General features: G+C 60.9%; 100 protein-coding genes, 1 tRNA gene and 5 pseudogenes (1 of these 106 running past the window's edge). 48 read left to right on the plus strand and 58 right to left on the minus strand.

What is annotated here, in order from left to right; all coding sequences use genetic code 11:
* Nucleotides 1-16 precede the first annotated feature (16 nt).
* From KY465_RS01645 to KY465_RS01675, 7 genes are all read right to left on the minus strand, one after another.
* Nucleotides 17-1576 (minus strand): class I adenylate-forming enzyme family protein, encoded by a 1560-nt coding sequence (locus tag KY465_RS01645; protein WP_219157764.1) that lies wholly within the window; start codon nucleotides 1574-1576, stop codon nucleotides 17-19.
* Nucleotides 1577-1762: 186 nt separating this feature from the next.
* Nucleotides 1763-2146 (minus strand): MaoC family dehydratase, encoded by a 384-nt coding sequence (locus KY465_RS01650; RefSeq protein ID WP_219157766.1) that lies wholly within the window; start codon nucleotides 2144-2146, stop codon nucleotides 1763-1765.
* Entirely contained in the window at nucleotides 2143-2556 is a 414-nt protein-coding gene (locus KY465_RS01655; RefSeq protein WP_219157768.1) for a MaoC family dehydratase, read from the minus strand. The genes KY465_RS01650 and KY465_RS01655 overlap by 4 nt, the downstream gene beginning before the upstream one ends.
* Nucleotides 2553-3779, minus strand: a complete 1227-nt coding sequence (locus KY465_RS01660) for a dihydrolipoamide acetyltransferase family protein (protein WP_219157770.1) — start codon at nucleotides 3777-3779, stop codon at nucleotides 2553-2555. Before KY465_RS01660 ends, KY465_RS01655 begins: the two co-directional genes overlap by 4 nt.
* Before the next feature lie 10 nt (nucleotides 3780-3789).
* Complete coding sequence (locus KY465_RS01665; protein WP_219157772.1) at nucleotides 3790-4767, minus strand: alpha-ketoacid dehydrogenase subunit beta; 978 nt, start codon at nucleotides 4765-4767, stop codon at nucleotides 3790-3792.
* A gap of 9 nt (nucleotides 4768-4776) precedes the next feature.
* Nucleotides 4777-5751: a thiamine pyrophosphate-dependent dehydrogenase E1 component subunit alpha gene (locus KY465_RS01670; protein ID WP_219157774.1), complete on the minus strand. Its 975-nt coding sequence runs from the start codon at nucleotides 5749-5751 to the stop codon at nucleotides 4777-4779.
* Between the two features lie 7 nt (nucleotides 5752-5758).
* Nucleotides 5759-6922 (minus strand): acyl-CoA dehydrogenase family protein, encoded by a 1164-nt coding sequence (locus KY465_RS01675; protein WP_219157776.1) that lies wholly within the window; start codon nucleotides 6920-6922, stop codon nucleotides 5759-5761.
* Between the two features lie 553 nt (nucleotides 6923-7475).
* On the opposite strand from KY465_RS01675, the gene KY465_RS01680 reads away from it, so the two are divergent.
* On the plus strand, nucleotides 7476-9056 hold the full coding sequence (locus tag KY465_RS01680; protein WP_219157778.1) for an AMP-binding protein: 1581 nt from the start codon (nucleotides 7476-7478) through the stop codon (nucleotides 9054-9056).
* A gap of 36 nt (nucleotides 9057-9092) precedes the next feature.
* Here KY465_RS01680 and KY465_RS01685 read toward each other — a convergent pair whose 3' ends face one another.
* The 9 genes from KY465_RS01685 to KY465_RS01725 form a co-directional block, all read right to left on the minus strand.
* Nucleotides 9093-9602 carry a nuclear transport factor 2 family protein gene (locus KY465_RS01685; RefSeq protein ID WP_219157780.1) on the minus strand — a complete coding sequence of 170 codons (510 nt, stop codon included), beginning with the start codon at nucleotides 9600-9602 and terminating at the stop codon, nucleotides 9093-9095.
* Nucleotides 9603-9671: 69 nt separating this feature from the next.
* Nucleotides 9672-10967, minus strand: a complete 1296-nt coding sequence (locus tag KY465_RS01690) for a TRAP transporter large permease (RefSeq protein WP_219157782.1) — start codon at nucleotides 10965-10967, stop codon at nucleotides 9672-9674.
* Nucleotides 10960-11469 (minus strand): TRAP transporter small permease, encoded by a 510-nt coding sequence (locus tag KY465_RS01695; RefSeq protein WP_219157784.1) that lies wholly within the window; start codon nucleotides 11467-11469, stop codon nucleotides 10960-10962. The genes KY465_RS01690 and KY465_RS01695 overlap by 8 nt, the downstream gene beginning before the upstream one ends.
* 78 nt (nucleotides 11470-11547) lie before the next feature.
* Complete coding sequence (locus KY465_RS01700; protein ID WP_219157786.1) at nucleotides 11548-12672, minus strand: C4-dicarboxylate TRAP transporter substrate-binding protein; 1125 nt, start codon at nucleotides 12670-12672, stop codon at nucleotides 11548-11550.
* 587 nt (nucleotides 12673-13259) lie between these two features.
* Nucleotides 13260-14336 carry an ABC transporter ATP-binding protein gene (locus tag KY465_RS01705; RefSeq protein ID WP_219157788.1) on the minus strand — a complete coding sequence of 359 codons (1077 nt, stop codon included), beginning with the start codon at nucleotides 14334-14336 and terminating at the stop codon, nucleotides 13260-13262.
* 1 nt (nucleotide 14337) lies between these two features.
* Complete coding sequence (locus tag KY465_RS01710) at nucleotides 14338-15423, minus strand: ABC transporter ATP-binding protein (protein WP_219157790.1); 1086 nt, start codon at nucleotides 15421-15423, stop codon at nucleotides 14338-14340.
* On the minus strand, nucleotides 15420-16388 hold the full coding sequence (locus KY465_RS01715) for a carbohydrate ABC transporter permease (protein ID WP_428982910.1): 969 nt from the start codon (nucleotides 16386-16388) through the stop codon (nucleotides 15420-15422). Before KY465_RS01715 ends, KY465_RS01710 begins: the two co-directional genes overlap by 4 nt.
* The gene (locus KY465_RS01720) at nucleotides 16385-17245 is read right to left on the minus strand and encodes a carbohydrate ABC transporter permease (RefSeq protein ID WP_219157792.1); all 861 of its coding nucleotides are present in this window, start codon (nucleotides 17243-17245) and stop codon (nucleotides 16385-16387) included. Before KY465_RS01720 ends, KY465_RS01715 begins: the two co-directional genes overlap by 4 nt.
* A gap of 70 nt (nucleotides 17246-17315) precedes the next feature.
* On the minus strand, nucleotides 17316-18929 hold the full coding sequence (locus tag KY465_RS01725; protein ID WP_219157794.1) for an extracellular solute-binding protein: 1614 nt from the start codon (nucleotides 18927-18929) through the stop codon (nucleotides 17316-17318).
* Nucleotides 18930-19184: 255 nt separating this feature from the next.
* On the opposite strand from KY465_RS01725, the gene KY465_RS01730 reads away from it, so the two are divergent.
* The 9 genes from KY465_RS01730 (at nucleotide 19185) to KY465_RS01770 (ending at nucleotide 28214) form a co-directional block, all read left to right on the plus strand.
* On the plus strand, nucleotides 19185-20159 hold the full coding sequence (locus KY465_RS01730; protein WP_219157796.1) for a sugar-binding transcriptional regulator: 975 nt from the start codon (nucleotides 19185-19187) through the stop codon (nucleotides 20157-20159).
* 220 nt (nucleotides 20160-20379) lie between these two features.
* Nucleotides 20380-21285 carry a 1-deoxy-D-xylulose-5-phosphate synthase N-terminal domain-containing protein gene (locus KY465_RS01735; protein WP_219157798.1) on the plus strand — a complete coding sequence of 302 codons (906 nt, stop codon included), beginning with the start codon at nucleotides 20380-20382 and terminating at the stop codon, nucleotides 21283-21285.
* 11 nt (nucleotides 21286-21296) lie between these two features.
* Nucleotides 21297-22304 carry a transketolase family protein gene (locus KY465_RS01740; protein WP_219157800.1) on the plus strand — a complete coding sequence of 336 codons (1008 nt, stop codon included), beginning with the start codon at nucleotides 21297-21299 and terminating at the stop codon, nucleotides 22302-22304.
* A 121-nt stretch (nucleotides 22305-22425) separates the two neighbouring features.
* Entirely contained in the window at nucleotides 22426-23097 is a 672-nt protein-coding gene (locus KY465_RS01745; RefSeq protein WP_219157802.1) for an L-ribulose-5-phosphate 4-epimerase, read from the plus strand.
* A gap of 198 nt (nucleotides 23098-23295) precedes the next feature.
* A complete protein-coding gene (locus tag KY465_RS01750; RefSeq protein ID WP_219157804.1) occupies nucleotides 23296-24825 on the plus strand; it encodes an FGGY-family carbohydrate kinase in 1530 nt (509 codons plus the stop codon).
* Nucleotides 24826-24868: 43 nt separating this feature from the next.
* Nucleotides 24869-25768, plus strand: coding sequence for a sugar phosphate isomerase/epimerase family protein (locus tag KY465_RS01755; RefSeq protein ID WP_219157806.1), 900 nt, complete (start codon nucleotides 24869-24871; stop codon nucleotides 25766-25768).
* 3 nt (nucleotides 25769-25771) lie between these two features.
* The gene (locus KY465_RS01760; RefSeq protein WP_219157808.1) at nucleotides 25772-26575 is read left to right on the plus strand and encodes an alpha/beta fold hydrolase; all 804 of its coding nucleotides are present in this window, start codon (nucleotides 25772-25774) and stop codon (nucleotides 26573-26575) included.
* Complete coding sequence (locus KY465_RS01765; protein ID WP_219157810.1) at nucleotides 26572-27399, plus strand: sugar phosphate isomerase/epimerase family protein; 828 nt, start codon at nucleotides 26572-26574, stop codon at nucleotides 27397-27399. The genes KY465_RS01760 and KY465_RS01765 overlap by 4 nt, the downstream gene beginning before the upstream one ends.
* Nucleotides 27396-28214, plus strand: a complete 819-nt coding sequence (locus KY465_RS01770) for a sugar phosphate isomerase/epimerase family protein (protein ID WP_219157812.1) — start codon at nucleotides 27396-27398, stop codon at nucleotides 28212-28214. Before KY465_RS01765 ends, KY465_RS01770 begins: the two co-directional genes overlap by 4 nt.
* Before the next feature lie 238 nt (nucleotides 28215-28452).
* Here the strand turns inward: KY465_RS01770 and KY465_RS01775 are convergent, their stop codons facing one another.
* On the minus strand, nucleotides 28453-29400 hold the full coding sequence (locus KY465_RS01775; RefSeq protein ID WP_219157814.1) for a glycosyltransferase family 4 protein: 948 nt from the start codon (nucleotides 29398-29400) through the stop codon (nucleotides 28453-28455).
* Nucleotides 29401-29600: 200 nt separating this feature from the next.
* Here KY465_RS01775 and KY465_RS01780 point away from each other — a divergent pair, with 200 nt between their 5' ends.
* Both KY465_RS01780 and KY465_RS01785 read left to right on the plus strand, forming a co-directional pair.
* Nucleotides 29601-31214, plus strand: coding sequence for a glycosyltransferase (locus KY465_RS01780; RefSeq protein WP_219157816.1), 1614 nt, complete (start codon nucleotides 29601-29603; stop codon nucleotides 31212-31214).
* Nucleotides 31201-32025, plus strand: coding sequence for a glycosyltransferase family 25 protein (locus KY465_RS01785; protein WP_219157818.1), 825 nt, complete (start codon nucleotides 31201-31203; stop codon nucleotides 32023-32025). The genes KY465_RS01780 and KY465_RS01785 overlap by 14 nt, the downstream gene beginning before the upstream one ends.
* Before the next feature lie 494 nt (nucleotides 32026-32519).
* On the opposite strand, the gene KY465_RS01790 is transcribed toward KY465_RS01785, so the two are convergent.
* The 10 genes from KY465_RS01790 to KY465_RS01835 form a co-directional block, all read right to left on the minus strand.
* Nucleotides 32520-34043 carry a mechanosensitive ion channel family protein gene (locus KY465_RS01790; RefSeq protein ID WP_219157820.1) on the minus strand — a complete coding sequence of 508 codons (1524 nt, stop codon included), beginning with the start codon at nucleotides 34041-34043 and terminating at the stop codon, nucleotides 32520-32522.
* 359 nt (nucleotides 34044-34402) lie between these two features.
* Nucleotides 34403-35269 (minus strand): alpha/beta hydrolase, encoded by an 867-nt coding sequence (locus KY465_RS01795; protein ID WP_219157822.1) that lies wholly within the window; start codon nucleotides 35267-35269, stop codon nucleotides 34403-34405.
* A 7-nt stretch (nucleotides 35270-35276) separates the two neighbouring features.
* Nucleotides 35277-36146, minus strand: a complete 870-nt coding sequence (locus tag KY465_RS01800) for an SMP-30/gluconolactonase/LRE family protein (RefSeq protein WP_219157824.1) — start codon at nucleotides 36144-36146, stop codon at nucleotides 35277-35279.
* Nucleotides 36147-36161: 15 nt separating this feature from the next.
* Complete coding sequence (locus tag KY465_RS01805) at nucleotides 36162-36974, minus strand: ABC transporter permease (protein ID WP_219157826.1); 813 nt, start codon at nucleotides 36972-36974, stop codon at nucleotides 36162-36164.
* Nucleotides 36971-37912 carry an ABC transporter permease gene (locus tag KY465_RS01810; protein WP_219157828.1) on the minus strand — a complete coding sequence of 314 codons (942 nt, stop codon included), beginning with the start codon at nucleotides 37910-37912 and terminating at the stop codon, nucleotides 36971-36973. Before KY465_RS01810 ends, KY465_RS01805 begins: the two co-directional genes overlap by 4 nt.
* Before the next feature lie 5 nt (nucleotides 37913-37917).
* Nucleotides 37918-39531 (minus strand): ABC transporter substrate-binding protein, encoded by a 1614-nt coding sequence (locus KY465_RS01815; protein WP_219157830.1) that lies wholly within the window; start codon nucleotides 39529-39531, stop codon nucleotides 37918-37920.
* Nucleotides 39532-39556: 25 nt separating this feature from the next.
* The gene (locus KY465_RS01820; protein WP_219157832.1) at nucleotides 39557-40483 is read right to left on the minus strand and encodes an NAD-dependent epimerase/dehydratase family protein; all 927 of its coding nucleotides are present in this window, start codon (nucleotides 40481-40483) and stop codon (nucleotides 39557-39559) included.
* Nucleotides 40480-41481: an ABC transporter ATP-binding protein gene (locus tag KY465_RS01825; RefSeq protein WP_219157834.1), complete on the minus strand. Its 1002-nt coding sequence runs from the start codon at nucleotides 41479-41481 to the stop codon at nucleotides 40480-40482. The genes KY465_RS01820 and KY465_RS01825 overlap by 4 nt, the downstream gene beginning before the upstream one ends.
* Nucleotides 41478-42527: an ABC transporter ATP-binding protein gene (locus tag KY465_RS01830; protein WP_346432582.1), complete on the minus strand. Its 1050-nt coding sequence runs from the start codon at nucleotides 42525-42527 to the stop codon at nucleotides 41478-41480. Before KY465_RS01830 ends, KY465_RS01825 begins: the two co-directional genes overlap by 4 nt.
* Nucleotides 42524-43309, minus strand: coding sequence for an HpcH/HpaI aldolase family protein (locus tag KY465_RS01835; RefSeq protein WP_255561381.1), 786 nt, complete (start codon nucleotides 43307-43309; stop codon nucleotides 42524-42526). Before KY465_RS01835 ends, KY465_RS01830 begins: the two co-directional genes overlap by 4 nt.
* A 406-nt stretch (nucleotides 43310-43715) precedes the next feature.
* On the opposite strand from KY465_RS01835, the gene KY465_RS01840 reads away from it, so the two are divergent.
* Nucleotides 43716-44396: a GntR family transcriptional regulator gene (locus tag KY465_RS01840; protein WP_219157840.1), complete on the plus strand. Its 681-nt coding sequence runs from the start codon at nucleotides 43716-43718 to the stop codon at nucleotides 44394-44396.
* 481 nt (nucleotides 44397-44877) lie between these two features.
* A pseudogene (locus KY465_RS01845) lies at nucleotides 44878-45093 on the plus strand (integrase core domain-containing protein); the annotation flags it as partial.
* Nucleotides 45094-45271: 178 nt separating this feature from the next.
* On the opposite strand, the gene KY465_RS01850 reads toward KY465_RS01845, so the two are convergent.
* The 5 genes from KY465_RS01850 to KY465_RS01870 form a co-directional block, all read right to left on the minus strand.
* The gene (locus KY465_RS01850) at nucleotides 45272-45982 is read right to left on the minus strand and encodes an ATP-binding cassette domain-containing protein (RefSeq protein WP_219157844.1); all 711 of its coding nucleotides are present in this window, start codon (nucleotides 45980-45982) and stop codon (nucleotides 45272-45274) included.
* Nucleotides 45979-47751: a branched-chain amino acid ABC transporter ATP-binding protein/permease gene (locus tag KY465_RS01855; protein WP_219157847.1), complete on the minus strand. Its 1773-nt coding sequence runs from the start codon at nucleotides 47749-47751 to the stop codon at nucleotides 45979-45981. The genes KY465_RS01850 and KY465_RS01855 overlap by 4 nt, the downstream gene beginning before the upstream one ends.
* A 68-nt stretch (nucleotides 47752-47819) precedes the next feature.
* Complete coding sequence (locus tag KY465_RS01860; protein WP_219157849.1) at nucleotides 47820-48671, minus strand: branched-chain amino acid ABC transporter permease; 852 nt, start codon at nucleotides 48669-48671, stop codon at nucleotides 47820-47822.
* Nucleotides 48672-48740: 69 nt separating this feature from the next.
* Nucleotides 48741-49943, minus strand: a complete 1203-nt coding sequence (locus KY465_RS01865; protein WP_219157851.1) for a substrate-binding protein — start codon at nucleotides 49941-49943, stop codon at nucleotides 48741-48743.
* 38 nt (nucleotides 49944-49981) lie between these two features.
* Entirely contained in the window at nucleotides 49982-50698 is a 717-nt protein-coding gene (locus tag KY465_RS01870; protein WP_219157853.1) for a cysteine hydrolase family protein, read from the minus strand.
* Between the two features lie 141 nt (nucleotides 50699-50839).
* On the opposite strand from KY465_RS01870, the pseudogene KY465_RS01875 reads away from it, so the two are divergent.
* A pseudogene (locus KY465_RS01875) lies at nucleotides 50840-51889 on the plus strand (Mur ligase family protein); the annotation flags it as partial.
* A complete protein-coding gene (locus KY465_RS01880) occupies nucleotides 51810-52028 on the plus strand; it encodes an SDR family oxidoreductase (protein WP_219157856.1) in 219 nt (72 codons plus the stop codon). The pseudogene KY465_RS01875 and the gene KY465_RS01880, both read left to right, overlap by 80 nt.
* 282 nt (nucleotides 52029-52310) lie before the next feature.
* Here the strand turns inward: KY465_RS01880 and bcsS are convergent, their stop codons facing one another.
* From bcsS to KY465_RS01895, 3 genes are all read right to left on the minus strand, one after another.
* On the minus strand, nucleotides 52311-52973 hold the full coding sequence (gene bcsS / locus KY465_RS01885) for a cellulose biosynthesis protein BcsS (protein WP_219157858.1): 663 nt from the start codon (nucleotides 52971-52973) through the stop codon (nucleotides 52311-52313).
* A 231-nt stretch (nucleotides 52974-53204) separates the two neighbouring features.
* Nucleotides 53205-54161 carry a hypothetical protein gene (locus KY465_RS01890; protein WP_219157860.1) on the minus strand — a complete coding sequence of 319 codons (957 nt, stop codon included), beginning with the start codon at nucleotides 54159-54161 and terminating at the stop codon, nucleotides 53205-53207.
* Between the two features lie 125 nt (nucleotides 54162-54286).
* Complete coding sequence (locus tag KY465_RS01895) at nucleotides 54287-55429, minus strand: glycosyltransferase family 4 protein (RefSeq protein WP_255561382.1); 1143 nt, start codon at nucleotides 55427-55429, stop codon at nucleotides 54287-54289.
* Nucleotides 55430-55546: 117 nt separating this feature from the next.
* Between KY465_RS01895 and KY465_RS01900 the strand changes: the two genes are divergently transcribed.
* Complete coding sequence (locus tag KY465_RS01900; protein ID WP_219157863.1) at nucleotides 55547-57349, plus strand: DUF2194 domain-containing protein; 1803 nt, start codon at nucleotides 55547-55549, stop codon at nucleotides 57347-57349.
* A 76-nt stretch (nucleotides 57350-57425) separates the two neighbouring features.
* Nucleotides 57426-57623, plus strand: a pseudogene (locus KY465_RS18580) (aldehyde dehydrogenase (NADP(+))); the annotation flags it as partial.
* 39 nt (nucleotides 57624-57662) lie between these two features.
* Here the strand turns inward: KY465_RS18580 and KY465_RS01905 are convergent.
* Together KY465_RS01905 and KY465_RS01910 are read right to left on the minus strand one after the other, a co-directional pair.
* On the minus strand, nucleotides 57663-57884 hold the full coding sequence (locus KY465_RS01905; RefSeq protein ID WP_219157865.1) for a hypothetical protein: 222 nt from the start codon (nucleotides 57882-57884) through the stop codon (nucleotides 57663-57665).
* Between the two features lie 101 nt (nucleotides 57885-57985).
* Nucleotides 57986-58933: a DMT family transporter gene (locus tag KY465_RS01910; RefSeq protein ID WP_219157867.1), complete on the minus strand. Its 948-nt coding sequence runs from the start codon at nucleotides 58931-58933 to the stop codon at nucleotides 57986-57988.
* 146 nt (nucleotides 58934-59079) lie between these two features.
* On the opposite strand from KY465_RS01910, the gene KY465_RS01915 reads away from it, so the two are divergent.
* Nucleotides 59080-60513, plus strand: a complete 1434-nt coding sequence (locus KY465_RS01915; protein ID WP_219157869.1) for a sulfatase family protein — start codon at nucleotides 59080-59082, stop codon at nucleotides 60511-60513.
* Nucleotides 60514-60524: 11 nt separating this feature from the next.
* Here the strand turns inward: KY465_RS01915 and KY465_RS01920 are convergent, their stop codons facing one another.
* The 6 genes from KY465_RS01920 to KY465_RS01945 all read right to left on the minus strand — a co-directional run bounded on the left by KY465_RS01920 (nucleotide 60525) and on the right by KY465_RS01945 (nucleotide 66198).
* On the minus strand, nucleotides 60525-61364 hold the full coding sequence (locus tag KY465_RS01920; RefSeq protein WP_219157871.1) for an IclR family transcriptional regulator: 840 nt from the start codon (nucleotides 61362-61364) through the stop codon (nucleotides 60525-60527).
* 25 nt (nucleotides 61365-61389) lie between these two features.
* On the minus strand, nucleotides 61390-62688 hold the full coding sequence (locus KY465_RS01925; protein ID WP_219157873.1) for a TRAP transporter large permease: 1299 nt from the start codon (nucleotides 62686-62688) through the stop codon (nucleotides 61390-61392).
* Nucleotides 62685-63164 carry a TRAP transporter small permease gene (locus KY465_RS01930; RefSeq protein ID WP_219157875.1) on the minus strand — a complete coding sequence of 160 codons (480 nt, stop codon included), beginning with the start codon at nucleotides 63162-63164 and terminating at the stop codon, nucleotides 62685-62687. The genes KY465_RS01925 and KY465_RS01930 overlap by 4 nt, the downstream gene beginning before the upstream one ends.
* Before the next feature lie 39 nt (nucleotides 63165-63203).
* A complete protein-coding gene (gene dctP / locus KY465_RS01935) occupies nucleotides 63204-64223 on the minus strand; it encodes a TRAP transporter substrate-binding protein DctP (RefSeq protein WP_219157877.1) in 1020 nt (339 codons plus the stop codon).
* An 89-nt stretch (nucleotides 64224-64312) separates the two neighbouring features.
* Complete coding sequence (locus KY465_RS01940) at nucleotides 64313-65245, minus strand: ribokinase (RefSeq protein WP_219157879.1); 933 nt, start codon at nucleotides 65243-65245, stop codon at nucleotides 64313-64315.
* A complete protein-coding gene (locus KY465_RS01945) occupies nucleotides 65242-66198 on the minus strand; it encodes a dihydrodipicolinate synthase family protein (protein WP_219157881.1) in 957 nt (318 codons plus the stop codon). The genes KY465_RS01940 and KY465_RS01945 overlap by 4 nt, the downstream gene beginning before the upstream one ends.
* A 77-nt stretch (nucleotides 66199-66275) precedes the next feature.
* On the opposite strand from KY465_RS01945, the gene KY465_RS01950 reads away from it, so the two are divergent.
* Complete coding sequence (locus KY465_RS01950; protein WP_219157883.1) at nucleotides 66276-68246, plus strand: FG-GAP repeat domain-containing protein; 1971 nt, start codon at nucleotides 66276-66278, stop codon at nucleotides 68244-68246.
* Nucleotides 68247-68306: 60 nt separating this feature from the next.
* Nucleotides 68307-69077 (plus strand): shikimate dehydrogenase family protein, encoded by a 771-nt coding sequence (locus tag KY465_RS01955; protein WP_255561384.1) that lies wholly within the window; start codon nucleotides 68307-68309, stop codon nucleotides 69075-69077.
* Here KY465_RS01955 and KY465_RS01960 read toward each other — a convergent pair.
* Both KY465_RS01960 and KY465_RS01965 read right to left on the minus strand, forming a co-directional pair.
* Nucleotides 69074-69937: a sugar phosphate isomerase/epimerase family protein gene (locus tag KY465_RS01960; protein ID WP_219157887.1), complete on the minus strand. Its 864-nt coding sequence runs from the start codon at nucleotides 69935-69937 to the stop codon at nucleotides 69074-69076. The two genes, KY465_RS01955 and KY465_RS01960, sit on opposite strands and share 4 nt — an antisense overlap.
* Nucleotides 69938-69968: 31 nt before the next feature.
* Nucleotides 69969-70832 carry an IclR family transcriptional regulator gene (locus KY465_RS01965; RefSeq protein WP_219157889.1) on the minus strand — a complete coding sequence of 288 codons (864 nt, stop codon included), beginning with the start codon at nucleotides 70830-70832 and terminating at the stop codon, nucleotides 69969-69971.
* An 823-nt stretch (nucleotides 70833-71655) separates the two neighbouring features.
* Between KY465_RS01965 and KY465_RS01970 the strand changes: the two genes are divergently transcribed.
* From KY465_RS01970 to KY465_RS18585, 6 genes are all read left to right on the plus strand, one after another.
* Complete coding sequence (locus KY465_RS01970) at nucleotides 71656-73029, plus strand: site-specific DNA-methyltransferase (protein ID WP_219157891.1); 1374 nt, start codon at nucleotides 71656-71658, stop codon at nucleotides 73027-73029.
* Nucleotides 73026-73505, plus strand: coding sequence for a DUF5681 domain-containing protein (locus tag KY465_RS01975; RefSeq protein ID WP_219157893.1), 480 nt, complete (start codon nucleotides 73026-73028; stop codon nucleotides 73503-73505). The genes KY465_RS01970 and KY465_RS01975 overlap by 4 nt, the downstream gene beginning before the upstream one ends.
* A complete protein-coding gene (terL, locus tag KY465_RS01980) occupies nucleotides 73502-74947 on the plus strand; it encodes a phage terminase large subunit (RefSeq protein WP_219157895.1) in 1446 nt (481 codons plus the stop codon). The genes KY465_RS01975 and terL overlap by 4 nt, the downstream gene beginning before the upstream one ends.
* Before the next feature lie 210 nt (nucleotides 74948-75157).
* Nucleotides 75158-75439: a DUF2924 domain-containing protein gene (locus KY465_RS18830; RefSeq protein ID WP_428982936.1), complete on the plus strand. Its 282-nt coding sequence runs from the start codon at nucleotides 75158-75160 to the stop codon at nucleotides 75437-75439.
* On the plus strand, nucleotides 75376-75723 hold the full coding sequence (locus tag KY465_RS01990; RefSeq protein WP_219157897.1) for a hypothetical protein: 348 nt from the start codon (nucleotides 75376-75378) through the stop codon (nucleotides 75721-75723). The genes KY465_RS18830 and KY465_RS01990 overlap by 64 nt, the downstream gene beginning before the upstream one ends.
* Nucleotides 75724-75887: 164 nt before the next feature.
* Nucleotides 75888-76118, plus strand: coding sequence for a hypothetical protein (locus KY465_RS18585; protein WP_255561385.1), 231 nt, complete (start codon nucleotides 75888-75890; stop codon nucleotides 76116-76118).
* Between the two features lie 35 nt (nucleotides 76119-76153).
* Here the strand turns inward: KY465_RS18585 and KY465_RS02000 are convergent, their stop codons facing one another.
* Nucleotides 76154-76630 (minus strand): hypothetical protein, encoded by a 477-nt coding sequence (locus KY465_RS02000; protein WP_219157899.1) that lies wholly within the window; start codon nucleotides 76628-76630, stop codon nucleotides 76154-76156.
* 574 nt (nucleotides 76631-77204) lie between these two features.
* Here KY465_RS02000 and KY465_RS02005 point away from each other — a divergent pair.
* The 8 genes and pseudogenes from KY465_RS02005 to KY465_RS02040 form a co-directional block, all read left to right on the plus strand.
* The gene (locus KY465_RS02005; protein ID WP_219157901.1) at nucleotides 77205-78107 is read left to right on the plus strand and encodes a LysR family transcriptional regulator; all 903 of its coding nucleotides are present in this window, start codon (nucleotides 77205-77207) and stop codon (nucleotides 78105-78107) included.
* 94 nt (nucleotides 78108-78201) lie between these two features.
* Complete coding sequence (locus KY465_RS02010) at nucleotides 78202-80295, plus strand: hydantoinase/oxoprolinase family protein (RefSeq protein WP_428982937.1); 2094 nt, start codon at nucleotides 78202-78204, stop codon at nucleotides 80293-80295.
* A complete protein-coding gene (locus KY465_RS02015) occupies nucleotides 80292-82001 on the plus strand; it encodes a hydantoinase B/oxoprolinase family protein (RefSeq protein WP_219200734.1) in 1710 nt (569 codons plus the stop codon). The genes KY465_RS02010 and KY465_RS02015 overlap by 4 nt, the downstream gene beginning before the upstream one ends.
* Nucleotides 81998-83209, plus strand: a complete 1212-nt coding sequence (locus tag KY465_RS02020) for an NAD(P)/FAD-dependent oxidoreductase (protein ID WP_219157905.1) — start codon at nucleotides 81998-82000, stop codon at nucleotides 83207-83209. The genes KY465_RS02015 and KY465_RS02020 overlap by 4 nt, the downstream gene beginning before the upstream one ends.
* Entirely contained in the window at nucleotides 83209-83982 is a 774-nt protein-coding gene (locus KY465_RS02025) for an HpcH/HpaI aldolase family protein (RefSeq protein WP_219157907.1), read from the plus strand. Before KY465_RS02020 ends, KY465_RS02025 begins: the two co-directional genes overlap by 1 nt.
* Nucleotides 83979-85193, plus strand: coding sequence for a pyridoxal phosphate-dependent aminotransferase (locus KY465_RS02030; RefSeq protein WP_219157910.1), 1215 nt, complete (start codon nucleotides 83979-83981; stop codon nucleotides 85191-85193). The genes KY465_RS02025 and KY465_RS02030 overlap by 4 nt, the downstream gene beginning before the upstream one ends.
* Complete coding sequence (locus KY465_RS02035; RefSeq protein WP_219157911.1) at nucleotides 85190-86029, plus strand: NAD-dependent epimerase/dehydratase family protein; 840 nt, start codon at nucleotides 85190-85192, stop codon at nucleotides 86027-86029. Before KY465_RS02030 ends, KY465_RS02035 begins: the two co-directional genes overlap by 4 nt.
* Nucleotides 86030-86033: 4 nt before the next feature.
* Nucleotides 86034-86471 (plus strand): annotated as a pseudogene (locus KY465_RS02040) (SDR family NAD(P)-dependent oxidoreductase); the annotation flags it as partial.
* A gap of 56 nt (nucleotides 86472-86527) precedes the next feature.
* Here the strand turns inward: KY465_RS02040 and KY465_RS18590 are convergent.
* A pseudogene (locus KY465_RS18590) lies at nucleotides 86528-86719 on the minus strand (D-Ala-D-Ala carboxypeptidase family metallohydrolase); the annotation flags it as partial.
* Between the two features lie 41 nt (nucleotides 86720-86760).
* On the opposite strand from KY465_RS18590, the gene KY465_RS02045 reads away from it, so the two are divergent.
* Complete coding sequence (locus KY465_RS02045) at nucleotides 86761-87366, plus strand: hypothetical protein (protein WP_219157916.1); 606 nt, start codon at nucleotides 86761-86763, stop codon at nucleotides 87364-87366.
* 314 nt (nucleotides 87367-87680) lie between these two features.
* On the opposite strand, the gene KY465_RS02050 is transcribed toward KY465_RS02045, so the two are convergent.
* A tRNA-Ile gene (locus KY465_RS02050) sits at nucleotides 87681-87755 on the minus strand.
* Between the two features lie 240 nt (nucleotides 87756-87995).
* On the opposite strand from KY465_RS02050, the gene KY465_RS02055 reads away from it, so the two are divergent.
* Entirely contained in the window at nucleotides 87996-88760 is a 765-nt protein-coding gene (locus KY465_RS02055) for an SIMPL domain-containing protein (protein ID WP_219157918.1), read from the plus strand.
* A gap of 99 nt (nucleotides 88761-88859) precedes the next feature.
* Here KY465_RS02055 and KY465_RS02060 read toward each other — a convergent pair whose 3' ends face one another.
* The 5 genes from KY465_RS02060 to KY465_RS02080 all read right to left on the minus strand — a co-directional run bounded on the left by KY465_RS02060 (nucleotide 88860) and on the right by KY465_RS02080 (nucleotide 95250).
* On the minus strand, nucleotides 88860-89192 hold the full coding sequence (locus KY465_RS02060) for a hypothetical protein (RefSeq protein WP_219157920.1): 333 nt from the start codon (nucleotides 89190-89192) through the stop codon (nucleotides 88860-88862).
* A gap of 148 nt (nucleotides 89193-89340) precedes the next feature.
* Nucleotides 89341-89757, minus strand: a complete 417-nt coding sequence (locus KY465_RS02065; RefSeq protein ID WP_219157922.1) for a nuclear transport factor 2 family protein — start codon at nucleotides 89755-89757, stop codon at nucleotides 89341-89343.
* A gap of 180 nt (nucleotides 89758-89937) precedes the next feature.
* Entirely contained in the window at nucleotides 89938-91983 is a 2046-nt protein-coding gene (gene rpoD, locus KY465_RS02070) for an RNA polymerase sigma factor RpoD (RefSeq protein WP_219157924.1), read from the minus strand.
* A 601-nt stretch (nucleotides 91984-92584) separates the two neighbouring features.
* On the minus strand, nucleotides 92585-94594 hold the full coding sequence (gene dnaG, locus KY465_RS02075; protein WP_219200735.1) for a DNA primase: 2010 nt from the start codon (nucleotides 94592-94594) through the stop codon (nucleotides 92585-92587).
* Nucleotides 94595-94797: 203 nt separating this feature from the next.
* The gene (locus tag KY465_RS02080; RefSeq protein ID WP_219157926.1) at nucleotides 94798-95250 is read right to left on the minus strand and encodes a GatB/YqeY domain-containing protein; all 453 of its coding nucleotides are present in this window, start codon (nucleotides 95248-95250) and stop codon (nucleotides 94798-94800) included.
* Nucleotides 95251-95592: 342 nt separating this feature from the next.
* Between KY465_RS02080 and carA the strand changes: the two genes are divergently transcribed.
* Nucleotides 95593-96789 carry a glutamine-hydrolyzing carbamoyl-phosphate synthase small subunit gene (carA, locus tag KY465_RS02085; protein ID WP_428982915.1) on the plus strand — a complete coding sequence of 399 codons (1197 nt, stop codon included), beginning with the start codon at nucleotides 95593-95595 and terminating at the stop codon, nucleotides 96787-96789.
* A 113-nt stretch (nucleotides 96790-96902) separates the two neighbouring features.
* On the plus strand, nucleotides 96903-98255 hold the full coding sequence (locus KY465_RS02090; protein ID WP_219200736.1) for a mechanosensitive ion channel family protein: 1353 nt from the start codon (nucleotides 96903-96905) through the stop codon (nucleotides 98253-98255).
* A 3-nt stretch (nucleotides 98256-98258) separates the two neighbouring features.
* Here KY465_RS02090 and KY465_RS02095 read toward each other — a convergent pair whose 3' ends face one another.
* From KY465_RS02095 to KY465_RS02105, 3 genes are all read right to left on the minus strand, one after another.
* Nucleotides 98259-99650: an MATE family efflux transporter gene (locus KY465_RS02095; RefSeq protein WP_219157930.1), complete on the minus strand. Its 1392-nt coding sequence runs from the start codon at nucleotides 99648-99650 to the stop codon at nucleotides 98259-98261.
* A gap of 172 nt (nucleotides 99651-99822) precedes the next feature.
* On the minus strand, nucleotides 99823-100731 hold the full coding sequence (gene ypfJ / locus KY465_RS02100) for a KPN_02809 family neutral zinc metallopeptidase (RefSeq protein ID WP_219157932.1): 909 nt from the start codon (nucleotides 100729-100731) through the stop codon (nucleotides 99823-99825).
* Nucleotides 100732-100892: 161 nt separating this feature from the next.
* A complete protein-coding gene (locus KY465_RS02105; RefSeq protein ID WP_219157934.1) occupies nucleotides 100893-102071 on the minus strand; it encodes an MFS transporter in 1179 nt (392 codons plus the stop codon).
* A 114-nt stretch (nucleotides 102072-102185) separates the two neighbouring features.
* Between KY465_RS02105 and KY465_RS02110 the strand changes: the two genes are divergently transcribed.
* From KY465_RS02110 to KY465_RS02125, 4 genes are all read left to right on the plus strand, one after another.
* The gene (locus KY465_RS02110) at nucleotides 102186-102557 is read left to right on the plus strand and encodes an ArsR/SmtB family transcription factor (RefSeq protein WP_219157935.1); all 372 of its coding nucleotides are present in this window, start codon (nucleotides 102186-102188) and stop codon (nucleotides 102555-102557) included.
* A gap of 183 nt (nucleotides 102558-102740) precedes the next feature.
* Nucleotides 102741-106223 (plus strand): carbamoyl-phosphate synthase large subunit, encoded by a 3483-nt coding sequence (gene carB / locus KY465_RS02115; protein ID WP_219157943.1) that lies wholly within the window; start codon nucleotides 102741-102743, stop codon nucleotides 106221-106223.
* Nucleotides 106224-106292: 69 nt separating this feature from the next.
* Complete coding sequence (locus KY465_RS02120; RefSeq protein ID WP_219157945.1) at nucleotides 106293-107615, plus strand: T6SS phospholipase effector Tle1-like catalytic domain-containing protein; 1323 nt, start codon at nucleotides 106293-106295, stop codon at nucleotides 107613-107615.
* Between the two features lie 178 nt (nucleotides 107616-107793).
* A complete protein-coding gene (locus KY465_RS02125; protein WP_219157947.1) occupies nucleotides 107794-108441 on the plus strand; it encodes a DUF1236 domain-containing protein in 648 nt (215 codons plus the stop codon).
* Between the two features lie 160 nt (nucleotides 108442-108601).
* On the opposite strand, the gene KY465_RS02130 is transcribed toward KY465_RS02125, so the two are convergent.
* Nucleotides 108602-109150, minus strand: coding sequence for an NADPH-dependent FMN reductase (locus tag KY465_RS02130; RefSeq protein ID WP_219157949.1), 549 nt, complete (start codon nucleotides 109148-109150; stop codon nucleotides 108602-108604).
* 397 nt (nucleotides 109151-109547) lie between these two features.
* Here KY465_RS02130 and greA point away from each other — a divergent pair, with 397 nt between their 5' ends.
* The 5 genes from greA (at nucleotide 109548) to KY465_RS02155 (ending at nucleotide 115104) form a co-directional block, all read left to right on the plus strand.
* Nucleotides 109548-110024, plus strand: coding sequence for a transcription elongation factor GreA (gene greA, locus KY465_RS02135; RefSeq protein ID WP_219157951.1), 477 nt, complete (start codon nucleotides 109548-109550; stop codon nucleotides 110022-110024).
* Nucleotides 110025-110153: 129 nt separating this feature from the next.
* On the plus strand, nucleotides 110154-111215 hold the full coding sequence (locus KY465_RS02140) for a glycosyltransferase family 4 protein (protein ID WP_255561388.1): 1062 nt from the start codon (nucleotides 110154-110156) through the stop codon (nucleotides 111213-111215).
* Entirely contained in the window at nucleotides 111212-112234 is a 1023-nt protein-coding gene (locus tag KY465_RS02145) for a glycosyltransferase family 4 protein (RefSeq protein ID WP_219157953.1), read from the plus strand. Before KY465_RS02140 ends, KY465_RS02145 begins: the two co-directional genes overlap by 4 nt.
* Before the next feature lie 49 nt (nucleotides 112235-112283).
* Nucleotides 112284-113690 carry a glycosyltransferase gene (locus KY465_RS02150; protein WP_219157955.1) on the plus strand — a complete coding sequence of 469 codons (1407 nt, stop codon included), beginning with the start codon at nucleotides 112284-112286 and terminating at the stop codon, nucleotides 113688-113690.
* On the plus strand, nucleotides 113680-115104 hold the full coding sequence (locus tag KY465_RS02155) for a glycosyltransferase (protein ID WP_219157958.1): 1425 nt from the start codon (nucleotides 113680-113682) through the stop codon (nucleotides 115102-115104). The genes KY465_RS02150 and KY465_RS02155 overlap by 11 nt, the downstream gene beginning before the upstream one ends.
* Before the next feature lie 60 nt (nucleotides 115105-115164).
* Here the strand turns inward: KY465_RS02155 and KY465_RS02160 are convergent, their stop codons facing one another.
* Nucleotides 115165-115343 carry the final stretch of an Lrp/AsnC family transcriptional regulator gene (locus tag KY465_RS02160; protein ID WP_219157960.1) on the minus strand. It continues 304 nt past the right edge of the window, so the window shows 179 of its 483 coding nt (coding positions 305-483); its start codon lies beyond the right edge, outside the window; its stop codon occupies nucleotides 115165-115167.

The raw sequence follows: 115343 nt of genomic DNA on the forward strand, positions 1-115343 counted from the left end.
GGCCGGTTGGCGAGCGCTAATGCGGATGTGCGGCAGCATGCTCGGCGCGCAACTGATACTTCATGATCTTGCCGATCGACGTCTTCGGAAGCGCGTCGCGGAATTCGAAAAGGGTCGGCACCTTGAATTTGGCAAGCGACTTGGCACACCAGTCACCGAGTTCGTCCTGCGAAGCTTCCATTCCAGCGCGGACCACCACGACCGCCTTGACCGCTTCGTCGCGAAGTGGATCAAAGACGCCGATGACGGCGCATTCCGCAACCGCCGGATGACCGGACAGGACCCGCTCCACCTCGCCGGCAGCGATGTTCTCGCCGGCGCGCTTGATCACATCCTTCGACCGGTCGAGGAAATGCAGATAGCCATCCTCGTCGAGCGATCCATTGTCGCCGGTAGTCAGCCATCCATCCCGCATGCAGGCGCGCGTGGCCTCTTCATTGCGAAAATACCCGCTGAAAAGCGGCGCCCCGCGCACGACTATGCCGCCGCTTTGCCCCGTCGGAACGTCGTTCCAGTCGTCATCGATCACGCGGATCTCGCGGCCCATGACGGGCAGCCCTATGCAATGCCGCTTGGTCCGGCCATGCAGAACGGGATTGGCCGTGCAGATGCCGAAAGTCTCCGACAGGCCGTACCCTTCGATCAGTCTGACGGCGTACCGGCTCTCGAACGCGGTCCACTCGGCATCCGATGTCGGCAGGGCATAGAACGTCATCCTGACGGAATGCTGCGTGTCGGTTTCCTGCGCGGGCTGCGCAAGAAGCGTGCGCAGGATCATCGGCACGATGCTGATGAAGGTGCAGCGATGCCGCCGCACCTGCGACCAGAACCGGCTGGCGCTGTAGGACTGAAGCAGAACGATCGTGCCGCCGACGGTCAGGGTCGGAATCACGCTGACAAACTGTCCGTTGACGTGGAACAGGGGCAGGACAACGCACGTCCTTTCATCACTTTTCAGACCGAAATGCTGTGCCAGGGCGATCCCCTGGATCACGCTGCCATGGTGGCTGAGAATGGCGCCCTTGGGACGCGATGTCGTGCCGGACGTGTAGATGATCTGCGAACAGTCGCCCGGTGCGATCGCCACCTGAGGACAAGGCGCACCGGCCTCGTCGATCTCGGCAAGAAGGTCGAAGCCGCCGGCAGCTTCATCCGCGCGCGCCAGGATTTTGACCGTGACCTCAGGACAATCCGCTTCGACCTCGCGGTATTTTGGCAGAAATTCGGGTTCGGTGATCAGTCCCACACACTGCGCATCCTGCAGGAGGAAGGACAATTCATCAGGAGAATAGAGAACATTGACCGGGACCATCACGGCGCCGATCTGGTTGATCGCGAACCAGGCCTGCAGGAATTCGCTGCAGTTCGACAACATCACCGCGACGTTGTGCTGCGGACGAACTCCACTCTTCGCCAGATGCCCGGCCAGTCCGTTCACCTTGTCGGAGAATTGGCGGTAAGTGAGTTCGATGACGTGCCCGGCGTCATCCTCATGGAGCAGGAACAATTTCTCGGGATGCTCCTCGACCCGCTGCCGCAAGAGCGACGCCACATTCTGGCTGCCGGCGATGTCCATCACGTTTCCTCCCTTCAATCCGTTAAGCGGGACCGTCTGCGCCGAGTGAGGATACCGCCCCAACCTGTTCGCCCCCATGGTCCGCGCCTGTCGTCCGCCATCCGGGCGACCCTTTGTAAACTCGTCGCCGGCGGCCGGGGTCCCCGGTCCTCCGCATGCAGCAACGCGGCCGCAGCCCTGCCCGCCTTAGTCTGCGAGCTGCACGTTCCCTTCGATCACCGTCTCATCCCGCTGATTGATGCAGCGAAACTCGAAACCGGTTTCGAGTGTGGCCGTGACTTCGATGCCGATCGTGTCCCCCGGATGCGCCGGCCGAAGATAACGCAGCTTCATGCGGCTGTTCGGCGGCATTGCCGGCTGGCCGGTGCGCGACTGGACCAGCCGGAAGATGGGCTCCATCGGAATGCACCCATGCGCGATCGTGGTGCCGAACGGCGTTGTCGCAGCGAAGTCCGGATCCACATGGACCGGGTTGAAATCGCCCGAAATCGCTGCGTACGCGTCGATCATCGCCTGATCGATCGTGATCGTCGGCTGCACCGCCATCTCATCATCCCCTTCGGTTTTCATGGAAGGATCGCCGTGAACCTGACCTTGCAGACCTCATCGTCGACCTGATTGGTCGTGACCATCTCATAGGTCAGGAACCGGCGCCCCTTACGCTCGAAGCGGTCGGTGATGACCAATGTCGTGGTCAGCACATCACCGGCTCGGGCCGGCACCCCGTAGGTGTTCTCGTCACCGACGCGGATGACACCTGGCGGAAAAACCTGCTCCTCCCACCCCAGGCGCAACCCGAATGCCAGGCACATCGACGTCGGCGCGATGCCGCCACCCGACGGCCCGGCGCGAAAGGCGGCGTCGTCATAGCCCATCAGGCTGCAGAAGCGATCGATTTCCTCCTGCGTCAGGGCGATCCGGCCGCGGCACACCTCGCGCCCCAGCTCAGCGCCTTCGAATGTCGTCAAAGGGTTGCTCATCTCAGATCCGCCAGCATCGTGTATGGACTTTCCAGCAGCGAGCGCAGCACGTTGCGGTAGCGACCGGCCACCGCCCCGTCGATGAGGCGGTGATCAAAGGTCATGCTCAGCATCATCATCGGACGAATGACAATCTGCCCGTCGCGCACCACCGCCTCGTCGCCGATGGCGCCGATCCCGAGGATTGCCGATTGCGGCGGGTTCAGCAGCGGCGTTTCGAAATCGCCGCCATAGGATCCGAAATTGGACAGGCTGAAGGTGCCGCCCTGCATCTCGTGACGCTCAAGCTGACCGGAGCGGGCACGCGCGGCAAGATCGATCCGCTCGCGCGCAATCTCCACAAGCGACTTCCGGTCGGCATTGTGGATCACCGGCACGAGGAGACCATCGTCAAGTGCCACGGCAAGGCCGACATTCACATCGGCCCAGGACACGATCTCCTCGCCGATGATCGATGCGTTGATCTCGGGCATCCGGGCCAGGGCAATTGCACAGGCCTTCAGAACGATATCCGTAAACGAGATCCTGACCCCGGTGTCCGCTTCCCGCGCCAGACAGGCCTTTCGCAGGGCAACCACTTCGGCCATATCAACCCGCGCGAAGGCGGTCATTTGCGCCGTCGACTGCAGGCTCTGCATCATGTTGCGTGCAATGCTCCTGCGCAGCCCGGAAAGTGGCCGGCGCGAGGCTTCACCGGTGGCGCCGGCTGCAGCGGCACCCGTCGTTTCTGCCGGTGCCTTCCCGCGCCGCTCGATTTCGGCATCGACGTCGCGGCGCAGGATGGCGCCGCGCGCGCCGGTCCCGGTCAAATCGCGCGGGTCGATCCCTGCTTCCCTCGCAATGCGCCGCGCCAGCGGCGAAACCCGCTGCCGCGATCCCTTGTCGACCGCGGCCGGCGCGAAAGGGCGCTCGATCTCTTCCACGACAGGTGCCGGCGTGTCCGCCGCAGCTTCCTGCTGGTCGATACCGGCCGAGAGAGCCGCCTCTTGCGTCGCGTAGAGGCCGCCGATCACGCTGCCAACGGTGTGGGTCGATTCCACTTCGGCGTACCGGCGCAGATAGCCGGCGCCGTCCGCCTCGACTTCGGAAGTGATCTTGTCGGTCTCGATCGCAAACAGCACTTCGCCCGGCTCGACGCGGTCACCGTCGCTCTTGTGCCAGTCGACAAGAGTGCAGTCGGTCATTGTCAGACCAAGCTTGGGGATTGCGATCTCGTGCGTCATCTTCTGCTCCTCACGCCATCAGATCGCGCAGCGCCGCCACGATGTCGTCGGTGTCGGGGTTCAGAAACTCGTCGAATTGCCGACCGAACGGGGCGGGCGTGAAGGGCGGCGACAGCCGGCGCACCGGCTGGTCGAGATCAAAGAAGCAACGCTCGCCGATTTCCGCCGCTACTTCCGAGCCGAAGCCGAAATTCTTGTGCGACGAGCTGACAACCAGGCAGCGATTGGTCCGGCTGACCGATTCGGCGATCGTATCGAAGTCCAGCGGCGAAATTGTCCGCGGATCGAGAACTTCCACGCTGACACCGTCCTTTGCCAGCACCTCGGCCGCGGCAAGGGCCCGCGCCACCATCAGTCCGGAGGCGACCACCGTCACATCCGTGCCACTCCGTTTGATGTCCGCCTTGCCGATCGGAATCAAGAGATCGCTGTCATCCTCGATCTCCTCCTTGTTCCGATGCATCGCGATATGCTCGATGAAGACCACCGGATTGTCGTCCCGGATCGCCGACTTCAGCAGGCCCTTTGCATCCCGCGGCGTCGACGGCATGACGACTTTCAGGCCCGGAATGTGCGCCACAAGGCTTTCCCACGCCTGCGAATGGTGCGGGCCGATGCCCATCTCGACTGCCGTGCTGGTTCGGATCACCAGCGGCATCTTGAACAGGCCATTGTAGATGTAGTGGGTCTTGGCCGCCTGGTTCGCGATCTGGTCGAGGCACAGTCCGAGAAAGTCGATGAACATGATCTCGACGATCGGCCTGCGACCGGTCATCGCCGCGCCAACCCCCATGCCGACGATGATTTCCTCGCTGATCGGGGTGTCTCGGACCCGCGTCGGCCCGAAAGCATCCAGCAGACCGCGCGACGCGCCGAAAGCGCCGCCGGCGGCCGCAACGTCCTCTCCGATCAGGAATACCTTCTCGTCGCGTGCCATTTCTTCATGCATGGCATCAATGATTGCCCAGCAAAAGGTCTTTGAAGGCATGTCAGCTCCTTAGCAATCCGGCGCAGCGCCGGAACCGGCGAAGACTTTCGACAACGCGCTACGCGGTTCGGGCAGCGGGCTGTTCAGCGCGAACTCCACCGCTTCGGCAACTTCGGCCGCAATTTTTGTCTCGAGCGCCTCGAGTTGCGCCCCTTCGACACCGACCTCGTCGAGCAGATGCGCGCGGTAGCGCGCGACCGGGCAGAGCGCTTTCCACTCGGCCTCCTCCTCCTTGCTGCGATATTTTCGCGGGTCGCCCTCGAAATGCCCTCCCCACCGATAGGTCTTCAGTTCCAGAAGGGTCGGCCCTTCGCCGGCCCGGGCGCGCGCATAGGCGCGGCCTGCCGCAGCCCGCACGGCCAGCACGTCATTGCCGTCAACGACTTCCGATTCCATTCCGTAGCCGGCAGCGCGGGCGGCGACGTCCGGCTGCGCGACCGTATCGGCGAAGGGTGTCATTTCGGCGTAGAGATTGTTTTCGCAGACCATGACCAGCGGCAGCTTCCAGGCTGCGGCGATGTTCAGGGTTTCGCCGAAGGACCCGTTGTTGCTGGCGCCTTCGCCAAAGAACACGGCGGCGACCGCGCCCTCCCCGTCCATTTGCGCCGAAAGCGCCGCGCCCGCGGCGATCGGCATGCCGGCCCCGACAATGCCATTGCCTCCGAGAATCCCGAGCTCCGGATCAGCGGCATGCATCTCGCCGCCCCGACCGCCACAGATTCCGGTTTCCTTGCCGAGCATCTCTGCGACCATGGGCTTCAGCGCCATGCCTTTGGCCAGGTAATGCCCCCGCCCGCGGTGATTGGAAACCACATAGTCCCGCTCGTTGAGATCGGCACAGATGCCGACCGCGCACGCTTCCTGTCCGAGATAGGAGTGGATGTAGCCCGGAAACTTGTTCTGCGCGAACAGGGCATTCAACTGGGTTTCGCACTCCCGAATCTCGAGCATGCTGCGGTAGAGGCTGATCGGATCCTGGGTCATGGTGCCCTCAATATGATTTCGGCAGGCCAAGCCCGACCTGGGCAATGAAATTGCGCCCCATCTCGTTGGTGATCGGCGCAAAGATGAGCTGACGAATGTCCCGATAATAACGCTGCATGTTGTACTCCATGGCAAAACCGTAGCCAGCCAGCACGCGCATGCCCCGATCGGTGGTGCGGAACGCCGCTTCGGAAGCGAAATATTTTGCCATCGATGCCGGCAGCGAACAGTCCTGCCCCTGATCCTGCATCCAGGATGCCTTGTAGGTCATCAGGCGGGCAAGTTCGATTTCGGTGAGGCTATCGGCGAGCGGATGCTGGACTGCCTGAAACTGCCCGATGGGCTTGCCGAAAGCATTGCGCTCGCCGGCATACTGCACGGCATCGTCCAGCGCCCCCTGACCGAGGCCGACGCAGACGGCGGCAACGAAGATGCGCTCATTGTTCAATGTGTCGATGATCGCGTGCCAGCCCCGCCCTTCCTCTCCGACGATCGCGCTTTTCGGAACGCGGACATTGTCGTAGCTGACCTCATAGGAATGCAGGAACTTCGACCCCAGCTTCTCGATCTTGCGGTAGGAGATGCCCGGCGTGTCCTTCGGGACGAGAAACACGGTCAAGCCACGCGACAACTTCGCCGGATCCCGTTCGGTGCGCGCGACGACAAACAGCCAGGACGCGATGTTCACCCCCGTGGTCCAGATCTTGGCGCCATTGATGACATAGTCGTCGCCATCGGCGACCGCCTTGGTCTTCATCGCGCCGAGAATATCGGTTCCCCCGTTCGGCTCGGTCATGGAAAGCGCGAAATGCACGTCCCCACCCGCGATCTGCGGAAGGAATTCCTGTTTCTGGCTATCGGAGCCGTGCCGTTCGATTGTCACCGCCCCGAACGAAACGTCGAGCCCATACGCCAGGGCGACCGTCGAGGAGTGCCGAGCGAGTTCTTCCAGAACGATGGTCTCCTCGACCACCCCGCCGCCCGTGCCGCCGAACTCTTCGGGAATTGAAGCCCCCATCAGGCCGATTTCGGCCATCTTATCCAAAAGATCCGAAGGAAACGTCCCGTTCGCATCCCACTGCGCGACAGCATCCTTCGGCATTTCGCGGGCGACGAACTTCCGCACCAGATCGCGCAAGGCGTGCTGATCCTCTGTGAAATCGAAGTCCATGATCTTCCTTCCGTATCCGGGCGGCAATTCCCGTGAACCAGAACCGGGCCTGTAGCGGTCGTTGCGGCGCCGGCAGTCTTTCTTACCTTGAAGTATCTTTGTCTACTCGTGGGTATATTGTCAACCTTCGGACGGTGTCCGGGGCGAAAAATCAGCGCTGAGCGATTGGCCAGGCATCCCTCGCCGAGGCTATCCGCCCAGCCCTGGTGGCCACTGCCATTATGTTCAGGGCGGCTGGGTGGCGTCGGTCTTATGCACAGGGGCGGGCTGAACTTACGCCTTGGCAAGGACTTGCAGCGAACGACGATGCCGCCGTGCATCGAGCATTTCACGACGAACCAGTTGACGACCTACTCAATGGTATAATATTTTACTTTTTGGTTTTTAAAGGTCTCAGTGCCTGGTCAATACGGGGCGCGCCCGGTTGGTGCGCGCGCGTGACGACCAACACCAGCGCCTGGAGGAGGAAGATCGTGCAGGGGTTAGATCAACGGCCAACCAGCCGCTGCAACCGGGTGCAGCCGCAAAGCCTCTGTTCAGGGCAAAAATCCGCATGAGCGCGCATACCGGTTCAGCGCCGCCCGCAGGCCGGGTCCTCCACTACCTGCTCGAGGAGCGTGCCGCAGCCGCGGAGCAGAAACCGTTTCTTGTCATGGATGACCGCAGCCTGACGTGGCGGCAGGCGGATCAGGAGGCGAACCGCTGGGCCAACGGTCTTGCAGCGGCCGGCATCGGCAAGGGCGATCGGGTGTTGCTGATGATTCCCTCCGGCATCGAGCACGTGCTCATCTGGCTTGGCATCTGCAAGATTGGCGCCATCATGGTGCCGGTCAACGCTGCCTACAGGGGAGAGATGCTGCGCCACCAGGTGAACGACTCGGAAGCCGCCCTCGCCATCGTTGCCGAGCGTCATCTCGCCGTCTGGACCGATCTTGCCGATGGTTTGCCACACATCCGCACCATCGCCGTCTTCGGCGGCGAACCGCCATCACGCGCCGGCGAACTGCCCTGGACGTGGACCGCTGCCACCAGCCTTCAAAGCGCCGATCCGTCCCCGCTGCCCCGCATCGTCTCCGACAGCGATCCGATGGCGATTTTTTATACGTCCGGCACCACCGGTCCATCCAAAGGTGTTCTCTATTCCCACGCTCAGGCCTGGACGACTGCTGAGGTGCCTGCCGCGTGGTGCGCGCCGCAAGACGTCTTCTACATGTTCCTGCCCATGTTCCATGTCGGTCTGTCGCAGATGGTCGGGATTGTCCTGATTGCCGGCGCCACGATGGCGATACGGGAGAAATTCAGTGCGAGCGGTTTCTGGCCGGACATTCGTCGATACGGCGTGACGATGACCATACTTCTTTCGACAATGCCGAGCTTCCTGATGACGCGTCCGGCGCAGGCCGACGACCGCGATCATCCCCTGCGCAAGGTGGTGATCATCCCGTTGCCCGCTGACCTCGAGGGTTTCAAGGCACGTTTCAACATCGAAGTCGCCACCTGGTTCAACATGACGGAGGTCAGCGTTCCCCTGCACTCGGACGGCTTCAACCTCGCAAACGACACCGCAGCCGGTCGTCCGCGCCCCGGGGTGACGGCCCGCATCGTCGACGAATTCGACACCCCTTTGCCGCCGGGCAAGACCGGCGAACTGGTTGTCCGCGCCGACCGTCCGTGGGATTTTTTCCTCGGCTACTGGAAGAACCCGGCAAAGACCCTGGAGAGCTGGCGCAATCTCTGGTTCCACACCGGCGACATCTTCCGCTGTGACAGCGAGGGAAATTTCTATTTCGTCGACCGGTTGAAGGATGCCATCCGGCGGCGCGGCGAAAACATTTCTTCCTTTGAAGTCGAGCGCGAGATCGACACTCACCCGGCCGTGCTGGAATCGGCCGCCGTCGCCGTGCCCTCCGGCATGGGCGAAGACGAGATCAAGGCGGTGGTGTCCTTGAGACCCGGCGCTGACCTGACCGCCGGGGATCTGTACGCCTATCTCGAGCAAAGGCTGCCGGCTTTCATGCTGCCCGGTTTCATCGAGCTGGCGCGGGAGGAACTTCCGAAAACGCCGACCGGCAAGATCCTCAAGGCCTCCCTGCGCGCGTCGGGCACCGACGCCTGCTGGTCACCCGGGCGATAGGCCGGACCCTTCCGATCCGCAGCCCATGCGGCGGGGCTACTGCAGGCGGGTAATCTTTGGAGAGGGCGTCTTCGCCGGGCTCTGCAGCCGCTCGGCCAGTTCGAATGGCGGATCGATCCACCCGTCACTCCCAGCGACCGTCAGACGCCGGCTGGCAATCCGCCAGCCCTTGTCAGTCAAGCTGTGCCGGTCGTGGTAGCGCCCCCACAGGTCGATGCGTCGCCCCTCGTTCACGGTGACATGCCACGCATAGACATAGGCAGTCGATCGGGCCGTTTGCGGCCCTGTCAGATCGATCTTGATGTTCGAGACATGGTGGCTTGTTCTGCTGAAGGCCGCGAGCGTCCTGGCAAACATGAGGGCCAGGTCCGGGCGCCCGATCACGGCGTGGCGCGAGCCGAGTTCGAACCGCCCGTCCTCGCAGAACACCTCGGATACGAGCCCCTCCGGATCATTGCGATCCACGAAGTGACAGTAGTCGATCAGCACCTCCGAAATCAGGCGGCGCTGTTCCAGTTCCCACAGCAGGCCTTCGTCCTGGCTCATGTCATCTCCCCCGTCTTGGCTCATGCCATCTCCCTTGGTGAGGCGCCCCGTTCGAAAGCGGCTGGCCGATCAATTGTAAGTCCAGGACACCAGCCCCGGCCAGATGACACATGCGACGATCAGGACAAGATCGGCGATGAAGAACCAGATGATCCCCCGAAAGATCGTGGTCATGGAGACCTGCGAACCGACCACATTCTTGATGACGAAAACATTCAGTCCGACCGGAGGTGTGATCATGCCAACTTCGAGAAACTTGGCGACAATGACGCCGAACCAGATCAGATCGTAACCGGCAAGCGTCACAAGCGGCAGAAAGATCGGCAGCGTGATCAGCATCGCGCCGATCGGCTCGAGAAACATGCCGAGCAGAAGGTAGACCAGCGCGATCGTGAACATCAACATGATCGGGTCGACACCCCAGCTGATGACCAGGGCTTCCAGCGCACCGCTGATTCCACTCACCGCGATGACGCGTGTGAACAGGCTGGCGCCGACCGTGATGACAATGATCGCGGAAGTCGTGACAAGCGTTTCCACGATCGTGTTGCGCAGCACCTTGAAGCTCAGGCTGCGCTTGGCGACGGCGATCACCATGGAGGTGAACGCCCCGACGGCGCCCGCTTCGGTGGGCGTGAAGAACCCCAAAAACAAGCCGCCGAACACGGCAATCAGCAACAGCATCAGCGGCCAGGTATCGAGCAGGACCGCGCCAACCGGTTCTCTCTCATGATCCTGCACCGCCGGCGCCAGGGCCGGGTTGAGCTTGACGCGCACGACGATGACGATGACGTAGGAGAGTGCCGTCAGCAGACCGAGGGCGATGCCGCCGGCAAACAGCTTGATGATGGAAACCTGCGCGATGGTCCCATAAATGATCATCAGAATGCTGGGAGGAATGAGAGCGCCGATCGTGCCCGCCGCCGCGAGCGTGCCCGTCGACAAGGCTGCGTCATAGCGCTGCTTCATCATCTCGGGGATCGCGATCCGTCCCATCGCCGCGGCACAGGCGACGCTGGATCCCGTCACCGCGGCAAAACCGGCGCAACCGAAGATCGAGGCTATGGCCAGCCCGCCGGGAGCATGGCGCAGAAACAACCGTGCCGCCCGGAAGATGCTGGTGGTGATACCGGCGTGGTAGCAGAGATATCCCATGAACAGGAACATCGGGATCGAGCTCATCGTCCAGGTCGCGACAAAGGTGTAGGGCACGGTCTGCAGAAGGCTCGAGGCGACCTTGAAGTTCGTGAGCACGGTGATGCCGCCGACCGAGACACCGATCAGGGCGATACCGATTGGAACCCGGATATAGAGCAGCACGAACAGGAGGACGACACAGGCTGTGCCAATGAGTTCCTTATCCATTGGTCTGCGCCTTGTCGGCGGTCAGCGCGAGGCGCGGCTTGACGATCTTGGCTGCCAGAAGAGCGCCGATCACAACGAATCCGAATGGAAGAACGTAATAGCTCGGCCATGTGATGACGAGCCCTGACTGGTCAAGCACATACTCGCCCTCCGCCTGCTTCCGCATGGCGTCTTTCAGGGTGTTCCATGCCAGAAGGAAATAGATCGCCGATGACAGCGCCCAGTTGAAGCGCAGGCCGAGCATGTCGAGCCAGCGCGGTGCCTGTTCGGGCCATAGATCGACAAACACGTGCTGATTGCGCAGTTCGGCCGAGGCAAGCGGCAGGAAGACGATCATCGTCATGTAGAAGTTCGAGACGTAGACGATCGTGCCGGGTATCGGTTGCGCGAAGAAATACTTCATTGCGACGTCGGCGGTCACATGCAGGATCGACGCCAGGAGAACGGTTCCGGCGAGAGCGATGAGAACGGTATCGACTGTTGACCAGAATCGTCGAGCCACTTGTCTGTCTCCGGGGTCGTGCCTGGCTTGAAGACGGGCCGGCTGAACCGGCCCGTCGATCGCATCAGGGTGAAGAGGTCACATCCCGAATTCAGCCGTGTCAAGCTTGTCGAAAATTTCGCTCTTGTAGACGGCAGACAGGTTATCGGCAGTCGGCTCCACGCCTTCCATCAGCTTTTCCCACTTGCCGACCAGTTCTTCGAAACGCGCAATCTTCGTTTCCGCATCCTCGACACCGCGCTCGGCGGCCAGAGTCGCGATCTGGGCCAGATCCTCCGACACGAAATCAGCGGTCGCCTGCACCAGTTCGGAAGAGGCTTCGTGAACCTCGATGCCCTGGGTCTTCGCTTCCTCGATCGCCTTTGTGGCGTCCGTCATATAGCCGACGGTCGTTACCGCGATCGCATGAGCGCTGGCATCGATCATCGCCTGGCGCTGGTCTTCGGTCAGGCCTTGCCAGGTGTCGCGGTTGACGGTGGCGATGTTGATGAGGTTGTACGTCCCGCCGGGAACACCCAGCGTCACGTGCTTGACGACGTCGATCATGCGGATGTTGTACAGCTCACCGGCCGACAGGAGCGCCCCGTCGACAACACCCTGCTTCACGGCTTCGAAGATTTCGTTGCCCGGCAGGGTCAGAGCGACACCGCCGAAATTCTCCACCCAGCGGTTGAACGTGGCGTTCGGCGAGCGAAGCTTGGAGCCCTTGATATCCTCGAGTGAGGTGAAGGGCTTCGTCGACAGGATCGCGTAATCGGGCGTCGAGCCCGATCCGAGATAGACGACGTTATTGTTCGCGTATTCTGCCAGGCAGAGATCGCAGGTCATCATGTATTCGGTCGTCGCGCCCGCCATGGCCGCAGCGTTCTTGCCCATCATGGCCAGGTCGCCGATGAGGTTGGATTCCTTGAACTGGGCTGCGAACACCATTGGCAGCACCACGCCCACATCCGCGACTCCGTCGCGCACCCCGTTGAGCATCTGAGGCACGCTCAGCAGTGTCAGGTCATGGGTGGTGAAAGTGATTTCACCGTCTGTCAGTTCGTTCACCCGGCTGGTGAACGCTTCAGCACCGAGGCTGACCGTTGAGCCCGCTGCAAAGCCAGGCGCCATTGTCAGGTCCTTGGCCGATGCCGTTCCGGCGGTCAGTGCACTAAGAAATGTCGCTGCCAGCAGCGCAGCAAACTTGCCCTTGATCTTCATTCTCGTCTCCTCCCGAGTGGCGCAAAACGCGCGCCTGACGTCTGATCCCTTTCGGAATTTGCAGACTTCATGCCCGCAAACCTACTGCACGGTATATAAATTATACTCATCAGTCAAGACAAGTGACCGGCCTCTCTCTCGCCCTGAAATGGGCCTGCAAAAGGGCACGCGGCTCCTCAGCGCCTCAAGCGTCAAAGCTTTGTTTTCATTGAGATACGGGGCATCATCGGTCGGGGGCGGTTGACTTGCAAGAAGGCCCTGTCAGACCAGCCGCTCGACTGAACCGCGGGTTCGGCGCTCCGCCTGCAGCCGGACAGCATGGACCGCAACCGCCGGAACGAAAAGTTTCCTGACGCGTGGCGGGCCGCGCACATTAAAAGCACGCACAGTGAGCCGGCCGTCATCTGCTTGGCCGTTGTCGGACTTCTGCGCCGCCCCACCGTGGGCTGGCACGCAATAAATTCTTCCTGGACTGCGCCAGGAACAGATCTAGTGTGTGGGCAACTCAGCGCAGCGAGAACGGAACGGCAAAGCCGATCGTGGCGCAGAAACCATCATCGCCACCCGCTCCCTCAGCGCTCAACCAGTCAGCCGATCGCCAGACCATTCTGGTCGAAACTGATGAGTTGATCCGGCTGATAGCCGAGCGTCACCTCCGTCCCCACCTCCATCTGGTGCTGTCCGCGCAGCAAGGCGCGATAGACGGTCTGGGACTTCGATTGCTGTGGCGCGACCGTAACGACCGTGAAGCCGCCCAGTGGCTCGACCGAGGAGATGCGGGCGGTCGCCACGTCTCCAGCTCCGCCATCAGGGCGAATTGCCAGATTCTCTGGCCGCAGACCGACCTGAACCGCATTGGCCGGAACTTCCCTGGCATCGAGCTGTATCAGTCCCTCCCCCGCCAAACGGATCCCCGATGCCTGCGTGTCGTCGAGCTGGAAAAAGTTGATCGCCGGCGAGCCAAGCATGCCGGCGACATACTTGCTGACGGGGCGGTCATAGATGTCGATCGGCGTACCGATCTGGCGGATCTTGCCATTTTCGAGAATGGCCATGCGATCCGCGATCGACATCGCCTCCTCCTGGTCATGCGTCACATAAACCAGAGTTTTTCCCGCATCGCGCTGGATGCGTTTCAGCTCGACGCGTGTTTCCTCGCGCAGCCGCGCGTCGAGCGCCGAGATCGGATCGTCCATCAGATAGGCGACAGGGTCACGGACCAACGCCCGGGCAATCGCCACCCGCTGGCGTTCACCGCCCGACAGATGGGCCGGGAGCTTGTGCAGGATATGCTCGATATGCAGCTTGGCGCTGACGTCCTCGACTTTCTGCCTGATATGCGTCTCGGACATTTTGCGTTCAACAAGCGGGAAACGGATGTTGTCCAGCGCCGTCATATGCGGAAACAGCGCGAGATTTTGAAACACCATGGCGATGTTGCGCTGCGAGGCCTGGAGCGTCGTCACCGCCTTGCCGTCGATGTAGATTTCGCCGCTATCGGGGACTTCCAACCCGAGAAGAAGGCGCAGAAGCGTCGACTTTCCGGAAAGGGGCGGTCCGAAAAAGCAGAAAAATTCGTTATCCGCGATCTCGAAGGAGACATTGTCTACCGCGGTGGTATCACCAAAGCGCTTGGTGACGTTCTTGAAAGCGATGCTTGCCATTTCAGCCGATCCTCGCCCCTGTTTGCGCATCGAACAGTCGTTCAGACCCTGAGGCGGGCCGGAAACTGACCATGCTGTCGAGTTGCACGGCGACATTGTTGTCAAAGACCGCCTTCACCTCACGCCCGGAGGCTTCGAGATGCAGGATCGTGCGGGCGCCGATCCGCTCGAGAAAATCGGCCTTCATGGACAGTCCATTCTGCGATGTCAGTTCGATCTCCTCCGGACGGAAGCCATAGAGGACCGCGGCAGAATTTCTCTTCTCTGCCAATCGCGCGAGTTCGTCCGGTAGCTCGATGGTCTGATCGAGCTCCTCGAAAGCGATCGCCGGACGTCCATCGCGGGAGGTCAGGGCGCCTTTCAGGAGATTCATCCCCGGCGAGCCGATGAAATTGGCCACGAAGATGTTGGCCGGATTGTTATAGACCTCGAGCGGCGTCCCCACCTGCTGCAAGACGCCCTGATCCATGACGGCGATCCGATCGGCCATGGTCATCGCCTCGAGCTGGTCGTGGGTGACATAAACCATGGTTTGCCGGAAACGCCGCTGCAATTGCTTGAGCTCGTAGCGCATCACCGAGCGGAAAGCGGCGTCGACATTGGATAGGGGCTCATCGAGCAGGAAGATCGCCGGCTCGAGCACCGCCGAGCGGCCGATCGCGATCCGCTGCAGGATATTGACCGACAGGCCTGCCGTCGGCTTGTCGAGGAGCGGGCTGAGCTCCAGGAATCCGGCAATTTCGTCGACCTTACGCTTGCGCTGCGCCGCGGGCAGGCCATGCATCCGCAGTCCATATTCGAGGTTCTGGCGCACCGTCATATGCGTGAAGATCGCATAATTCTGGAAGACGAAGCCGACACCACGCTTACCCATCGGCACGCGCGTGACGTCCCGATCGCCAAAATACACGGTGCCTTCGCTCGGACTTTCCATGCCGGCGATGATGTTCATTGTCGTCGATTTTCCGCACCCGGACGGGCCAAGCAAAGCGAGAAATTCCCCGTTGCGCACCTGCAGGTCCATCTTTTCGATGGCCGTAAAATCACCAAATCGCTTGGTCAGCTTCTCCAGCCGTATCTCGCTCATGCGCTCGCCCTCGATTTGTTTCTCTGAAGCAGATACATGCCAAGCGCCGCGACGATCGACAGGGTCACCAGGATGAGCAAGGCCAGTGCCGCCACATAGCCCCAGACCAGTTCGAGCGTGGTGATCTTGTAGATGAAAACCGATATGGTTTCAGTGGCCACGCCCGGCCCGCCGGCGGTCATGATGTACAGCGTATCGAAAATCTTGAAGAGCTCGATGGTGCGGATGGCAACGGCGATGATCATGATCGTCTTGATCTTCGGCAGCACGATGGTGACGAAACGCTGCCACGGCGAGGCTCCGAGCAATGTCGCCGCCTTGAGCTGATCATTCGGCACGCCGAGCAACCCGGCCAGCAGGATCAGAAACATCAAGGGTGTCCACTGCCAGATATCGGCCATGATCACCACGGCCAGAGCGAGATCGGGATCAGACAGCCAGCTGATCGCCACCTTGCTGCCCGTAAACAGGGACAAAAGCTGATTGATGGGCCCGTCGGACTGGAACAGCAGGAAGAACATGTACCCCGCTACGGCCGGGACGATCATCATCGGCACCAGCAGGGCCGAATAAAAGACCTTCTTGGCCGGGAATTCCTCCATGAACAGCATGGCGATGGCCAGACCGAGGAGAAATTCGATCGGCACGGCGATGATGATGATCAGGAAGGTTCGCCAGAGCGCTCCAAAAAAACGATCATCGTCGAAGAGATCCCTGTAGTTCGCAAAACCGGCCCACAATTCATAGGCGCGCGTCCAATTCAAACCACTGAGCGGAGTCCAGTCGGTCATGCTGATGTAAAGCTGCATCAACAGCGGAAACACCGCGATGAACAACACCAGAATCTGAGTTGGAAGGGTCAGGTAAAAGCCCAGGCGCCGTTGATCGGCGCTGGCCAGTCTCTGCCGGCCCTTGGTGTCAGAAATCGACTTGGACATTGCTGTCGCCCCACTTGCATCGGTCATTGTTTCAGGGCTCCGAAGGTCAGGCCGCGCACCAGGTGACGCTGGATGGCGATCCCCAGGATCACCGGCGGCACCGCCGCGATCAGGCCGAGGGCGGCCTTGGCACCATACAACTGGCCTGTCATCGAGGAGGACAGGGAGGCCATGTAGACCGGGATGGTCTGCCATTCCCGCGTCGTCAGCATCAGCGCGATCAGATAGTCAGACCAGTTGAGAATGAACACCAGCAGTGCCGAACTCGCCAGCGGACCGGCCATCATCGGCAGCGTAATCCGGGTGAACACCCTGAAACGTGTGCAGCCCTCGACGAGCGCCGCCTCTTCGATTTCGCGCGGCATCTCGTCGAAATAGGTTTTCATCAGCCAGAACGAGAAGGGCAGCGTGACAATGCCGTAGATCAGGGCGAGACCCCACCAGGTGTCGATCAAATTGAGAAAGGTCCACATGATCATGACGGGGATCATCACCGCCAGCGGCGGAAACAGGCGCAGCTGAATCAGGGCCAGCGGCAGGTTCTTGCCACTGTTGAAACGCGACAGCCCGTACGCAGCGGAGGTTCCGGCCACCATCGCGATCAATGTCCCGATCACCGAGGCGAGAAGCGAAGCAAGGATCGGCCGACCCGCAGTCTTTTCCAGTTCAACGATCAGATCGTTGGTGCTCTGCCCGAAGATGAAGCGAAAATTGTCAAGCGTCGGCTGCCGCGGCCACCAGGTCAGGTCGTCGCCGAGCGCCGACCATTCAGGGATAGGCTTGAACGCCATGGAAATCATCCAGGCCACCGGAATCATCGCAATGAACAGCGCCAGAAGGATCATGCCGTAGCGAAAGATCTCGAAGGGAAATGTGCGTTGCATGGCTGGACGGTCTCGTTTGGAAATCGGGAGCAGTCACCGACGGCTGGGCCGCCGGTGACCGCGTTGCATGTCAGACCGCCGGATCGAGAACCGTCGGCCAGGCAGCGTTGTTGGCACGGACGGCCTCGACGATCTTCTCTTCGCCGGTGCGCCGCACGATGCGATTCCACTGCTTTTCCGTATTGGCCATCGCCATTTCCGGCGTGATCGATCCGGTCAGTGCAGCCACGAGATTCTCGTCCAGCGCATTGTGCAAAGCCGTCGCGCCGGGATAATTGATCGTCGGCACGATCCGCCGCACCGTCTCCTTGATAACCTCGACGTGGTAGTCGTGGTAGGTTTTAGCGACCAGCGGATCGGAGAAGTTGGCCAGTTGGAACGGGTCGAAATAGCCTGACGGATTGGCTGTCATCCACGAATAGATCTTCGACGACCCAAGCCATTGCAGGAACAGGTAGGCAACTTCCGGATGGGTGGCTTGCGTCGAAACCGAGGCCGTCAGCGAGAACCACAACACCGATCGGCGTACCAGATCGTCATCGTGCACGCGTCCTGGAGGAAGCATCGACCCCAGTTTGCCGGTTATTTTCGATCCTTCATTGCCCGGATTGTCGAGGAATTTCGGCAGGTTCGAAAAGGCACAGGTCATCGCCGCGCCACCTGCGGCCATGTTGCCGTACTGTTCCGGCCAGCCCCAGGAAATGGCGTCCGGCGAATGGTAATCGAGGGAATCGACGTATTCCCTTGTCGCCAGAACCCCTTCTTCCGAGTTGATCAAGGGTTGCCCGTCATTGCCGAACAGGTGACGATTGGGCTTTCCGGTGGAAACATAGCGCTGATACCAGTTGGTGTATCCCCAGCCTTGGTTCCTCAGATCGGTGCAACCGAACAGCCCCTCTTCCGGACGATGGAAGAAGCGGGCGATCTCATCAAGCTCCTTCCAGGTCCGCGGCGTCTGCAGCTCATAGCCATACTGATCGCGGAAAGCCGCCTTTTCTGCGGAATCCTCGAACAGGTCGGTGCGATAGACCCAGGTCTGGAAGTCACCATCCAGCGAGACCCCATAGACGGAACCGCGATATTCGTTGAGCAGTGACACGCCCTGCGAGCCGCCGACATAGCCGGTCTCCGGATCGTCCCACTCGGGCCGGTGCTTTGCGACATACTCATCGAGGTTGACGATCCCGCCCGTTTCGGCGAGGTCGCCCAAGCGGTTATAGTCGAGGGAGTAAATGTCGTAGTTTCCGCCGCCGGTGGAAATGTCCTGGATGGTCTTGGTGAAGCCCTGCCCTTCCGGGATGCCGATGATGTCCAGCTTGACGCCGGTTTCCTTCTCCCAAAGGTCCTTGACCGAGGGTGCCCCGTCAGGGAACGGCTTGGTCAGCTGGCCAATGGATCCTTCCGACAGCGCCAGCCGGATGCTCGACGGCGCCTGCCCCTTGCCGGCCAGCTCCTTGACCGCCTCTACGGCACGTCCTTCCGGGGAATCGGGCCCGTATTGGTAAGCTTCGGCTCCGGCAAAGCCGGTCGGCCCGCCGATCATGCCCTCAGCCAGAGCATCCGCCGCAAGGGCTCGGCCCGGACGGATGAATTGCGTGCCGATCATGGCACTGGTGCACAGCAGCGCACCCTTCCCGCCCAGCTTGAGGGCGTCACGGCGCGTATGTTTCTTGAAAGCAGTCACGGGCTCTCCTCCCCATTGACGAATGAACCGAGATGCATGTGCATTGGAAACCATCAGGAACCGCTCATGCAACTGACGCAGGACGATAGGACGACCCGCCACCCCTGTCAACTAAATTCATTTTATTGATTTGTTTTTCTCATAAAGTTGAGTTTTTTCTGCTTTCCTGTAAATTTGGCTGGTCGAACGCCTAAACCGCGCCTATCACCCGAGGGGAAATCGACTGTTCCCTCAGATTCAGCCCGAGCGGAAATGATGAGAAACGTTTCAAAATCCGAACAGCGGCGAGCCAAGCGCCAGGTGCTTTTGGCCGATGTCGCGGAGATGTACTTCATCAAGCAGATGACCCAGGGTGCGATCGCCAAGAAGATCAGCACCACCCCGTCCAATGTGTCGCGCATGATTTCTGACTGTCAGCGTCTTGGCATTGTCAGGATCACCATAAATCGGCCCCGGGTGGAGGATGACACGCTTTCAAGCGAACTTGCGGAGCGCTTCAAGCTTGTCGACGCCCGGGTCGTGGTCAGCGATGAACATGACCCTGGACAGATTTCAAGGACGGTCGCGGCAGCCGGGGCCGAAATGCTCAAGGACAATCTGGTTGTCAGCGGCACGCTCGGCATAACCTGGGGCAGGACACTTCTGTCGATCATCGAGGAATTTGGCGAGCCGGTGAACAATGGCGGCACCGTGGTCCAATTGGCCGGCTCCATCGGTGCGACCCATGAGGAGTTCGACGCGGTCTCCCTGGTGCATCGCCTCGCCGACCTGCTGCACGCCCGCCCTGCCTATCTCAGCGCCCCCTTCTTTGTTGACGATCCCGCCGTAGCCGCGTCGCTGCTGAAGAATTCGTCCAACCTGGAAGCCCGACGCTCCTCGCTGCAGTGCGATGTGGTGATCATCGGTGTCGGCAATCTCGATCCGCAGCATTCGACGCTGCTGAACAGCGGCCATCTCTCCGAAGCCGAACGCCAGCATATTCTCGACGGTCCCGGTGTCGCGGAAATCTGCGGCCATCCGATCACCGTCGACGGACAGCTCGCCTCTCCTGATTTCTCGAAGCGGATCATCAGCATCCGGCCAGAGGAAATTCTCAGCGCCAAGACGCGCATCGCCATCGCGGCCCGCCCGAACATCGTCCAGCCCACGCTCGCTGCCCTGCATGGCGGCTATGTCACCCATCTGGTCGCCAATGTCGAAACCGCGAACGCGCTCCTCGCGGAAGACTGATCGTCCGAAAAGCCCCGTTGTCGTCCAAGCCGCACCGGTGTGCGGGCGAACAAACGTGTGCACATTCCGCACAAAAAATCATATTATTGATTTTTCTGTCTCAAATTTATGAAGTTTATTGACATCAATCGAACCTCGACGTATGTCTCGATCGAACGGGCCGGGAAGCTTGCTACGCGATCTCGCGCCATCGGATGCTCACTCAAGGGCGGGAAGAGATATGACCAAGAACTGGGTTGCGGCGGTGGAGCAGGCCGCGAACAACATCCGCAAGCGCGTGCTCGGACTGACGATCAAGCAGAATGGCTGCTACCTCAGCCAGGCGCTGTCGTCCGCCGAGATCCTCTCCACTCTTTACCTCAAGTCCCTGAACCTCGGACCAAGCGAGGCCGCCTTCGTTCCCGGCGCCTTTGCGGGCGTGCCCGGAACCCCGAACGGACATCCCGCCGGGCATGGCGGCAGGTACAACGGCCCCGGCAATGGTGACTGGGACCAGTTCATCATCTCTCCGGCGCATTATGCCGTCGTGATTTATGCGGCCCTTGTCGAAGCCGGCCGGCTCTCCGAGGACTGCTTTGACTCCTTCAATACCGACGGTTCGACCATGGAAATGATCGGCGCCGAACATTCTCCCGGCTTCGTCATGACCACCGGCTCCTTCGGCCAGGCGCTGTCGCAGGCCGGCGGTGTCGCCCTTGGCCGTCGATTGAAAAACGAGACGGGCCAGGTCGTGGTCTTCCTCTCTGACGGCGAATTCGAGGAAGGCCAGACCTGGGAGGCCATACAGTGCCTCGCGCACCACAAGCTGGACAACGTCAAGGTCATTGCCGACGTCAACGGGCAGCAGGTTGATGGGCTGACCAAGGACGTGATGAATATCGAACCGCTGGAATCGAAAATCCGCGCTTTTGGTGGATCCGTTTGCGTCATCAACGGCCACGACCCCGTCGCCATCGATGAAGCCCTCGGCCAGTCCGAAGCCGGCAAGCCGCATGTGGTGCTGTGCTACACGGAAACAGACCGCGGCATTCCGCTTCTCACACCGCGAAAGCCCCATCTGCATTACGTCCGTTTTCACGATGATGCCGAAGTGCAGGCTTTCCGCGAATTTCACGCTGCGATGTAAGGATCTGCGTCATGCTTGAGTCGAAAGTTCACAACCGCAATCTTGTCGCCTGGGCGAAGCACCATCCGGAAGTCGTTGTTCTCTCAGGGGACCTGACCGGATCAACGGAGATCGCCGGCTTTCGCGATGCCTATCCGGATCGTTTCTTTTCGATGGGAATGGCCGAACAGAACATGCTCAGCTTCGCCGGAGGGTTGGCGCGCGAAGGATACGTGCCGATGCTGCACACCTTCGCGGTCTTCATGTATCGCCGTGCTCTCGACCAGCTGTCGATGTCGGTATGCTATCCGAACCTGAAAGTTCGACTTTTCGGCTTTCTGCCCGGGGTCACGACACCGGGCGGCGTCAGTCACCAGGCGATCGACGATATCGGCGTGCTCTCGGCGATCCCGAATCTGAGCATTCTCGAAGTCGGCGATGCGACGGACGTCGAAACCGCGCTCGACCCGATCCACGCGATCGACGGTCCCGTTTACATCCGCATGATACGCGGCGAAATTCCGCGCCTGTTTCCAGCTGACGAGCCTCTGCAGTTCAACAGGGCGCGGGTTCTGTCCACCGGAAACGATCTCGCGGTCATTTCCTCCGGGGTCTGCACCCAGGAGGCCATCGGCGCCGTGGCTTTTCTGAAAGAACAGGGTCTGGCGGTCGAGCATCTGCACGTCTCCACGCTCAAGCCCTTCGACGACCCCCAGATTTCCGAAACGCTCGGGCGCCAGCGCCATGGTGTCATCACCCTCGAGAATCATACGGTGCTCGGCGGCCTCGGCAGTCGTGTCGCAAACCGAATTGCCGAGGAAAAGCTCGGCGTGCGCCTGATCAAACTCGGTTTGCATGATACCTACGCGCACGGCGCGTCATACCCCTATCTCAAGGCCAAATACGCGCTCGACGGCGCCGCCGTCATTGCTGCGGCCGAGCGCCTGACCGGACAGACCTTCGATCTGAACGGCAGTCTTCCGGAAGTCACAGCGACCCAGCAAAATCTTCGCGCTTCCGAACAGTTGGAGGCACTATAAAGCCCCAGGCGCTGGACGAGCAGCCAAAAGCCGTATGGGCAGCAGACCCCGGTGCCGCGGTAAACAGGACCCGTGAGCAAAATTTTGATGCTAGAAACCACCCGAACGAGAGCCTAGCCCTATGCACCAGCTGGAACTACGCAAGCAGGTCTGCCAAGCCAACCAGGCTCTGGCCAGTTCGGGTCTGGTGCGGTGGACGTCTGGCAACGCATCCGGACGCGATCCGGCGACGGGCGAAATCGTGATCAAGCCATCCGGAGTCCTGTTCGACGACCTGACGCCGGAAAAAATGGTGGTTCTCGACGCCAGTGGTCACGTCATTGACGGGGACCTCAAGCCCTCGGTTGACAGCACCTCGCATCTGTATGTCTACCAGAACATGCCGCAGGTGCACGGCGTCGTGCACACGCATTCCCAGTACGCCACCGGCTTCGCCGTGGCTGGACGCGATTTGCCGATTTCGACCACCACGCACGCCTGTCTCTTTGGCGCCCGCATCCCCTGCTCGGGCCTCGCCTCGATCGGTGAAACCGAGATCGGCCGCGAGATTGTCCGCCTCATCGGCGACGGCAGCGCGGTGCTGCTGCGCAACCACGGCGTATTTACAGTCGGCAAGTCGGCTTGGGATGCCCTGAAATATGCTGTCTATGCCGAGGAAAGCGCCGAGGCGAGCTTCCTGGCCCATCAGCTCACCGGCGAAATTCCCGAACTCGATTCAACTTTTGTGGCGGGATGCCGCAGCATGTATCTCAACGACTATGGTCAGGAAAAAGAGAATAACTCAAATTATTGAGTTTAGTTTTGCAATAATATGAGTTTTTGTTGACACCCCTCGAGGCTTTTGGCAAAATCTGAAAAGGATGGATTTTCAAAAGTTCGGGTTTGGTAACCCTGACTGCGGTGATCGAAATGTAGCCTCCCGTTTCCGGCAGATCACGTCCGGAATCGCGATGCAGGCAGCGCGGGCGAAGACGTATCGGGAGGATAATCAATGCCGCAGCTTCTTCTTGGAATCGATGTCGGATCGCATGAAACCAAAGGCGTCCTGACCGACACTGCAGGCAAGGTCATCGCCCAGGATGTCCGCAAGCACGAAATGAACTATCCGCGACCGGGCTTCGTCGAGCACGAAGTCGAAACGGTCTGGTGGTCGGAATTCGCCGATCTCGCCCGCAGCCTTGTCGAAAAGGCCGGGGCAGACGCCGCCGAGATCGCGGGAGTGGCCGTCAGCGCCGCCTTTGGCATGGTTCCGGTCGATGAAAAGGGTGATCCGTTGCGCAGCGGCGGCATCATGTACGGCGTGGATACCCGCTCGACAGACGAGATTAATCAGCTCAATGCGCGGCTCGGCGAAGAACAGATCCTGCAGCGCTGCGGAAATCCGCTCTCAACCCAGCAGATGGGGCCGAAGATCCTGTGGCTGAAGAACAATGAGCCGGAGGTCTATGCGCGGGCCCACAAGTTTCTCCCCTCCTCCAGCTTCATCGTCGCGCGGCTGACCGGCGCGTTCGTCATCGACCACCTGCATGCTGGCTTTTTCGGTCCGCTCTATGACTACAAGAAGCAGTGCTGGGGCGAGGATCTGTGTGAGGGGATTGTCGAGATTGAGCGCCTCCCCGAGATCAAATGGGCCTCGGAAATCGCCGGCCGGGTCACCGAGCAGGCTGCCGCGGCCACGGGTCTGGCCCCGGGCACCCCGGTCACTGTCGGCACCTCCGATGTTGCCTCGGAAGCCTTGAGTATCGGCGTCACCAAACCCGGTCAGACAATGATGATGTACGGCTCCACGGCATGGATCACGCTGCTGGTCGAAAAGCCTGTGCTCGATGAGATGTTATGGGCATCGCCCTTCGTTTTCCCGGGTGTCTTCTGCCTGCATGGCGGTACGGCGACCAGCGGATCTCTGACCCGGTGGATCCGCGACAATGTCGCCACGGATCTGGTTGCGGCAGAAGCAGAAGGAAATCCCGAAGCCTATACCGTGCTCACACAGATGGCCGAGAAAGCCCCCGCCGGTTCCGAAGGCCTGGTCATCCTGCCCTATTTCTCCGGCGAGCGCAGTCCGATCAACGATCCGCACGCCAAGGGCATGATATTCGGCCTGCAGATGCACCACGGCCGCGAACATCTCTACCGTGCCGCTCTTGAGGGCGTCGGCTACTCGATCAACCACACACTTCAGGTGATGGCTCGGGCCGGCGCCAATCCGCAATTGCTGACGGCCGTCGGCGGCGGCACCAAGAGCAAGGTCTGGCTGCAATCTGTTTCCGACATCACCGGTGTGAAACAGAATGTTCCCGCCACCACGCTCGGCGCCTCTTATGGCAATGCGTTTCTGGCCGGCTATGCCACCGGTCTGTTTACAGCTCCGGAAGACATCCAGAATTGGATTGCCCTTGCCGAGGAGATCACCCCGAACCCGGCCAACGCCGAGACCTATGGCAAGCTGATGGACATCTATCTGACCCTGTATGAGCGCAATGCCGACCTCATGCGGCGGATTGGCGACACCACATCCTGACCTATCCAGACCCACTCCAACCGAAAAGGGCACAAAAATGAGAATGGCAAAAACAAGCTTCGGATCCTGGGCCTTTGCGTTCGGACCTTTCGCGACCAACCCCTATCCGTTCGAAAAAGTCTTGCAGTACGCCTCCGAGACGGGCTTCGATGCAATCGAGATCAACGGGTTCCGCCCCCATCCGCATGCAGACGATTTCGACACGGCGGAAGGCTGGAAGCCGCTGAAGTCAATGATCCACGACAAATACGGCCTGGAAATTTCGGCCATCGCCGGTGACTTCCGGTGCGCTCCGCCCAGCCAGGTGTCCAAGGACATCTACATGAAGGAGTTCCGCAAGAGCCTCGAGATGTGCAAGCACCTCGGCACATCGATCACCCGCGTCGATACGATCGCTCCGCCCAACGCGTTGACACCGGACGAGTACAAGGAGCGTTTCGACAATCTGATCGAGAACTGGTCGGCCGCCGCGGAACTGGCGCGCGAATACGACGTGACGATCGCCTGGGAGTTCGAGCCGATCCTCTGGATCAACAAGCCGAGTGAGATCCTCAAGGTTCTCAAGACGATCGACCATCCCAATTTCACGGTCATGTTCGATACGGCGCATGCGCATATGGTGGCTGTGGTGGGCCGTCATCAGACCGGCGAAAAGGAAACGCACCCCGGCGGCATCATTGGCTTTGCCAAGGATCTTGGCGATTACATCGGCCACTGGCACCTCATCGACTGCGTCGAAGCCGACCAACTGGCGGATGGCAACTCGATTCACTCGCCGTTCGGCACCGGGGCCATCGATTTCGTGGGTTTCTTCTCCGCCATGAAGGAACGCCTCGAAAACGCACCCTACTGGACATTCGACTTCTGCTCCTGCCCAACGACCGAAGAAGACGGCAAGGATGCAATCCCCTTCATCAAGAAAGTCGTGGCACAGGTGGACTGATCAATGCCTTACACCAACAACGGCCCTGTCAGCCTCTACTGGGAAGAGCATGGCGAGGGCCCGCCCCTTGTCATGATCGTCGGCCTTGGCGCCGACATCAGCGTCTGGCCGCTGCATCTCGACCACTACAAGAAGCATTTCCGCTGCATTCTTGTCGAAAACCGCGGCATCGGGAAATCCGATAAGCCTCCGGCCCCTTATACCACCGAGGACATGGCCGGTGACGTCGCAGCGGTGATGGATGCAGCCGGGGTGGACAAGGCTCACATCCTCGGCGTCTCGATGGGCGGCGCCATTGCCCAGGCATTCGCGCTCGCCCACAAGGCACGCGTCTTGTCGCTGGTCCTGGTCAGCACCTGGGCCAAACAGGACAATTACGGCAAAATGATCTGGCGTCATTTCAAGAATGTCCGCGCCCATGTGCGGCCCGAACAATGGGTGGAGACGCTGCAATTGTGGATCTGGGCGCCGCGATCGATCGAAGCGGATCCCGAGAGCATGGCCGCGGCGCGGGAGGGGGCTGCAGTCGGTCCCAATCCGCAACCCGATCATGGCTTCGAGGGTCAGTGCGATGCCAGTATTGCCCATGACAGCAGTCATCGCCTTGGCGAAATCGAGGCTCCGACTCTCATCACCGTCGGCGACAAGGATATCTTCACGCCCCCGCACATGTCGGAAGCGTTGCACAAAGGCATCCCCAACGCCCGGCTCGATGTCTACGAGGGTTGGGCGCATGTGCACCATTTCGAGGATGTCGAAAGGTTCAACCGGACGACAACCGAATTCATGTTGGAGCATTCGTCATGACCATACGGTTCGGCTGCCAGACCTATACCTGGCAAATGAGCGGGGAACGCTATCTCGGCGAACTCGACCGCATCATCGGTGTGGCCGGTGATGCGGGTTTCTCCGGGCTGGAATGCGAAATCCAGTTTCTCGGCAAATTGCGCGATCCGGCTCTGATGCAAAAGGCGCTCGACGATGCCGGCATCGATTTCGCTGCCCTGAGCATCGTTTCCGACTGGGCCGAGAACCGGGAGACGGACGCGGAAAAGGCGGAGACAGATTTCGCCATCGATTATCTGGCGACCAGCTTTCCAGACGCGATTCTCAACATCGTGCCGTTTGCCGGTCCGAACCGCGACAATCTCGCCGAACGGCAGGACAATCACCTTGCCATCATCAACGATATTGCCAGGCGGGCAGCAGATCGCGGACTGAAGGCCACCTATCACCCGAACTCGGTGCCGGGCTCGACCTGCATCACGCGGGACGACTACCGCAAGATGCTCGACGGGCTGGACACGACAATCGTCGGCTGGTGCCCGGACATCTACCACATCAAGGCCGGAGGCATGCAGCCACTGGAATTGCTGCGCGACTACCGCGAACTTGTCGGGCATGTCCATTACTCGGATTTCGATGCGCAGATCACGCCGCAGGCCATGGGACAGGGCGTGATGGACTATGAGGCGGTAACCTCCTATCTCGCCGAGACCGGCTACGACGGCTGGCTGGTGGTCGAGGACCACTGCGAATGGGCCAAATCGGAACCCGACGAGGTGACCCGCTCGAACGGACGCTACTTCCGCGAAAAACTCGCGCCTCTGATCGGATCGGGGCGGCAATGAGAAAATTTGCCATCAACCAGATCTGTCTCAAGGATCAGTCTTTCGAGCAGGCGGTCGAGGCAACCGCGAGGAGCGGCTTCCACGCCTTCACGCCCTGGTATGACTACATCTCCCACCTTGACCCCGCGGCGGCGCGGCGCATTATCCTCGACGCCGGTCTGGAGGTCAGCGGCTTCTGCAATTGCGGTCTCTTCGCGCTGAAAGGTCCGCAGGAGCGCCAACAGGCAATCGATGAGGCGAAACGCAACATCGAATGGGCAGCCGAGCTCGGAGCGCCGTCCATCGTTGCCGTCGCCGGCGGTCTTCTGCCCGGCTCGACCGATCTCGATGCCGCCCGGGATTTCGCCTTCGACTGCCTGGCCGAAACGCTTCAGTTCGCACGCACGACGCCGGTGACCATGGCCCTCGAGATCCTTCACCCGATGTACACGCCGGACTGGTCCGTCGTCACCACTTTGAAGACAGCCAACGACTGGTGCGACCGCCTGGGCGACGGCATCGGTCTCGCGGTCGACACCTATCATTCCTGGTGGGACCCTGAGCGCGATGCGCAGCTTGAGCGCGCGGCGCTGTCTCAACGAATTGCCACGTACCACATTTCCGACTGGCTGGTGCCCACCAGTCATCTGCTGCTGGACCGCGGCATGCCCGGCGAAGGCGTCATCGATCTCGCCGGCTTCGACGCGCAAGTCACCGGCGCCGGATATGCGGGCCCGGTCGAAGTCGAGATATTTTCCGAGCGGCTCTGGCAGCGTCCGCCGGCGGAATTTCTCGCGGACCTGCTCAAGCGCTGCCAACAGGTCTACGGCGCCTAAGACGCGCTTCTCATTTAACCAGAGATATAAATCCAATCACCACCGCTGCCCCCGCTGACCGCCAGTTGGACGGCAGGCCGCACGGGCGTCGTAGGACGCGCAGCGCTCGCAACCTCCTATACAGTTCTGTCTGCATGAAAACGCCGCCGCCCGGTCCGCCAAGCCCCCGGACTCGCCAGATTGCTGTCCTGGCGGACAGCCGCGCGTCCGGCGCCGATGTCTCCAGAATGCTGTTTCGTCAGCAGGGCTGACGCAGCGCCTGCAAAGCCGCGGCGATGGTCGCGGTGCGCGCCGTACCGGAATGGTGCTGCTCGATAAAATCGCGACCGGCGCGGCGCAGGTCCTCCCGGCGTGCCGGGTCGCCGAGTAGCAACCGCAATGCGGCTACAAACTCCCGGGATGTCTCGGCGGACAGAAAATGGCGCCCTGGTTCCAGATCCAGCCCCTCGACAGCTTTGGCGGTAGCGACCACCGGACAGCCGACCGCCAGCGCCTCCAGGATTTTGATGCGCGTTCCGCCGCCCTCGCGCAACGGCAGCGCCATCACCGCGGCGCGCGCATACACCGAAGCAAGATCGCGTGCATCGGCCACAAGCCGGTAACCCGCCCGCTCCACACTTTGTCTCAACCGGGCGCCCGGGCGTCGGCCGCAAACTTCGAGCCGGACATCAGGCAGCGACTTGCGCAGGCCGGGCAAGATACGACTGCACAGTTCACGCACTGCGCGCTTGTTCGGCGGATAGCTGAGATGTCCGAGAAAGAGCACCCGGTCCCCGCCGGGTGAAAACGCCGCGCCACCCGCCGCGCACCAGGCGGGGACCGGGTTGGGCACCACGGTCGCTGCCCGCCCCGTTAGCGCCACAAGGCGGGCGGCGTCGGGACCGGAACAGGTCCATATCGCGGTGGCCAGCGCCGCGCATTCACGATCAGCCTCCACGAGTGCGCGGCGCCTTTCCCGGTGGATCAATGGCGCCAGCGATCGCAGCGGCCGCGGCAGGCGGGCGCGATCGATGTCGGCCTGAAGCAGGCTCTCGACATTGTGCATGTCAACAAGGATCGACAGGGCCGGATGGCGCCGCCTCACGGCGCGCATGGCTGTCAGGGTGGCGACGCCCTCGAAGAGGACGAGCGACGGCTGCTGCTCTTCCACGTATGCGAGCAGCCGCTCTACCTCGCCCGGTGCCAAGCTACGAACCGTCGGGGCGCCGGCCCGCGCCGCACGTCCCTCAACGGGCCTCAGCCGTATCGTCGCCCCGGTCCCAGAGCCATTCCGTAGCGCGGGGCTGCCCGCCGCTGCCAGCGTTGACAAAGCTGCAAAGTTGGCGTTGTTGCGAAGTTCAGCCCCCGAAAACCCAGCATCAAGTTCCTGTATCACCACTTGTAAAAATGGCATTATCCTCTCCCCGGCGCCTCCCGCGAATAATACACCAGACTTGGCGCGACAAGCACGTTCCGGCAGAGCTCGGCGACCCGGGCAGTTGGCGGGCGCTCAATCCCGGGTGGGATTACCGGTTCTGGACCGACGACGACCTGCTGGAGTTCTTCGAGACCGAGCGGCCGGACCTGCTGAACCTTTACTTGAGCTACCAGCGTCCGGTGCAGCGGGCCGACCTCGCCCGCTATTGCCTGCTCGCCCGCTATGGCGGCATTTATGCCGATATCGACACGCGCTGCGTGGGGTCGCTGGAGCCGCTGGTGGGCGAGACCCGGGCAGTGCTGTGCGCCGAGCCCCCGGCCCATGACGAGCCTGCGCGGGTGCGCGGCCTCGAACGGCTCTGGTTCAACGGCACCATGGCCAGCCCGCCGGGTCATCCGCTATGGGACCAAGTGATCGATTTGTGCCAACGCATGGCGTTCCGGCACGCGCACGATGTGCTGGAAACCACCGGACCGCTGATCCTGAGCGCGGCTGTGGCGCAATCTGCGGATCCGTCCGGGCTGGCGCTCAATTCGTCCGGGTTGTTCGCGCCGCTTGCCGTGGACGGTGGATATTGCGACGACCCCGCCTTCGGCCCCTATGGCCAGTTGCGCCTTTCGCAGCACCTGTGGAAGGGGACCTGGTACAAGAGCCGGCACGAGAGCTGGTACCGCCGGCAGATCGGCAAGTTGCGCAAGCTGCGGCATCGGCATTTCGCAGGTGCACGTCTCGACCCGGCGGCCATGCGGCGCAACATAAACCCCGATGGGCTGACCGACCCGCTACCCGTATCCGACGCGACACCGGAGGTGGCGATCCTGATCCCGGTGCGCGACGCCGCGGAGGTCCTGCCGCGCTGTTTCGAGCTGTTGCGCAGCCTCGACCACCCGCACTCGCGCCTTCATTTGGTGTTCGGCCACGGCGCCAGCCGAGATGACAGCGCGGGGCTGATCGACGGCTTTCTCGCTTCGCACGCCGCTGCCTTTGCCTCGGCTCGGCGGATCGAGCTTCCGCGCGAAGGACCGGCGTTCACCGACGCGGACCGCTGGAAGCCCGAGAAGCAGCGGCATCGGCGGGCCGGGCTGGCACGAGCGCGCAATGACATGCTGGCGGCGGCGCTGCCTTTGCCGGTGAAGTGGATTCTCTGGATCGACGCCGACATGGTGGCCTATCCGCCCGATCTTGTCGCACGGCTGCTGGCGGCGCGGGAGCGAATCGTCACGCCGGACTGCGTTCTGGAGCCGGGCGGCCTGAGCTTTGACCTCAACACCTTCCTCTCGGTGTATACCCCGAGCCGGACCGAATATTACCGGCATGTGCGCGACGGCCTGCTGCAACCACCCGAGGACTGGTGGTTTCGGCGCCATCTGCACGACCTGCGCTACCTCGAAATGGTCCCGCTGCACGGTGTGGGCGCGACCGTCCTGTTGGTGCATGCGAGCGTGCACCGCGCCGGCATCCATTTCCCGGAACTGCCCTATCGCGACCTGATCGAAACGGAGGGCTTCGGCCAGCTGGCCCGCGACCTCGGCGTCGTCCCCGTCGGCTTGCCGCAGCTCGAGGTGGTCCATGCCCGCCGCTGACGCCATGGCCCGAACGCCGATCGTCATGGTTCTGACCTGCGCGATCTCGCCCCCCCAGCGACTGCGATCCGCACGATCCGAACTGGCCGGCGCCGTGCCCGGCGTGCCTGTGCGGGTCGTCGACGGACTTGTCGAGGAGGACCCGGCGGTCGACGCGCTGTTTGATGCCGGGCGGGCGCAGCGGTTGTCCAAGCGGCCGCCGACGCGCCGTGAGGTGGCCGTCTACGGCACCCATCGCCTGGCCTGGCAGGCCTTGCTCGACAGCGGCCGAACGACGGCAATCATCCTGGAGGACGACTTCAAGCTGGTGGCGCCGGCGGCGCTGGAAGCGCTGCTGGCCCACCTCCCCGGCGTGCTCAACAGCGGCTTGCACATGCTCAAGCTGTTCGACTATCCGCGCACGCGCAACGGCGGCTGGGCGCTCGAGCGGAAATTCGGCGACGTGTCGCTGGTGCAATGGGCCCGGCCACGCGCCGGCATGGTGGGATATCTAATCACCGCCGAGGGCGCACGGCGCCTGCTGGCACGCGAACGGGTGTTCCGGGTGGTCGACGAGGACACGAAATACTTCTGGGAACTGGGCCTCGACATCTGGTCGCTGCGGCCCCTGCCGGTGGCTGACGGCTCCGACGCGCTCGGCGGCAGCCTTCTCGACGCGGCACGAAACTGCACGCGACGCCGCCGCCGGCTGCGCCGTTCGCTGCTTGGCATGGTGCTGACGCTGCACCGCCGAAACCGGTCGCGGCTCGCCTTCCTCGCCGCGGTGCTGTCCACCCGCAACGCGCGGCTGCGCCGCTTCGCCACGCGATGACAGCCTGCACGCGGCAATAACCGCCGAAAGCTCGACGCGCGCCGGCGTGGCGCTCCTCAAGGTATGCGGCGCAGTTGTCAGCGCATACGATGTTATAGCCGCAGCCTGCTCGACGGCCATGTCGATACTCTGGTCGGTCACAGATAGATTGGCGATCAAGTTCCCGATGCCGAGATTGCGCGGAAGGCAGCGGAGGATCGCTTGCTTTCGCCGTTGGCGAGGTACATGCTGAATATTCAGGCCGGTACTCAGCCGACGATCGGATAATTCGATCCGCACTATCTAAAGGTTCGGAACGTATACCCTCCTCCTCAAGGGGCAGCGCTCGATTGGTGCCGGAAGACGGGCGTCGAGAAGGACCGATTTGTCCAGTAGTTTGATTCAAACATCGAAACCATGGCTCCGCGGAGCTCAGAAACCCAAACTCTTCCAACAAGGCCTTTGCGGTTACCGGGGCGATCCGAATTGCAACTCCGCAGACCTGGGACCCGGAATTATCTTCTCGACAGAAGGTTCTCGGATGCCGCTTCCGGAATGGTTGCGTCGGCAATGTCCTCCGGCAGTTCGTTGATCTCATTGCCGAGGCCACCTTCTGGCGCAGTCGACTCGGTCCCAGATTCGACGACGGTGAGCCTTTTCCTGGTCGCGTCCGCAATCGCTGTCTGTGTCCCAGGAGGCGTGTCTTTGTCCGCCCCATCCATAACGACCACCGGAAGACCCTGCGGGAAGATGACCTCGCGCGCTTCATCCGGCATCGATACGCCATTCTCGACCAATGTCCGTTTGATGAGGCGCAACGCCGAGGAGCGAACCCTGTGCGGAGAAAGCGAGCGGCCGTCTATCCAGAAATGCGCTTTGAGGTTCACTGTTGCCGAACCGAGCGCATCGACCAGGACCATAGGAGGTGGCTCGTTCAAGATTGCTTCGTGACCGCGCAACACGTCCACGATCAGGCGTTGCGTTTCGCCAATCGAGGTATCATAGCCGATGCCGACCTCCGCCGTTATCCGGCGCGCCGGCCCAGCCGTGTAGTTGACGATTGTGTTCTTGAAAACCGTTGCGTTGGGTATCTGAACGTGGTTGCCTTCAAGGGTGAGCAAGATGGTCGATCGTGTGTTCATCGACTGCACCACGCCTTCAAAGTCAGCAACGCCGATCACGTCGCCCTGCCTAAACGGGCGGCGAATGCTGAGCAGGAGGCTGGCAAGGAAATTCTCTGCAATATCGCGGAACGCAAACCCAATCACGATGCCGATAACGCCCGCGCCGCCCAGCAGCGAAACCGCCAGCCCGGTCAGCCCGGCAACCTGCAAGACGAGATAGACGCCGAGGACCAAAATCGGAATTGCGATGGCACGGGCTATCACATTGCGCAGGAAATCCTGCTCGATCCGTTGGGCGAGAACACGTCTTACCAGTGTGGCGATCATGCTCGACAGCAACCAGGCAAGCGGCAGGATCAGGACTGCAAGCACGATCAGCGGCAATGAGACCGCGAACTTCCTGGCGAGCGACTCGATTTCGCCAAAGGCCGGAGCGAAATCCCAATTGACCTCTTCCCGCACCTCGATCCGGTTCACCACGGCGACCGTGCCCTCGGTTCGCGCCGCCAGATCACGAGCCCAGTCGCGCTGATCCTGCGAACCCGCAATGCCGTCGATGAACACAATCCCTTCATCCACATCGACCAGCACGTTGCGATACCAGCCCGTTGCCCGCAATATCCGGCCGATTCGGTTTTCGATGACTTCATCTCGCGCGACTGGCTCCACGGCCACCGCCTGCTCCGGTGAGCTGGCCTCGTCGGCAGGTTGCGCATGCGGTTGTGCGGGAACGAAAAGCAGGACAACGAAAAACAACATGGCAAGGACGGCGAGCCGCAGGCGTGGAAAAATCGAGGCCCGTGTTAAGCCGATTGCTGGCAGCACCATCTGACGTCCTTGCTTTCGAAAGCTCTTGCCGAGAATGTCACTCGGCGAAAAGCTCTCCACTCCATCAAGTTGTGATGTGCGCGCCAAATTTCCAGTTCCCGCTTGGCAGACAACGGACAGCGCTGGGAAATTTTTGGTGGTGGAGCCAGTCCTCAGCGAACCCGTCTCTGGTCGCAATTTCCCGGTTATCCGGGAAGAAACCGCGTATTCTCCGCGTTTTCGCGACATGCCGCTGTGTTGGAGCGCGAATAGCCATAATATTACTGCCGCTTAGAAGATTTTTCCCGTCAGGCAGAAATCGGGAAATGAAAATCGGAAGACGGGAATCGGCGGCGCGAAACGGGGAAGATTGCAAGGATCATCGCCGCTCACGGATAAAGTCGGACTGAGCGCAATCGTCAAGCTTCAGTCAGAGAAATCGGCGGCCATCTCCCATGATCCTGATGCTAGCGCTGCTCACCCGCTCCACATACGGCTTGAACAGCGCGCGCGATGGGACTGGACGGCTCAAGATACTCGTCCATGATATTGAAATGGTGGTATCCGGGGAGAATGTGAACCTCCGGATCTCCACCGTGCTGGCGCAGGTGCCGGGAATAGCGGTAGCTCTGATCGATCCAGGCCCACGGTTCCTTTCCGCCGGCGATGACGAGGTTGCGGCAATCGACCTTCGGTGGAAGGCGTTCCGTGTTGTTGCGCTCGATGATCTCCTCGGTCAGCGCCAGGTCCGCATTGACGCTAATGTGCATCGCCGGTGTTGGATCGAAAATGCCGCTGATCATGACTGCGCCGGTAATGATGTCGCGCGGCAACCCTCGCGCCGCCCAGTCGGTGGCGACAACCATCGAGCACAGATGCGCGCCGGCCGAATTGCCTGACACGCTCATGCGGTGTGGGTCGCCACCGTACTGATCGATATTCCGGAAACACCATTCGATGGCATTCAGGGCTGATGCAGTGACCCCGTCGAGCGTCACAGCGGGGCACAGGTCATAATTTGCGATGACGACCGTAACGCCGCTGGCGACCAGATCTCGCGCGATAAAGGAGAAGTTTTCCTTGTCCTGAATCCGCCAATAGCCGCCGTGGAAAAAGATATGGACCGGAGAATCCGGACCTGCCGGAAAGATGTCGAGCCCATGAAGGGGTCCGGGACCGTACTTCACATCCAGATGCGCCTCCATGCTTTGCCGGCAAATGCGGCTCATCATGGTCCGGTGCGCTTGAAATGAGCTCGCGGGTTTATCTACGGATTTTTGCGGATTGAACTGATATTCGCGTTCTTCCGCGTCGAGGCTTTGCCAGTCGTGCATTATCAGATCATCCTGCGAAGTAAGGTTCGGCAATACCCTTGGCGTCCAGCCCGGTGATCGCAAAGGTGCTTCCGGCAAGCGGCTGATCGGGACGGTCCTCAGGCTTCAGGAAGCGGCTGCTCGTGACCACGTACAGAATATCGAGATCCGGCCCCCCGAAGCTGCACATCGTCGGATGCTTCACGGGAATCTCGATTCGCCGGTCAAGTTTGCCGGCCGGGGAGTAGCGGCAGATCGACCCGTCATGGATCATGGCGCACCAGTAGTGACCCTCAGTGTCGGTGGTCGCGCCGTCGACGCGGCCGTTGGTATCGTCTGTGGTGAAGAAGATCCTTCTGTTCGTGGCGTTGCCCGTTTCGATGTCATAATCGTAGGCGTAGACCTTCAGCGCGCGTGTATCGGCGAAATACATGGTCCGGTCGTCCGGAGACCATGCCAGGCCGTTCGAGACCGTGATCCCGGTATCCACCTGGTGCGTTGTCCAGTCCGGATCCAGACGCCACAGCACGCCAGCGCCCTCCACGAAATCCCGGTGCATGGTGCCGACGAAGTAGCGGCCGCGTCGATCGCATTTGCCATCATTGAAGATGATACCCTCTTCTGGCTGCGGATTGACGATGGGCTCCACGTTCACCGGGTCGAGGGTCACCTTCCCGAAGCCCGACGTCAGCCCTGCGACGATTTCCTGCTTGCGATCGAATACGAGCGATCCGATGATGTTCGGCATCTTCCAGGAGTCGACCTTTCCGGTGGCATACTCAAGCCTGCGAATGAAGGGCCCGAAGGCATCCACCCAGTAAAGGCACTGGTCGGCCGGGTTCCAGATCACACCCTCTCCAAGAATGTCATTCGTCTGCGCAACACACTCGATCCGCACTCTTTATCTCCACTTCTAGTTCTTCGATTGCAGGCCCCGGCCGATCAAGATCACGGCGAGCGACGACAGGATCAGCGCAAGACCCGGGAAGATCGCCGTCCAGCTCGCGAAAAGGACGTAATCCTTGCTTTCCTGAAGGCTCGCACCCCAGTCAGGCGTCGGCGGTTGAACACCAAGCCCGAGAAATCCGAGCGCTGCCTGAATCTGCAGCGCAAGCGGAAACAGGATGATGTATTGGGTGAGCACGGCTGGCAGCACGTTGGGCAACAGGTGTCGGAAGATCACCCGCAGATCACCGGCGCCCAGCACCTGGGCCGCTTCCGTGTAGGATCGCGACGCCTCGACCATCGTCGACGATCTTGCCACCCGCACGAACAGCGGAAAGTAGATGATCGCCATTGCGACCACGAGATTTGCCACGCTCGAGCCGAGAATACCGGTGATCATCACCCCGAGGAAGATCGGCGGAAAACTCAGGATAACCCCGGTGAATTGCCCGGTTGCCAGGTCACTGAAGCCGCGCAGATACCCAGCGAACAAACCCGTCAGCCCGCCGAATATTGCAGAAAGCGCGAGCGACCCGCTGACGATTCCGAGCGTCACGCCGGCACCATGCACAACGCGGGAATAGACGTCCCTGCCCACGTGGTCGGTTCCGAAGGGATGTGCCGTTGAGGGAGGCTGCAAGGCGCGTCCCATATCGATCTCGAGCGGCGACGTTTGCGAGAACAGCCCGGGAAACAGCGCGGCCGCTCCGATTATGATGGCAATCGCAACCCCCAGCGCGAGAGCGGGATTGCGCCTTGCTCGATCAAGCAACGTTTTCATGTGCGCAGCCTGGGATCAATTGCATGGTAGAGGACATCAACCAGAAGGTTGATCAGGATCGCCGAAACAAGGATCATCGCGAGAGCGCCCTGCACCACCGGAAAATCACGGGCATAGAGCGCATTGACCAACAGGCGCCCCAGTCCCGGCAGTCCGAATATCGATTCGATGACGACTACGCCGCCGAGAATCTGAATAAAGATCAGGCCCATGAAAGTGATCAGCGGGACCAGGATATTGCGCAGCACGTGCTTGCCCAGAATGACCTTGGGCGGCACCCCGCGCGCTTTTAGCGCGCGCACGTATTCCTGCTGCATCGCTTCAACGACATGCTGCCGCACGAACTGGGCATAAGCTGCAATCTGCAGAAATGCGAGGCTGAGCATAGGCAAGAGGAGGATGACGATGTTGTCCGACAACGATCGACCTGGCGAGGCGTAAATCGTCGGTGGAGACCAGTGAAAGAGAGCTGACACTCCGAACAGCAACATCAATGCCAGCCAGAAGACCGGCGTTGCAAGAAACAGCACATTGAAAGACTGGATGATCGTGTCAATCACGCCCCCGGCGAGATATCCCGCCAGGAGACCGAGCGGCACGCCGATCAGGGACGACACCACAAGCACCATCAACGCCAGTTGAAGCGAGACGATGAATGCGCCGAACACCAGGCTCAGAACCGGGCTTCCCTGTCGCCAGGAGACGCCGAAATCACCGGTCAGGACGCGCGAAAGCCAGTCGATATACTGCATGTAGACGGGCTGATCGAGGCCGAAGAAGCGCCGCAGCGCCGCCTCGCCCTCGGTGCTTCCCATTTGTCCCATCATCGTCTCGACAATGCTTCCCGGCACCGCCCTGACCATCAGGAACACCGCAAGACTTGCGAGCAGAAGGGTCAGGGCGGACGCCAGAATGCGGAACAGCAGGAACCGTCTCATTCCGTTCACTCTTGGTCGATCCAGGTCTTGACGAGTCCGAAATGCCAGCCGATGGGATGCATGGTGTGATTGCGCACGGCATCCGAGACAACCACGATGTGGTCCGATCCGAACATCATGACGGTTGGAACGCTCTCGGCCAGCAAGCGCTGGAACTCATTGTAGATTTCCCGGCGCTTGCCGTCATCCCCCGTCTGGCGCCCTTCGTCGAGCAGCCGACTGCCGTCGGCATTGGCCCAGTTGCGGAAATCGGCGCCTTCCGGTGGCTGGTGGAAATGCCGGTAGTAGAGGATGTTCGGATCGGGCGGCGTGCCCCAATCGTTCAGCGTGAAGCCCATCTTCTTGGCCCGGAAGTTCTGCAGCCATGTGCCCAGGTCCAGACGCTCGATCGTGACGCGCACGCCGCCTTTCTGCAACTGCTGCGCCAGCGTCAGCGCTGCAGGCTCCATCCAGTCATATCCGATGATTGTCCGCAGTTCGAGATCGATCCCGTCCGGGTGCCCGGCCTCGGCGAGCAGGGCCTTGGCCTTTTCGACGTCGACTTTCTGATTGGGCAGATCATCAAGCGGCACGCCCCAGCGATCCTGCATGCCCGGAACCATCATTCCCAAAACCTGACCATATCCGGAAATGGCGGCCTGCATGACCGCTTCCTTGTCGATCAGGAGCGCGACGGCCCGCCGCACCCGTTCGTCCTCAAGCGGGCCATAGGTGGAATCGAGATCGAGACTTTTCTGGTTCAGAGACCGTGACCGCTGAACGGTAAGGCTTGTGTCGTTCTTCAACTGGTCGGCGTCTTGCGGTCGAACGAGGACTGCCATGTCGACGCGTCCGTTGCGAGCCGCCACAAGCATGCCCGCACTGTTCGGGATGAAATTGATGATGATTTCGTCGAGATAGGGCAGGCCTGGCTGCCAGTAGTCCGGATTGCGCTGCAGCCGCATGTAACTGTTCTGGACGAACTCGGCCAGTTTGAACGGTCCTGTCCCGACGCTCTTGCTGTTGAGTTCGGTACGCGAGGTTTCACCGTCAAACCAGTTCCGCGGGACAACCGATCCGTTGCGATGGGTCAGTGTAATGAGAAAAGCGGAGTTGGGTTTTTTCAGGCGCACGACGACTGTGAGGGGATCGACGACTTCCACTTCTTCCAGATCTGCAAAGTCGAGAGCTCCGATCGTCCCGTTGTCGGGATTGCGCATGTAGTCGAGACCGTATTTGACATCAGTCGCCTCCAGCGGTTGGCCCGTGTGAAAGGTGACACCGCTGCGCAGCCGGAATGTATATTCGGTAAGGTCTTCGCTCACCTCCCAGCTTTCGGCGAGCAGAGGATGCGGGTTGCCGTCATGGTCGGCATAGACAAGCGTCTGGTACATCAGCGGTGCGACGAAATTAACCGCCTCGCCCGCCTGGTGATAGATGTCGAAGGAAGGCGGTTCGATCAACGAGCCGACAGTCAGCGACCCGCCCTGTTTGGCGGCGGGGTCTGAAGGTCCGTAAAGAACCGAGTCGTCGGCCCAAGCGGGCGCGACGGGAATGGTCAGCCCTGCCAGGGTAACGAGCGGGATCGCGGCAGCGCTTAGAAGTAGCCGGCGGCGAGTCGTTTTGAACTTGTCAGACATGGTCGTGCTTCCTTTCTTCCGAGTGTTAGGTGACGCAATCGCGGATGATTTCTGTGCCGCCGAATTCCGGCTTAAACCCGATGTCCTCAGTAAGGCGCTTGGCTGAGACAAGCGGAAAATGGGTGGAACCGGTTGTCTCGTTGACGGTCACCCTCAAGCTGAGGCGGCAGGTTTTCGCGACGGCAACGATTTCGTGGATGTCGGTTGGACCGGCATTGATGTGGTAGACGGGGCGCAATGGCTTTTTGGTCATGGCAAGTGCCAGGATGGCCGCGGCACAATCGCGCACATCGACAATGTCGAACCGGTGCGGACCCCACTCGACTGTCACTGCCTCGCCGCCACGGCCTGATGCGGCGTCGAAAAGGGACTTGAGCGGATCGAGAATTCCCCGATACGGGTGACCCCGGCCGAGCACGAGCGTTGGCCGCACAGCAACGACTTCAAGGTCCTGCCGGCCGTGCTCGTACGTCCCGATCTCTTCTGCAAGTGTCTTGGTCAGAGCGTATACGCTTTCCGGAAAGCAGGGGGCGTCCTCGTCGACGATTTCACGCTCGTGCTGATGCGCCGAGCCCAGCACGGTCGTCGAACTCGACCAGATGAGACGCGAAACGCCGTGCCTGCGGCAGGCGGCAATGATGTTGCGAAAGCCGCCGACGTTCACCATGAAAGCAGCATCTGGATCAAGCTCGGCCGAACGGCCTGGCCCGAGGCCCGGCTGAATGTAAGCGGCCAGCGAAATGACGGACTGCGGTTTGGACTGGCGCAGCGCTTCGTCCAGGAGTTCCGGGTCGGAAACCGAACCGCGGCAATGAGAGGCAAGCTGGTCCTGCGTGCAGCTCACGGGATCGAAGCCGTGGACTTCACCGCCCTGCTCGGCGATCGCAGCAACAAGCTTCCGGCCAAGAAAGCCGCTCGACCCGATAACAAGCGTTCGTGTGCGGGAAGTCATCGACGTTCCACCGCGGTTGCATTGAGATCGAGGTCGTCGCGAATACACGCCGTCAGGTGGCCCGGAGCAACCGTGCGGCTGCTCATATCGGCCTGCTTGCAGGCCGGGAGTGCATAACGGCATCTGGGGTGAAAGACGCACCCCTGCGGCGGCGAAATCGGATTCGGCAATTCCCCTTCCAGTACCAGGCGCTTTTTTGCCGGCTCCGCCGGGTGACGGGGCACTGATTGAAGCAGGGCTTCCGTATAGGGGTGAGCGGGCGAGGAAAACACCTGATTGACAGGACCGGCTTCAACGACATGGCCGAGATACAGCACCAGAACGCGGTCCGAGAGCTCGCGAACAATCCGCAGATCGTGACTGATGAACAGCATCGACAGGTGCTCGCGCCGTTGCAGGTCTTTCAGCAGGTCCATGATCTCGGCCTGCACCGAGACGTCCAGAGCGGATGTCGGCTCGTCGGCAACGATGATCGACGGTTCGACCGCCAGAGCCCGGGCGATCGCAATCCGCTGCCGCTGGCCGCCTGAAAGCGCCGACGGCCAGCGCTTGGCCAGTTCGGCCGGAAGCCCAACTCGCTCGATCGCTGCGGCGACTCTCTGACCGACGTCTCTGGAAGATGCAATGCCATGCAGCCGCATACCTTCCCCAACAGCCTCGCCAATACGGATTTTCGGATTCAGGCTCCCATATGGGTCCTGAAATATCATTTGCATTTTCCGGCGAAGCGGCTTCAGTTTGCGCCGATCAAGGTGAGTGATCTGTCGGCCCTCGAGCCAGATCTTTCCCTGCGAAGGCTCTGTGATGCGGATCGCGGCCCGGCCGAGGGTGGACTTTCCCGAACCCGACTCTCCCACCAATGCAACGACTTCGCCGCGGCGGAGAGACAAGGAGGCATTTGTGACTGCCTTAATGACGTTTGACGCCCGGAGGCTGGCCCTTTGAAAAAAGACCTTGCTGACCCCATCGAGGCGAAGCACTTCGTTTTCTGGGTTCATGCCATTTCCTCCCAGAAGAAGCAGCGTGAAGTCCATCCGGGCCCAGTCTCGAACATCGGCACGTCCCGTTCGCATGTCGCACGCGCCATCGCGCAGCGCGCGCGGAACCGGCATCCAGTGAACGTCTCGTCGATCGTTGGAACGGTGCCGGGCTTCGCCCGCTCGTAGGCGGCAGTCTGCGCTGCAGCGTCCCAGTCGATTTGAGGAAGGCAGGCAAGCAGCGCCGCGGTATAAGGATGGCGGGGGCGCTGCAGCAGGTCGCCTGCCGCACCGCTTTCCACGATCTCGCCCGCGTACATGACCACGACGCGATCGGCCACTTCAGCGACAACCCCGAGATCGTGGGTCACGATCAGAATCGAAAGGTCGCGATCGCGTTTAAGCTGCTCCAACAGGTTGAGAATTTGCGTCTGGATGGTGACGTCAAGCGCCGTGGTCGGCTCGTCTGCGATTAGCAGCCGAGGCTCGCCGGCGAGTGCTATCGCGATCATCACACGCTGGCGCATGCCGCCCGAAAGCTCGTGCGGATAGCTGCGCGCCCGCTGCTCGGCCGCGGCGATTCCGACATCCTCCAGCAATTGCACCGTTCGCCTCCAAGCCTCCTGCCTGTCGGCGCCGGCGTGAAGACGAATGGTTTCGGCGATCTGTTCTCCGACCCTGATTAGCGGATTGAGGCTTGCAGTGGCGTCCTGGAAGATCATTGCTATTTCGCGGCCGCGTATCCGGTCCAGTTCACGCCGCGGCATCCTGCGCAGGTTGCGGGTTTGGCCATTGCCATCGAAATAGTGCACGTCACCGGTGACCTCGGCGGTCTGACGATCCAACAAACCCATGACCGACAGCATCGTGACCGATTTGCCGGAACCGGATTCGCCCACCACCGCCAACGTCTCTCCGGGCCGTACCGCAAAGGACACACCGTCAACCGCCCGAGCCGATGAGCCGTTCTGACGGAACCGCACGCGCATGTCGGCAACCTTGAGCACGGCGTCGCCATGGTCGGCGGTGGGCGTGTCGAGAACCGGGGCTGCGACCGGACTGCTCATCGCCCCTCGCCCGACCTGAACATGCGGGCGGTCGCTCTGGCATGACCGAAAAGCAGGCTGCAATCGGTCGTGACGGACACGAAGTCGAACCCGGCGCTCATATAATGCTTGGCCAGATCGGGATTTGGAGCCAGAACGCCGACGGCTTTGCCCGCGGCTTTTACCTTCTTCGCCGCATCTTCAATCTTGCGCGTGATGTCCGGCTCCCCTGGGCGACCGAGCATGCCCATACTGGCGGAAAGATCACCCGGGCCGAAGAATACGGCATCGATGCCCGGGACGGCGGCGATGTCTTCGATCTCGCCGATCGCGGAAATGGTCTCGACCTGGACGATGAGGAAAATGGTCTCGCTGGCATGATGGACATAATCTGCGATCGCTCCGAAGCGGCTGGCCCGGTGCATCGCGGCAAATCCCCTGCGGCCCTCCGGCGGATATCGTGTGCTTGCAACCGCACTCCGCCCTTCCTCGGCATTCTGCACATAGGGGATCATGATCGTCTGGGCGCCAATGTCGAGATATTGCTTGAGCATCACATGATCGTTCCACGCAGTGCGAACAATCGGCACCGTGGGCGTGCACGAGAGTGCCCGCAGATGTGAGACCGCATCCGCAAGGTTGATCGGCGAGTGCTCTCCATCGAGAAGTAACCAGTCAAATCCGGCCCAACCCAAGCCCTCGACTGCGTTCGAAGAGTTCAGCATCGACCACACGCCGGCTAACGGTCTGCCTTCGGCCAGGGCTTTCCGGAAAGGGTTGCGATATCCGTCAGCGACCGACATCGATGGTCCTTTCTCGACATTGCGACCGGATGGACCGCGATCCCGGCGCCGCTTCAACTGGAACCGCAAGGCCCGCCCTCATCGGGAAACCGAGAGACGGACCGATGCTCCGTGCAATCCGGCAGGACTGCTCCTGCCATCTGAAGATGTGGGTGCTCGCGGGCGTTGGCGCCCCCCGCGGCCAGGTCGGCAATCCTCGCATATCGCCGCGAGAAACTTGGGTCGCAGACTTGAAAGTCCCCCTACGGCCAATTCCCCCCGCCGTGAAATATGCTGAGTTCGACAAAATCAGCCCACTCCGTCTTGACAGTACATCTAAGATATCACATCTCAATGCGGGCCTGTCAAGCGATTGCAGTGTGGTGCAAGTATCGGTAAACCGACGGGCTCTGGAGGCTGGAATAACATGGCGATCGAACGGCTCAAACGGGCTCCCTCCCTCTACGAAATGGCGCTGGATAACATCCGGAACGCCATCGTCGACGGCACCATCGAGCTGGGGGAGCATCTATCCGAGGCGCGGATTTCGCGTCAGTTCGGCATCAGCAAGACGCCGGTCCGCGAGGCGCTACAGGAACTCAGGCGCGAAGGTCTGGTCAGAATTGATCCTCAAAGCGGCACCCGGGTCTTCTTGCCGGACGAACGGGAAATCGAGGAAATTTTCGAGATGCGGCACCTCTTCGAGACCGGCGCCGCACGTAAGCTGTTCGATCTCGAGTGGCAGACCGTAGCATCCGAGATGAAGGGCATCGTCGAGCAGATGTTTAAGTGTGTCGATACCGAGGACTACGACAGGTACCGGGGCCTGGATTCGGCATTTCACAATCTGATCGTCTCCGGTTCCGGCAACCGCCTGCTCATCGCCTCCTATGTTCCCTTGTCGTCGAAGATCGACGCCCTGCGAAACCGCGGGTTGAAGGACATCGAGGTGGTTCGCCGCTCATTGAAGTTTCATCGTGCGCTGTCCGATCTTCTTACGGCGGGCGCGCGAAATGATTTTTGCCGCGAGCTCGGCAGACATATCTCCAACAGCAGCCGCGACTATGAGGCATGGGCCGTAAGGCAGACTGCGACCGGAAGCCAGTAGCCAGCTGACATTGCCTCGCTGAGCTATGATTAGTTTTGATTTTGCTCTCGTCCATAGAGTGGACCAGTCTCGCTGCCCGAATTGCCGGCGCCGCTAGTTAGGAAAATTCTTCGCAAGCGGAGGTTCGAAAGCGACCAGCAACCAATAAGCCATGGTTCCCTGGACAGATACAGGCCGAAAAGCAGATGAACCCGCTATCCGCGATGTCGCATCCATCATGCCGTCCATACCGTGCGCCAACATCAATCTGACCACCGTAATGATGGGAGCGGAATTGTCAGATGCGATTCTCGCCGAGCGGCACCAATAGCCGTGTGATCAGGCGAAACAGTTTCCGTCCGGCAGCAGGACGGCCACCAACGAACCGAAAACCACCGAGCCAGTTGATTTCATTGCTGATTGCTATTTCCATATCTGGCCAGCGAACGCACAGAAAGTTTCCCGAAGACATAGGTAACAGATTGTTCCTAAGACATGGGTGCCGAAGACGATCGTCTCCGACAACGGCACGGAGATGACCAGCATGCCCATCCTCAAAGGTGCCATATCGACTGGCACTTACATCGCCCCGGGCAAGCCAATGCAGAATGGCTTCGTCGCAAGCTTCAATGGCAGGTTCCGTGACGAGTGCCTCACCGAGCCTCTGTTCTCGTCACTCGCCCAAGCCGGCGCTGCCGTCACCGCATGGAAGGAAGACTAAAACTGCAACAGACCCCATTCATCGCTGAGCAACACCCAACGACCTCGCAATGAACATGGCTTTGGAAAACAGGCCGCATCAGGCCAGATTAGCAACCCAAGACTCTCCCGAGAACTGGCGGGAACTCGGGCCTCTGGCCAATACGCACCAATAAGAGTTGGAGGTCCTTGCTCCGCTAAACTAAGAGATGATCGGTGATACGTTTACGCGCACCGCTGTCGCTGAACCTACCCTCTGCAACCATACAACCGCGTTCAATCAAACCGTACCGCGAAGCCAATCCTGCTACGAAGTCAACATTCTGTTCAACAACCAATATGGTGATGGACCTCTCCTTATGGTCGCGCAGTAGCACCTCTCGGACTCGGTCGACGATCATCGGTTGAAGCCCTTCGGTAACCTCGTCCAAGATCACTAGACGCGGCTTCGGTAGCAGAGCTCTGCCAACTTTGACCATCGCCTGCTCTCCACCACTCAGTGTACCGACCTTTTGAGCAAGGCGCTGTCCGATGAAGGGAAACATTTCGACGATTCGATCAATTTCTCCACGGAACTGCTGGCGCGATTGCCCTAGAGCGCCCAGACGAAGGTTTTCTTCGACGGACAGGTCGTTGAAAAATGGGCGGTCCTGGGGAGAGGATGCAATACCAAGAGAAACCACCTGGTTGGTGCTCAACTTAGCCGCGTCATTACCGAAAAGCGTAAATGAACCACCCAGCAGGGGCAAGACGCGCATGATTGTCTTGACAAGCGTGGTTTTGCCGGCGCCGTTTTTACCGACAATGGCGTAGATATCGCCTACGTCAAGTTTGAGATCGATACCGGCAATAATCTCCATGTCGCCATAGCCAGAACGAATGTTGTGGCATTCCAGTGCGGGGGTCATTTTATTTCTTTCTCGTGGCTTTTTCCGAGATAGGCCCGTTTGACGATCTCTGAGTTGGCGACCTGGCTCACAGTTCCGTCAGCAACGAGTTCACCTCCAACAAGCACGACGATCCGGGAACTGATCCGCTTTACGAATTCGAAGTCATGCTCAATGAGAAGGACGACCATCCGTCGAGACGCTACCAGGCTCAGCAGGACCTCGCCGACTCTTTCGCGTTCGGCCGTCGAGAGACCAGCGGTTGGCTCATCAAGGATCAAGACGCTGGGCTCGAGAGCAAGCACCATTGCGAGTTCGAGCGCCTGTCGCTGGCCGTGGCTGATGTCTCGCGCCAGTTGATCCCAAACTTCATCAAGCCCGAGAGCTTCAACCACATCAGCAGCACCGTCTGGAAGCCGGACTTCCGCATCGCGCCTCCACCACGACGGAGCTTTTCCGCGCCAGCTCGCAACTTGTAGGCAGTCGCGAACGGTTAACGATCCGAATATGCTTGGTGACTGAAATTTGCGTCCGACTCCAAGTGCCACCACCTTTTCCGGAGCCTCTCGCCCTATTGAGATCCCCGCAATTTCTACTGATCCCGATGAGCGTTCATCGCCGTCGGCAATGCAGCGCACCAGGGATGTCTTCCCGGCGCCATTCGGCCCCACGATGCTCACGAGTTCTCCTCGATCTACAGAAAAGGAGACATCGTTGCAGGCCTGAAAGCTACCAAATCGCTTCGAAACATTGATCAGTTTGGCCACCGATCCGGCATTACTTATTCCATTCGGGTTATTCGTACGGGTAAAATACGTTTCGGCGGCTGTCTGTCTAGTTCTGTCCACCGGTCGTTTATGGGCCGCGCTTTGAAAGGATCTTTTTGCGCGTTCAATCGCGAAGGGCATCAGACCTTGCGGTAGAAAAACTACGATTAGTACAAATATCGCACCGAGGAAGCCCTGCCAATACAATGGAAACGCGGTGCTGAGCTGCGGTGTCAGAGTCGTGATGAGGATCGCGGCCAAGGCCGGCCCAATTAGTGTCCCACGTCCGCCGAGAATAACCCAAATCAGCACGTTGGTAGCCGCGGCCATGCTGACTAGAGAGGGTGCGACGACGGTGGTGAACATTGCGTATACTGCGCCGACAACTGCTATTGCTGCGTTTGCGACCGAGAAAACTACTGTCCTTACTAGCGGCGTATCGATCCCAAGATAGCGGCAGCGCACTTCGTTGTCGCGGATTGCTTTGAGGACGAGACCGTAATCGCTGCGCACGACTCGGGTTGAGACATAAAGCAGTGCTAGGAAAAGCGCCGCTACAAACCCGTACCAATGCTGATTCAAGGCCGCAAACGTTGCGAAACCGCTGAGCCCATTGCTGCCTCCGGTTAACGCACCCCCGTAGAGGATTGCTTGCCCCATTAACACAGACACACCAAGCGTCACTATGGCAATGTAAAATTCGGAAACTCTAATTCGACTATAGAATGCTAGCCATCCGATCGCCGCACTTGTTATGAAGGCGCATGCTGAAGCGGCTATCACCGCGAGAAAGGCGCTACCCGGAGTTGATGCAAAGTGAACGAATGCACCGCCCATAAAATAAGCACCAACCCCAAACATCGCCGCGGAGGCGAATGTCAAAATACCTGCATAACCCCAGATTATGTCAGTCAATAGCGCGACCATGCCAAACAGTAATGCCTGCACCAAGAGGCCTGTCATGTAGTCGCCGACGATAACCGTTGGAAGCATCATTGCGGCGATGCCTGCAAGCATCAACATCCAGCGCGTAGACCTCGCGGGGTCAGCCATGCTCGTGTAACCTTTCACGGAGTTGTACATGGATTGTGTCAACGTGACTTCATAATACCGACGATGCCATCTGGCGCGAAACGTAGAAGAACGATGGGAATTGCGATCACCAGTACGCTGCCGATGACTGGTGCCACATAGTAGGTGGCCAAGACCTGGGCGGCGGCGAGCAAAAGTGCGCTGATCCCTAGAGCGGGTAGAGAGAAACCCGCTACGAGCACCACCATGAACGCGGTGATGACCCAAGGTGTCCCCATGTTTGGATCGACGCTGGACATCGGAACAATTACGGAACCGGCAAAAGCCGCAAGGGCACTGCCGAAACCGAATGTAATCAGATTGACAACACGGGTATTTATTCCAAGCAATCGCGCGAGCTCGGGATTGAGCACCACGGCCCTTGCAACCACACCCGCATCTGTGAAGCGAAGCGCAAGGTAGAGCGCAAGTCCCACGCTCACTGCAATCGCCACGACAAAGATCTTGTAAGGCGAAATATAGAGGCCCCACACTTCATATGGCATGCCCGTCATGATTTCGTCGACGAAGTGCGCCGACCGACCGAAGTGGGTCGAAAGGAGCTGTACGAGAACGATAGAGAGGCCCCAGGTCGCCAGGATCGTGTCAAGCGGCCTATTGTAAAGCCGGCGCACCAGAAGGAGTTCGGTTACCAAGCCAACCATGAAGCCAATAAGTGGCGCAAACAGTAGCGAAAGCCATGGATTGAGACCGATCTGTGAGATAACCACTCCGGAATATCCGCCAACCGTGAGGAAGGCGCCATGTGCCAAATTCACCACGCCCATTACGCTTAGGACGAACAGCAGACCTGCCGATACCAAGAAGAAGATGCTGGCGGTCGTGACGATATTAAGTGCGTGCTCCAGCATGCCTGTGACCTTTGACCTCTGAGTTGGGCAGGCCCGCCTTGATGCGGGCCTGCGGACTGCGTTCCGTCGTCAGCCCTTTTCAAACGGCGGCTGCGGGTCACACTGCTTTGGTGCTTCCTGGACGCCGAGAGATTCTTTAACCTCATAGGTCCCGTCGGCTTTAGCTTCGGCGATGAAAATTGGCATCGCTGCATGGCGATCCGGCGTCATCCGAATCGACCCCTTTGGGCTCTTTGTGAACTCCACTTCTGACAACGCCTTGAGAACGGCGCTGGTCTCCGTAGTGCCGGCCTTGTTGACGGCGAGCGCGTATAGATGGACGGCGTCATAGGCAGGCTCCGACAGATAGCCCTGGGCCTTCATATTGCCCCCGTATTTGGATTCGAGCGCAGCTAGGAACGCCGTATTGGCCTCGCTGGTATCTGTCATGAAGTAGCTCGCGGCCATGTAGGTGCCCGCCGCAGCGTCGCCAACAGCCGCTAGCGTCGAGTCGTCTAGTGCTATGTTGCCGATGACCTTTAATGATTGCGTAAGGCCAGCTGAGCGCGCCTGTTTGAAGAAGGCCACGTTGTCTGGGCCTCCGACGAGGCCCGAGAAGAGGACCTCTGCACCCGAATTTCGAATCTTGGTGATGATTGGCCCGTAGTCTGTCGTATTGAAGGGCGTGTATTCTTCACCGACGATTTCTATCTCTAGCCCTGGAGCAGCCTCCCGGACCATGCCGGCCGTAATGCGTGCCCAATTGTAGTCGGTGGCCAGAACGAAGAATTTCGTTCCCCCATTTTGCTTGAGAAACTCGAGGTAAGGAGCAATTTTCTGTGGTTCGATCTCGCCTGCGGTATATAGAATTCGACGGCAGTCACCACCTTCGTAATCATTTGCGTAGATCGCCGGAACGTTCGCAGCTTCGGCTACGGGCAAAACCGCTACTCGCGCGGCCGACGTCTCCCGGAAGACGAATGCGTCGACGCCATCGTTAACGAGCTTTTCCCATACTTGACGGGCGATATTTGGGTCAGTCGCGTCATCTGCTACGGCCAGCGTCAGATCACCACCTAATACACCACCCGATGCGTTTACCTCATCTACAGCAAGTTCAGCAGCCTGCAATGCGGCTTCACCAAATAGACTGGCCGGCCCGCTTAGTTCCGTTACAAAGCCAAGTTTAGCCCCCGTTTCTTGGGCGCGTCCGGGCGCCGCTGACCAGATTGCAAACGAGCCTGTAAGAGCGAGAACGGCTACAAGAGTTTTACCCCTGAATCTCCATGTCATGATTCTATTACTCCTTTTGTTGTAAAGTATGTGGCTGATCAACCGACATGCGCGCTCAGAATGTCGCCGAAATTTTTCTGGACGGCGTCGATCACTTCGTCGGTGCTCATTACGACGCAGTAGACGCCGGCTAGGATTTCAAGTGCGAGGCGTTGATGTTCTTCACTCATTGCTGCGCAAGCATCGCTCACGAGCACAACGTTATAGCCGCGGTCGCCTGCGTCCCGGACAGCCGTTTCCACACAGTAGTTCGTGACAACGCCAGTCATGATTAGAGTGTCGACGCCGAGATTACGCAAAATCTGGTCTATCGCCGTTGCATTGAAGACGCCCGAAGCACCCTTTGAGATGACGATCTCGTTCTCGATCGGCTTGATTTCGTCGAGAATTTCACTTTCTCGCGAGCCAGCGGCTGCAAGCAGTTTGATGCGTTTATGCTCGATGCTGACTTCTCGGCAATCGTTTACAAGCGACGCTATGCGCGGATAAATTACTTGGACACTTGCCGCTCGCGACACATCAAGCAGCCGCTTGGTATTCGGGATGACAATTTTCTCGACCTGATTAAAATAGTACTCATACTTGTCTGTTATGCCCTCACGCTTAGCGTCGGCGCCCATACCGTAATCGCGATGCGCATCGAGATATTGCATATCAATTACAAGTAGTGCGGTATTATTCGGAACTATTTCGAAATCAATGTTATCAAAAACTGAATCAAACACTTTCGATCGGCCGGCATCTTTCTCTACCATTCTGTTGCTCCTTACGTGTTTGTGGACAATCTCAGTTATCGATCTCGTTCTTTACGACACAGCCGGATTTGATGATTAGCGACAAGTTCTCGCCTTGGCCGCCAAGAAGCGAAATACGCGGTTTACAGCGCTCGAGACGACGACGAATACGTGGTGATCGAGGCGGCGGTGGCCTGGTCGGGAAGTATGGACCAGACGGCGGATATCATCAGACCTGACATCGCGATCGTCACGATGGTCGGCCTGGAACATTATTCAGCCTTCCGCGGCAAAGAAGCGATCGCGCGTGAGAAAGGCAAACTTGTTGAGGCGCTCGGCTCCCGCGGCCTCGCGGTCCTGAATGCCGACGACGAGAATGTCATGAGCATGGCGGCACGATGCGAAGGACGCGTCGTCACCTTTGGTCAGAACGCGGATGCTGACTACCGAATTGTCGGTGTGAAACAGCGATATCCGGGCCCGCTTGTGGTGAAGCTGGCATCGCGACATGGAACCCACACCGTCACCGCAGAACTTATCGGCAAACATTTCAGCATGTGCATTGCAGCCGCCTATGCCGCGGCCATGGAGATTGGCGTTCCCGTCGAGACCTTCACGAAAGCTGTCTCCGGCTTCGATGCCATCCAGGGTCGATGCGAACCGGTCCACCTCGACAATGGCACGACCTTCCTGATGGATACGGTGAAGGCACCGTGGGAATCGCTGACGCTTCCGATGGAGACCGTCAGGGACGCCAAGGCAGTCCGCAAACGAATTGTGATCGATCAAATGTCTGACTATCCCGGCAGCTCAAACTCAAAGTACCGCGCGGCATACAAGGCGGCCCGCGATGCGGCTGATGAGGTCATTTTCGTGGGCGACAACGCCCATCGGCATGGTGCAAGCGAGGAGGACAGGGCTTCCGGCCATATCGTTGAGGCCCTTGATGCCCGCGCCGTTCACGAGCATCTGCGTCGGACCTTGACGGACGGCGAACTCGTCCTGTTGAAGAGCTCACAAAACCTCCACCTTGAGCGGGCGGCTTTGGCATTCAACAGCGATGTAAAATGCTGGGTCGACAGATGCGGCAAATCGGGCACATGCGTCCAATGCGGCATGCTTGCCTACCCCTATGAAGAACACGCTGCCATCAGGAAATCACGACGACAGAAGCGCTGGAAGTCACGGATCATCGGCTCCGACACAGCGTGACCGCCGGAGGTGTACAAGGGCGCTTACGTATGGGCGGGCTGCGGCGCGACCTGAGGAGATTGCATCCGCCATATTGTTCCTGGCTGCGGATGCGACCTTCGTCAACGGTCAGACACTCGTGATCGACGGAGGTTCGTGACTGGTTTGCCGGTGGCCGGCAGTTGAGTGGAAAATCATCCTGATGTGCTTCCCGGAAACGCCGTCGCTATAGGTTAGAGTTTTCTGCGATGTGCTCTGGGACCGAACTTTGGACCGCCGGGGAATAGAGTTTCCGGCTCTGATCACGATGGCTAGCTGGTTGGGCCACCAGTATTGTGTAGGGCGATCGGGACGTTATATCCGATCGCCGAGTGAGGACGTTCCTCGTTGTAGTATTTTAGCCTCATGGTCTGCGATAGGACAGCCTTAACGCGCGGGCGATTCAGCGCAGCGAGAACGGGACGGCAAATCCGATCGTGGCGTAGAAACCGTCATCGCTGCTTCCCTGCTCATCCTGATAGCCCGCCGAGACCACCATGCTCAGACGATCTGTCAGCGGAATGTCGCCGACGAACGCGCCATAGCGCAGGGTCGAACTGCTCGCCACCTCGTCGAACACCGTAAATTCGCCGCCGAACCGCAGCGTCGGCAGCTTATAGCCGGCCTTGGCGTGCAGATAGACCTGATCATAGGCGGTTGAGAATGAACCGTAGCTCTGGAAATAAAGGCTATTGGTGCGGGTGGTCTCGAAACCGTATTGAGCGATCGCCCCGAACTCTGACCCGTCAGTGATTCCGCCGGGCGGGTTTTCATCGTTGTTGACCACATGCGCGCCACCCGCCAGCGAGACGTAGAAGTCCGGCATCACCCACTGATAACCTAGTAGAAGAGTGCCGTAGACGGAGTCCGTTTCCGACAGCGGCGCATCGGTGTTGCCGTAGCCGATGCTGCCCGACATGATCCAGCCCGAGGCCGCAATATTGCCATTCAGGGCGGTGACGAAGCCGGCATCGAGACCGAAGGCATCGCTGTCCGTGTTGGCATAATCCGCTCCCCAGTAAACGACCGTGTCATAAGCTGGTTCAGAGATGAGACTGCCGCCCATCCGGGCATCCATGTCAGCCGCGAGTGCCGTCGCGGGCAGTGCTGCAATCAACGCAGCAGCCGCAAGGCTTGCTGCCCGGTTCGTCTTCACCCGATATTTCACGTCGTCCCCGCTTTCTTTTCACGTTTTTTTCCCGGCCACCCATGGTCCCAGGGTGACACCGGGCTTCAATGCCAATCTGCATTCGCGTCCACTCGGCCGCCGATGGCCGGTCCCCGACAATGGCGGAGGCTACCCGGCTCCATAGACCACATGGGTTGGCATCGGAAGACCCGATTCAGTTTCATCCTCGGCTTCCGGACGGCCAATCGCCGCCTCTTCGAGATCGATATCCCGTCCCGGCGTCAGGGCAGAGGCGAGAACCACCCCCGTGGCACCGAAATAAAGACGTAGTCCCCCAACGGCCTGGTAGCGATTGCGCAGCCCATACGAGTTTTCGCCGAGGGTCGTCAGCCCGACAAGGCCGGTTACACCAGGCAACCCGGTGGCAGTGTCGTCAGCTGACGGTTGGGCGCCAGCTTGTGCCGCCGTCAATGAACCAAGGCCGATCAAAGCAACGAGCCCCGAAACGCGCGCCACCAGCGCGGCCAGGCCGCGCCCGGCGCTGCGCTGCATGGATTGATTGTCAACCGGCGTATAGCGCGTCGATGGAACGCTGCTACTGACGCGCACCGAGCGCAGCGCTTTTCTCAGATCTTCGCAGACGCTGCTCTCGATGAGCGCGTGCACGCCTTCAATGCCCGCGCGCTGACTGGCGGCGCTGCCGGCGGAGGGCATGATGAGGGTCAGCGCCGCAATGTCCGGCTGCCAGAGAATACGGTCGATGGCGTCGCCAAGCCGGGCTCTTATCAGACGAGCGAGGCTCAACAACTTCGAGACACGGGAGAAGGAGCCGGTCGGATCGGCAAGAATCTTGTCGTGGTGAAATCGTTCGGCGAAGGCTTCGAGACTCTGCGGGGCATGCAGCTGGCGGTTCGAGTGAAACCGCAACCGCAATTCATGGTTCGGATGAGTTGCGGCGAATGTTTCGGTGATGAAAGCGCGCTGCTCGCGCGTCAATGCGTCATCGACCGCATGAATGGTGATGATCTCGGTCCGTCGACCTGATCTGGATCGATCCGCCCCGGCGAGAAAGTAAAGCCCGCAGCGGGCATCGTTCAGTGTCTCTTTTACTTCGAGATTATCCACCCGCGTTCCCTCCTCCGAGAAATGCGCAATGCCGCACTTTAATTGAAGCAGGTCGTTATGCCAAGCAACCACCATCGGAGTACCTGTCCTGCACTTCCACTTTGCAGGAAGGTGTTGCTCAGACGCTAAACAATGTTTGCAACCGGAGGTCGGGCGCCCTGCAGAGCCATGGCGCGGAGGTAGATCTCGCGGCGAATGGCGGTGCGCGGCTCCATTGAGCGCGCCATCACCTGCTGCCAGAACGGCCACCACTCCCTGGTCTTGATTTCCCAGGACCAGTTCAGTGCACGCTGACGGTTTTCCTGCCGTAGACTCAAGCGCCGATCGCGATCCTGCAGCAGTCCTGCGATGCAATCGGCCAAGCGTTCGGGAGAGGGGTCGGCAATGATCAGACTTGTTTGCAGATCGCCAAAGGCTTCGGGCACGATGCCGACATCCGTGGAGATGACAGGTACGCCGCAGGCCATTGCCTCGAGAACCGTGTTCGGCGTGCCTTCCATCGCCGAGGTGCACACGAACACGTCGAGGTCGCGATAAAAGTCGGGCATTTCCTCAAAACGGATGCGATTGATCTGGGGGTCCGCCACGCGCGCTTCGACCGCAAGGCCGCGCTCCGTCAGTGCATCCATCATCGGCCGGAACAGCCGGTGGTAACCTTTCACATCCCAACCCTGGTTCTGCCGACCCCATGCGCTGTTGCCGGCCCAGCCGATCGCGAAGGTTTGCGGTTCGGGCGGAATCGTGTCGCGAGGTGAAAAATGCTCGATATCCACGCCGTCATGAATGACGAGGTCCGGCGCCGGTAGGTCCGGCTCTGCCTCATAGATCGCCTGCAGCTTGCGCGAGGATACTGTGTATCCATCGATGGTCACGAAACGTGATCGCCGTTCCTGAAGCTCCGCGCTGGCGGAAAAGAGATGATCATAGATCGAGGTGGTAAAGGCGCAGCTATTCACTGCACGGACCAGGGTCGCGTAGTCGTATCCCAGATGACGGGCCGCCCTGTCGATGATCGCCGGCTGAAGAAGATAAAACAGGTCCTCGCGCCAGAAAATGTGGCACAGGTCGATCCGCTTGAGAAAAATCGTCTCAAACAGCCGGTGCTCCTTGCCGATCACGTCGCACATGAACACCTTTGAGATCTTGTTCTTGCCGGCATAACGGGCGATGTTGTTGGCAATGTTGTCGAAAGCCCAGGATGGCTGATCGGGGCAGAGAAGGACATGGATGGCCTGACCGGGGGACTGTTGACCTTCTGAAAACGCCATACACCTTCCCTTCCCCCGGAATATCGCCGCTGCACATCCTGCCGCAGCGAGGGGAATGGGATCAAGTCCGGCGTGCTCTTATTCCATCGCCGGACCGGTGGGCGGAGAGTTTCAGGCGTGAGGGTGTGGCCGTTTCGCAAGGCGAACGATGAAGGCAAGGCGTCTCGGAAGGCCCGCCTGCAAAACCTGTTGCTCATCTCTCACGCCGACGATCGTCAGGGTCTGGCCATTCTCGACAACCTCTGCACGGCGCTGGAATTTGCCAAGCTGCGGTTTTCCGTCCTCGATCTGAAACGCCAGCGCGCCTGGCCCGGTTTCGGGGAATTCGCTGCCATCGTCATCTGCACAGAACACATCGAGGCATGGCAGAAGGATAAGGGAGAGGAACTGCAAGCCTACCTGCAGGCTGGCGGCGGCCTGCTCGTCGCCTACCGAGGCTGGAATGACCGGTTTTCCGACCTGTTCGGCGTTCTGCCGCGCACCCATGCGCCGGCAATGCACATAACCACCGGGCTGGAATTTGTCTCCGAGATTTTCCCGGATGTGCGCGGACTGAAGATCGGCGATCTCGATTGGTTGTTCGAACATAGCCGATTTGATCTCGGTGCCAGTGAGCTTGCAGCAGATTGCCACCTGCTCGCGACCGACGGAACCGGTTTGCCTATCGCCTGGAAGCGGCGCGTGGGCCAGGGCCACCTGTGTTATTGGAACACCGGAGCGCTGTTCTGCCGGGCGCTGCGCGGGTTCCTCCTGCAGTGCGTTCTCGACGTGATGGGAACCGGGGTCTGCGCAATTCCCGGCTTCGCGATGCTTCACGTCGACGACTTCCCTCCCGCCTTGTCCAACGCCCGCGAAGAACCCGTGGCGCAAGAGTTTCCAGGCATCGACCAGCAGGACTTTTATTTCGACATCTGGTATGAAGACATGATGGCGCTGCGCCGAAGGCATGACCTGAAGGTCACCTGGTACAGCATCATGGATTATGATGATGACGCCCCGGTGAGGTCCAGCGTTCCCACCGAAGAGACGCTTGCCGACGCGCGCCGTATCCTGCGCGAGCGCTTCCGGCTTGCCGCCGAGGCGGGAGCGGACGGCGACATCGATGAGTACGGATTTCACGGCTTCAATCACGTGCCGCTCATTGAGGCATCCTGGCCGGATCTGAACGTCCTTCGCCAGCGGCTGGAACTTGCGCGAACCTTCTGGCAGGACATCGTCCCGGCGCCCCTTCCGGCCTCCTGGGTGCCAGCCAACAACTGGTACGAAGAGGACCACGTGCGGGCACTGAAGGCGGTGTTTCCGGAGATCACGGCGGTTTGCAGCCTCTATTCGAGCGGCATAACCAATCGTGGCGGGTATCGCGAATTCGCGCGCGAACCATGGGAAGACGGTCTCGTCTGCCTGCCGCGAGACACCTACGGCTATGTGTGCAAGCCGGATCTTCGGATGATAATGCTGTCACAGCTGTCGGGCATGGGCGCCTGGACGCACTTCGTCCATCCCGATGATGTCTACGATGTACCGCGCGGACTGGCCGATACGCCCTTCTGCCGAAATCCCGAGGGAGCGTTCTGGCGCGCCCGCAGGGAAAATGGTGCGCCGGGGCTTCTGGCCCAATTCGATAGCTGGCTGACGCGGGTGCGATCGAGCTATCCCTGGCTTGAATTCCTCACCACCTCGCAAGGCGAACGCAGACTGAGATCGCATCTGGGCAACGACGTGGAGGTGTGGCACTGCGACGATGAGATCGAAATCAGCACGCGCGAGGCGTCGCTGTTCTATATCCGGGTCGGCGAGGGCATTCAGCTCTCCTTCCGCACGGGCGCAGAGATGCTCGACCAGCGAAAAGTCGATGGCGGCACGCTGTATGTCGTCCGATGCGAGGCTGGACGAACAAAGGTTGGCCTCACAAGAGTTTAAAGTCTGCAGCTTGAATGCGGCCCCGCCTAGGACGAGCTGCGCCGTCATCTCGGCTTTCATCGCCCAGTCGACGACGCGCCGGGAGAACAGGGTACTGGCCAACGGTTTTCCGACGGGTGTAGAGGTCGGCGACACGATCGTTCACGGCGGACCTTACCCCGCTTCCACAAACTTTGGCGCGACATCGGTCGGCACACTGTCGATCCGGCGGTTCCTGCGCCCTGTTTGTTATCAGGATATGCCGGCGACATTGCTGCCACGTGATCTGCAATAGGGGTCTGTGGCAGTAACAAGGGAGACACGGCGAAAGTCTCTATTTCTGCCAGCCGGCCGTATTGTCGCCGGTCCAGCCGCAGGCGGCGCTGGCGTCGAATTCCACTCGAAACGCCTCGACGGTCGGTCGCGCCCTTGCCGACGGCATCGAGCATGTCGAACAGTTCCCCGGCAACTCATCGCGTCTGAGCCATTCGCGCACGGCGCCGGCCTGGGCCGTTTGGAGCGCATTGCCGCACGCCGCCTCGACGGCGATCTTCAACTTGCTGACCGAGCGCTTGCGGGTGCCGGAGGACGCCGGTTTGAGAAAGAGGCGATGCAGATGTCTCGAGGACGTTCATAGTCGGATCGCTGGCGTTGCGCCTAGCTTTCGGCGTGCTGTGATGCGGCGGTCTCCACCTCGCGCTGTCGCTCGCGATAAAAGACATATAGGCCGGAGGAGAGGATGACAGCAGTGCCGAGCAGGGTCATGGCGTCAAAAATTTCGCCGAAGACGAGAAAGCCGACAAGTGTTGCGCCGACGATTTCCAGGTACTGGAACGGCGCAAGCAGGCTGGCTTCCACCTTGCTGAAGGCAAAAGTGATTGCGAGGAATGCAGCCATCGCCAGCACCCCGGCTGCTAGGACCATCCAGAAAACCCAGACTGGCAAGCCGGCCATTGCTGTCCGCTCGAAGCCCAGCGTACTGACCACGAGATGCATCACGAGAACGAATGCCGCGGCCCAGAGAGAGGCACCGAACTGGAAGGCCAAAGCGGAACGTCGGCGTGTTGCCTTGCGCATCACGATCATGTTGAACGCAAAGGCTGTTGCGGCCAAGACAGGCAGCAATACGACTGGTCCGAATTCAACAAAGTTCGGCCGGATCACGATCAGAGCGCCGATCAGCCCGACGCCGACCGCGGCATATCTGCGGGGACCTGGCACTTCTCCGAGAAACGGGCCGGCCAACAGCGTCAGCAGTAAGGGCTCCACGAAAAAGATTGCAATTGCCGTGGCGATCGGCATGGAGGCGAAGGCCGTGATCAACGACAGGGTTACGGTGACGATGAGAAGCGCCGAGAGAAGCGACGCGCCCGAGAGGACAGAGCCGCTGAGACGGTGCCGAAGAAGTATCGCGACCGGAACGAAGAATACCGCCTGCGCCAGCGTCCGCCAAACGGTCACCTCGAACGGTGTGGCAAAGGCGGTCAGCGTTTTAGAGATCGCGTCGCCGAGCGGAAGCAGCACCATTGCGATGCACATCGCAGCAATACCAGCCCGCTTTTCGAAACCGGGGAAATCGGCCGGGATAAAATCTAATCGTGACATCACAATCTTTTCTGACACGGCCGCTACTAACTTACAAACGCGGGCTCGATAGAGAGCATGCTCTGTGTTCAGATCCCGTCAAGCTCATTGCAAATATGAAACGATTGTTCTAATTAGAATTAGAATTTGAATTTTGGAAAAATCCGATGCCCACCAAGCCCAATATCATTTTCATCATCACCGACCAGCAGCGCTATGATACCATCGCCGAATTCGGCTATGACTTCATGGAAACGCCCAATCTGGACCGGCTGGCAAGGGAGGGTGTGTATCTGAGCGCCTGTTACGCGGCCGCGCCTTCCTGTGTTCCGGCCCGCGCGAGTCTCTTTACCGGCCATTATCCGCATACGACGGGCGTCGTCGACAACGCGGCCACGTGGCGGCACACCTGGGTGGAAGACCTCGCGGAGGCCGGATACCATTGCGTGAACATCGGCAAGATGCACACCCAGCCAATGGATACACCCGCCGGATTTCATGCCCGCATGATCGTCGAGAACAAGGACCGGTCGATGGCCAAACGCGGCGCCGATTTTGTCGATGAGTGGGACAAGGCCATTCGAAAGGCCAATTTCGAAAAACCCGGGCTGCCGTCCTACCGGCTGCTGAACGACTATGCGGACAGGCTGGGCGCCTTTGAATGGCCGCTTCCCGATGAACTGCATTCGGACAATTTCGTCGGCAGTCTCGCGGTCGACTGGATTCAGGAGAAAAGATCCGACAAGCCGCTGTTCCTCCAGGTCGGATTCCCCGGACCGCATCCACCCTATGACCCGCCCGCCCATGAGGTGGAACGCTATCTTTCACGCGAATTGCCCATCGATCCGGTGCGTCCCGGCGATGTCGAAAGCCAGCCCAGACCCTTCCGCGAGCTTGTACAGAAACATGTCGATGGCGATCATGATTCCGTTCGCCACAAGGTCGATGCCTCGGCCGAGGAACGCCGCCGCCAACGCGCCTATTACCTTGCCAATGTCACGATGATCGACCGCGAAGTTGGACGGATAATCGATGCGCTGGACGAAACCGGCCGGCTCGAAGATACGATCATCGTGTTCACGTCCGACCATGGCGACATGCTTGGCGATCATGGTCATAGCCAGAAATGGTCGATGTATGAACAGGTCATAAGACTGCCCATCATCATCTGGTCGTCGCGGGGTTTCAAGGCAAGAGGCCGTCTCGACCCGCTGGTTCAGCACATGGATATCGCACCGACGCTCTTCGATCTCGCCGGCTTGGAAAAACCCTCTTCCTGGGAAGCGGTTTCGTTTGCCGACGCGTTGAACGACGACGCGTTCGAAGGCCGTTACGCGGTCTATTGCGAGCAGGGTCGCGACGTCGTCTTCCGGTTCAGCGATTTCGTGTCCATGGTGCGAACGCGGCGCTGGAAATATGTTCATTTTCTCGGAGAGGATTTTGGGCAGCTCTTCGACCTGGAATCGGACCCCGGGGAATACGAGAATCGCTGGGACGACCCCGCTTGTGCTGCGATAAGGGACGAGATGGAAAAAGAGCTGATGAACTGGCGGATACGCAGCGGTTACAAGGCACGGGAATGGGCCGAAAAATGGCGCTAGGGGCGGTCCGGTCAGACCATTAGCTCCTCACGGCCCGCACCTTCGGCGAGGCTGTCGCCATTCAGCTCGTTGATATAGACCCGGTAGCGATACAATACGGTGGCCAGACTGGCCGCGGCATGCTCAATCCCCGGAACAAGCGCCTTCATCCGCTTGCGCGTGAGCCGCACGCTCGGCCCCGCAATGGAGACCGCACCAACGAAACGTCCCGGTTGTTCCAGGTCCTCGATCGCGCAGGCCACCGAACTGACCCCGATCTCAGCCTCCTCCTCGACCAGACCGAAGCCCCGCTCGCGCGTCAGCTGCAACTCCTTGAGAAACTGTTGCACCGTCGCAACGCCTTTGGTCCCCGGACGCCGTCGCCTGGGATCGCCCAATCCGGCCGAGAGGGCGATGGACACCGCTTGTTCATCGCTCATGCTGGCCAACCATATGCGGCCGGTGGCTGTCAGATGCGGAACGACCGCACGTCCCGAATGACCATCATAGCGCAGCGTATGCTCGCCGCCTTGACTCGAAAGCACCCATATCAGCTCCTCCCCGATCAGAAGTGAAAGCCTGGCCAGTTCGCCGGCTTCGGCGCTTAAATCCGCGATGACGGGCTTGAGAAATTCCTTGAGATTGGTGGTCGAAAAATACTTTGCGCCGATCAGTGACAGCTTCAGGGTCGCGCGGTAGAGATCGGTATCGGGATCCTGCTCGACATAGCCGCGATCGCGCAATGTGATCATCAATCTGTGGACCGCGCTCTTGGGCATGGAGAGCTTTTCTGCAAGATTGCTCAGCGCATATCCACCGGGGGCCTGATGCAACGATTCCAGAATGTCGAGACATCGTTCGATTTGCGACATGGTCGTGTCTCCGTCAGGGGCGCTATCAAATAGGTCGATATCCGAACTGTTCGGGGACGAAAAGGACCAGCTCGGGGAAGAGCACCAGCAACACAAGACTGGCGATCAGCATCGCGATGAAGGGCAGGATCTCTCGGATCACATCCCAGGTCGGAAGCCTGTTCACGGCTGACACCACGAATATCAGCACGCCATAGGGTGGTGTCACAAGACCGATCATGGTGTTGATGACAATGATCACGCCAAAATGGATGGGATCTATCCCCAGCGTCAGGGTGGCAGGCACAACCACCGGAACGATCACCAGCAGTATCGTGGCGGCTGGAAGGAACATGCCGAGGCCGAGGAACATCAGGTTGATCATCAGGAGGAACGTGGTTGGCGACATGTCCCAACCGCCGACCCAGGCCGCCAGCGTATTGGGAAGGCGCTCTATCGCGACCACATAGCCGAACAGGAAGGCTCCGGCCAAGATCATCACCACAACGGCGGATTTTTCCGCGCTGTCGACCAGCACCTGCCACGTTTCACGTGCCCCCATCGCGCGGAAAATGACCAGCGAGACCACCCCAGCATAGGCCACCGCCACCGCTGCAGCTTCGGTCGGCGTCATGATGCCCGAGTAGATTCCGCCCAGCAAAATCGCCGGCGTCAGGAGCGGCAAGATGGCACGTCGAGCCAGGAGGAGGCGCTGCGCTGGTGATGCTTTCTCTTCCGTGGGAAAGCCTCGAAAGATCGCGATGACATAGCACAATGCCATCAGCATGCCGGCAATAATGAGGGCCGGCACCACACCGCCCAGAAAAAGCGAGCCGACAGAGGCATTTGCGGATATGGCGTAGTAGATCATCGGAATGGACGGCGGAAAGATCGGTCCGATAACCGAGGATGCGGCGGTCAGCGCGCCGGCATAGCCGCCCGGATAGCGGTTACGTTCGCGCATCATGCGCACGAGGACGCTGCCTACACCGGCGGCGTCGGCCGTGGCGCTCCCGCTCATGCCTGAGAAGATGAGGCTTGAGAGCACATTGACCTGGGACAGGCCGCCGCGCATGTGACCGACAGCGCCGATGGCGAAATCAAGCATCCGGTCGGTTATCGATCCCGCATTCATGATACGCGCGGCGAGGATGAACAGCGGGATTGCGAGAAATATGTAGTTTGAGCTGAATCCCTGCATGATGCTGTCGGTGACGGCAGTCAATGGCAGGCCGCGCATGTGGATATAGGCAATCGAGCTGCAGATCAGCGTAAGCCCGATCGGCACTCCCATCAGGGCCAGTGCCACGAGCAGGCCCAGCATGACTATGAATTCACCGCTCATGATGCGTTTTCCCCACGGCGAAACAGTTTTCGCATGGCGAGAAGGGACTCGTAGGCAAAGCGGAACGAAACCACCACGAGGAACACCACGAAAATGCTGTAGACCCATGACAAGGGCATTTTGAGAACGCCGGTCGTGATGCGGCCCATCACCTCTACATACCGGATAGCGGCAGGTAGTGCCGAAAGCAGGAGACCTGCCACGACAATGCCGCTGACGATCCGGCAAATGATCTGGCCGCGCTCGGGAAGCCGGGAATAGACCACATCGAAATTGACATGTTCGCGCAGCGAGAGATGCCAGATGATCGCCCACCATGCACCGAACACGAAACTGTTCAATGCAATCTCAACCGCCGCGCCCACGGAAAGGCCGAGGAAATATCGGAGTATGACCTGCAGGAAGACGGCAAAGAACATGGCCACGAACAGGCTTACCGAAACCAACCGTACCGCGAACCCAAAACTCTTGTTCATCACCGATCGCCTGAACGGGGCGCCATTGGCGCCCCGCAACTATTGTTGGTTCATGAGGTGGAAACAGCGCGGATTGTCAGACGGCGTATCCGCCAGGCGTTGTGCCAGTCCGTCAAGCCAGCCTTTGGCAAATTCCGATTCGGCGTAGACCTTGCGCGCATGCTCGGCGAAAGCCGCGACATCGGGCTCGGTGAACGTTATTCCGGCGTCTTCAAAGACAGAACGCAACTCCATCTCGTCGCGCATTTTCTTGCGGTCATTGTAGATTCGGGCCACATCGGCAGCTTCCTGCAACAGGCCCTTCTGCCGATCGTCGAGCTGGTCCCAGACCTGCTTAGACACCACCAGCACCAGGTGGTTCATATAGTGCCCCGTCAGCACCACCTGATCGGTCACCTCGTGCAGCTTCAGGCGATAGCTGGTCGGAATGGGCAGACTATGAGCATCGATGGCGCCGGTCTGCAATGACAGAAAGATTTCACCGAACGCTGTTGGTGTCGGATTGGCACCCAGCGAACGGCCTTGAAGCTGCCAGGCTTCCGACGCCGGCTCGCGTTGCTTCACCCCGGCGAGGTCAGCGGGACTGTTGACGTCCTTGCCCTCGCGCAACGAAACATGACGGATACCGAAAAGCGTCGCGCCAAGGGGGACAAGCCCGGCTTTCTGCTCGAGCGCCTCGCCGAATTCCGCTCCGATTTTGCCATTCAGCACCGAACACATATGGAGCGGGTCGCGCACCGAATAGGCCGCCGTCAACGCGCCGTATTCGGGAACCTGTGAAGCCACGTCGAATGCGTTGACATAGGCCAGTTCGATGCCGCCCGACTGCAGCGAAGGCAGGACACCGGCCTGTTTCACCAACGTGCCTGCGGGATACACTTCGATATTGAAGACGCTCGGGGCGGTTTTTTCCAGATAGTCCCCCATGAGCTCGATGGCGAGCACCTGGGAATCGTCCGCCGGAGCGGGACCTGCCCATTTAAGCGTGATTGGTTCTGCGCCTGCGGATTGGTAGCCGGCGCATACGAGCATGCCCAAGCCAATCAAAAGCCTCTTCATCGTCTCCTCCCGAACGTATATTGCAATTAGAACATCTGTTCCAAATTAGATTCGTGAATGGGTTATGTCAATCGCCGACATCGTCCCTGTCAAACCGTGCGGACAAAATTCTCGATGGACGCGCGGTCCGGCATGCTGGGCCCTGCGCCAGGTTGCATCACCGAGAGCGCAGCGGCAGCGCCTGCCAGCCCGATTGCATCGTCAAACGACTGTCCCTGCGACAGAAATGATGCCAGACTGCCGCAGAAGCAGTCTCCCGCCCCGGTTGAATCCACGACGTCCACGCGATAGCCGGCAAAATGCTTCGAATGGCCGGAAGCAACTTTCAGCGCCCCGTCTTCGCCGAGCGTGACAATGGCCACCTGATCGCTTCTGCCCAGAATGGTACGGGCAGCCTTCCCGATTTCCGTATGCCGGCCGGGCGCAACCGGCATTCCTGAATAGGCCGAGAGTTCTGTTTCGTTGAAAACGAGCACATCTGCCAGGTCGAGCACCTGTCGACCGGCTTCAACCGCCGGCGCAGCATTCAGGATCACCGTCCCTTGAGCCATGGCTGTCGTCGTCCGGTATTCACGGATAACATCGCAGATCGCTTCGACCGGCATTTCGAACTGGGAGAGCAGGACCGGGCGGCCGTTCCCCGAAACCGGCAGGCTGCGACCGCGCTCGAAACGATAGGCGTGATTGGCTCCGGGGCTGACGACGATAATGTTTTCGCCATTTCGCGCGACACAAATAATGGCTTGGCCGGTCGTCTCCTGTGGCAATTGGACCAGACCGGCGATGTCCACCCCCGCACGTTCCAGATTGGACCGCAGCCGCCTCCCGGCCTCATCTTCGCCCACCGCACCCAGCAGGCTGGTCCGCGCACCCGCACGGGCGCAGGCGATTGCCTGATTGGCGCCCTTCCCGCCCGGATATTCATTGACCGACAGCGCAGAGATCGTCTCGCCGGCACCTGGAAGCGACTCCACCGAAAAGACCAGATCCCTATTGATGCTTCCGAGAATGAAGACGCTCATTCCGGTTCACCTTGCGCAATGCGCGCTCTGAACCGCTCGGTGCCCGCTGCGATGTGGTCAAGAAGCACCTCGGCAGCCCAGTGTCGCTCGCCGATATCGTAGTCGATAACCCTGGAGAAATCGCAGGAAATCGTCCCGATCCGCTTGTGGTAAAGCTTGGCCAGGCGGGGGTAGCCCATAGGTTCGGCCATGGCCGCCAAGGCCAGGAACCGAGCGAGTTCGTCGACCCGCTCTGACGCCTCGTGGCGATGGGCATGAAGCCAGGCATAAAGATCGGGATGGAAATTGGTGAATACGCCACCAAAGCCATGCGATCCCGCGCGAAAGGCTTCGTGCGCGATCGCCGCATTGGCATTGACCACCGCCAGCGGCGTGCCTTGGGCCAGCGCCACACGCCGCCGGACGGTCAACAGGTCGCAGGAAACATCCTTGAGCAAGACAAAACGCCCTGAATTCGCGCAGAAACAGAATTCCTCGTCGTCGAGGAGACGCCTAAAGGGGGCCGGACATTCGTACAGTCCCAGCGGCAGATCCGCCGGCAGCCAGTTGAGAATCTGTTGCAGCCGCGAAAGGAATGTCTCGCGCCCCCCGTTTTCCGGGTCGATCCGGTTTGTCACGAGCACGAGCGCGGCAGGCCCAAGATCCGCCAATGCACGAAGTTCGCGCCGCTGATCTTCCTCCGACGTTGACACGTGACCCGAAACGACGACGGGCGCCCTGTTGCCGGCCAGCGCCATGGTTTGCCGCGCCAGAAACATCCGCTCTTCCAGATCGAGATATTGCATCTCGCTCGACTGGCAAACCGCAAACAGCGCCTCCGCACCGTGTCCGAGATACCATTCCACGAGGTTGGAGAGCCCCTCCTCATCGATTTTACCATCGGCGCGAAACGGGGTCAGCATGACAGGAATGATGCCGCCGATGCTCTGCAAAGATGAGGTGGTGAGGTCCATTTCCAAATCCAGAAAATTTTGGTAATGGAATTGGAATAGCATTCCAAAAATATCTTGAAAAGGCGGGGTAACGAATTTTGACGGTTATCAGATGGGAAGACGATGCGCTGGTCTGGTCCGGTCCGTATTATGGCGGAGAGGCACTCCACTACGATGACAGCGTAGCCACCGGATTTGCGGCAGGTCGGATCATCACATGCCCCGAAGTCGTGGACTGGTCGGGAGACGGATCACGCGACCTTCTGCTTTCAAGCTGGGACGCATGCTATGACGGAGTGGTCGTCTTGCGGCGGCAGGTTGGCACCAATCCTGACGGCACGCCGATCCTCGGCCCCGAGGAAGTGCTCGACGGTATTCGCGGATACACTACGGCGGTGCCGGACGGCGACATATTTCATCTCGTCACCACCTCACGGTTGCGCAGGCAGATCTATCTCTATCGAAATGTTGGCAGGCCGGGGGCGCCGATATTTGATAAACCGCTCGCACTCGACCTGAATGCGGACTGGGTCCACGAGAATGAATATTTTCATCTCGCGCGTTTCGCGGATATCGATGGCGATGGATCGTTGGAGCTCGTGGTCGGCACCGACTACTGGGGCGACTACTGGCCAAACGGGCTGGAATGGAACGATGAAGGCTATCGCGCCTATGATGCGGCGGGTCGCTGGCTCGGCGGCCCGCTTCGGGGATTTCTGTATGTTTTTCGCAATCGCGGCAGCCTTTCGGAACCGGTCCTGGAAAAGGGTGTACCTGCAAGGAGCGGCGAGAATCCCTACGAGGTCTATGGCCAGTTCGCCCCCGCATTCGCGAATTTCGACGGACATGGACTGTCGGCCGTCGGCGGCGAATTCTGGAACGTCCTGCATTTCGCCCGACATCGCGAGGGATATTCCTTCGAACATGCTTCGCTCCTGCACGATCAGGACGGTGCGCCGCTTCTGCTCGACCAATGCATTCACATCCCCTGCGCAGTGGACTGGAACAATGACGGAAGGGTCGACCTGCTGGTGGGGGCAGAAGATGGCTACGTCACCTATCTGCGCAACACCGGCGACACCGCATCGGGACGCCCGCTCTTTGAAAAGGCCGGCCGGATCGAGACCACGTCGCCGCTGATCCATGGCGGTGTCCTTCCCTCTCCCGCGGCCCATGATTTTTCAGGCAACGGCCTGCCGGATTTGGTCGTCGGAAACAGCAGCGGCGAACTTCTGTTCTACGAGAACATCGGCACCGCCGTCCGCCCGGCCCTGGCGCGTGAAACCATGATCGAGGCCGGCGGAAAGCCGGTTCGTTTCGCTGCAGGACTGACCGGTTCGATCCAGGGGCCGTCCGAAAAGATGTTTGGCTATTCGTGCCCAATCATCGCGGACTGGGATGGCGACGGATTAGCTGACATTCTTCTGAGCGATGTCACGGGCTACCACTATTTCCTGCGAAATGACGGCCAATCCAAAACTCCGCCCTCGTTTCATGCCCCGGAAAAACTGAAATATGAAGGACGCCCGCTGAAAACGGTGTGGCGCGTGCGCCCCGCCGTCATCGACTGGACCGGCAGTGGCGAGCTTCATTACGTGGCGCTGGACGAAAAGGGCAAGCTCAGCGACTACCAGCGCGCATCCGATACCGAACTGGTCCACAAGCGTTACCTGACCTTTGACAATGGCGAAACCGTCACCTTCACGCCCGATGTGGGCGGCGGCAGGGGCCGGATCAAGCTGTGCGCCTGCGATTGGAACGGATCCGGCACGACGGATCTCATCGTTGGGACGCATGCGCGCGCCAGCCTGCCGCCGGGACCGCACGGTGCGCCACGCAACACGACAGGCCAGGCTGGCCTGTTCTACCTTGAGAATATCGGCTCGAATGAAGTACCCGTTTTCGCCAGCCCGCGGCCGTTCCGGTTTCAGGGCGAAATTATTGCCATGGGAATGCATGTCGCCTCACCGGAATACACGGACTGGGACGGCAGTGGTGAGGGCGGATTGTTGGTAGGGGTCGAGGACGGGAGCATCGTCTGGTTGCCGCGCAAGTATCTGACTTTCTGAAGAACGAGACGACGTTTGGTTGAGGCGGCAGGTATGAAAATTCGCGGAACAACGAAAATTATGGGTGTCATCGGAGACCCGATTGCGCAGGCGAAGACACCCGAGGCGATCTTGCCGCATTTCGACCGGCTCGGCACCGACATGGTGTGCATCCCCCTGCACGTCGCCGCCAATTCACTCGAAAAGGCCTGGCGTGGGTTCGAGGTCACACGAAATCTGGTCGGGCTCGGCATCACCCTGCCGTACAAACAGGCCGCGGCTGGTCTTTGCGACACGCTCGATCCGGTTGCCGAACGCGTTGGCGCCGTGAACGTCGTTCGACGGGAGCGGGACGGCTCGTTTCGCGGTTACCAGTTTGACGGTCGCGGCTTCTGCTCGGGCCTGCTACAGGCCGGGCATGATCTCGAAGGGCGCGACTGCCTGATGATCGGAGCGGGCGGTGCAGCGATGGCGGTGGCCTGTGCCCTGATGGAGCACGGCGTGAATTCACTGACGATCGCCAACCGGACCCCGGCCAAGGCCGCGGAGGTGGCTGAACTGGCGAACAGGGTAACTGGGCGGCGGGCGGCGAAGGCGGGTCCGGCGACCCCCGCAGCAGGGCAGATCGTGATCAACGCGACTTCGCTTGGCATGAACGCGGACGATCCGCTGCCACTTGATCTCGGCACTATTGACGATTCGATGCTGGTCGCCGAGCTCGTGGCTGAGCCCGAACGCACGCGGCTGATGATCGCCGCGAGGGATCGCGGTGCCGCAATCCATTCGGGCATGCACATGATCCGCGCGCAGGTCGGACTGATCGCGGAGCACCTGGCTGAAATTCACGGCTAGACAGGGGACAGACCGGATCGGGCGGGGTCGAGCCCGAATATCTCGCGGCACCGACGCATGGCAGTCCGCATGACCAGTTCCGAGTCCTGCGACCACCAGTAGTCAGAGAATATTTCCACCTCGACAGGTCCGCGATATCCCGCCTGGCGCACCGCTCTTTCGAGCGCGGGCAGATCGATCACGCCGTCGCCCATCATTCCCCGGTCACGCAGCACGTCCTTGGTTGGTATCAGCCAGTCATTGACGTGAAAGCCCAATATTCTGTCCCGTCGGCCAGCGCGGGCAATCTGTGCCCAAACCTCCCGATCCCACCAGACGTGATAGGCATCGATCACGAGCCCGACACCTTGTCCGAGTTGATCGCAGAGATCATTTGCCTCAGTCATCGTGCAAAGGACCGTTCGGTCACCGGCCAACATTGGATGCAACGGCTCGAGGGCCAGCTTGACACCGGCTTCACCGGCAAAGGCCGCAAGACGCGTGATACTCTCGGCAACTTCCACACGCGCTTCCGCAAGATCGCGGCTGCCCTGGGCGAGCCCGCCGGTAAATACCATGACATGATCGGCGCCAAGCGCAGCGGCAATCTCTATTTCCCGGCGTGCGTTTTCCTCAAGGCTTGCGCGGCCGGCCTCGTCACCCGCGACAAGCGGCCCGGCGCGGTTATAGCCGAGCACGGACAGACCGGTTTCCTTCAACAGAGCGTCGGTCCTGTCAAACCCCAGACGCGCAGTCTCGTCCCCCCAGATCGATACGTTCTTCAATCCCAGTTCGGCGCATCTATAGAAGAATATATCCATGCCCAGCCGTTCGCGTACGCACGCATAATTGATCACGATCTCGGACATCGGACTGGTCATTTGTTTTTCTCGAAGGCACACGTCGTTTCGTTCACTCTGAACGGGTCAGGATGTCGGATTTGCTTGACGAAAGTTCGGGGTCGGCGGCGGCGGCGGCGAACTGTCGCTCGCCGCGCATCCGCCTGCGCAGTGGCCAGATCGTTTCGATCTGCCGTGCAGCATTTTTCAGGGCGGCGGCCAACTCATCGAACCGTTCCGGCCGCACGCGCAGGAGCGGGCCCGCTACGCTGATCGTTCCGGCCACCGGAGCACCCGGCTCCTGGCTGGCGCGAAATGGAACAGCCACGGCTGCAGTTCCCGGTTCGGCTTCCTCGATGGAAGCCCCATAGCCCGTTCGCGCGGTGTCGCGAATACGCTGACGGATCTCCGGGATCTGGGTGGCACTGTTCGGGCCAAGGGGTCGCCGGGAGCGAAGCCCGCGCGCTTTCACAATGCGGATCGCCTCCTCCTCGGCAAGCGTGGAAAGCCACGCCTTTCCGTTGGCGGTTGCGTGCAGGACAATTTCCTGCCCCATGTCCGGATCATAGCGAAGACCACTTCGCGCCCCCTGTGCCCGTGCAACCCAGACCAAATCCTCCCCTTCCACGATAGCTAGCCGGCAATACTCGCAGGTTTCACGCGCCAGATTGTCGAGTATGGCCTGCACGGCATCGGAGACGGCACGCACATCGAGATTGCGAAAGGCCAACGTGCTCATTCGCAGCGACAGGGCATATTTCTGCGTGGTTTCCTCCTGGACAACCCAACCGCGTTCCGCCAGCACCGAGACCGTTCGGTGCGCTGCACTTGGCGGTATATCCAAAATGCGCGCCAACTCGACCAGCTCGACGGGTTCGGGTTCACCAGCCAGTTGCTCGAGAATTCTCAGGCCTCTCTCGACCGCCGCTACTGTCATTCGCATCTGTCCATGTTCTTCAACATAAAGCAAACTGAAAGTTTTTGGAATATGATTCCAATAATTTGCGCAGGCAGGGCGGCACGGGACTTACCGCGGAGTCTACTGCCATTCACGGCGTCCGGTTGATCGCCGGTACGCGCTCGATATCCGATCTCCTTCATCGAACAATTGTTCGTTCTTTTCTTTATCATGCGCTGCGACATTGGAATGTGATGAGCTACAATCGACCACTTAAGCCATCGATCTGCCGGGTCTAAAGAGAACTCAACGGCGGATACGGCTCGTTCAAGCCAAATGCCTGCGGGTTCAAAGCTTCGGGCGATCGCATGATGCCCCGCATTCGCGATCAGCCCCTATTAAGACATCTGAACTCTGACATTTCCAGCGCAGGTTGAATACTGCGCACAAAAGGTTTGACAGCAGTTCCGATCCGCCAACCTGCGGACGCGGGTTCGATCCCGAAAAAACAGCGAACGGCGATCGGACCTTGAGTTTAAAAACTCTATTTCCCCTATTGCACGCGGAACATAACAGGTTCATAGTGTGAACACCTGAATTGAGGTTCAGTGCGTCGGCGTGATGCTGGCGATGCCAGGATGGCAAGGTGCGCGGGATGCAAGCCTGATGGTCCTGGCCCCAAGCGGGCGGCGGGATGCCAAGCGTGACGGTCTGAAATGTAGGTTCTTGTGAGGGCGGGACGCCCGATGGGTCTGGCCGGCGACTGAAAGTTTAGTCGCGGTTTCAGCAAAATCATTCGCCTTGTCCGACGAATCTCTTCGTCGACGAGCGCGTCCTGTTTTCTCAATTCTAGGAACCTATCATGACATTTCATGTCACAGTTCTCGCTGTGAGCGCCCTCATGCCCTTCAGCGGCAATGCGCGCGCACATTCAAAAGCACAGATCAATCAGATCGCCAGGAGCATCGAGACGTTCGGGTTCACCAACCCGGTGCTGATCGATGAGGCCAACACAGTGCTTGCCGGCCATGGCCGGTTGGCCGCGGCAAAGCAGCTTGGCATGAAGGAAGTTCCCTGCCTTCGCTTTGACCATATGAGCGAAGCGGACAAGCGCGCCTACCGGATTGCTGACAACCGCATTGCCGAGAAAGCTGGCTGGGACAAGGAGATCCTCGCAATCGAGTTCCAGGCGCTCGCCGCGCTCGAATTCGATCTCACCACGACAGGGTTCGAGGTTCCCGAGATCGACATCATCATCGGCGAATTCTCACCTGACAACCAGGATGACGCTGATGAGGAGGTCGATGATGACGGGGGTGATCGCATTGCCGGCCCGGCGGTAAGCCGCACTGGCGATCTCTTCCAGCTTGCCGATCATCGTCTCTTGTGCGGCAACGCCCTGTCGGCGGCGGATATGGCTGCACTCATGCAGGCGGAGACGGCGGGCGCGTGCTTTGCAGACTTTCCGTACAACGTGAAGGTGGCCGGCCACGTCTCCGGCCTCGGGCAGACCAGGCATCGCGAATTCGCGATGGCGTCCGGCGAGATGACGCCGGCTCAGTTCATCGACTTTCTCAATGAAGCCTTTGGCCAGATTGCTTCCGCCTGCAAGCCGGGGGCGATCGTCTTTGCCTGCATGGATTGGCGCCATGTTGAAGAAACCATTCGCGCTGGCAAGGCGGCACTCGGTGACCTGCTGAACCTTTGCGTGTGGAACAAGACCAATGCCGGCATGGGTAGCCTCTACCGCTCGCAGCATGAATTGGTTCTGGTGCTGAAGAACGGACGCGCGCCGCACGCCAACAATGTCGAACTGGGCAAGCACGGGCGCTACCGCACCAATGTGTGGACCTACCGCGGCATGAACAGTTTTGGCGCCGGCCGCATGGATGATCTGTCATCGCATCCGACGGTCAAGCCCACCGGTCTGGTCGCTGATGCCCTCCTTGACGTCACGCGCCGTGGCGACATCGTGCTCGACCCCTTCGGCGGGTCGGGAACCACGCTGATGGCTGCGCACAAGACCGGACGTCGTGCGCGGCTGCTCGAGATAGACCCCGCCTACTGCGATCTCACGGTTCGTCGCTTCGAAAGCCACACCGGCAAGCAGGCGCGACTCATTGCGACCAGCGAGACATTCGAGGAGCTTGGCGAGCGCCGGCGCCAGGGAGCGTCCACGTCAGCTCCAGAAGCACCCGCCTCCGCAACCACAAATCTGGCGGGAGAGATGCAATGAAGGAGCCTAAGAAAACCAAAGGAACCGGCGCGGGCAAGGGCACCGGCGACTATGAGGTGGGTTATGGCAAGCCACCGGTGAAGAACCAGTTCCAGAAGGGCAACTGCGCCAATCCGAACGGCCGGCCGAAAAAGCGCAATGATCTATTGAGTATCTTTGATCGCGTTATGGGTGAAAAAATTGCGATCAAGAAAGATGGCATCTCCAAATCAATGTCGACCGTCGAAGCGCTCATGATGCGGCTTGCCAGGGACGCTCTCGCTGGCAATCGCGGCGCTATGCGAGACATTATCAGCCTGTTGTCGAGAGCGGCGCCGCAAAGCTCTACAGAACCCGGAGAAGCGGTGCTGCCTTCCCTCACCCTGGAAGAGACACATGTCCTTATCAAAGACTACTTGGCGCACCACGACGAAGATGAAAAAAAGGCCATTGAGGACCGAGAAACCGCACCTGCGATCGAGGGCGAGCCCACATGACCGGCCGCCCCCCGAAGCAACAATCGGCGAACCCCGCCGAACATCACATCCGCGCGCTGTTGCAGCTGGCGCGCGGAGAACTTGCGACCTTCACCGGCCTGGCGTTCTTAACGATCCAGCCGGGCGAGCCTTACCTTACCAACTGGCACATCCGCGCAATCTCCCACGCGCTTGGCGAGGTGATGAATGGTCGCTGCAAGCGCTTGATCATCACCATGCCGCCACGATCGCTGAAGTCGATTGCGGCTTCAATCGCCTTCCCGGCCTTCGTTCTGGGGCACGATCCGAGTAAGAAGATCATCAACGTCTCCTATGCCCAGTCCCTGTCGGTGCAGCTTGCCAACGGGTTCCGATCGATCGTCGAAGCCCCTTTCTATCGGCACCTGTTCCCGGACTTCAAAGTCAGCGACCGCAAGAACACTGAAAACGAGCTTCAGACGACGCAAGGCGGCTTCAGGATGGCGACCTCGGTGGGCGGGCAGCTGACTGGCCGCGGCGCGGACATTATCATTATCGACGACCCGATGAAGGCTGACGATGTGTCATCGGCGACGACCCGCCAACGCATTGTCGAGTGGATGCAAACGACGCTCATGTCACGGCTGAATTCGCAAAGGGAGGGCGCCATCGTCGTTGTCATGCAACGGCTTCATGTCGACGACCTCGCGGGCGTGCTTCTCGAAAGCGGCGGATGGACGCATCTTAATCTGCCGGCAATCGCCGAAGAGGATCAGCGCATCCCGACCGGCGACGGAAAGCACCATCACCGGGCGGTTGGCGATCTCTTGCATCCCGAACGCTGCGGCAAGGCGGAGCTTGACCAGCTCCGGCGCGATATCGGCTCGCTCGGCTTCTCGGCGCAATACCAGCAATCCCCCGCTCCCCCCGATGGCAATCTCGTCAAGCGCGCCTGGTTTAGAAATTTCGACCTCCAGATCCTGAACACGCGCGGAATGACCATCGTGCAATGCTGGGATACGGCGCTCAAGGGTGATCCCAGCTGCGACTATTCGGTGTGCAGCACCTGGGCGCGGGATGGCTCAAAGTTCTACCTGCTCGACGTCCTGCGCCGGCGCATGGCCTATCCGGAGCTCTTGCAGGCGGCACTGAAAGCCGAAGATGACTACCGACCCGAAGCGCTGCTCATCGAAGCTGCCGGCTCGGGAATAAGCCTCAGCGCCGATCTGAACCATCGCGGCATCGCTACGATCGCGGTCAACTCCAGAGGCGACAAGGAAAGCCGCCTCGCCCGCGTATCGGCAATGATCGAAAGCGGCAGCGTGTTCCTTCCGGAAATCGCACCATGGAAGGACGACTTCATGATGGAGGTATTGTCCTTCCCCTCCGGCCGCCACGATGACCAGGTCGATTCCATGAGCCAGGCACTGATCTGGATGAAGGATGAAAAGCCCACGGGAAGATTCTGGATCGGGAAGTTTTAGAGGGCGGAGGCAGGAGCGGCGGTCATCGAAACTTCGCGCGATTCCTACCGCGACTGCTCGCTGCTTTCGGTCATAGGGGACCGCCGCCTATCGCGATATCGGCGGGTGTCGGCGCGGATGATAGGGCTCAAGTCGTCGTCGACGGCGGACATGAAGAAGCAGTGACGCGACCTGTTCGGCAGCGAAGCGCCGCCGTTCAACCGTCGCTACCTGGAGAGCCGGCTCGCTTACCGCATCCAGGAACTCGCCTACGGCGGACTGAAGCCCGAGACCGTCCGACGGCTGGAGCGGCTGGGCGAGGAACTCGACGGGGGCGACAGGAAGAAGAGCCGCGTCCGCGCCGCCACCATGCCTATCGCCGGCACGAGGTTGATCCGCGAGTGGCAGGGCGTCGAGCACGTCGTCATCGTCACCGCGGACGGCTTCGAGTGGCAGGGGCGGCGTGCCCGGTCGGCCGCGTGCCTGCGGGCGAGATCGAGGGCGCCGTCATAGACCAGCTCCGCGCCGTTTTCCGCCAGCCGGAGATTGTTGCGGGGACCTGGAAGGCGGCGCGTGCCCATGCCGACTACATCACCGAGGCCGACGCCCGTGCGGCCCTGCAACAACTCGACCCGCTATGGGACGAACTTTTCCCCGCCGAACATGGCCGCATCGTCGCGCTGCTGGTCGAGCGTGTGGACATCGGCATGGACGGGCTGAAGGTGCGGCTACGCATCGACGGTCTCACTGGCCTTTCCCGCGAGATGCTGGGCGGCAATATCGGAAAAGCGGCGTGACACGCGGCGCGCCGATTCCCGAGACTGTGACGCTCCACGTGCCATTCCGCATCGTGAAGCGCGGCGGGCGGAAGGAAATGCATTCGCCGGATGGCGCAACGCACTTGCGGCGAACGGACAACACGCTCGTCAAGGCGCTGGCTCGCGCGTTCCGCTGGTAACGGATGCTGGAGTCGGGTGAGTTCGCCGCCATCGCCGAACTGGCCGCGCGGGAGGGCATCGCGCCCTCCTACATGACCCGCGTCCTGCGGCTCACGCTGCTCGCGCCCGATGTCGTCGAGGCGATCCTGGACGGGAAAGCGCCGGACGTGACGCTGGTGCGCGTGCTGGAGCCGTTTCCGGCGGAGTGGGAGCGCCAGTACTTAAGTATTTGTGCCGTAAAATCGAACGCTTAGTTCAATTGACCTTGAGCCCCATGTCCCGCCTGAAGTCAGGTTCCTCCAACAGAGCCGGCTGGAGCATTCTGGAACGGAGCTCCTTCTGCTTCGGCGATGTTGAGAATCTCGACACCGCGCAATGCCTGCTTGACTGACGGGGCCTTCGCCCAGTCTCGCGCGGCGTATCCGCTCAGAGTGGCTGCAATCCCGCACTGCCAGTCCTTCAGGTTGCCTGTCTCTGCACCCCACTGACTGATTGCGATCCATTCCTGGGCGGAGGTTCCCTGGCAGCGATGCATCGCATCCAGTTCGGCAGGGCTGAGGGACGGGTCGGCAGGTCTTTCCCTGCCTTTCCCCTTGCCTGTATCCTGCGTTGTGCCGCCGATTTCCGGCGGCAGTGTTGATGGTAGGGGAAGGTCTAGGCCCCGGATCACCTTCCAGCACTCGGCCTTCTTGCACCATTCGGTCACGTTCTTGCCGTTGGATGTCTCGACGATCGCATCACGAATCTCGTATGCCCAGTCACGCATGAGTTCGACGATCTCATCCGAGAGTTCCTGCTTTCTCCAAATCGCGTCGAGATCGACCTGCCTCCCCGTGCGGTGTGACAGAGACGGTTTCCGGGGCTCTTGGTACAGGGGCCAGTGCTCAGCCCCACACGCATAACTCTTGAAAACAACGGAAAAATCCGGCCGCAGCCGGATCGGGAGAACGCCTTCGCAGGGGCAAGTGGCGGAGGGAACGGGACTGCGGTCGAACCTTCTCTGCCGCTAACCCATTGATTTTAATTTTGATATGATCACTCCTACCCTCCAAGCGAATAGCAACGGTTCCCTCACCGCACGCTGCAATCTCGATACCGATCAGATTCCGTCTGCCTGAGGCCAGTAGTTGGCGGCGTGGAGTCTGCCCTAGGCGGCCATTCGCTGGGCGCCGTCTCAAGGATAATGATGCGGAACAAAGCCGACCTCTCATTCGGAATTCGTAGCGTCTGCTGTTGGCCCATCGCGACAATGATCGCTTGTCAGAACGTGCGGCAGTTCATGCCAGTTGCGTACGGCGAAGTGTCATGCATGATCGTGAAAACTGATCCTGTAGGACGCAATGATAAAAAGTCAGATCACCCTAAAGCAACTCGAAGCTTTTGCCTTTGTCGTGGACACTGGCACCTTCCGAGCCGCCGCAACTGCTCTCGGAACGACGCAGCCCAACATCTCGTCGCGGATTGCAGCACTTGAAACGGCTTTGGATGTTGCGCTTCTCTACCGCGATGCAGGTTCCGTACGCCTGACCGAGAAGGGTCGGGAGCTCCTCGCTCTAACAAGAGATATTCTTCGCGCTGGAGAAGCCCTGTTGGAAGCAGCGGGACGGCAAGAGTTGATCGAAGAACGCCTTCGGCTTGGTGTCACCGAACTTGTCGCTTGCACATGGCTGCAAACGTTCCTGCGGTGCCTGCGACAGGAGTACCCAAACCTGCGCGTCGAGTTGGAGGTCGATCTATCCCATCAGATTGAAGAGCGTCTGCGCGAGGGGCGGATCGATCTGGCGCTGCAGAACGGTCCCTTTGCATTCCAGGCCACCGGCGAACAAGCGTTGTCCGAGGAACCGTATGTTTGGGTCGCCAACACGGACATAGCGAACGAGCTGGCAGGCGGGACATCGGTCGCACGTTTTTTTGACAAAGCCGTCTTGACCCATGCCCGTCATACCAGCGCGGCACGGGCGCTGCACGAGTTGGCTGCCACGGGTGGCCATGATGCGGGCAAGATCATTCACTCAAGTGCTCTGTCCGCGTGTCTTCCCATGGTCAATGAAGGCTTGGGGGTTGCGTTGCTGCCCTGGTCCCTGGTCTCGGAGGAGATGAAAGACGGACGTTTGCAGTCTCTCAAGTCGGATTGGATCGCGCCACCGCTTTCGTTTTCTGCCCGTTTCAACGCGGATCGTGCACCGCGCTTCGTTGCCAAGGCTTGTGAGATTGCAGCATCCGTACGGCCAGCGAACGCATAAGATAACGCAAATTTATCGGGTGTAGAAAATCTATTGATTTGATTTCTACTACCCCGCGGGGCGTAATGCAGCGAATTCAGGTGCTGCAGTGGAGATCGTAATGAAGGCCGAATCTATTCGTATGGGCGTCGACATTGGTGGCACGTTCACGGATGTCGTCCTCGAAAAGGGCTGTGAACAGCATTCCACAAAGGTCCTGACGACCTATGCTGCGCCGGAAAACGCCATCATCGACGGTATGCATCAGGTTTGCGCCAAGGCTGGTGTGGATCCCTCAGCCATTGAGCAGATCATTCACGGAACAACTCTGGCCACCAATGCGCTGATCGAACGGCGCGGGGCCAAAACCGCGTTGATCACCACGGAAGGCTTCCGTGATGTGATCGAGATGCGCACCGAGAGCCGGTTTGAACAATACGACCTGAACCTGAACCTGCCTGATCCACTGTTGCCGCGTCAGATGCGTTTCACTGTCCCAGGACGGGTGAACGCCAAGGGCGAAATACTCGTCGATCTTGATCGCGCGGATGTCGAGGCCGTGGTGGACCGGATCGCGGAAGCGGGGTTCGAAAGCGTCGCCGTGGGGCTCATCCACTCGTATCTGAACCCCACCCATGAAGAGTTGGTGCGAGACGTGCTGGCTGAAAGGCTGCCCGATGTGGCGGTGTCGATCTCTTCGGAAGTCTCGCCCCAGATGCGGGAATACGAGCGGTTCAATACGGTTGTGGCGAATGCTTATATCAAGCCTTTGATGGCCTCTTACTTGGGTCGGCTTGAGGATCGTCTGCACGGCGAAGGTGTGAACTGCCGCATCTTTCTGATGCATTCCGGCGGTGGGATCATTTCGATCCAGAACGCCGCAGATTTCCCGGTGCGCCTGGTGGAAAGCGGACCGGCGGGTGGGGCGGTCTTCGCGGCCCATATCGCGGCCCGCTATGGTCTGGACAAGGTGCTGTCCTTCGACATGGGCGGGACTACGGCCAAGATTTGCCTGATCAAGAACCAGACCCCCAAAACCAGCCGCGTATTCGAGGTGGCCCGCACTTATCGCTTCAAGAAGGGGTCGGGCATGCCGATTTCGATCCCGGTGATCGACATGGTTGAAATTGGTGCGGGCGGCGGATCACTGGCCCATGTGGACGGAATGCGGCAAATCCGCGTCGGCCCTGAAAGCGCCGGGTCCGAGCCGGGCCCCGCCTGTTATGGGCGTGGCGGCACGCGACCGGGTGTTACAGATGCTGATCTTGTGCTGGGCAAGTTGGACCCGGACAATTTTGCTGGTGGTTCGATCACCCTGCATCCCGATCAATCGGAACAAGCATTGAGCATGCATGTCGGTGACACTCTGGACATGGACGCGGTCGAAGCCGCCTTTGGTGTGGCCGAGGTGGTAGACGAAAACATGGCCAATGCGGCGCGGGTTCACGCCGTTGAGAACGGCGAGGACCTGAGCGAATACACCATGATCGCCTTTGGCGGCGCCGCCCCGCTGCATGCGGGGCGTCTTTGCGAAAAGCTTGGGGTTGAGCGGCTGTTGGTACCGCCAGGGGCTGGGGTTGGCTCTGCCATCGGCTTCCTGCGCGCGCCGTTCAGCTTCGAGGCCAACCGGTCTGTCTACATGAAGCTGAGCGACTTTGACGGCGAGAAGATCAGAAGTCTGCTGACTGATCTTCAGGCCGAGGCGACGGGCTTTGTCCGGACGTGCGACGAGGTCAGCCCGATCCTGTCGGAGTTCAAGGTCTACATGCGCTACACCGGTCAGGGCTGGGAAATCCCGATTGATCTGACCGAGGAACAGGCGATGAACCCCGATGCCGCTATCTTTGAAGCGCGGTTCGAGGAGGATTACACCAAGCTCTTTGGACGCCCCGTCGCAGGCATGGATATCGAGATCACTGTCTGGTCAGTGAATGCCACGACCCCGCCAGAGGAGGTATCACGTATCTCCGAGACCGAAGGTACTGCTCAAGTGGCTTTGAACGGGACCCGGCAGCTCTTCGATGCGGCCTCCAGCTCGTATCTCGATGCGCATGTCATTGACCGAAATTGCATGGAAGCGGGCCAAAGGGCGAATGGTCCGGCCGCAGTGACCGAGGCGGAAACAACGATCATTGTCCCGGCCAGCCGGGATGCCATTCGCCAGCCGGATGGCTGTATCGACGTGGTGACGAAGGGAGCAGCGCAATGAGCCAAGACCATTCTAAAGTCGCCTATCAGGTCATGTGGAACCGCCTGATTTCGGTCGTCGAAGAACAGGCGCAGGCCCTTGTCCGAACCGCGTTCTCCACCTCTGTCCGCGAAGCCGGGGACTTGTCGGCAGGCGTCTATGACACCCACGGCAACATGCTGGCGCAGGCGGTCACAGGAACACCGGGCCATGTCAACGCAATGGCCGACGCGGTGGCGCATTTCATTCGCCGGATTGGGCGACAAAACATGTTTGAAGGCGATGTCTACATCACCAATGACCCGTGGGAGGGCACGGGACACCTGCATGACATCACCATGGTGACGCCGTCTTTCCACAAGGGCACGCTGGGGGGCTTCTTCGCCTGCACAGCCCACATCGTAGACATCGGCGGGCGCGGCTTTGGCGCGGATGCGCAGAGTGTCTATGAGGAAGGTCTGTACATCCCGATCATGAAGTTCGCTGATCGTGGTGTGGTCGATGAAACACTTGTCCGCATCATCAGGGGCAACGTCCGGGAACCAGACCAGCTGATCGGTGACATCTATGCGCTGGCAACCTGCAATGAGATCGGACACCGCCGCCTGATCGAAATGATGGAAGAGTTCGCCCTCGACCATCTGGACGGCATCGCGGAGTTCATTCTGGACAATTCGCGCCGAGCTACAATCGAGGCGATCGCGGCTCTGCCGCAGACCTCGGCCACGGGCGAGATGACAATGGACGGCTTTGATGTGCCGATTACGCTGAAGGTGAAGGTCAGCGTGGAAAGTGATCGGATCGTCACCGACTTCACGGGAACGTCCGGCCTCGACAAGAAGGGCATCAACTGCCCGCTTGTCTACACCAAGGCTTACGCCTGCTATGCGCTCAAGGTGGCGATTGCGCCGGAGATACCGAACAACGCAGCCTCGCTTGCGCCGTTTGAAATCGCAGCACCCGAAAACTCCATCGTCAACGCGCTGCACCCTGCTCCGGTCGCCCTGCGTCACATCGTCGGACACTTCGTGCCGGATGCGGTCTACGACGCCTTTGACAAGATCGTGCCGGGTCTGGTGCCCGCTGAAGGCGCCGGATGTCTGTGCAACTTCCAGGTCAGCCTGCGTCCGCGCAGCGACGCACCTGCCCCCGCGGATGCGCGCAGGTCCGAAGTCTTGACCTTTAATTCCGGCGGATCCGGCGCACGGCCCGAGCACGATGGCATGAACGCCACGGCCTTCCCATCGGGCGTGATGACGATGCCCATCGAGGCCACCGAACACGCGGGCCCGGTCATCATCTGGCGCAAGGAATTGCGCCCCGACAGCGGCGGCGCGGGCAAGACGCGCGGCGGTTTGGGGCAATACATGGAAGTCGGCGCACAGGAAGGCCACGAGTTCGATATTCAGGCCATGTTCGACCGCAGCCAGCACCCGGCGAGGGGTCGCCGTGGCGGCTTGAGCGGCGCACCAACAACGATTGCCCAGGACGATGGATCGGCGATGCGGGTCAAGGGCAAGCAGTTCGTGCCTCACGGCCGCAAGGTGGTGATGGCCTTCCCCGGTGGCGCGGGCTACGGCGATCCGGCGGAGCGTCCCAAAACCCAAGTGAAACGGGATCTGGCGCGGGGATATATTTCTGAAGACACGGCTCGGACGGCCTATGGATTGTCCGCCGAGGACATCGCGGCGGTTCAATCTGCCGTCGCAAGGGGGGAACAGATATGAGCAACCAAAGCCCAACACGGCAAACCTATGACGTGATCATCATCGGAGGCGCCATGATGGGCGCCTCGACTGCTTGGTTCCTGTCCGACAACAAGGATTTCGATGGCTCGGTCCTCGTCGTCGAACGGGATATGACCTATGAGAATTGCTCGACCACGCACACAAACTCCTGCATGCGGCAGCAATTCTCGACCGAATTGAACGTGCGGATCAGCCAGTTTGCCGCCGACTTCGTCAAGAACATCCGCAGCTATATGGGCGGCGATGACCGCGTGCCGGAGCTTGGTATCCGCTCCTTTGGCTACATGTACTTTGCCGACAACGAAGACTTTGCCGATGTGCTGCGCGAAAGCCAGCAGGTGCAACGGGCGGCTGGTGCTGCAACCCAGCTTATGACAGCCGAAGAGATCAAAACCGCTTACCCCTTCTACAATGTGGACGACATCGTGCTTGGGTCCATCAACCTTGTGGACGAAGGCTATTGGGACGGTGCCGCTGTCAACGACTGGTGGCGACGTCAAAGCCGCGAACGTGGTGTCGAATGGGTCCAGAACGAAGTTGTGGCGATAACCCGCAACGCAGCTGGCACCCGCGTCGAAAGTGTCACTCTCGCATCAGGCGAAGTGATTGCCTGTGGTCAGGTCGTCAATGCCTCCGGCCCACGCGCGGCACGCACCGCCCAGATGGCAGGCATCGACGTGCCGGTGGAGCCGCGCAAACGCTATTCGTGGATCTTCAAAGCTGAGCAGCCGCTGGATCAGGACTTGCCGCTGACCATCGACCCCTCAGGTGTGCACGTCCGCGAAAACGGCGGGGGCACATATCAGTGCGGCGGGCATTCCGACTATGATCCGGCGGTGGATTTTGATGACTACGCGATGGATCACTCCATGTGGGAAAACCACGTCTGGCCGATCCTTGCGACCCGCATCCCGCAGTTCGAGGCGATCAAAGTGCAATCCGAATGGGGCGGTCACTATGCCATGAATACCTTTGATCACAATGCGATCATGGGGCCACACACAGAGCTTCCGAACTTCATCTTCCTCAATGGCTTCTCAGGCCACGGGCTGCAGCAGTCGCCTGCGATGGGGCGTGGCACGGCCGAGTGGCTGACCTACGGCGAATACCGCGCACTCGACATGACCCCGTTCAATTACGAGCGGATCCCGGCAAACAGGCCGATCATCGAAAAGGCCGTGATTTGATGAAGCTCCCCGCCAATCCCTTCACCCGTGCCATTGCAGCCGGTGAGAAACAAGTCGGCCTTTGGATCAGCCTGTGCAGCAACTTCGCCGCAGAGGTTGTATCGACCGCAGGATACGACTGGGCGCTGATCGACATGGAGCACAGCGCCAACGATTACTTCAGCGTGCTTGGTCAGCTTCAGGCGTTTGCGGCGTCCCCCACCACGGCCCTTGTGCGGGTGGAATGGAACGACGCGGTAGCGGTCAAGCGGCTGTTGGATCTGGGCGCGCCGGGCCTGTTGTTTCCCATGATCCAAACAGTAGAAGAGGCCAGACAAGCCGTTGCGGCGACGCGCTACCCGCCACACGGCGTTCGTGGCGTTTCTGGCGCGACCCGCGCAACGGCCTTCGGGCGCATCACCGATTATGTGGCTCGAGTTGAGGAAGAAACTGCCGTTCTCTTGCAGCTTGAAACCCGCGCGGCGGTAGAACAGGCCGAAGCGATTGGCGCGGTCGATGGCGTTAGCGGCATCTTCTTCGGGCCCGCGGACATCGCGGCCGATATTGGCAAACTCGGCAAGCCGAGGGACCCGGATGTCTGGGCCTTGATCAAGCCAGCGGCGCAAAAGCTGATTGCGAAAGGCATGCCGGTCGGCACCTTGGTCACCGACCCTGCCTTTGCGGCTGACCTTTTGAACGAGGGCTTCACCTTTGTGGCCATTGCGACAGACGCGGGGCTTTTGGCGCGGGCCGCCGATGCGGCCCTGAAGCAAACAAAAGGCGGGCTGCAATGAGTTTCGCCTCCTCGCGTCTTGCTCCGGTCAAACCGTCCGCCTCTGCCTGGGTCAGCCAGGCCGCAAAAGAGGCCAGGGCGCGCGGCGAAGATGTCATTGATCTTGGTCTTGGCGAGCCGGATTTCGACACACCTGACCACATCAAAGAGGCCGCGCATCAGGCGGCCCTACGTGGGGAGACAAAATATCCCCCGACGAATGGCACGCTCGTGATGCGGCAGGCCGTGGTTGACAAGTTCAAACGCGAAAACGCTCTGGACTACGCGCTGGACGAAGTGATCGTGTCAAACGGCGCCAAGCAGGTATTGTTCAACGCCTTCATGGCCACGTTGGAGCCGGGCGACGAGGTGCTGCTCTGCGCGCCCTATTTCGGTCAGTACAAGGACATCGTGCTTATTCTGGGCGGCGTGCCGGTGCCGCTGGAATGCCCGGCAGAGGCTGGCTTTCTCCTGACGCCTGATCAATTGCAAGGTGTCATCACGCCCAAGACCCGATGGCTGCTCCTGAACCAACCGTCAAACCCATCGGGTGCGGTCTATTCGGATGCCGAGATTACGGCACTGGGCGAGGTGCTGGCCGATCATGAGCGTGTGTTGGTCCTGTCGGACGAAATCTATGAGCACATCCTGTTTGACGGGCGCGTGTTCCGATCGTTTGCGGCGCTTTGCCCGGGTTTGAAAGACCGCACCCTGACGGTCAACGGCGTGTCCAAGGCCTATGCAATGACGGGTTGGCGCATTGGCTATGGTGCTGGGCACAAGGAACTGATCGCGGCGATGACCAAAGTGCAAAGTCAAATCTCGTCAGGCGCCTGCTCCATCGCCCAAGCGGCGGCCGCGGCCGCATTGGACGGGCCACAAGATGAGGTGCGTAGCTTTTGCCGGGCGTTCGAGGCGCGCCGTGATCTTGTGGTCGCGCGTGTGGCCCGGATCCCGGGCCTGACGCTCGCCGCACCGGGCGGCGCGTTTTATGGCCTGATCGGCTGCGCAGGTCTGATCGGGGCCAAGACCCCTCTGGGCGAAACGCTCACAAACGATACAGATGTCACAGCCTATCTTCTGAAGGCTGCAGGCGTCGCGGCCGTGCCCGGCAGCGTCTACGACCTTTCACCGTTTTTCCGAATTTCAACAGCGGCCTCGGAAGAGGTTCTAAACGATGCGATGGATCGCATTGCCCGCGCTGTTTCTGACCTCAAGGGACTGACTTCATGAAAAAGATCGTACTCACCGGCGCGGCAGGTCGCCTTGGTTCCTATTTACGCGAGCCACTTTCGAAGATGTGCGAAGACTTCGTCTCCTCGGATATTGCGGACAGCGTCACCAACCTTGCTGCGAATGAAACCTATGTGAAAGCCGATATCACCGATCTAGACGCCATGGTTGCGCTTCTGGAAAGCGCAGACATGGTGGTGCATTTCGGTGCGGTCGGCGACGAAGCCCCGATGGAAGTGCTTTGGGGGCCGAACTTCTACGGCGCCTATACTGTGTGGGAGGCTGCGTATCGCAACAAGCTGCGCCGCGTGGTCTATGCCTCGTCCATCCACGCGGTGGGCATGCACAAGAAGACGGATTTCATCGGCATCGACGCGCCGCACAAGCCCGACACGTTCTACGGCCTTGCCAAATGTTTCGCCGAAGACCTCGCCTCTCTCTACTGGGACAAGCGCAGATTGGAATCCGTCTGCATGCGCATCCTGTCTTGCGCGCAGCCAACCAATTCCCGCGCTGTGGGCACCTGGCTCAGCTATGATGATCTGATCCACATGGTGGAACGCGCGATCACCACGCCCATCACTGGCTTCAGCGTGGTCTATGGTGTGTCGAACAACGATCGTGCGCCTGTGGACAACGCTAAGGCGCAACACTTGGGCTACCGCCCAAAGGACAACGCCGAGCAATTCGCTGCAGAAATCTATGCCTCAGATGGCCCGCTCGACCTCCACGACCCCGCCAACACCCACCACGGCGGCCCATTTGCAGCCGTGGAGTTGGGCAATAGCGGCGTGGCCCATCTGAACCTCAGCACAGACGATACCGGAAAGGACTAAGCATATGGAAAAAGTTGCACTGATTACCGCTGGCGGATCAGGTATGGGCGCAGATAGCGCACGTGCCTTGGCCGCGGATGGTTTCAAGGTTGGGATTCTGTCTTCCTCCGGCAAAGGCGAAGCCCTTGCCAAAGAACTTGGCGGTGTCGGCATCACAGGCACCAACAAATCTGACGAAGACCTGCAAAAGCTGGTCGATGCGGCCATGACCCACTGGGGCCGTGTCGACGTTTTGGTGAACTCCGCCGGTCATGGACCGCGCGCACCGGTGTTGGAGCTCACCGATGAGGACTGGCACGAAGGGATGGAAGTCTACTTCCTGAACGCGGTGCGCCCGTCGCGCCTTGTTACACCGATCATGCAAAAACAGGGTGGCGGTGCGATCATCAACATTTCGACCTTTGCCGCGTTTGAGCCCAACCCGGTGTTTCCAACCTCGGCCGCACCGTTCATGTGCTTCGACCGAGTCGCGCCGCCGACGGCGCGGTTGTGCTCTGGGCTGCGATAGGCGGAGCGCACGATCAGCGGCTTGCCCAGCCGGTCGCGCAACGCCTGCAGCTTGTCGAGCGCGGGTTCGTTGACAAGCAGCTTGCCGGTGCCGCGGCAGGCGATCTCGGCGGGCGAGAAGTTGGTCCAGCGCCAGGCGCTTTCCGGCACGTCGCGCCAATGGTCGTAAAAGGTCGGGGTCATTCAGGCGCCTACTTGAAGACAAGAGCAAGATCGCCGGCCAGTTGGAAACCGCTGGCATCGGCAGTCACGTCACGAGTGTGATCGCGAAGGCAGGACAGCAACTCGCGAACTACGAGCGCGCTGGGAACGCCGGGAAAGGCGCGATTCTGCGCCAGTTCATTGAGCGCGTGGACCTTGCGAAGGACAGAATCACCATCACGTGGAACTTCCGACGATTGGTCGACGAAGCGGACGACCCAAACTTGTCACAGGCCGGAAAGCCAGATCGCGAACATTCTTCGCTTCGATATGAGGTTGTCTTGCCGATCGCACTTAAGCGGCGCGGAGTAGAAGCCAAAGTCATCCTCGCCAACGGGGAATCGTCCTCCGCCAAACCTGATCCATCGCTGATCCAGCTGATCGCCAAGGCCCATTGCTATCTTGCGAGGCTCACCGATAGTTCCGGACGCAGTCTGAGTGAGGTGGCCCGGCGCTTCGACACCGACCTTTCGGAAGTAAGCCGCATCCTGCCGCTCGCATTCCTGGCCCCGGCGCTCACCACCGCGATCCTGGCCGGGAAGCATCCAGCATCGCTGACCACGCAACGGCTGCTCCGCATGTCGGACTTGCCACTCGACTGGCGGACGCAGTCAGAACGCTTCCCCTGATTGATTTCTTACCTCCGCGAAGTATTGGCCTCAATCGCCTGGTCCTTCCTCCATGTCGCCGCCTCATCATTCGCCGCAGACATTGCCGATGCGAGGAATGGAACATCCGACCATCGCGGCGATGCACCCTGCATCGTTGTTGTCGTCACTTGGACATGGAACTTGGCGAACTGAGACACTCGGTCGGAAGTCCGGCGAAATCCCCCAGAAGTCTGCGTATGCGCCAAGAGAGACGGCGCATTGCGCTGATAAACCGCTGAATTTTATGCGGATTTTCGAGACACCCCAAGAGCACCGGTTTCCGGTGGACTGGGTGGTGGGCCCGGAGGGATTCGAACCCCCAACCAAGCGGTTATGAGCCGCCGGCTCTACCATTGAGCTACAGGCCCGAGCGGAATGGCGATGTGCTGGAAACGCCCCCTCTCGTCGACAGGCGATGTAGACGAAATAGTGGCCGCCGACAAGCCGCCGACCCGGGAGCGAAAAGAGTGGCCCGTCCTTCTCCGGCCCGGGCGGAGGCGTTTTGCGCAAACCGCTCCGGAAGATCACCGCCTCCATGCGCCGTATTGCGCCCACAATCACGCGCCAAGTCTGACCCGTTCTGACATTTTCGCGCCAATGGAGACCGCATGACACGCAAAACCGCACTTATCCTTCATCGTCCCGCCCGCTGGATCCCGGCGGCCGCGATTGCCATCGCCGCGGCGCTGGCCCTGAGCCAACCGGCGCTCGCCAATGATGCCGCAGTGGAGCCCGGCATCATCTTGGTGTCGGCGGAGGGCAGCGCCCAGACGGTCCCCGACATGGCAGTGATCCAGTTGACGGTTATGCGCCAGGCCGAGACGGCGCGCGCCGCGCTCGACGCCAGCAATGCCGCCATGCAGGACGTGCTGGCCGCCATGAAGCAGGCCGGCATCGCCGACCGCGATCTGCAGACTTCGGATTTTTCCATCCAGCCGCAATGGAACTATCATCGCAACCGCGACGAGCCCGAGACCCCGCCCACCATTGTCGGCTACCAGGTCTCGAACGGCCTGACGGTGCGCATTCGCGAACTCGACAATCTCGGCAGGATCCTCGACGAATCCATCAGCCTCGGCGTCAACCAGGGCGGCCAGATCATGTTCACCAATGATGATCCGGAGGCCACGCTAAGCGAAGCGCGCCGCAATGCCATCGCCAAGGCGACGAAGAAAGCCTCCGAGATGGCGGCTGCCGCCGGCGTTGCGCTTGGCCGCATCACCCAGATCAGCGAACAGGCCGGCGCCCGCCCGCCAATGCCGCTGATGCGTGCCGAAATGGCGATGGCCAAGGACGCCGGCGCCGTCCCGGTTGCTACCGGCGAGAACAGCTACCAGGTCACGGTGCAGATGAGCTGGGAGATCGATCAGTAGCTCTGCGCGTCAGGCGTATAAGCGGATCGCCCCCACATCCACGCAATAAAAAACCCCGAAGCGGCAGCTTCGGGGTTTTTGATCGACAAACGCATGCCGTTAGCGCCGGGCAATGACCGGGCAACGGCGGGTATTGGCGAACACCGCCTGCACACGATGACCACGGCTGCGGCCTGCCACCTTCACAACGCGCCGGTTGGCGCGAACGATGCGCGCATGCCGGATGCCCATCCGGCGCGCCTTGCGCAGAGCCTTGTTCGGCGCGCAATAGCCACGCGCCGGCCGCGGCGCACGCCAGTGAGAGGAATGGTAGCCCGGACCCACGCCGAAGCTGAAACTGAAGCTCGATGCGGCCGCCGGGGCGACCGATGCGGACATGCCGGCGGTGGCCAGCGACACGGCGACAAGGGTGGTTTTGACAAAGTTCAACATGATTGGTTCTCCTTCGGTTCGGCTCGTGGACGAAACGCCCCTCCAGCAATCGGGAGACGACCCCGATCGACTGGAAGAAGGCTAACCCGCCCCGCCTGAACCCAAACAGAACCCCTCATTCATCTGGCATTCAGCTTGCCGGATGGCCTTAATGTCCGGAAACCTGCCGGCGCAACTCGACTGGGTTGAAGCGCAGCGACAGCCGGGACAACCCCGCATCCTCGGCCTCGCAGAACACTCCCGCCGCGAGCGCATAGTCCTGCCCCGAGGCGGGCGGCAATTCATCGGCATCGGAGCGATAGCGCCCGCGCAGGGTGAACTCCGCTGCCGCCCGGGACCCGTTCTCGGTCGTCATGATGACGATATCGCCGACGCGCTCCTCGAACTGCTTCAAACGCTCCGCCAGCGCAAACCGAATCTGCCGCCGTCCGATCACCCGCTCGGAATTGGTGATATCCAAGGCCGCATCCTCGCCAAAACAGTCAAGCATGTCATCAATGTTGCGCGCACTGTAGGCGGCAAGAAAGCGGGAAATGAGATCGATGGTGACGTCCGGCATGGTCATCGGCAAGATCCTTGAGCTGCAACTTTACGAGCGCGCAGGCCGCGCACATCAAGCATATAGGACGGTGACTGCCGAAAACCCGAAATGTCCAGGGCCTGCTCGCAGGCCGACTCCGACCGCATCGCCGCAACAAGGTGCCACGGCAATGCGAGCCTGGAAACGCAGGGCATGGGGTAGGCCCTAGCTGTCGAGGAAGGACCGCAGCTTGCGCGAGCGGCTCGGATGCTTCAGCTTCCTGAGCGCCTTGGCTTCGATCTGCCGGATGCGCTCGCGCGTCACCGAGAATTGCTGACCAACCTCTTCCAGCGTGTGATCGGTGTTCATGCCGATGCCGAAGCGCATCCGCAACACCCGCTCCTCGCGCGGCGTCAGCGATGCCAGGACGCGCGTCGTGGTTTCGCGCAGATTGGCCTGGATCGCCGCATCGATCGGCAGCACGGCATTCTTGTCCTCGATGAAATCGCCCAGGTGCGAATCTTCCTCGTCGCCCACCGGCGTCTCGAGGCTGATCGGCTCCTTGGCGATCTTCAGAACCTTGCGCACCTTCTCGAGCGGCATCGCCAGTTTCTCGGCCAGCTCCTCCGGCGTCGGCTCGCGGCCGATTTCGTGCAGCATCTGCCGCGAGGTGCGCACGATCTTGTTGATCGTTTCGATCATGTGCACCGGAATGCGGATCGTCCGCGCCTGATCGGCGATCGAACGGGTGATCGCCTGCCGGATCCACCAGGTCGCATAGGTCGAGAACTTGTAGCCGCGGCGATACTCGAACTTGTCGACAGCCTTCATCAGGCCGATATTGCCTTCCTGGATCAGATCGAGGAACTGCAGGCCACGATTGGTGTATTTCTTGGCGATCGAGATCACCAGGCGCAGATTGGCCTCGACCATTTCCTTCTTGGCGATGCGCGCCTCGCGCTCGCCCTTCTGCACCATCTGCACGATACGGCGGAATTCGCCGATGGCGATCCCGGTTTCCTGCGCCAGGTTCTGGATCTCGGCGCGCAATTCGCGGATGGCACCCGATTCCGACTTGGAAAAGTCCTTCCAGCCGGAAGCCGACAGATTGGCGATCGACTTCATCCAGTTCGGGTCGAGTTCGGCGCCATAGTAATGCTGCAGGAAATCGTCACGCTTGACACCATAGCTTTCAGCCAGGCGCAACAGGCGGCCCTCGTTCTGCACCAGGCGCTTGTTGATGTCGTAAAGCTGTTCGACGAGGTTATCGATACGGTTCTGGTTCAGGGACAGTGACTTGACCGCAGTGATCAGCGTGTCCTTCAGTTCCTTGTAGCGGCGCTCCTGCGCTGGCGATAGCGTCCCCGATGCCTGCAGGCGCGCTTCGACCTGCTGATCCTGCAGCTTGCGCAGTTTCTTGTAGGTCTCGGCGATCAGGTCGAGTGTCTCCATCACCTGCGGGCGCAATTCGGCTTCCATGGCCGCCAGCGACAGGTTGGACTCGTCGTCCTCGTCGTCCTCGTCTTCGATATTGCCTTCCCCGCCGACATTGGTGACATCGTCGGAGGCGGCGCGCTCGCGGCGCACCTTTTCTTTTTCCTCGGCGGCCTTGCGGTCCGCTTCAATCTTTTCCGGGCTCTGAAACTGCGGCGCGGCCTTGGCTTCCGGACCGGAATAGGTGGTCTCCAGATCGATGATCTCGCGCAGAAGGGTCGCCCCTTCATTCAGTTCCTCGCGCCAGATGATGATCGCCTGGAAGGTCAGCGGGCTTTCACACAGCCCGGCGATCATCGTCTCGCGGCCGGCCTCGATGCGCTTGGCGATGGCGATTTCGCCTTCGCGCGACAAAAGCTCGACCGAGCCCATCTCGCGCAGATACATGCGCACCGGGTCGTCGGTCCGATCGGTCGGCTCTTTCTTCTTGGTGGTCGCAACGGCGGTGCCGGAGGCGGGCGCAACTTCGCCGCCCTCGCTCTGCTCGCCGCTCTCCTCGGTATCCGAATTGCTGTCCTCGGCGGCCTCGTCATCCTCGACGACGTTGATGCCCATATCCGACAGCATGGAGAGAATGTCTTCGATCTGTTCGGAAGTGACCTCCTCGGACGGCAGGACGGAGTTCAACTCGTCCATCGTCACGTAACCTCGCTTCTTCGAGGTCTTGATCATCTTCTTGACGGAATCGTCGGACAGATCGAGCAAGGGACCGTCAGAACCGCCTTCGCGTTCGTTCTCGGTCTCTTCCGCTGCCGCTTCTTTAACCTTGCTTGCCATTCGCAGTCACTTCCCGCTGTTATCTCGGCGACCCGCTTTACCGGGCCATCGCCTGCACCGCATGCGGGCAGACCGAATCATTCCCGCCATTTGTGCAGTCATGACCCCTAATTCCCTGTTAACCATGCGCCGGCCATTTTCACCGGCGACATCCCTCGCCTGCATTGTTCCCTTGGACTGCGGCTTATCAACTTCGGCCCGCACCGGGCCCGTTCACCTGCGCCAGAACGCATCCGGCCCGCATCCGTTCAGCGGCCTCCTTGCGACGCGGGCCTATGAAACCCGAGCAATTCGCGGTGACTGATGCCGTGTGGCAGAGCAGCAGACCTGTGACCGGAACACGCTATTTCCCTGCCGAAAGGTGATTCCCACAAAAAAACCATCCGTCAAGTTTTATCGGCTGATTCCAGCCACAAATGCCGAATCAACCGCATTTTCCCGCAAGCCGACAGCTCGCGAGCGGCAATAGCCTGCATGCAGATGTAGGTATGCGAACGTCGACTGCAAGGGGCGATACGGGCCCGCAAAGTGATTCTTTTCAGCAATTTGGGCCATCGGCCGCATTGCCACCCTGCCGGTTTCACTCCATTGCGGTCGGGGCTCAACTGCCGCGCGTCCGTCCCGACGACACACCAAAGCCGTCGATGATCGCCTCCTGATGTTCGAGCCGCTGCAACTCCGTCTGCACGGCGCCGAGCGCGCGCAGCAGTCGGGTCACCGTTTCGTCATCGCCGCTTTCGGTGGCCGCTGCGATCTCGCTTTCCAGCTCGCTGCGCTGCCATTTCAAGGCACGCGTGCGCTGATGCAGCGCCAGCGCCTGGCGATAGGCTTCGCGCGCATCCTCGGGTGCCGCCTCCTCGGTGGCGGTCCAGATGCGCGCATTGCGCACCTGCGCCGACAGCCGCGCCACCACGTCGCCAAGCTGCCGCGCCTCCAGCGCCGCAGCGACAGTCTCGCGATCGGGACGGCTTTCCTCGGCCACCGTGTCGAGCACCGTGCGCCAGGCCAGCATCAGGGATTTATCGTCGAACTCCAGGGTCGAAAGCTCGTCGAAATCATCGAGCAGCATTTGCGGATGATTGATCACCGTCATCACCAGCACCGCCTCGCGCAGGGACGGCATTGCCCGCCCGCCGCGCACCAGACCCGATTGCGCCAGCTTGTCCGAGATACCGACGCGCAAGGCGCTGCCAGGTCTTCCAGACCATCCCTCCTGCCCGTAGCTTCGGCCCGCCCCCGAGCGGCCTCTTCCCTGCGACTGCCCGCTCGCTGACGCTCCGCGAGGTCCCCCCGCGCCCCCGGAGCGCTGGCGTCCGTTGAACGAGCCGCCGCCGAAAAATGCCTGCATGCGTTCGCGCATATCCTGCTGGTAGTGGCGCCTGACGCTTTCGTCGCTGATCGTCGCGACAATCTGTTTGAGCCGCGCTTCCAGTTCCGCCCGTGCTTCCGGCGTCTCGAACACACCACCCCCGGCTTCGCGGGCCCACAGCGTGTCCGCCAGCGGGCGGGCATTGCCGACAACCGCATCAAAGGCGGCGCGCCCCTCCTCGCGCACCAGATCGTCCGGATCTTTGCCGGGCGGCAGCACCGCAAAGCGAATGGAGCGGCCCGGCCCGATTAGCGGCAGCGCCAGATCAGCCACGCGGCTTGCCGCCCGCTGGCCGGCCTCGTCGCCATCGAAACACAGCACCGGGGCCGGCGTGATGCGCCACATCAGTTGCAACTGGTTCTCTGTCAGAGCCGTGCCGAGCGGCGCCACCGCCGTTTCGATCCCCGCCTGGTGCAGCGCGATGACATCCATGTAGCCTTCGACGGCGATCAGCGTTCCGTCCTTCCCCAGGGCCCGCCGCGCCGCTGCGAGATTGAACAGCACGTTGCCCTTGTGAAACAGCTCGGTTTCGTTGGAATTGAGATATTTCGCCGGCACCCCGGGCGACAGTGCCCGTCCGCCAAAGGCGATGACCCGCTCCCGCGCCGACAGGATGGGAAACATGATGCGGTCGCGGAAACGATCGTAGGAGACGGCGATCTCCGGCCCGTGCACGACCAGGCCGCAGGCTTCGATCTGCCCCTTGTCGACCCCTTCCCCGGCAAGATGCTCCTTCAGGCCGTTGCGGCTGTCCGGCGCATAGCCGAGGCGAAATTTCGCGATCGTCCGCCCCGACAGGCCGCGATCACGCAGATAGGCGCGCGCCTTTGCGCCCTCAGCCGATTGCAGCATCGTCTCGTAGTGACGCGCCGCCATTTCCATCACGTCCTCGAGGCTGGCGCGCGTGCGCTGGCGCCGCGCCGCTTCCGGGTCGGGCGCCGGCAACGGCACGCCGGCCATGTCCGCCATGCGCTCCACGGCCTCGGGAAATGACAGGCTTTCAAGTTCGCTGAGAAAACGGAAATGATCGCCGCTGACGCCGCAGCCGAAGCAATGGTAACGCCCCTTGCGGTCCTCGCAGTGAAAGCTCGGTGATTTCTCGCCGTGAAACGGACAGCACGCCCAGTAATCACCGCGCGCCGCATTGGTTTTCTTGCGGTCCCACGTCACATGTCGCCCGATCACGTCGGAGATCGCCACGCGCTCGCGAAGATCATCGAGAAAAGACGGCGAGAACCGCACTGTCACCTGCCTCCCTCTGATCGGCGTCGACCAGGCGCCCGCAAGAAACTTGAGACGCTTCCGTTACAGGCCTTTTTCGGCAGCGGCAACATTACACCTTGAAGCGCGGCTCCGGCAGGTGGGCAACGGCGCGACGAAACCGCTTAGCCCGGATCCGGCCGGTCGCATGCCCGGACCAGACCGCTTCCGGGATGGTCTTCCACCTAGCGCAGCAAACCCTTCACCACGCTGGAAGCCTTGCCGAAATCCATCTGACCCGGATAGCGCTCCTTCAGCACATTCATGCATTTGCCCATGTCGCGCAGCCCGTGCGCACCGGTTTCGCTGACCACCGACGCGCACAGTTCGCGCATCTCGTCCTCCGGCACCTGGGCCGGGAGAAACTCCTTGATCACGGTGATTTCCTCGCGCTCCTGCTGCGCCAGTTCGAGCCGCGCATTTTCCTCGTAGATCTTCGCTGAATCCTCGCGCTGCTTGATCATCTTGATCAGGATGCCAAGAATCTCCTCATCGCTGACCGGATCCTTGCCCTGGCCACGATTGGCAATGTCGCGGTCCTTGATCGCCGCCTGGATCAAGCGCAACGTCGCCATCCGCAGCGTGTCTTTGGCCCGGATAGCGTCCTTCAGCTTTTCTGAGAACTGGTCGCGCAGCATGAAATTACTCCAGAAGTCGGCGAGCAGGATCAGCGATCACATCGCAATCCCTGCCGGCAAGGCAGCCCGCCCGGCGTCGACACGGCATCATGCCGGTGTGCGACGAAATTGAACATGGTTGTTTCGGGTCGGCTCATTGACCGCACAAACCGCATTGATTATGTCTCGGCTCTGCATGGAATGGCCATGCGGACGTCCCAGCGGACCGGCCAGATCGCTGGCCCGGCTCCAGTCGGGACCCGATCCTGAACCCGCCAATAGATGGCACGAGCTCCGGTGCAATTCAAGGCCCGCCACACGGGCCGGCAGCGGTGCGCACGAATCTGGAGCCGAAAGGGCTGAATGATGAGCGAACCCTGGAGCACACACAAACCCACCGCCGTTCTCGTCTTCGCAGACGGCACGGTCATCGAAGGCACGGGCGCCGGAGCCAGCGGCGCGGTGGTGGCAGAACTGTGTTTCAACACGGCCCTGACGGGCTACGAGGAAATCCTCACCGATCCGTCCTATCTCGGCCAGATCGTCACATTCACTTTTCCTCATATCGGCAATATCGGCGCCAATGACGAGGACATTGAAGATCTGGCGCCGGACGCCCGGCGCGGCGCTGTTGGCGCCATCTTCAAGGCGGACATCACCAACCCCTCCAATTACCGCTCGGCCGGCCATTTCAACGCCTGGCTGGAGGCCCGCGGCATTATTGCGATGACCGGCATCGATACACGCGCGCTGACCGCGTGGATCCGCGAGAATGGCATGGCCAACGCCGTCATCGCGCACCAGCCCGATGGCCAGTTTGATCTTGAGGATCTGCGTCGCCAGGCCGCGTCCTGGAGCGGCCTCGAAGGGCGTGATCTGGCGATCGAGGCGAGCCTGCAGCAGCCGGCAGCATGGACCCAGACCCCGTGGGTATGGCAGAGCGGCTTCGGTGATGGCGGCTCCCATAGCGCCCACATCGTCGCCATTGATTATGGCGTCAAGCGCAACATCCTGCGGCTGTTCGCCGGTCTCGACTGCAAGGTGACCGTGGTGCCGGCAAAGACCTCCGCCGAGGACATCCTCGCCCTGCAGCCGGATGGCATCTTCCTGTCCAACGGCCCCGGCGATCCGGCCGCCACCGGTGAATATGCCGTTCCGGTCATCCGCAAATTGATCGACAGCGGCATCCCGGTCTTCGGCATCTGCCTCGGACACCAGATCCTCGCCCTTGCGCTCGGCGGTCGCACCACCAAGATGCATCAGGGCCACCACGGCGCCAACCATCCGGTCAAGGATCACACCACCGGCAAGGTCGAGATCGTCTCGATGAACCACGGTTTTGCGGTGACCTCAGACAGCCTGCCCGAGGGTGTCGAGGAAACTCATGTGTCGCTGTTTGATGGCAGCAATTGCGGCTTGCGGCTGGTCGGCAAGCCGGTGTTTTCCGTGCAGCATCACCCGGAAGCCTCGCCAGGCCCGCAGGACAGCCACTACCTCTTCCGACGGTTCATCAACATGGTGCGCGAGAAAAGCGGCGCGCCGGCTCTCGCCGAACGCTAGGCGTCACCTGGGGCAGAACTCGGCCCGGGATTGCAGCCAGAGCGGCGCACGCCATGGCCCGGCCTTGGTAAGCAATTGTTTTCTTTCCTGCGGCAAGCGCTATCATGCTGGTCATGGGAGAGATCGATCTTGCCTATCTGCTAGCCGAAAGCCGCGGCGCAGGCACCGCGCTGTGGGCCTATCTTTCCGAACGCTGGACGCTGTATCAGTTGGCGATCCTGATCGGTGCATTTGCCGTGGCCTGGCTGATTTCCTTGAAAATGGAGCCGGCGCTCGAGGCACGGGCGCGCAACATCAAGGGCAATCCCGGCCTGTTGCGGGTCATCATCGCCTTTATGCGGCGCACCGAATGGGTGCTTTTTATCCTGTTCATCGCCCTGGCGCGTGAAATCCTGCTGCAGACCACATGGCCGAGCCGCAGCTATCTGATCTCGCTCGCCTTGCTGCTGGCGCTGACCTGGCTCGGCGCCTCGGTGCTGACCCGCATCATCCACAACCGCGTTCTGGCGCGGTTCCTGGCGCTCGCGCTGTTCATCTACATCGCCACCGACATCCTTGGCGTTCGCCGGCGCCTGAGTGCCGTCCTCGACGATCTCGCCATCAATCTCGGCGATTTTCGCCTCTCCATGCTGTTTGTCATCAAGGCGGTCGCCGTGGTGGCAATCCTGCTCTGGCTGGCCAATCTCGCAGGACGCTTTCTCGAAACCCGGCTGTCCCAGACGAAGGACCTTTCGCCGTCCTTTCAGGCGCTGGCCGGCAAGGTTCTGCGCATCACCCTGACTGTCGCCGCCGGCCTCGTGGCGCTCAACCTGATCGGCGTCGACCTGACGACGCTGACCGTGTTTTCAGGCGCCATCGGCGTCGGCCTCGGTTTCGGCCTGCAGAAGGTGGTGTCGAACTTCATTTCGGGTGTCATCATACTTGCCGACAAGTCGATCAAGCCTGGCGACAATATCGAGCTCGGCGACACATTTGGCTGGATCCGCGAGTTGCGCTCGCGCTTTGTCTCCGTTGTCACCCGCGACGGACGCGAATTCCTTATCCCGAACGAGGATTTCATCACGCAGCAGGTCGTCAACTGGTCTTTCTCCGACAAGAACATCCGTCTGGATGTCGATTTCGGCGTGTCCTATGACAGCAACCCGCACGATGTCTCGCGCATCGCCATTGCCGCCACCGAAAGTGTCAAGCGCGTCCTCTCACGCCCCAAGCCGGTCTGCTGGATGACCGATTTCGGCGCGTCTTCGCTCGACTTCAAACTGCGCTTCTGGATCGAGGATCCCGAAGCCGGCCTGACCAATATCCGTGGGCAGGTTCTGCTTGCGCTCTGGGATGCCTTTCAGGACGCCGGTATTGCCATCCCCTTCCCGCATCGCGAGGTCCTCATGCGCACGCCCGTCGAGATCGTCACCCGCAAGGCCTCGCCTGAGCCGACGCCCGGTTCCGCCCGCGAGCCGGAAGACTGAACATCATGTGAAGGAGAGCTGCCGCACCCTTGCAAAGAACCGGCCATTGAGCAGCACCGCAGCGATCGCAAGCCCGATCGCAAGGCCGCTCCAGATACCGACCCCGCCATAGCCGGCCACGATTCCAAGCAGGTAGGCGGTCGGCATGCCGATGCCCCAGTAGCTCAGCACCGCCATCGCCAGCGGTGTCTTGGTGTCTTTCAATCCGCGCAGCAGGCCGGCGCCGGTGACCTGCATCGAATCGAAAAACTGGAAACCCGCCGCAACGGTCAGCAGCGGCACGGCCGTTGCCAGCACCAGGGCCGCTTCCGGATTGCCAGAATCGAGAAACAGTCCGATCAGCGGTTCCGGCACAAGAAAGAACATCAGCGCCGCCAGAATGGCGATCACGCCAGCAACGCCGATCGAAGCGATGGCCGCGCGCGACAGGAGATCGCCATCGCGCCGCCCGATCGCCTGCCCGATGCGGACCGTGGCCGCGCCCGAAAGCCCGAGCGGAACCATGAACGACATGGAGATCAGTTGCATGGCGATCCCATGCGCGGCCAGCGGCACCGTGCCCAGCCAGCCCATCATCACCGCCGTGGCAAAGAACAGGCTGGTCTCGGCAACGATCGTCAGCGCGATCGGCAGTCCGAGCCACAAGACTTCGAAGAACGCCGCCCAGTCCGGCCGCCACAGCCGTGCGAACAGGTCATAGGAGGCAAACAGTTCATGCCGGATGATCCAGCCGATCAGCACCAGGAGGATCAGCGTTGCCGAAATCAGAGAGGCGATGGCGGCGCCTTCGACCCCGAGTTCCGGCGCCCCCAGGCGCCCGAAAATGAACATGTAGTTGAACAGCGCATTGCTCAGCGTGCCGACCAGTGTCGCCCAGAGGATGATCTGCGTGCGCGACACCGCCGAATAGAAAGCGCGCAGCGCCAGCGTTCCGAGCGCCGGAAACAGGCCCCATTGCGCGATGCGCATGTAATCCCCGGCGAGTTGCGCCAAGTCCGGCTCCTGACCCAGCCACAACAGGATCGTCTCGATGTGCCATAGCATCGGCATGACGGCCAGTCCGAACAGGGCCGTCACCCACAGGCCCATGCGCACCGAGCGCCGCACCCCCTGGATGTCGCCCCGCCCTTCGGCCTGCGAGGCGATCGGAATGATCGCATGCGCAAAACCGCTGCCAAACATGAAGGTCAATAGAAACGCCTGTGTTCCGAGAACGCCGGCCGCCAGATCGTCGGTGCCGTACCAGCCAAGCATGATGACGTCGGTCATGTTGATCGCCATCTGCGCCAGTTGCGCCCCGGCCAGTGGCAGACCGAGCATCAGGGTGATTCGCACATGCTGAGCCCAGCTCATGCGCGGCTTGACCGCTCCCCCTGCACCAATCGGGCTGTCCATCACTTCCCCCCTCGTCTTGCGCCCGCAGTACACGTCCCGCCAACGCCAAAAGCGCCCGTCACGGTTTCCCGCAACTGGCGCTTTGTCAAAGTCTAGCTGATCGATCCGCCTCACGCCAGTACTGCCAGTCGCCGGCGAGCAGCTAAGGCGCCCGGCCCGAAAGCCTTGGCAATCAGACGGGATTGTTGAACGTATCGCAATCGGCCATGCGGCCACTTTCGAAACCGCGCGAGAACCAGGCCTTGCGCTGCTCCGAGGTGCCGTGATTGAAACTTTCCGGCACGACATAGCCCTGGCTGCGCCGCTGCAGCGTATCGTCTCCGATCTGCTGTGCCGCATTCAGCGCCTCGGCCAGATCTCCCTGCTCGAGAAGTCCCTTCTGCGCCGTGTAGTAACCCCATATCCCGGCAAAGCAATCAGCCTGCAACTCGACGCGCACCGACATGCGGTTTTCTTCTGTCTCACTCATTGAGCGGCGCATTTCGTTGAATTTCGGCAGGACGCCTATGATGTTCTGCACGTGATGGCCGACCTCATGCGCCAGCACATAGGCCTGCGCGAAATCGCCCGAAGCCCCGAAGCGCTGCGCCAGTTCGTTGTAGAAGCTCAAATCGATATAGACCTTCCGGTCCGATGGGCAGTAGAACGGTCCCGATGCGGCGCTGGCAAAGCCGCAGGCCGATTGCACCTGTCCGGAAAACAGCACGAGCGTCGGCTCCGGATAGTCGGCGCCCTCACTTTTCATGATGCCGTTCCAGACATCCTCGGTCTCCGCCAGCACCGTCGCGACGAATTGCTTCATCTCGTCATTGCGGCCACTGGAAATCTGCGGGCTGGTGGGCGCCACACCACCGCCCCCGAGCAATTGCATCGGGTTGATGCCGAGCGCCCACAGCACCACGGCGGCGATGATCAGAAACAGGATGCTGCCGCCTCCGCCCCGGCCGATGCCGCCGCCCCGGCCCGGCAATCGCAGCCCGCCGCCGCGCGGCAGACGCAGCCCGCCACGCCGAAATGGGCTCCCGCCGGCTCCACGCCGATCCTCGACATTGCGGCTTTGCCGGCGCCCTCTCCACTTCATATCTCTGCTCCGCTCCTGATGGGGTGGCGCGATCCTAACGTCATCGGCGCCGAGTGCCAGTCCTATAATGTTTCGCGCGTGGACTGCGTTGCACGCTTCAGCTCTCGCTCGGATCAACGGCCTTTAGAGCCTCCACGATGAGGCCGCTTAGTGCCAGGACATTAAAGCCGCACCGGCGCAAGGCCCGGAACAGGTCTGCGCTCCGTGACCACCAGCACGAGCGCCAGTCCCGCCAGCACTGCCGCCACCAGCCCGAGGACAGCGATCGGCGCACTATCCAGCACCCGGCCGCCCAGAAATGTCCCCGTCGCGATCGCCAGATAGGTTATCGACATCTGCAGCGCCAGCGACAGATGCGCCGCTTCCGGAGCCGCGGTCACGACACGAGTGGTTTGCGCCGGCGAATAGGCCCAGCCGATCAGCCCCCAGAGAAACAGGAGCACCAGCAGGACCGGCTGCGCCACCCGCGGCGGAAGAAAGGCGACAACCATCGCCAGTGCCAGCGCCACGCCGATGCTCAACGCCAGCGCAGCGATCACCACCCGCCGCGCTCCGATCCGGTCGGCGACCCGGCCGCTGATGATATTACCGGAAATCGAGCCGATGCCGTAGGCCAGCAGGACAAACGGCAGAACGTCGGGCGCGAAATGCACACCTTCGATCGCGATCGGCCCGATATACACCACCACCGCAAAGGCACCGCTGACCGTGCAGAAGGTGGTCGAAAGCAGCCGCGCGATCCCCGGCCGCCGCACCACCGCCAGCCGTTCTCTCAGCGGCACCCGCGCGCCATGCAGGGTTTTTGGCAGTTGCAGCCACAGAATGATCAGACAGGACAGCGCCATCGCGGCGATGGCCGCAAACGCCATGCGCCAGCCGAGAAGATGCGCCACCAGCGAGCCGAGTGGCGCTCCGACGGCGACGGCGAGCGTCGTGCCGGCGACCACGATGGAAATTGCCGCCGCGCGCCGCTGCGGCGCTGACAACGTCACGGCAACGGCCAGACCGGTGGCGGAAAAAAGCCCGGCCGCCATGCCGGTGACGATCTGCGCCAGGACCAGCATGACGATCGTCGTGCTGACCGCTGTCAGCACTGTCCCGGCGATGAACAGAGCGAGCGCCGCAGCCAGGACATGCCGCCGGTTGAACCGTCCGCCCAGCGCCGTCATCACCGGCGTCAGCACCGCATAGGCCGTGGCGTAGGCGGTGGCCAGATAGCCGGCCTGCGACACGCTCACCCCGATGTCGCTGGCAATCAGCGGCAACAGACCGGCAAAAACGAAGGCGATGGTGCTGACGGCAAACGCCCCGAGGCCGATCACGGAAATACGACGGTCCAAGCTATGTGCTTTCTTTGTTCAATATCCATTGAACGTTAGGCAGCGCCTCCAACCGTGTCAACATCGGCCCCGATCGCCTCTTGAACGCCCCTGAAATGCCCGTATTCTGCCGGCATGAAATATCATCCGCCGGAAGACGAAATCGAATTGCCGACTGTCATGGCGACGCTCGGCGACCCGACGCGTCTGGCGATTCTCGGCCTGCTTGCCACCTGTCGGACGCAATCGCTCACCTGCGGCGATTTCGTGCATCTCAGTTCCAAATCCAACCTGACCTATCATCTCGGCCGGATGCGCGAGGCCGGGATCATCCGCATCGAACCGATAGGCACGTCGAAGCGGGTGACCATCCGCCGCAGCGCGCTCGACAGACGTTTCCCAGGTTTTCTCGATGCGGTGCTGCGCGCCGCTGGCGACCCGGCGGGCCGACCGGGCGCCCGCCGGATGGTTGGCGCTGCGAACCACAGCAACGCAGCACGGCACTGAGCCGGGTGCGCACCTTGCCGGAATATGCCCAGAAGGCAGTGAAAATCCCGCCTGCGGCCATTTCCGGGGTTCCATCAAGGCCGGCTTGCCCCTATAAGCCCGGCTTAGCCTGACACCCCCGGCCTCGACCTGCGCGGCTTCTTCCGTGTGGTTGCGCGTGGCCGCACGACGGATGATTTTCCCATGCCCAAACGCACAGACATCAAGTCGATCCTGATCATCGGGGCCGGCCCGATCGTGATCGGCCAGGCCTGCGAGTTCGACTACTCAGGCACCCAGGCCTGCAAGGCGCTGAAGGAAGAGGGTTACCGGGTCATCCTGGTTAATTCCAACCCCGCGACGATCATGACCGATCCGGGCCTTGCCGATGCCACCTACATCGAGCCGATCACGCCCGAAGTCGTCGCCAAGATCATCGCCAAGGAGCGGCCCGACGCCCTGCTGCCGACCATGGGCGGCCAGACAGCCCTCAACACTGCGCTGTCGCTGCGCCGCATGGGCGTTCTCGAGCGCTACAATGTCGAGATGATCGGCGCCCAGCCCGATGCCATCGACATGGCCGAGGATCGCTCGCTGTTCCGCGAGGCGATGGCGCGCATCGGACTTGAAACGCCAAAATCATTCCTTGCCAATGCCACCGAGATCAAGGAGGCCGACCGGCGCACCCATGAGGCCGAGCGTGCCAAACTGCGCGAAACCGAATCCGGCGAGGCGCTCAACAAGGCGCTCGACGCCCTTGAGAACCAGTGGAACCTTGGCGAGGGCGATCGCAAGCAGCGCTACATGGACCACGCCATGGCGCTGGCCGCGCGCGCCATCGATGAAGTCGGACTGCCGGCCATTATCCGCCCGTCCTTCACCCTCGGCGGCACCGGCGGCGGCATCGCCTACAATCGCTCCGAATTCTTCGACATCATCGAGCGCGGCCTGGACGCCTCGCCGACCACCGAGGTGCTGATCGAGGAAAGTGTTCTCGGCTGGAAGGAATACGAGATGGAGGTTGTCCGCGATCGCGCCGACAACTGCATCATCATCTGCTCGATCGAGAATGTCGATCCGATGGGCGTCCACACCGGCGATTCGATCACCGTCGCGCCCGCCCTGACGCTGACCGACAAGGAATACCAGATCATGCGCAACGCCTCGATCGCGGTGTTGCGTGAGATCGGGGTTGAGACCGGCGGCTCGAATGTGCAATTCGCCGTCGATCCGAAGACGGGCCGCCTTGTCGTCATCGAGATGAACCCGCGCGTCTCGCGCTCTTCGGCGCTCGCCTCCAAGGCCACCGGCTTTCCGATTGCCAAGGTCGCCGCCAAGCTGGCCGTCGGCTACACCCTCGATGAGCTCGACAATGACATCACCGGCGGCGCCACACCCGCCTCCTTCGAGCCGTCGATCGACTATGTCGTCACCAAGATCCCGCGTTTCGCCTTCGAGAAATTTCCCGGCGCCGATCCGGTGCTGACCACCGCCATGAAATCGGTCGGCGAGGTTATGGCGATCGGGCGCACCTTTGCCGAATCCCTGCAAAAGGCCCTGCGCGGACTTGAGACCGGCCTGACCGGCCTTGATGAGATCGAGATCCCCGGCATCGGCGAAGGCGATGATTCCAACGCCATCAAGGCGGCCATCGGCACGCCGACTCCGGACCGGCTGCGCATGGTCGCCCAGGCCATGCGGCTCGGCATGCCGCTTGCCGAGATTCATTCCATTTGCCGGATCGATCCGTGGTTTCTCGAGCAGATCGACCAGATCCTCACTCTTGAAGCGCGGCTGCGCGAGCACGGCCTGCCGCAGGATGCCGATAATCTGCGTCGTGTAAAAGCCAGCGGCTTTTCCGATCAGCGACTGGCCAGCCTGACCGGCCAGTCCCTGGCCGCGATCGCCGCCAGGCGCGCCGAACTTGGCGTGCATCCGGTCTACAAGCGCATCGACACCTGCGCCGCTGAATTCGCGTCGCCCACCGCATATATGTATTCAACCTATGAAGTGCCCTTTCTCGGCGCACCCGCCGATGAGGCCGAGGTCTCCGACCGGCGCAAGGTGGTCATTCTCGGCGGCGGCCCGAACCGCATCGGTCAGGGCATCGAGTTCGACTATTGCTGCTGCCACGCCGCCTTCGCCCTGAAGGATGCCGGCTTTGAAGCGATCATGATCAATTGCAATCCGGAAACGGTCTCGACCGATTACGACACTTCCGACCGTTTGTATTTCGAGCCGCTGACCGCCGAGGACGTGCTCGAGATCTTGCGGGTCGAACAGGCGAAGGGTGAACTGGTCGGGGTGATCGTGCAGTTCGGCGGCCAGACCCCGCTCAAGCTCGCCGATGCACTGGAACGCGCCGGCATCCCGATCCTGGGAACGGCCCCCGACGCCATCGACCTTGCCGAGGACCGCGACCGATTCCAGAAGCTTCTGATGCGGCTCGATCTCACCCAGCCAAAAAACGGCATTGCCCACTCGGTCGAACAGGCCCGCCTCGTAGCCGCCGAAATCGGCTTCCCGCTGGTCGTGCGGCCGTCTTACGTGCTTGGCGGCCGCGCCATGCAGATCATCCGCGATGAGACCGGCCTGTCCAACTACTTGCTCGGAACGGTGCCCGAACTGGTGCCCGAGGATATCAAGGCGCGCTACCCGAACGACAAGACCGGTCAGATCAACACCCTGCTCGGCTCCAATCCTCTTCTGTTCGACAGCTATCTCGCCAACGCCACCGAAGTCGATGTTGACTGTCTGTGCGACGGCGAGACGGTGCATGTCGCAGGCATCATGGAGCACATCGAGGAAGCGGGCATTCACTCCGGCGATTCGGCCTGTTCGCTGCCTGCTCACAGCCTGTCTGCGGAGATGGTCACACGCCTTGAAGAGCAGACCATCGCCATGGCGCGCGCCCTTCGTGTTGGTGGCCTGATGAACGTTCAGTTCGCCATCAAGGACGATGTCATCTACGTGCTCGAAGTCAATCCGCGCGCCTCGCGCACCGTGCCCTTTGTCGCCAAGACCGTCGGCGCGCCGATTGCCAAGGTGGCCGCCCGCGTCATGGCCGGCGAAAAACTCGCACCGGCCTTTGCCGCCTATGGCGACACGCCCGACCACCGCACCCTCAACCACATCGCCGTCAAGGAAGCCGTGTTCCCGTTCGCCAAGTTTCCGGGCGTCGATACGCTGCTCGGTCCCGAAATGCGCTCGACCGGCGAGGTGATGGGTCTCGACACACAGTACGATCTGGCGTTTGCCAAGAGCCAGCTCGGCGCCGGTGTCGACCTGCCGCGCTCCGGCACCGTTTTCGTCTCCGTCAAGGACGAGGACAAGGAGCGCGTGTTGGCCACCGTCCGGCTCCTCGCCGACGACGGCTTCGGTCTGATGGCAACGCGCGGCACGGCCCGCTTTCTTGCCGAGAAAGGCTTTGCCGTCGAAACGGTCAACAAGGTGCTTGAAGGCCGCCCGCACATCGAGGACGCGATCCGCAATCGTCAGGTGCAACTGGTCATCAACACCACCGAGGGCGCCAAGACGATTTCCGACTCCAAATCCCTGCGCCGCGCCGCACTGATGCAGAAAGTGCCCTACTACACCACCCTCGCGGGCGCCCATTCCGCCGCCTTGGCGATCGCAGCACTGAAAGCCGGAAATCTCGAGGTCCGACCGTTGCAGGATTACTTCTGAGACCTACCAAAGGTTGCAGGCCGTGAGGCGTTCCTCTAGCATGACACCGCCGTGCGCGGAGGAATTGTCGTGCCCAGAAATATTGTCATCCTGCTGGATGGCACGTCCAACCAGATTTCCGGTGACCGCACCAATGTGCTCAGACTCTATGGCAGCCTCGAGCGCTCCGCCCGCCAGGTGGTGTTCTACGAACCGGGCGTTGGCAGCTTTGGTCTTTCCGGCTGGTGGCGGCGATGGCAATCGAAGGCGCGGATCGTTCTGGGATTGGCGAACGGTGCCGGCATCGGTGACATTGTCGAGCGGGCATATCGGTTTCTCGTCGAAAACTGGCAGCCGGATGATCGCATCTACCTCATCGGGTTCTCCCGCGGTGCCTATACGGCGCGGTTGCTGGCCGGGTTTTTGCGCATCTTCGGTCTGATCCGGCCCGAGCAGCTCAATCTCTTGCGCTATGCGTGGCGCGCTTATGTCCGGCTCGGCCAGCCGGAAAGCCAGACTTTTTCCACCGAAATCAGCCACTATCAGAAAGTTCTGCGCGGGCGTGCGGTGCGCATTGAATTTCTCGGGTTGTGGGACACGGTCGCCTCCATCTTCGATCACACGGCCTCGTTTCCCTGGCTGACGACAACCCAAAAGGCTTACACCAATCGCAACGAGCGGGTTCGTAGGGTCCGTCATGCGCTGGCGATCGACGAGCGACGGACCTATTTCCAGCCGTCGCTCTGGGAGCCCGGGCAGCATTTCGAGGCGTGGTCGCCTCAACAACGCCGCTACACCCGGGTGCCTCAGGATTTTGAAGAGGTCTGGTTCACTGGCTGTCACACGGATATCGGCGGCGGCAACCCCGAAGCCGAGAGCGGCCTCGCGAAAATTCCGCTTGAGTGGCTGTATCGCGAGGCCAGCGCCGCGGGAATTCTGGGCCGTGAAGCCGTCTTTGAGCGGCTGGCGCTCGGGGAACCGGTGCCCGACCGGACCGGCAGCCACTCTGCCACCGAGGACACGGAGGTGGAGGCATCGCCGGAAGCTGAGAGCGTGGCGCTCGACGTCGCCGCTAACCGCCCGCACAAGGCCTATACGCCTCCTGATCCTCTCGCCGCCATCAACAATTCGATGAACTTCGCTTGGGCGACCGTCGAGTTCCTGCCCCGCAAGATCCCGAAAACGGCGCTTCGCCGCCGGCCCAGGCTGGGGCACTTTTATGTGCCTCTGTTCGATCACCGCCGTATTCCCGAAGGTGCCAAACTGCATGAGGTGGTACGTCTCAGGCTTGAAAACTGTCCCGATTACCGGCCCGTCAACCTGCCCCGGGACTACGAATTCGTTTCGACCCGGCCCCCGGCCGCAGGGAGCGCAACGACGCCCGAGCCTGCGGCGAGACCATCAAGAACCTGACTCGCTTCCGTGAGCCGAAATCCACCCGCAAGGCCAAGACTGAGCGATCGCGGAGATGCCAGCAGATTGTGACGAATGTGTTATTCCCGCGACCATTTCGTGACGCGCGGAACTTGCGCAATCCGGCGCCGTTGTGTGTTCCGCTAGGTAATTTTCACAACGAGATGGAGACATTCTGATGACTTCTATCAAGACCCTTCTGAGCGCCTCGGCGCTGTCCCTGATCGCCGTTCCGGCTTTCGCCGCCATGTCGGTAACCGCCACCACCGATCTCAACGTTCGGGCCGGACCAGGCCCGCAGCACCCGGTCGAGACCGTGATCGGCGTCGATCAACAGGCCACCTTGAACGGTTGCCTGGAAGATTCGAAATGGTGCCAGGTCACCGTCAATGGCCAGACCGGCTGGGCCTACTCCGATTACCTGACCACCGATATGTCGGGTGAACGCGTTGTGGTCTACGAACAGCGCCAGCAAATTGGCGTCCCGACCGTCACCTATGAATCGAGCGGCGGCGCCGTTGCCGGCGGTGCCAGCGGTGCTGTTGCGGGTGCGCTCATTGGCGGCCCCATCGGCGCTGCAGTCGGCGGCGCGGCCGGCGCGGTGATCGGCGCCAGCATTTCGCCGAGCGCCACGACAACCACCTACGTCGAAAGCAATCCGGTCGACCCGGTCTATCTCGAAGGTGAAGTGGTCGTCGGCGCCCAGCTGCCGCCGGAAGTTCAGCTCTACGAGGTTCCGCAGGCTGAATACCGCTACGTCTACGTCAACGGTCAGCGCGTTCTGGTCCAGCCGGACAATCGTCAGATCGTCTACGTCTACCGCTAAGACGCCGGCACAGCTGGCACGCGAAACGGAAAAGCCCCGCCACCAGGCGGGGCTTTTTCTTGCCTGAACAACAAACCAGGGATTTATCCTGCGGAGATTTGCTCGGGGGCCCGAAAGCAGACGGGCGGGCGGTCCGCGCCAGCTCTTTTCAGCCAGCTCCTTAGTTTTTGGATTGCCCGATGAACGCGTCAAAGGCGTTGATCCAGCTCGCGAGGAATTCGCGCGTGCCCTCATTCGTGACCTGCAAATCGTCATCGATCAGGCCCTGCTTGAATTGCAGATAGAGTTCCGGCTGGCCCATCACCTTCAGATCGACATGCACGAGCACCGAGCGCAGCAAGGCCTGCGCTGCCGCCGTGCCGATCGCTCCCGGCGATGTACCGGCGATCGCCGCCGGTTTCTTGGTCCAGGCGCTTTCCCGAGGCGGCCGTGACCCCCAGGCGATCGCATTGCCGATGATCGGCGAATAGGTGCGGTTATATTCCGGCGTCACCACCAGAATCCCGTCTGCGGCCTCGATCTGTGATTTGAAGCGGGTGACAGTCTCCGGCGGCTGCTCCCACAGATCGTTGTCATAGTGCGGCAGGGCGCCAAGATCGGCAAACGTGAAGCTCATCTTGTCACCGGCAATCTTTTCGAGAGCGCCGGCCAGTTTGCGATTGTACGATCCCGCGCGCAGCGAGCCGACGAGAACCAGAATCTTGTGCATGGAGATATCCTTGTTTCAATTGGTCACTGTGACCCAATTGGTGACCGGTGACGCGATGGCAAGCCGGCACTTTCGGGCGAGCCCATTACCTTAATGAAACCAAGAGGGACGAGACTGAAGCCCTGGGGGGCGGCTCCCCGTCGGCTTTGCATGGCTCGATGTGCCCCGAAATGCGCTAGGACAACCTGCGGCGTCAGGAGGCCCGACGCCTATCACGGGGCGTTTCGCCGCATTGCGCAAATTTTCAGTGAAGTACCTTGCTAAATTTGCTATGGCGGTCGTCAAAGTGTTGAGAACGGCTCCGGGGTGACCGCTTCGCGAGCCGTTCATCTTTTGCGCCCGATCGACAGGCGACCGCGCCATCTGGCGCCGTGAAAGATTGAGAAGGATTGACGACATGGTGGAAAAAGTGCCGATGACCAAGGCCGGTTTTGCCAAATTGCAGGAAGAACTCCGCTGGCGTCAGCAGGAAGAGCGGCCGCGCATCATCGAGGCGATCTCCGAGGCCCGGGCGCATGGCGACCTCTCCGAAAATGCCGAATATCATGCGGCTAAGGAAGCGCAGAGCCTGAATGAGGGCCGCATCGGCGAGTTGGAAGACGTCGTCAATCGCGCCGAACTGATCGATCCGGCCAAGCTTTCCGGTGACACGGTCAAGTTCGGTGCCACCATCCGTCTGGTCGACGAGGACACCGACGAGGAAAAGATCTACCAGATCGTTGGCGATCAGGAGGCCGACGTCAAATCCGGACGCATCTCCATATCCTCGCCAATTTCACGTGCGCTGATCGGCAAGGCAACTGGCGATTCTGTCGAAGTTGTCGCGCCTGGCGGCTCGAAGGCCTACGAAATCCTGGAGATCACCTGGCGCTGACAGCGCTGCTATCGATCGGCGCTCATGAGACGCCAGACCGCGCGAGAAAATGGGGTACCGGTCATCCGGCACGGCACCCCGCCGCATGAAAAGGCTGACGCAGTTCACGCGCTGCCGGACGGGAGAGCGATGACGGATCGCATCGAGATGGCGGAGATCGAGGTCATCGCTCCGAATTTCAAGAAGCGGCTGTCCGGAGTGACCTCGGTCATCATCCAGATCGTTCCCGAGCAACGCCGGCTCGGCACCGTGGTGTGCGCTCTCGGCCCGGGTCTGCCGCCGCACGTTCCGAAATTGCGGCTCAGGGATCTGCCGCGTCTGCTCAGCCGCCCGCGCAGGCGGCCGGTACGCGTCTGGCACGCCCGCCGCAACACCGAGATGCTGGCCGGTCTCGTCCTCCGCCAGGTTCTGCGCGCGCCCGTCAAGCTGGTCTTCACCTCCGCCGCACAAAGATCCCATACCGCCTATACGCGTTGGCTGATGCGCCACATGGATGCGATTGTCACCACCAGCTCACGCTCCGCCTCCTTTCTTTCGCTTCCGCATCGGATCGTCCCCCACGGCATCGACCTCGAGCGTTTTCATCCGCCCTCGGAGGAAGAGCGCGACTGGAGCTCCAGTGGACTGCCGGGCACCCATGGCATTGGATGTTTCGGCCGAATCCGCCCCCAGAAGGGCACGGATCTGTTTGTTGATGCGATGATCGAACTGCTGCCGCACCATCCGGAGTGGACGGCGGCGATCTTCGGACGTGTGACCTCCGATCATCGCCGTTTCGCCGAAACACTGCAGCACAGGATCGACGCCGCCGGTCTGGCCGAGCGCATTGTGTTCATGGGCGAGGTGCCGGACATCAAGCCGTGGTACCGGCGCATCAGCGTCTGTGTCGCCCCGTCGCGCAATGAAGGCTTCGGCCTGACGCCGCTCGAAGCGATGGCGTCGCAGACCGCCGTGGTCGCCAGCGACGCGGGCGCCTACCGGGACCTGGTTGCCGAAGGCGAAACCGGCTTCGTCGTCGGCGCCGGAGACGGGGCTGCGCTGACCGCGGCCATTTCCACCTATCTGCGGGCGCCGGACCTGGCAGCAAGACATGCCGAGGCTGGCCTCCGGCGGGCCCGTGAGCACTACGCCCTGGAACGCGAAGTGCAAGCCCTTGCAGAGGTCTACGAGCACTTGTGGAGCGGCGCATGAGAACGGCGCTTGTCATCGCCCGCGACAATGCATACGGCCTCAGCCGCGATGCCCGGATCGTCGCCACCGCCTTGCGTCAGGCCGATTACTCGGTCGATATCCGCACGCCGCGCGGCCACTGGCTCGAGCGCTGGAAAACGCGACAGGACGCGGTTGACTGCGTCATCCATCTCGAACGCGTGTTTCCCGCATGGACCCGCTCCGGCGCCTTCAACCTCCTGATTCCCAACCAGGAGCGCTATCCGGCCCGCCACATCCCGCGACTGCGCCAGGTCGATCTCGTCCTCGCCAAGAGCAATCACGCCGCGCAGATATTTGCCGGTCTGGGAAAGCCCTCGGTCAATGCCGGCTTCGCTTCCGCGGACCGCCTGGATGCCTCGATCGAAAAGAACTGGCGGCGCTTCTTTCACCTTGCCGGCGGCAGCACCGTCAAGGGCACCGAGGATCTGCTGAAGCTCTGGGCCCGCCATCCCGAATGGCCCGAGCTGGTCATCGTGCAGAAAGCGGCCAATGCTCCGAAATCGGTCCCTGACAATGTCCGCATTGAGGCCGGCTACATCGACGACGAGGCGCTGAGGCAGTTGCAGAATGCCTGCGGTATCCATCTCTGCCCATCCCGTTCCGAAGGGTGGGGCCACTATATCCTCGAGGCGATGTCCTGCGGCAGCGTCGTGGTGACCACCGATGGCGCGCCGATGAATGAGCTCGTCAACGCTGATTGCGGGCATCTCGTGCCGGTCGAAAAGACGGCCGCACGACACCTTGGCATTGATTATCACGTCAATATCGCGGCCCTGGAAGCGACGATACTGCGCCTGCTCGAGGCGCCGGAGATTCAGATGCGGGAAACGGGCGCCGTCGCCATGCGCCGTTTTGCCGAGATTTGCGACGCATTTCCGAGGGCTCTCGCCAGCAGCCTGGATGCATTGTTTGCCACCGGGGCATCCGCCGGATCGCTGCCGACCGCGGTCTTCGGTCAGGCCACGGGAAAACCTTTGCAAGACAGCGGGTCACATTGACAACCCCGTCGCCAAGCGCTTCAACAACCCTGTTTTTCGAGGGGCTTCGATGAAACGGTGCATATATCTCGACGTGACGGGACTCATTGCGTGGGGACCGGCGCCGCCGACAGGCATTCAGCGGGTGGAACGCAGCCTGCTGCATGCGGCTGCCGACTATCCCGATGTCCGGCCCGCCTACGTGACCAGAAAACCGCCTCGGCTTGTGCCGCTCGGACCCTCGGCCCTGAGCCAGCTGCGCGGACTGCTCGCTCCGCGGCCGGACGCCATATCCCTGAATGATCGTCTTGGGCAGTTATGGCAGTACTACATTCTCAATCGACCCGTCATCCGCAATGAGACGGCGCGTGAACTCGCCAGGATCGCCCTTGCCAGCAACCAGCAAAAGGGAACCGCCTATCAGACGCTCAAAGCCGTCTTCCGATTTCTTCTGCTGATCGATAAGGCGCTGCAGATGCTGCTTGCCCTCCTCCCCTTTCGCGCCGCGGCGGCGAGGTCGGAAGAGGATGGCGTGGCGCTGCTGTGCTTCGAGACGGCCCGCCGCACCGGCGGCGATATCCGCCTGCCGCCGGCGGTGCGTCCAGCCTTCCTCATCTATGATCTCATGCCGGTCCGCCAACCCGAGTTGAGCATGGGGCACCGCACGGAAATGATGGGCCATCTGCTCCGGCGCGTGATCGCCCGTTCGGACATCCTCATAACGATTTCCCAGACTGTGCGTGCCGATCTCGAAGATTTCGAGAAAAATGCGTGTGATGCTCCGTCCAGACGCCGGGCCAAGGCCATTCAACTCGGTTCCTCCGCGGTCAACCACGACGCGGCCACCACGCCGATCGCCGAACTGGAAAACAAGCGGTTCGCCCTGTTCTGCTCTTCCATCGAGACCAAGAAGAGCCACCATGTGCTTGTTGCCGCCTGGGAGCAACTGATTGCAGAGCTCGGTCCGGAAGCGGTTCCATATCTGGCCTTCATCGGTCGGCGTGACACGGCCTATGAACGCCTGACAAAAGCCCTGGACGAGAACCCCGCAGCCCGGCGCCGGACCGTGCTGCTGCACGATGTCGACGATTCGGGCCTTAGATGGGCGTATCGCAATGCCGCTCTCGGCCTCTTTGCCTCGAGCTTCGAGGGTTGGGGCCTCGGGGTTTCGGAAAGCCTGGCCTATGGGCTCCCGGTCATCCACTCGCCACATCCGGCATTGCGCGAAGCAGCACAGGATCTGATGCCCTGCCCGGCTGAGGATACGCCTGAGTGCTGGGCTGACACGCTCCGGCCTTATCTCAGGGATCCGGAGCGCATCGCCGTCCTGAAGGCGCGGATCGCGCAAGACTACAGACCACGCGCACCGGACGAGTTCGCACGCCAGCTGTTTGACCATCTTCGCACCGTGTCCCTAACACCGGATGCTGATGAAAAGCCGCCCGTCTCGGCAGGGATGCGATCCGATGCCGATTGACGATGTCAATGCGACGCCCACGCAAGCCGGCGACACAGCCACGGACATGCCCGCCATCTTCCTGGATGTGTCCGGCATTCTGCAATGGGGACATCAGCCCCCCACCGGCATTCAGCGGGTCGAGATTGCGATCGCCAGGCAGGCCGCGGAGCGTGCCGATATCACTTTGGTTTCCTATGACCGACTGAAAGGCCGGTACCACACGCTGACCCCCGCGCACCGGAGCTATCTCGACAGCATCCTGGAAGGCAGCCGGCTCAATCAGATTGCGGAGCTGCGCGCCGGGCAGCTTCCCTCCCAACTCGGTCTGCAGCTGCAATTCCGCGGCAAGGAGCTGGGCCGGCAGATCGCCCAGAAATATATCGGCGCCAGCACCCGCGGTGGGCTGCACTACACTGCGGTCAAGACCGCGATCCGCCTTTATGGCCGTCTGTATGCGCTGTCTCACCGGCTTGCCGGCAAGGCGCACGGGCCAGCGCCCGCCAGCTCCGAAGGACCACGGGCTATCCTCATTTCCCATGAATTTGCCCGCAATGACGCGGCGCGCCGCGCTGCCGTTCATCTGGGCGCACAGCCGGTCTATCTGGTGTACGACATCATCCCAATTCGCCAGCCGCAGTTCGTCTCGGCGCGCTTTGCCGCCACGATGGACGCCTTCATCAATCGCTGGCTGGCAACCGATGATCCGATGCTGACCATTTCTCAGGCCGTCAAGACCGACATTGTCGCCCTGAGCAGAGACCGCGGCCATGAGAATGTCGCGCACCGCATTCAGGTCTGCCCGCTCGGCAGTTCACTGGCCGCCTCCGACGCGGCATCGCGACCGATCGAGATCCTGCTAAACCGCCGTTTTGCTCTTTATTGCTCCAGTCTCACGCCGCACAAGCGACAGGATGTGCTGGTCGACGCCTGGATCCGCCTGAACCGGCTTCTGCCGGCGGAGGATCTTCCCGACCTCGTTCTGATCGGGCGCGCCGGCAAGATAATGCCGAAGATCGATTCTTTGCTCGACGGCGCACCGGAGACCAGATCGAAGGTGCACGTCCTCACCGATATTCAGGATGACCAGCTCGCCTGGGCCTACCGCAACGCCAGCCTCGGCCTGTTTGCCAGCGTCAATGAAGGCTGGGGTCTCGGCGTGTCGGAGAGTCTGGCCTATGGTCTGCCGATCGTCCATTCCGCGGCGCCATCCCTGCGTGAAGCCTCCCAGGGACTGATGCCGGTGGTGGAAGGCGAGACGGCGGACGCCTGGGTCGAGATGCTCAAGCCGCTCTTTTTGCATCCCGAGCGCATCGCCGCCTTGCGCGAGACGATAAAAGCGCAATACCAGCCGGGCACGCCCGGAGATTTCGCCCGCGACGTGCTGAGCGCCGTCGCCAGCCATGCAGGGCCTCGCCCGGCTGACCAGATCTGAAAAACGCGAAATTGTCCTGCACCGACACCTCGTCGGGTGACGCATCTCTCACCGCCCCGCTCAGCGCGAAGCGGTCGAGATCTCCACCAGGCCCTCATCCTTCACCTTGCGGATGGTCAGCATCGTTCGCACCGTGTCAACATTCTCCTCCGCCGTCAGCTGCTCGACGACGAAATCCTGGAAATGCGTGAGATTGCGCGCCACGCAATGCAGCAGAAAGTCCGTTTCGCCCGACACCA

The sequence above is a fragment of the Neohoeflea coraliihabitans genome (assembly GCF_019334345.1).
Lineage (GTDB): Bacteria > Pseudomonadota > Alphaproteobacteria > Rhizobiales > Rhizobiaceae > Pseudohoeflea > Pseudohoeflea coraliihabitans.

What these genes read in the sequence shown, in the direction of transcription:
- KY465_RS02035 (WP_219157911.1), top strand. Translation starts at nt 85,190, where the DNA reads ATGAAAAAGATCGTACTCACCGGCGCGGCAGGTCGCCTTGGTTCCTAT.
- KY465_RS01970 (WP_219157891.1), top strand. Translation starts at nt 71,656, where the DNA reads ATGACATTTCATGTCACAGTTCTCGCTGTGAGCGCCCTCATGCCCTTC.
- KY465_RS01870 (WP_219157853.1), bottom strand. Translation starts at nt 50,698, where the DNA reads ATGGTAGAGAAAGATGCCGGCCGATCGAAAGTGTTTGATTCAGTTTTT.
- KY465_RS01895 (WP_255561382.1), bottom strand. Translation starts at nt 55,429, where the DNA reads ATGGCGTTTTCAGAAGGTCAACAGTCCCCCGGTCAGGCCATCCATGTC.
- KY465_RS02055 (WP_219157918.1), top strand. Translation starts at nt 87,996, where the DNA reads ATGACACGCAAAACCGCACTTATCCTTCATCGTCCCGCCCGCTGGATC.
- KY465_RS01810 (WP_219157828.1), bottom strand. Translation starts at nt 37,912, where the DNA reads ATGAGACGGTTCCTGCTGTTCCGCATTCTGGCGTCCGCCCTGACCCTT.
- KY465_RS01740 (WP_219157800.1), top strand. Translation starts at nt 21,297, where the DNA reads ATGCTTGAGTCGAAAGTTCACAACCGCAATCTTGTCGCCTGGGCGAAG.
- KY465_RS01965 (WP_219157889.1), bottom strand. Translation starts at nt 70,832, where the DNA reads ATGACAGTAGCGGCGGTCGAGAGAGGCCTGAGAATTCTCGAGCAACTG.
- KY465_RS01880 (WP_219157856.1), top strand. Translation starts at nt 51,810, where the DNA reads ATGAAGAACACGCTGCCATCAGGAAATCACGACGACAGAAGCGCTGGA.
- KY465_RS01865 (WP_219157851.1), bottom strand. Translation starts at nt 49,943, where the DNA reads ATGACATGGAGATTCAGGGGTAAAACTCTTGTAGCCGTTCTCGCTCTT.
- carA (WP_428982915.1), top strand. Translation starts at nt 95,593, where the DNA reads ATGATGAGCGAACCCTGGAGCACACACAAACCCACCGCCGTTCTCGTC.
- KY465_RS02020 (WP_219157905.1), top strand. Translation starts at nt 81,998, where the DNA reads ATGAGCAACCAAAGCCCAACACGGCAAACCTATGACGTGATCATCATC.
- KY465_RS02155 (WP_219157958.1), top strand. Translation starts at nt 113,680, where the DNA reads ATGCCGATTGACGATGTCAATGCGACGCCCACGCAAGCCGGCGACACA.
- KY465_RS01710 (WP_219157790.1), bottom strand. Translation starts at nt 15,423, where the DNA reads ATGAGCGAGATACGGCTGGAGAAGCTGACCAAGCGATTTGGTGATTTT.
- KY465_RS01720 (WP_219157792.1), bottom strand. Translation starts at nt 17,245, where the DNA reads ATGCAACGCACATTTCCCTTCGAGATCTTTCGCTACGGCATGATCCTT.
- KY465_RS02095 (WP_219157930.1), bottom strand. Translation starts at nt 99,650, where the DNA reads ATGGACAGCCCGATTGGTGCAGGGGGAGCGGTCAAGCCGCGCATGAGC.
- KY465_RS01770 (WP_219157812.1), top strand. Translation starts at nt 27,396, where the DNA reads ATGAGAAAATTTGCCATCAACCAGATCTGTCTCAAGGATCAGTCTTTC.
- KY465_RS01675 (WP_219157776.1), bottom strand. Translation starts at nt 6,922, where the DNA reads ATGGACTTCGATTTCACAGAGGATCAGCACGCCTTGCGCGATCTGGTG.
- KY465_RS01910 (WP_219157867.1), bottom strand. Translation starts at nt 58,933, where the DNA reads ATGTCACGATTAGATTTTATCCCGGCCGATTTCCCCGGTTTCGAAAAG.
- KY465_RS01755 (WP_219157806.1), top strand. Translation starts at nt 24,869, where the DNA reads ATGGCAAAAACAAGCTTCGGATCCTGGGCCTTTGCGTTCGGACCTTTC.
- KY465_RS02030 (WP_219157910.1), top strand. Translation starts at nt 83,979, where the DNA reads ATGAGTTTCGCCTCCTCGCGTCTTGCTCCGGTCAAACCGTCCGCCTCT.
- KY465_RS01670 (WP_219157774.1), bottom strand. Translation starts at nt 5,751, where the DNA reads ATGACCCAGGATCCGATCAGCCTCTACCGCAGCATGCTCGAGATTCGG.
- KY465_RS02150 (WP_219157955.1), top strand. Translation starts at nt 112,284, where the DNA reads ATGAAACGGTGCATATATCTCGACGTGACGGGACTCATTGCGTGGGGA.
- KY465_RS01780 (WP_219157816.1), top strand. Translation starts at nt 29,601, where the DNA reads ATGGCATTATCCTCTCCCCGGCGCCTCCCGCGAATAATACACCAGACT.
- KY465_RS01930 (WP_219157875.1), bottom strand. Translation starts at nt 63,164, where the DNA reads ATGAACAAGAGTTTTGGGTTCGCGGTACGGTTGGTTTCGGTAAGCCTG.
- KY465_RS01815 (WP_219157830.1), bottom strand. Translation starts at nt 39,531, where the DNA reads ATGTCTGACAAGTTCAAAACGACTCGCCGCCGGCTACTTCTAAGCGCT.
- KY465_RS01660 (WP_219157770.1), bottom strand. Translation starts at nt 3,779, where the DNA reads ATGACGCACGAGATCGCAATCCCCAAGCTTGGTCTGACAATGACCGAC.
- KY465_RS01715 (WP_428982910.1), bottom strand. Translation starts at nt 16,388, where the DNA reads ATGACCGATGCAAGTGGGGCGACAGCAATGTCCAAGTCGATTTCTGAC.
- KY465_RS01840 (WP_219157840.1), top strand. Translation starts at nt 43,716, where the DNA reads ATGGCGATCGAACGGCTCAAACGGGCTCCCTCCCTCTACGAAATGGCG.
- KY465_RS02090 (WP_219200736.1), top strand. Translation starts at nt 96,903, where the DNA reads ATGGGAGAGATCGATCTTGCCTATCTGCTAGCCGAAAGCCGCGGCGCA.
- dctP (WP_219157877.1), bottom strand. Translation starts at nt 64,223, where the DNA reads ATGAAGAGGCTTTTGATTGGCTTGGGCATGCTCGTATGCGCCGGCTAC.
- KY465_RS01765 (WP_219157810.1), top strand. Translation starts at nt 26,572, where the DNA reads ATGACCATACGGTTCGGCTGCCAGACCTATACCTGGCAAATGAGCGGG.
- KY465_RS01745 (WP_219157802.1), top strand. Translation starts at nt 22,426, where the DNA reads ATGCACCAGCTGGAACTACGCAAGCAGGTCTGCCAAGCCAACCAGGCT.
- KY465_RS01735 (WP_219157798.1), top strand. Translation starts at nt 20,380, where the DNA reads ATGACCAAGAACTGGGTTGCGGCGGTGGAGCAGGCCGCGAACAACATC.
- KY465_RS01955 (WP_255561384.1), top strand. Translation starts at nt 68,307, where the DNA reads ATGGGTGTCATCGGAGACCCGATTGCGCAGGCGAAGACACCCGAGGCG.
- bcsS (WP_219157858.1), bottom strand. Translation starts at nt 52,973, where the DNA reads ATGGGCGGCAGTCTCATCTCTGAACCAGCTTATGACACGGTCGTTTAC.
- KY465_RS01645 (WP_219157764.1), bottom strand. Translation starts at nt 1,576, where the DNA reads ATGGACATCGCCGGCAGCCAGAATGTGGCGTCGCTCTTGCGGCAGCGG.
- KY465_RS01835 (WP_255561381.1), bottom strand. Translation starts at nt 43,309, where the DNA reads ATGTCGGTCGCTGACGGATATCGCAACCCTTTCCGGAAAGCCCTGGCC.
- KY465_RS01795 (WP_219157822.1), bottom strand. Translation starts at nt 35,269, where the DNA reads ATGCACGACTGGCAAAGCCTCGACGCGGAAGAACGCGAATATCAGTTC.
- KY465_RS02015 (WP_219200734.1), top strand. Translation starts at nt 80,292, where the DNA reads ATGAGCCAAGACCATTCTAAAGTCGCCTATCAGGTCATGTGGAACCGC.
- KY465_RS01825 (WP_219157834.1), bottom strand. Translation starts at nt 41,481, where the DNA reads ATGAACCCAGAAAACGAAGTGCTTCGCCTCGATGGGGTCAGCAAGGTC.
- KY465_RS01960 (WP_219157887.1), bottom strand. Translation starts at nt 69,937, where the DNA reads ATGACCAGTCCGATGTCCGAGATCGTGATCAATTATGCGTGCGTACGC.
- KY465_RS01860 (WP_219157849.1), bottom strand. Translation starts at nt 48,671, where the DNA reads ATGCTGGAGCACGCACTTAATATCGTCACGACCGCCAGCATCTTCTTC.
- KY465_RS01655 (WP_219157768.1), bottom strand. Translation starts at nt 2,556, where the DNA reads ATGAGCAACCCTTTGACGACATTCGAAGGCGCTGAGCTGGGGCGCGAG.
- KY465_RS01730 (WP_219157796.1), top strand. Translation starts at nt 19,185, where the DNA reads ATGAGAAACGTTTCAAAATCCGAACAGCGGCGAGCCAAGCGCCAGGTG.
- KY465_RS02060 (WP_219157920.1), bottom strand. Translation starts at nt 89,192, where the DNA reads ATGTTGAACTTTGTCAAAACCACCCTTGTCGCCGTGTCGCTGGCCACC.
- KY465_RS01705 (WP_219157788.1), bottom strand. Translation starts at nt 14,336, where the DNA reads ATGGCAAGCATCGCTTTCAAGAACGTCACCAAGCGCTTTGGTGATACC.
- KY465_RS02130 (WP_219157949.1), bottom strand. Translation starts at nt 109,150, where the DNA reads ATGCACAAGATTCTGGTTCTCGTCGGCTCGCTGCGCGCGGGATCGTAC.
- KY465_RS02140 (WP_255561388.1), top strand. Translation starts at nt 110,154, where the DNA reads ATGACGGATCGCATCGAGATGGCGGAGATCGAGGTCATCGCTCCGAAT.
- KY465_RS01975 (WP_219157893.1), top strand. Translation starts at nt 73,026, where the DNA reads ATGAAGGAGCCTAAGAAAACCAAAGGAACCGGCGCGGGCAAGGGCACC.
- ypfJ (WP_219157932.1), bottom strand. Translation starts at nt 100,731, where the DNA reads ATGAAGTGGAGAGGGCGCCGGCAAAGCCGCAATGTCGAGGATCGGCGT.
- KY465_RS01805 (WP_219157826.1), bottom strand. Translation starts at nt 36,974, where the DNA reads ATGAAAACGTTGCTTGATCGAGCAAGGCGCAATCCCGCTCTCGCGCTG.
- KY465_RS01945 (WP_219157881.1), bottom strand. Translation starts at nt 66,198, where the DNA reads ATGGACCTCACCACCTCATCTTTGCAGAGCATCGGCGGCATCATTCCT.
- KY465_RS02025 (WP_219157907.1), top strand. Translation starts at nt 83,209, where the DNA reads ATGAAGCTCCCCGCCAATCCCTTCACCCGTGCCATTGCAGCCGGTGAG.
- KY465_RS01940 (WP_219157879.1), bottom strand. Translation starts at nt 65,245, where the DNA reads ATGAGCGTCTTCATTCTCGGAAGCATCAATAGGGATCTGGTCTTTTCG.
- KY465_RS01820 (WP_219157832.1), bottom strand. Translation starts at nt 40,483, where the DNA reads ATGACTTCCCGCACACGAACGCTTGTTATCGGGTCGAGCGGCTTTCTT.
- KY465_RS01915 (WP_219157869.1), top strand. Translation starts at nt 59,080, where the DNA reads ATGCCCACCAAGCCCAATATCATTTTCATCATCACCGACCAGCAGCGC.
- KY465_RS01690 (WP_219157782.1), bottom strand. Translation starts at nt 10,967, where the DNA reads ATGGATAAGGAACTCATTGGCACAGCCTGTGTCGTCCTCCTGTTCGTG.
- terL (WP_219157895.1), top strand. Translation starts at nt 73,502, where the DNA reads ATGACCGGCCGCCCCCCGAAGCAACAATCGGCGAACCCCGCCGAACAT.
- KY465_RS02145 (WP_219157953.1), top strand. Translation starts at nt 111,212, where the DNA reads ATGAGAACGGCGCTTGTCATCGCCCGCGACAATGCATACGGCCTCAGC.
- KY465_RS01750 (WP_219157804.1), top strand. Translation starts at nt 23,296, where the DNA reads ATGCCGCAGCTTCTTCTTGGAATCGATGTCGGATCGCATGAAACCAAA.
- KY465_RS01700 (WP_219157786.1), bottom strand. Translation starts at nt 12,672, where the DNA reads ATGAAGATCAAGGGCAAGTTTGCTGCGCTGCTGGCAGCGACATTTCTT.
- KY465_RS02000 (WP_219157899.1), bottom strand. Translation starts at nt 76,630, where the DNA reads ATGCGTGACTGGGCATACGAGATTCGTGATGCGATCGTCGAGACATCC.
- KY465_RS02005 (WP_219157901.1), top strand. Translation starts at nt 77,205, where the DNA reads ATGATAAAAAGTCAGATCACCCTAAAGCAACTCGAAGCTTTTGCCTTT.
- KY465_RS01855 (WP_219157847.1), bottom strand. Translation starts at nt 47,751, where the DNA reads ATGTTGATGCTTGCAGGCATCGCCGCAATGATGCTTCCAACGGTTATC.
- KY465_RS01685 (WP_219157780.1), bottom strand. Translation starts at nt 9,602, where the DNA reads ATGAGCCAGGACGAAGGCCTGCTGTGGGAACTGGAACAGCGCCGCCTG.
- rpoD (WP_219157924.1), bottom strand. Translation starts at nt 91,983, where the DNA reads ATGGCAAGCAAGGTTAAAGAAGCGGCAGCGGAAGAGACCGAGAACGAA.
- KY465_RS01760 (WP_219157808.1), top strand. Translation starts at nt 25,772, where the DNA reads ATGCCTTACACCAACAACGGCCCTGTCAGCCTCTACTGGGAAGAGCAT.
- KY465_RS02110 (WP_219157935.1), top strand. Translation starts at nt 102,186, where the DNA reads ATGAAATATCATCCGCCGGAAGACGAAATCGAATTGCCGACTGTCATG.
- KY465_RS18585 (WP_255561385.1), top strand. Translation starts at nt 75,888, where the DNA reads ATGCTGGAGTCGGGTGAGTTCGCCGCCATCGCCGAACTGGCCGCGCGG.
- greA (WP_219157951.1), top strand. Translation starts at nt 109,548, where the DNA reads ATGGTGGAAAAAGTGCCGATGACCAAGGCCGGTTTTGCCAAATTGCAG.
- KY465_RS01850 (WP_219157844.1), bottom strand. Translation starts at nt 45,982, where the DNA reads ATGACCCCCGCACTGGAATGCCACAACATTCGTTCTGGCTATGGCGAC.
- carB (WP_219157943.1), top strand. Translation starts at nt 102,741, where the DNA reads ATGCCCAAACGCACAGACATCAAGTCGATCCTGATCATCGGGGCCGGC.
- KY465_RS02125 (WP_219157947.1), top strand. Translation starts at nt 107,794, where the DNA reads ATGACTTCTATCAAGACCCTTCTGAGCGCCTCGGCGCTGTCCCTGATC.
- KY465_RS01680 (WP_219157778.1), top strand. Translation starts at nt 7,476, where the DNA reads ATGAGCGCGCATACCGGTTCAGCGCCGCCCGCAGGCCGGGTCCTCCAC.
- KY465_RS01830 (WP_346432582.1), bottom strand. Translation starts at nt 42,527, where the DNA reads ATGAGCAGTCCGGTCGCAGCCCCGGTTCTCGACACGCCCACCGCCGAC.
- KY465_RS02065 (WP_219157922.1), bottom strand. Translation starts at nt 89,757, where the DNA reads ATGACCATGCCGGACGTCACCATCGATCTCATTTCCCGCTTTCTTGCC.
- KY465_RS01785 (WP_219157818.1), top strand. Translation starts at nt 31,201, where the DNA reads ATGCCCGCCGCTGACGCCATGGCCCGAACGCCGATCGTCATGGTTCTG.
- KY465_RS01650 (WP_219157766.1), bottom strand. Translation starts at nt 2,146, where the DNA reads ATGAAAACCGAAGGGGATGATGAGATGGCGGTGCAGCCGACGATCACG.
- KY465_RS01920 (WP_219157871.1), bottom strand. Translation starts at nt 61,364, where the DNA reads ATGTCGCAAATCGAACGATGTCTCGACATTCTGGAATCGTTGCATCAG.
- KY465_RS02080 (WP_219157926.1), bottom strand. Translation starts at nt 95,250, where the DNA reads ATGCTGCGCGACCAGTTCTCAGAAAAGCTGAAGGACGCTATCCGGGCC.
- KY465_RS01665 (WP_219157772.1), bottom strand. Translation starts at nt 4,767, where the DNA reads ATGCCTTCAAAGACCTTTTGCTGGGCAATCATTGATGCCATGCATGAA.
- KY465_RS01925 (WP_219157873.1), bottom strand. Translation starts at nt 62,688, where the DNA reads ATGAGCGGTGAATTCATAGTCATGCTGGGCCTGCTCGTGGCACTGGCC.